Annotated in this window: 86 protein-coding genes and 4 pseudogenes (1 of these 90 only partly in view); 44 read left to right on the top strand and 46 right to left on the bottom strand. The window is 70.0% G+C overall.

Features of this window, described 5'->3' with window-relative positions; translation table 11 throughout:
* Positions 1-75: 75 nt before the first annotated feature.
* From AB0I53_RS12720 to AB0I53_RS12680, 9 genes are all read right to left on the bottom strand, one after another.
* Positions 76-1545 (bottom strand): FAD-dependent oxidoreductase, encoded by a 1470-nt coding sequence (locus AB0I53_RS12720; RefSeq protein ID WP_358600814.1) that lies wholly within the window; start codon positions 1543-1545, stop codon positions 76-78.
* A 7-nt stretch (positions 1546-1552) separates the two neighbouring features.
* Positions 1553-2473 (bottom strand): VOC family protein, encoded by a 921-nt coding sequence (locus AB0I53_RS12715; protein ID WP_358600811.1) that lies wholly within the window; start codon positions 2471-2473, stop codon positions 1553-1555.
* A gap of 43 nt (positions 2474-2516) precedes the next feature.
* Positions 2517-3701 carry an acyl-CoA dehydrogenase family protein gene (locus tag AB0I53_RS12710; protein WP_358600808.1) on the bottom strand — a complete coding sequence of 395 codons (1185 nt, stop codon included), beginning with the start codon at positions 3699-3701 and terminating at the stop codon, positions 2517-2519.
* The gene (gene dmpG / locus AB0I53_RS12705; RefSeq protein ID WP_358600805.1) at positions 3701-4747 is read right to left on the bottom strand and encodes a 4-hydroxy-2-oxovalerate aldolase; all 1047 of its coding nucleotides are present in this window, start codon (positions 4745-4747) and stop codon (positions 3701-3703) included. Before dmpG ends, AB0I53_RS12710 begins: the two co-directional genes overlap by 1 nt.
* 7 nt (positions 4748-4754) lie before the next feature.
* Positions 4755-5660: an acetaldehyde dehydrogenase (acetylating) gene (locus AB0I53_RS12700; RefSeq protein WP_358600802.1), complete on the bottom strand. Its 906-nt coding sequence runs from the start codon at positions 5658-5660 to the stop codon at positions 4755-4757.
* A gap of 34 nt (positions 5661-5694) precedes the next feature.
* The gene (locus AB0I53_RS12695) at positions 5695-6480 is read right to left on the bottom strand and encodes a 2-keto-4-pentenoate hydratase (protein WP_358600799.1); all 786 of its coding nucleotides are present in this window, start codon (positions 6478-6480) and stop codon (positions 5695-5697) included.
* A 165-nt stretch (positions 6481-6645) separates the two neighbouring features.
* Positions 6646-7680, bottom strand: a complete 1035-nt coding sequence (locus tag AB0I53_RS12690; protein WP_358600796.1) for a ferredoxin--NADP reductase — start codon at positions 7678-7680, stop codon at positions 6646-6648.
* Positions 7681-7696: 16 nt separating this feature from the next.
* Complete coding sequence (locus AB0I53_RS12685) at positions 7697-9346, bottom strand: FAD-binding protein (RefSeq protein ID WP_358600793.1); 1650 nt, start codon at positions 9344-9346, stop codon at positions 7697-7699.
* Positions 9343-10209, bottom strand: coding sequence for an alpha/beta fold hydrolase (locus tag AB0I53_RS12680; RefSeq protein ID WP_358600790.1), 867 nt, complete (start codon positions 10207-10209; stop codon positions 9343-9345). The genes AB0I53_RS12685 and AB0I53_RS12680 overlap by 4 nt, the downstream gene beginning before the upstream one ends.
* 198 nt (positions 10210-10407) lie before the next feature.
* On the opposite strand from AB0I53_RS12680, the gene AB0I53_RS12675 reads away from it, so the two are divergent.
* The gene (locus AB0I53_RS12675; protein WP_358600787.1) at positions 10408-10971 is read left to right on the top strand and encodes a flavin reductase family protein; all 564 of its coding nucleotides are present in this window, start codon (positions 10408-10410) and stop codon (positions 10969-10971) included.
* A gap of 65 nt (positions 10972-11036) precedes the next feature.
* Here AB0I53_RS12675 and AB0I53_RS12670 read toward each other — a convergent pair whose 3' ends face one another.
* Positions 11037-11924, bottom strand: a complete 888-nt coding sequence (locus AB0I53_RS12670) for an IclR family transcriptional regulator (RefSeq protein WP_358600784.1) — start codon at positions 11922-11924, stop codon at positions 11037-11039.
* A 221-nt stretch (positions 11925-12145) separates the two neighbouring features.
* Between AB0I53_RS12670 and AB0I53_RS12665 the strand changes: the two genes are divergently transcribed.
* Genes AB0I53_RS12665 through AB0I53_RS12655 form a run of 3 tightly spaced genes read left to right on the top strand, consistent with a single transcriptional unit; the run spans position 12146 to position 13930 of the window.
* Positions 12146-13000 carry a TIGR03619 family F420-dependent LLM class oxidoreductase gene (locus tag AB0I53_RS12665; RefSeq protein ID WP_358600782.1) on the top strand — a complete coding sequence of 285 codons (855 nt, stop codon included), beginning with the start codon at positions 12146-12148 and terminating at the stop codon, positions 12998-13000.
* A 16-nt stretch (positions 13001-13016) separates the two neighbouring features.
* Positions 13017-13526 carry a nuclear transport factor 2 family protein gene (locus AB0I53_RS12660; protein ID WP_358600779.1) on the top strand — a complete coding sequence of 170 codons (510 nt, stop codon included), beginning with the start codon at positions 13017-13019 and terminating at the stop codon, positions 13524-13526.
* Complete coding sequence (locus tag AB0I53_RS12655; protein ID WP_358600776.1) at positions 13523-13930, top strand: nuclear transport factor 2 family protein; 408 nt, start codon at positions 13523-13525, stop codon at positions 13928-13930. Before AB0I53_RS12660 ends, AB0I53_RS12655 begins: the two co-directional genes overlap by 4 nt.
* A 36-nt stretch (positions 13931-13966) precedes the next feature.
* On the opposite strand, the pseudogene AB0I53_RS12650 reads toward AB0I53_RS12655, so the two are convergent.
* A pseudogene (locus tag AB0I53_RS12650) lies at positions 13967-14664 on the bottom strand (SDR family oxidoreductase).
* 355 nt (positions 14665-15019) lie between these two features.
* On the opposite strand from AB0I53_RS12650, the gene AB0I53_RS12645 reads away from it, so the two are divergent.
* The gene (locus tag AB0I53_RS12645; protein ID WP_358600773.1) at positions 15020-16483 is read left to right on the top strand and encodes an MFS transporter; all 1464 of its coding nucleotides are present in this window, start codon (positions 15020-15022) and stop codon (positions 16481-16483) included.
* Between the two features lie 315 nt (positions 16484-16798).
* On the opposite strand, the gene AB0I53_RS12640 is transcribed toward AB0I53_RS12645, so the two are convergent.
* Positions 16799-17575 (bottom strand): SDR family oxidoreductase, encoded by a 777-nt coding sequence (locus tag AB0I53_RS12640; RefSeq protein ID WP_358600770.1) that lies wholly within the window; start codon positions 17573-17575, stop codon positions 16799-16801.
* A gap of 199 nt (positions 17576-17774) precedes the next feature.
* Here AB0I53_RS12640 and AB0I53_RS12635 point away from each other — a divergent pair, with 199 nt between their 5' ends.
* The 3 genes and pseudogenes from AB0I53_RS12635 to AB0I53_RS12625 all read left to right on the top strand — a co-directional run bounded on the left by AB0I53_RS12635 (position 17775) and on the right by AB0I53_RS12625 (position 19757).
* Positions 17775-18968 carry an alpha/beta hydrolase gene (locus AB0I53_RS12635; protein ID WP_358600767.1) on the top strand — a complete coding sequence of 398 codons (1194 nt, stop codon included), beginning with the start codon at positions 17775-17777 and terminating at the stop codon, positions 18966-18968.
* 168 nt (positions 18969-19136) lie between these two features.
* Positions 19137-19280, top strand: a pseudogene (locus AB0I53_RS12630) (GntR family transcriptional regulator); the annotation flags it as partial.
* Positions 19260-19757 carry a GntR family transcriptional regulator gene (locus AB0I53_RS12625; RefSeq protein WP_358600828.1) on the top strand — a complete coding sequence of 166 codons (498 nt, stop codon included), beginning with the start codon at positions 19260-19262 and terminating at the stop codon, positions 19755-19757. The pseudogene AB0I53_RS12630 and the gene AB0I53_RS12625, both read left to right, overlap by 21 nt.
* Before the next feature lie 24 nt (positions 19758-19781).
* Here AB0I53_RS12625 and AB0I53_RS12620 read toward each other — a convergent pair whose 3' ends face one another.
* The 3 genes from AB0I53_RS12620 to AB0I53_RS12610 all read right to left on the bottom strand — a co-directional run bounded on the left by AB0I53_RS12620 (position 19782) and on the right by AB0I53_RS12610 (position 23116).
* Positions 19782-21101 (bottom strand): MFS transporter, encoded by a 1320-nt coding sequence (locus AB0I53_RS12620; RefSeq protein ID WP_358600765.1) that lies wholly within the window; start codon positions 21099-21101, stop codon positions 19782-19784.
* Between the two features lie 18 nt (positions 21102-21119).
* Positions 21120-21839, bottom strand: a complete 720-nt coding sequence (locus tag AB0I53_RS12615) for an SDR family oxidoreductase (protein WP_358600762.1) — start codon at positions 21837-21839, stop codon at positions 21120-21122.
* Positions 21840-22339: 500 nt separating this feature from the next.
* Entirely contained in the window at positions 22340-23116 is a 777-nt protein-coding gene (locus AB0I53_RS12610; RefSeq protein ID WP_358600759.1) for an aldo/keto reductase, read from the bottom strand.
* A 412-nt stretch (positions 23117-23528) separates the two neighbouring features.
* Here AB0I53_RS12610 and AB0I53_RS12605 point away from each other — a divergent pair, with 412 nt between their 5' ends.
* Together AB0I53_RS12605 and AB0I53_RS12600 are read left to right on the top strand one after the other, a co-directional pair.
* Positions 23529-24662 carry a threonine synthase gene (locus tag AB0I53_RS12605; RefSeq protein WP_358600756.1) on the top strand — a complete coding sequence of 378 codons (1134 nt, stop codon included), beginning with the start codon at positions 23529-23531 and terminating at the stop codon, positions 24660-24662.
* A 477-nt stretch (positions 24663-25139) separates the two neighbouring features.
* Positions 25140-25610 carry a hypothetical protein gene (locus AB0I53_RS12600; RefSeq protein WP_358600753.1) on the top strand — a complete coding sequence of 157 codons (471 nt, stop codon included), beginning with the start codon at positions 25140-25142 and terminating at the stop codon, positions 25608-25610.
* 316 nt (positions 25611-25926) lie between these two features.
* Here AB0I53_RS12600 and AB0I53_RS12595 read toward each other — a convergent pair whose 3' ends face one another.
* The 3 genes and pseudogenes from AB0I53_RS12595 to sigJ form a co-directional block, all read right to left on the bottom strand.
* On the bottom strand, positions 25927-26061 hold the full coding sequence (locus tag AB0I53_RS12595; RefSeq protein WP_358600831.1) for a hypothetical protein: 135 nt from the start codon (positions 26059-26061) through the stop codon (positions 25927-25929).
* A 43-nt stretch (positions 26062-26104) separates the two neighbouring features.
* Positions 26105-26218, bottom strand: a pseudogene (locus AB0I53_RS12590) (hypothetical protein); the annotation flags it as partial.
* Positions 26219-26280: 62 nt separating this feature from the next.
* Positions 26281-27168 (bottom strand): RNA polymerase sigma factor SigJ, encoded by an 888-nt coding sequence (gene sigJ, locus AB0I53_RS12585; RefSeq protein ID WP_358600751.1) that lies wholly within the window; start codon positions 27166-27168, stop codon positions 26281-26283.
* 312 nt (positions 27169-27480) lie between these two features.
* Here sigJ and AB0I53_RS12580 point away from each other — a divergent pair, with 312 nt between their 5' ends.
* Both AB0I53_RS12580 and AB0I53_RS12575 read left to right on the top strand, forming a co-directional pair.
* On the top strand, positions 27481-28407 hold the full coding sequence (locus tag AB0I53_RS12580) for an NAD(P)-dependent oxidoreductase (RefSeq protein WP_358600748.1): 927 nt from the start codon (positions 27481-27483) through the stop codon (positions 28405-28407).
* A gap of 25 nt (positions 28408-28432) precedes the next feature.
* Complete coding sequence (locus AB0I53_RS12575; protein ID WP_358600745.1) at positions 28433-28675, top strand: hypothetical protein; 243 nt, start codon at positions 28433-28435, stop codon at positions 28673-28675.
* Between the two features lie 100 nt (positions 28676-28775).
* Here the strand turns inward: AB0I53_RS12575 and AB0I53_RS12570 are convergent, their stop codons facing one another.
* Positions 28776-29192: a hypothetical protein gene (locus AB0I53_RS12570; protein WP_358600742.1), complete on the bottom strand. Its 417-nt coding sequence runs from the start codon at positions 29190-29192 to the stop codon at positions 28776-28778.
* Positions 29193-29538: 346 nt separating this feature from the next.
* On the opposite strand from AB0I53_RS12570, the gene AB0I53_RS12565 reads away from it, so the two are divergent.
* Positions 29539-30486 carry a LysR substrate-binding domain-containing protein gene (locus AB0I53_RS12565; RefSeq protein ID WP_358600739.1) on the top strand — a complete coding sequence of 316 codons (948 nt, stop codon included), beginning with the start codon at positions 29539-29541 and terminating at the stop codon, positions 30484-30486.
* A 3-nt stretch (positions 30487-30489) separates the two neighbouring features.
* Here AB0I53_RS12565 and AB0I53_RS12560 read toward each other — a convergent pair whose 3' ends face one another.
* A complete protein-coding gene (locus tag AB0I53_RS12560; RefSeq protein WP_358600736.1) occupies positions 30490-31797 on the bottom strand; it encodes a hypothetical protein in 1308 nt (435 codons plus the stop codon).
* A gap of 198 nt (positions 31798-31995) precedes the next feature.
* On the opposite strand from AB0I53_RS12560, the gene AB0I53_RS12555 reads away from it, so the two are divergent.
* From AB0I53_RS12555 to AB0I53_RS12520, 8 genes are all read left to right on the top strand, one after another.
* Positions 31996-32757: a succinate dehydrogenase cytochrome b subunit gene (locus AB0I53_RS12555; protein ID WP_358600734.1), complete on the top strand. Its 762-nt coding sequence runs from the start codon at positions 31996-31998 to the stop codon at positions 32755-32757.
* A gap of 8 nt (positions 32758-32765) precedes the next feature.
* On the top strand, positions 32766-34697 hold the full coding sequence (locus AB0I53_RS12550) for a fumarate reductase/succinate dehydrogenase flavoprotein subunit (protein ID WP_358600731.1): 1932 nt from the start codon (positions 32766-32768) through the stop codon (positions 34695-34697).
* A gap of 14 nt (positions 34698-34711) precedes the next feature.
* Positions 34712-35467: a succinate dehydrogenase/fumarate reductase iron-sulfur subunit gene (locus tag AB0I53_RS12545; protein ID WP_358600727.1), complete on the top strand. Its 756-nt coding sequence runs from the start codon at positions 34712-34714 to the stop codon at positions 35465-35467.
* Between the two features lie 447 nt (positions 35468-35914).
* Complete coding sequence (locus tag AB0I53_RS12540) at positions 35915-36847, top strand: D-2-hydroxyacid dehydrogenase (protein ID WP_358600724.1); 933 nt, start codon at positions 35915-35917, stop codon at positions 36845-36847.
* 18 nt (positions 36848-36865) lie between these two features.
* Positions 36866-37636, top strand: coding sequence for an SDR family oxidoreductase (locus tag AB0I53_RS12535; RefSeq protein ID WP_358600721.1), 771 nt, complete (start codon positions 36866-36868; stop codon positions 37634-37636).
* A gap of 227 nt (positions 37637-37863) precedes the next feature.
* Positions 37864-38898, top strand: coding sequence for an L-idonate 5-dehydrogenase (locus AB0I53_RS12530; RefSeq protein ID WP_358600718.1), 1035 nt, complete (start codon positions 37864-37866; stop codon positions 38896-38898).
* A 138-nt stretch (positions 38899-39036) separates the two neighbouring features.
* A complete protein-coding gene (gndA, locus tag AB0I53_RS12525) occupies positions 39037-40485 on the top strand; it encodes an NADP-dependent phosphogluconate dehydrogenase (protein ID WP_358600715.1) in 1449 nt (482 codons plus the stop codon).
* Between the two features lie 233 nt (positions 40486-40718).
* Entirely contained in the window at positions 40719-41261 is a 543-nt protein-coding gene (locus tag AB0I53_RS12520) for a dihydrofolate reductase family protein (RefSeq protein ID WP_358600712.1), read from the top strand.
* A gap of 119 nt (positions 41262-41380) precedes the next feature.
* Here AB0I53_RS12520 and AB0I53_RS12515 read toward each other — a convergent pair whose 3' ends face one another.
* The 3 genes from AB0I53_RS12515 to AB0I53_RS12505 form a co-directional block, all read right to left on the bottom strand.
* Complete coding sequence (locus tag AB0I53_RS12515) at positions 41381-42136, bottom strand: hypothetical protein (protein ID WP_358600709.1); 756 nt, start codon at positions 42134-42136, stop codon at positions 41381-41383.
* Between the two features lie 206 nt (positions 42137-42342).
* On the bottom strand, positions 42343-43716 hold the full coding sequence (locus AB0I53_RS12510; protein WP_358600706.1) for a phenylacetate--CoA ligase family protein: 1374 nt from the start codon (positions 43714-43716) through the stop codon (positions 42343-42345).
* A complete protein-coding gene (locus tag AB0I53_RS12505) occupies positions 43713-44372 on the bottom strand; it encodes a TetR/AcrR family transcriptional regulator (RefSeq protein ID WP_358600704.1) in 660 nt (219 codons plus the stop codon). Before AB0I53_RS12505 ends, AB0I53_RS12510 begins: the two co-directional genes overlap by 4 nt.
* Positions 44373-44526: 154 nt before the next feature.
* Here AB0I53_RS12505 and AB0I53_RS12500 point away from each other — a divergent pair, with 154 nt between their 5' ends.
* The 7 genes from AB0I53_RS12500 to AB0I53_RS12470 all read left to right on the top strand — a co-directional run bounded on the left by AB0I53_RS12500 (position 44527) and on the right by AB0I53_RS12470 (position 51459).
* Positions 44527-45144 (top strand): TetR/AcrR family transcriptional regulator, encoded by a 618-nt coding sequence (locus AB0I53_RS12500; protein ID WP_358600701.1) that lies wholly within the window; start codon positions 44527-44529, stop codon positions 45142-45144.
* A complete protein-coding gene (locus AB0I53_RS12495; RefSeq protein WP_358600698.1) occupies positions 45141-45734 on the top strand; it encodes a GNAT family N-acetyltransferase in 594 nt (197 codons plus the stop codon). Before AB0I53_RS12500 ends, AB0I53_RS12495 begins: the two co-directional genes overlap by 4 nt.
* A gap of 69 nt (positions 45735-45803) precedes the next feature.
* Positions 45804-46298 carry a hypothetical protein gene (locus AB0I53_RS12490; protein ID WP_358600695.1) on the top strand — a complete coding sequence of 165 codons (495 nt, stop codon included), beginning with the start codon at positions 45804-45806 and terminating at the stop codon, positions 46296-46298.
* Between the two features lie 623 nt (positions 46299-46921).
* Complete coding sequence (locus AB0I53_RS12485) at positions 46922-48265, top strand: SLC13 family permease (RefSeq protein WP_358600692.1); 1344 nt, start codon at positions 46922-46924, stop codon at positions 48263-48265.
* Positions 48266-48293: 28 nt separating this feature from the next.
* A complete protein-coding gene (locus AB0I53_RS12480; RefSeq protein ID WP_358600690.1) occupies positions 48294-49511 on the top strand; it encodes a CoA transferase in 1218 nt (405 codons plus the stop codon).
* Positions 49508-50452 (top strand): hydroxymethylglutaryl-CoA lyase, encoded by a 945-nt coding sequence (locus tag AB0I53_RS12475; RefSeq protein WP_358600688.1) that lies wholly within the window; start codon positions 49508-49510, stop codon positions 50450-50452. Before AB0I53_RS12480 ends, AB0I53_RS12475 begins: the two co-directional genes overlap by 4 nt.
* The gene (locus AB0I53_RS12470) at positions 50449-51459 is read left to right on the top strand and encodes a D-glycerate dehydrogenase (RefSeq protein WP_358600687.1); all 1011 of its coding nucleotides are present in this window, start codon (positions 50449-50451) and stop codon (positions 51457-51459) included. The genes AB0I53_RS12475 and AB0I53_RS12470 overlap by 4 nt, the downstream gene beginning before the upstream one ends.
* Here the strand turns inward: AB0I53_RS12470 and AB0I53_RS12465 are convergent.
* The 4 genes from AB0I53_RS12465 to AB0I53_RS12450 all read right to left on the bottom strand — a co-directional run bounded on the left by AB0I53_RS12465 (position 51425) and on the right by AB0I53_RS12450 (position 54218).
* Positions 51425-52210 carry an IclR family transcriptional regulator gene (locus AB0I53_RS12465; protein ID WP_358600685.1) on the bottom strand — a complete coding sequence of 262 codons (786 nt, stop codon included), beginning with the start codon at positions 52208-52210 and terminating at the stop codon, positions 51425-51427. The two genes, AB0I53_RS12470 and AB0I53_RS12465, sit on opposite strands and share 35 nt — an antisense overlap.
* A gap of 69 nt (positions 52211-52279) precedes the next feature.
* Complete coding sequence (locus tag AB0I53_RS12460) at positions 52280-52894, bottom strand: RraA family protein (RefSeq protein WP_358600682.1); 615 nt, start codon at positions 52892-52894, stop codon at positions 52280-52282.
* Positions 52891-53556 (bottom strand): RraA family protein, encoded by a 666-nt coding sequence (locus tag AB0I53_RS12455; protein WP_358600679.1) that lies wholly within the window; start codon positions 53554-53556, stop codon positions 52891-52893. The genes AB0I53_RS12460 and AB0I53_RS12455 overlap by 4 nt, the downstream gene beginning before the upstream one ends.
* A 2-nt stretch (positions 53557-53558) precedes the next feature.
* A complete protein-coding gene (locus tag AB0I53_RS12450) occupies positions 53559-54218 on the bottom strand; it encodes a 4-carboxy-4-hydroxy-2-oxoadipate aldolase/oxaloacetate decarboxylase (protein ID WP_358600677.1) in 660 nt (219 codons plus the stop codon).
* A gap of 74 nt (positions 54219-54292) precedes the next feature.
* Between AB0I53_RS12450 and AB0I53_RS12445 the strand changes: the two genes are divergently transcribed.
* A complete protein-coding gene (locus tag AB0I53_RS12445) occupies positions 54293-55192 on the top strand; it encodes a LysR substrate-binding domain-containing protein (protein ID WP_358600674.1) in 900 nt (299 codons plus the stop codon).
* A gap of 70 nt (positions 55193-55262) precedes the next feature.
* The gene (locus AB0I53_RS12440; protein ID WP_358600671.1) at positions 55263-55628 is read left to right on the top strand and encodes a hypothetical protein; all 366 of its coding nucleotides are present in this window, start codon (positions 55263-55265) and stop codon (positions 55626-55628) included.
* Positions 55629-55663: 35 nt separating this feature from the next.
* On the opposite strand, the gene AB0I53_RS12435 is transcribed toward AB0I53_RS12440, so the two are convergent.
* From AB0I53_RS12435 to AB0I53_RS12425, 3 genes are all read right to left on the bottom strand, one after another.
* Positions 55664-55921 (bottom strand): PLD nuclease N-terminal domain-containing protein, encoded by a 258-nt coding sequence (locus AB0I53_RS12435; protein WP_358600669.1) that lies wholly within the window; start codon positions 55919-55921, stop codon positions 55664-55666.
* Between the two features lie 228 nt (positions 55922-56149).
* Positions 56150-56917 carry a VOC family protein gene (locus tag AB0I53_RS12430; protein ID WP_358600666.1) on the bottom strand — a complete coding sequence of 256 codons (768 nt, stop codon included), beginning with the start codon at positions 56915-56917 and terminating at the stop codon, positions 56150-56152.
* A 156-nt stretch (positions 56918-57073) separates the two neighbouring features.
* Positions 57074-57538 carry a nucleotidyltransferase domain-containing protein gene (locus tag AB0I53_RS12425; RefSeq protein WP_358600663.1) on the bottom strand — a complete coding sequence of 155 codons (465 nt, stop codon included), beginning with the start codon at positions 57536-57538 and terminating at the stop codon, positions 57074-57076.
* A 174-nt stretch (positions 57539-57712) separates the two neighbouring features.
* Between AB0I53_RS12425 and AB0I53_RS12420 the strand changes: the two genes are divergently transcribed.
* Together AB0I53_RS12420 and AB0I53_RS12415 are read left to right on the top strand one after the other, a co-directional pair.
* The gene (locus AB0I53_RS12420; RefSeq protein WP_358600660.1) at positions 57713-57853 is read left to right on the top strand and encodes a hypothetical protein; all 141 of its coding nucleotides are present in this window, start codon (positions 57713-57715) and stop codon (positions 57851-57853) included.
* Between the two features lie 158 nt (positions 57854-58011).
* Positions 58012-58572, top strand: a complete 561-nt coding sequence (locus tag AB0I53_RS12415; protein ID WP_358600657.1) for a dihydrofolate reductase family protein — start codon at positions 58012-58014, stop codon at positions 58570-58572.
* Between the two features lie 39 nt (positions 58573-58611).
* On the opposite strand, the gene AB0I53_RS12410 is transcribed toward AB0I53_RS12415, so the two are convergent.
* Positions 58612-61857, bottom strand: a complete 3246-nt coding sequence (locus AB0I53_RS12410) for a BTAD domain-containing putative transcriptional regulator (RefSeq protein WP_358600654.1) — start codon at positions 61855-61857, stop codon at positions 58612-58614.
* Between the two features lie 112 nt (positions 61858-61969).
* On the opposite strand from AB0I53_RS12410, the gene AB0I53_RS12405 reads away from it, so the two are divergent.
* Together AB0I53_RS12405 and AB0I53_RS12400 are read left to right on the top strand one after the other, a co-directional pair.
* Positions 61970-62878, top strand: coding sequence for an alpha/beta fold hydrolase (locus tag AB0I53_RS12405; RefSeq protein WP_358600651.1), 909 nt, complete (start codon positions 61970-61972; stop codon positions 62876-62878).
* On the top strand, positions 62875-63456 hold the full coding sequence (locus AB0I53_RS12400; RefSeq protein ID WP_358600648.1) for an NAD(P)H-dependent oxidoreductase: 582 nt from the start codon (positions 62875-62877) through the stop codon (positions 63454-63456). Before AB0I53_RS12405 ends, AB0I53_RS12400 begins: the two co-directional genes overlap by 4 nt.
* 207 nt (positions 63457-63663) lie before the next feature.
* Here AB0I53_RS12400 and AB0I53_RS12395 read toward each other — a convergent pair whose 3' ends face one another.
* The gene (locus tag AB0I53_RS12395; protein ID WP_358600645.1) at positions 63664-63939 is read right to left on the bottom strand and encodes a hypothetical protein; all 276 of its coding nucleotides are present in this window, start codon (positions 63937-63939) and stop codon (positions 63664-63666) included.
* Between the two features lie 217 nt (positions 63940-64156).
* On the opposite strand from AB0I53_RS12395, the gene AB0I53_RS12390 reads away from it, so the two are divergent.
* On the top strand, positions 64157-64525 hold the full coding sequence (locus tag AB0I53_RS12390) for a hypothetical protein (protein ID WP_358600643.1): 369 nt from the start codon (positions 64157-64159) through the stop codon (positions 64523-64525).
* A gap of 11 nt (positions 64526-64536) precedes the next feature.
* Here AB0I53_RS12390 and AB0I53_RS12385 read toward each other — a convergent pair whose 3' ends face one another.
* From AB0I53_RS12385 to AB0I53_RS12355, 7 genes are all read right to left on the bottom strand, one after another.
* Complete coding sequence (locus AB0I53_RS12385) at positions 64537-66096, bottom strand: long-chain fatty acid--CoA ligase (protein WP_358600640.1); 1560 nt, start codon at positions 66094-66096, stop codon at positions 64537-64539.
* Positions 66097-66126: 30 nt separating this feature from the next.
* A complete protein-coding gene (locus AB0I53_RS12380; RefSeq protein WP_358600637.1) occupies positions 66127-66711 on the bottom strand; it encodes an alpha/beta fold hydrolase in 585 nt (194 codons plus the stop codon).
* A gap of 25 nt (positions 66712-66736) precedes the next feature.
* Positions 66737-68059: an MFS transporter gene (locus AB0I53_RS12375; RefSeq protein WP_358600635.1), complete on the bottom strand. Its 1323-nt coding sequence runs from the start codon at positions 68057-68059 to the stop codon at positions 66737-66739.
* A 134-nt stretch (positions 68060-68193) separates the two neighbouring features.
* Positions 68194-69246: a 3-keto-5-aminohexanoate cleavage protein gene (locus AB0I53_RS12370; protein ID WP_358600634.1), complete on the bottom strand. Its 1053-nt coding sequence runs from the start codon at positions 69244-69246 to the stop codon at positions 68194-68196.
* A 48-nt stretch (positions 69247-69294) separates the two neighbouring features.
* Positions 69295-70179 carry a TauD/TfdA family dioxygenase gene (locus tag AB0I53_RS12365; RefSeq protein ID WP_358600631.1) on the bottom strand — a complete coding sequence of 295 codons (885 nt, stop codon included), beginning with the start codon at positions 70177-70179 and terminating at the stop codon, positions 69295-69297.
* Between the two features lie 63 nt (positions 70180-70242).
* Positions 70243-71217: a quinone oxidoreductase gene (locus AB0I53_RS12360; protein ID WP_358600628.1), complete on the bottom strand. Its 975-nt coding sequence runs from the start codon at positions 71215-71217 to the stop codon at positions 70243-70245.
* Between the two features lie 81 nt (positions 71218-71298).
* The gene (locus AB0I53_RS12355) at positions 71299-72351 is read right to left on the bottom strand and encodes a TauD/TfdA family dioxygenase (protein WP_358600625.1); all 1053 of its coding nucleotides are present in this window, start codon (positions 72349-72351) and stop codon (positions 71299-71301) included.
* A 126-nt stretch (positions 72352-72477) separates the two neighbouring features.
* Here AB0I53_RS12355 and AB0I53_RS12350 point away from each other — a divergent pair, with 126 nt between their 5' ends.
* A complete protein-coding gene (locus AB0I53_RS12350; RefSeq protein ID WP_358600622.1) occupies positions 72478-73476 on the top strand; it encodes an AraC family transcriptional regulator in 999 nt (332 codons plus the stop codon).
* Between the two features lie 31 nt (positions 73477-73507).
* Here AB0I53_RS12350 and AB0I53_RS12345 read toward each other — a convergent pair whose 3' ends face one another.
* Positions 73508-74212: a helix-turn-helix domain-containing protein gene (locus AB0I53_RS12345; RefSeq protein ID WP_358600619.1), complete on the bottom strand. Its 705-nt coding sequence runs from the start codon at positions 74210-74212 to the stop codon at positions 73508-73510.
* A gap of 231 nt (positions 74213-74443) precedes the next feature.
* Between AB0I53_RS12345 and AB0I53_RS12340 the strand changes: the two genes are divergently transcribed.
* The 4 genes from AB0I53_RS12340 to AB0I53_RS12325 are packed head-to-tail and all read left to right on the top strand — an operon-like array spanning position 74444 to position 77827.
* Positions 74444-75625 carry a cytochrome P450 gene (locus AB0I53_RS12340; RefSeq protein WP_358600616.1) on the top strand — a complete coding sequence of 394 codons (1182 nt, stop codon included), beginning with the start codon at positions 74444-74446 and terminating at the stop codon, positions 75623-75625.
* 5 nt (positions 75626-75630) lie between these two features.
* Entirely contained in the window at positions 75631-76446 is an 816-nt protein-coding gene (locus AB0I53_RS12335) for an oxidoreductase (RefSeq protein WP_358600613.1), read from the top strand.
* An 8-nt stretch (positions 76447-76454) separates the two neighbouring features.
* A complete protein-coding gene (locus tag AB0I53_RS12330) occupies positions 76455-76649 on the top strand; it encodes a ferredoxin (RefSeq protein WP_358600611.1) in 195 nt (64 codons plus the stop codon).
* Positions 76649-77827 carry an FAD-dependent oxidoreductase gene (locus AB0I53_RS12325; RefSeq protein WP_358600608.1) on the top strand — a complete coding sequence of 393 codons (1179 nt, stop codon included), beginning with the start codon at positions 76649-76651 and terminating at the stop codon, positions 77825-77827. Before AB0I53_RS12330 ends, AB0I53_RS12325 begins: the two co-directional genes overlap by 1 nt.
* Here AB0I53_RS12325 and AB0I53_RS12320 read toward each other — a convergent pair.
* The 5 genes from AB0I53_RS12320 to AB0I53_RS12300 are packed head-to-tail and all read right to left on the bottom strand — an operon-like array spanning position 77815 to position 81983.
* Positions 77815-78375: a hypothetical protein gene (locus tag AB0I53_RS12320; RefSeq protein WP_358600606.1), complete on the bottom strand. Its 561-nt coding sequence runs from the start codon at positions 78373-78375 to the stop codon at positions 77815-77817. The two genes, AB0I53_RS12325 and AB0I53_RS12320, sit on opposite strands and share 13 nt — an antisense overlap.
* A 20-nt stretch (positions 78376-78395) precedes the next feature.
* On the bottom strand, positions 78396-79760 hold the full coding sequence (locus AB0I53_RS12315) for a hypothetical protein (RefSeq protein ID WP_358600603.1): 1365 nt from the start codon (positions 79758-79760) through the stop codon (positions 78396-78398).
* The gene (locus AB0I53_RS12310; protein ID WP_358600600.1) at positions 79757-80575 is read right to left on the bottom strand and encodes an ABC transporter ATP-binding protein; all 819 of its coding nucleotides are present in this window, start codon (positions 80573-80575) and stop codon (positions 79757-79759) included. The genes AB0I53_RS12315 and AB0I53_RS12310 overlap by 4 nt, the downstream gene beginning before the upstream one ends.
* Positions 80576-80610: 35 nt before the next feature.
* A complete protein-coding gene (locus AB0I53_RS12305) occupies positions 80611-81447 on the bottom strand; it encodes a zf-HC2 domain-containing protein (RefSeq protein WP_358600598.1) in 837 nt (278 codons plus the stop codon).
* Complete coding sequence (locus AB0I53_RS12300; RefSeq protein WP_358600596.1) at positions 81444-81983, bottom strand: sigma-70 family RNA polymerase sigma factor; 540 nt, start codon at positions 81981-81983, stop codon at positions 81444-81446. The genes AB0I53_RS12305 and AB0I53_RS12300 overlap by 4 nt, the downstream gene beginning before the upstream one ends.
* A gap of 210 nt (positions 81984-82193) precedes the next feature.
* On the opposite strand from AB0I53_RS12300, the gene AB0I53_RS12295 reads away from it, so the two are divergent.
* The 3 genes and pseudogenes from AB0I53_RS12295 to AB0I53_RS12285 all read left to right on the top strand — a co-directional run.
* Entirely contained in the window at positions 82194-82598 is a 405-nt protein-coding gene (locus AB0I53_RS12295) for a hypothetical protein (RefSeq protein WP_358600594.1), read from the top strand.
* 103 nt (positions 82599-82701) lie between these two features.
* Entirely contained in the window at positions 82702-83631 is a 930-nt protein-coding gene (locus AB0I53_RS12290; protein WP_358600592.1) for an aminoglycoside phosphotransferase family protein, read from the top strand.
* Between the two features lie 45 nt (positions 83632-83676).
* Positions 83677-84042: pseudogene (locus tag AB0I53_RS12285) on the top strand (Scr1 family TA system antitoxin-like transcriptional regulator); the annotation flags it as partial.
* Between the two features lie 82 nt (positions 84043-84124).
* Here the strand turns inward: AB0I53_RS12285 and AB0I53_RS12280 are convergent.
* Positions 84125-85324 carry a S8 family serine peptidase gene (locus AB0I53_RS12280; RefSeq protein ID WP_358600589.1) on the bottom strand — a complete coding sequence of 400 codons (1200 nt, stop codon included), beginning with the start codon at positions 85322-85324 and terminating at the stop codon, positions 84125-84127.
* 144 nt (positions 85325-85468) lie between these two features.
* Between AB0I53_RS12280 and AB0I53_RS12275 the strand changes: the two genes are divergently transcribed.
* On the top strand, positions 85469-87260 hold the 5' portion of the coding sequence (locus tag AB0I53_RS12275) for an AAA family ATPase (protein WP_358600587.1). It continues 1073 nt past the right edge of the window; the window shows 1792 of its 2865 coding nt (coding positions 1-1792); its start codon is at positions 85469-85471; its stop codon lies beyond the right edge, outside the window.

Raw genomic sequence — 87260 nt, 5'->3', positions numbered from 1 at the left:
GCTCCGGTAAGAACCGGAGCGAACACTCACGAGGACTGGGGCCCCTACCAGGTGTCGCCGCCGCGCCAGTCGCGGTTAGCCTGCCGCGGCGCGACCTGCGCGGCGGCCGAAGAACGTCCCGTCGCCGAGCGACGTGCCGCTCACGTAGCCTCCGCCGTGGATCCCGGAACTCGCCCGCCCCGCCGCGAAAAGCCCCGCGATCGGGTTGCCGGAGACGTCGAGCACCGCACCGTCCACTGTGGTGTGCAGGCCGCCGAGCGTGAACCCGGCGATGCCCGTGCCCGGCGGCGCCGCGTCGCCGCCTCCCGGGTTGAACCCGAGCGCCGGGTTCACCGCCGCGAACGGCGGTTTGAGCTCGCGCAGCCACGCCGGGTTCTTGTGGAAGTGGGGATCGTCGCCCTCGACGGCGTGCCTGTTGTACGTCGCCACGGTCGTTTCGAGCGCACCTGCCGGCATGCCGAGCTCTTCTTCCAGCTCGGCGAGGGTTTCGGCGACGTGCTGCGGCCGCACGCCCCAAAGGTCGCGCTCTGGAATGGCGTCGTAGCCCGCCTCGTCGATGATCACCCACCACGGCGACGGGTGGTGCAGCGCGGCGTGGCTGAACATGCCCGGGTACACGTCCTCGTTGATGAACCGCTGGCCCAGCGCGTTGACGAGCATGCCGCGGCAGACCATCGCCGGCAGCGCGGTCAGCGCCGCCTCCACCTGCGCCATCCTCCGGGTGGCCGCGCCGAGGGCGGCGGCCATCCGGATCCCGCTGCCGTCGTCGAGGCCGTCGCTGACCTTGCCGTGCCCGAGCAGCACCGGCGCGTGGTCGGCGAGCATCTCCTCGTCGTCCACGAAGCCGCCGGTGGTGAGCACGACGCCGCGACGGGCGCGGTAGTGGACGGTCTTGCCGTACTTGGTCGCCGCCACCCCGGCGACCCGCCCGGACTCGTCGACGACGAGCGCGGTGGCGAGCGTGTCTGCGTGCGTCCGTGCCCCGGCCTCGTGCGCGGCCGACGCGAGGCGCTCCATGATCAGCCATCCGCCGAAGTTCTCCGCGGCGGGCCGGTGGCCGCGCGGGACCGGCCGCGCGATGGTGTTGTAGGGCCAGGCGTTCTCCCCCAGCCACATCAGGCCGTCGCGGGTCGGCGGCATCCAGCTCGGGGCGTCGTACATCGACTCCTCGAAGGTCAGCCCGCGGGCGCAGAACCACTCGAAGTGCTCGACGCTCTCGTCGCAGTACAGCCGCAGCTTCTCCGCGTCGGCGTGCGGGCCGAGGGCTGCTTCGAGGTAGGCGAACATCTCGTCCGGCGTGTCGTCGAAACCGCACGCCCGCTGGACACGCGTTCCGCCGCCGAGGTACAGCTCGCCGCCGGACAGTGCCGAGGACCCGCCCGGGCCCCCGGCGCGTTCCAGGGCGATGACGTCGGCACCGGCGGACGCCGCCTCGAAGGCGGCCGCCGCGCCGGCACATCCGAAGCCGACGACGAGGACGTCGGCTTCGTGGTCGAACGCTCCTACCTGCGACAGCGGCACCGGGTGCACCGGCCGGGAGCTCATCGGCCGCTCACCGTTCCTGGCTGAACGCCGCGAGCGGTTCGGAACCGGACCAGTCGTGGCCCCAGTAGCTGTCCGCGGTGATCTCCTCGGCCGTGTAGTACGTCTCGTCGACGAGCAAGCCGTCGCAGCCGTACTCGATGTCCCAGCCGCCGGGCGCGCGGACGTAGAACGAGATCGCCTTGTCGTTGGTGTGCCTGCCCAAGGTCGACGACAGCGAGAAGCCGCGGCGGTTGACCTCGTCGAGGGCCCGGCCCACGGTGTCGATCTCCTCGACCTCGACCATCAGGTGCACCAGGCCCGGCGGCTCGCCGTGCGGGGCCGGGCACACCGCGAGGCTGTGGTGGCGCTGGTTCACGCCCATGAACCGCACCCGGCGCGGCGGGGCGTCCGGCGCTCCCCCGCCGAGGCGGATCGCTCCGCGCGGCAGGAAGCCCAGCACCTCGGTGTAGAACTCGACCGTCTCCTGTGGACACGTGGTGGGCAGCACCACGTGTCCCATGCCCTGATCGCCGGTGACGAACCGGTGGGCGTGTTTGGTGGCGACCGGGCTGTGGTCGAGCACCGGCCCGAAGAACACCTCGACGGGCGTGCCGGTCGGGTCCTCGAAGGTGATCGCTGCCTCGACGCGGCGCTCATCGCATTCGGCCTGCGACAGCGCCTTGATCGCAGTGCCGGCCGCCTCCACGGCGCGGCCGACGGCCGCGAGCCCGAACTGGTCGCGCACCTCCCAGCCCACGGCGAGCACCTCGTCGGTGTCGCCGGGCAGCACGATCAGCCGGGCGGCCCGCTCGTCCATGCGCAGGTAGAGCCCGTCGGGGTTCGGGCCGGTGGTCTCCTGGAGCCCCAGGGCCTCGACCGTGAGCTCGCGCCAGCGGTCGATGTCCTGGGTCTGCACCGTGAGGTATCCGAGACCGCGGATCTGGGGCATGTGCGTTCTTCCTATCTCTGTGCGGCGGGATCGTGGCGGGCGGTCAGATCATCGAGCGCATCGGGCCCGGCGGCGGCTCGATGTCGAGTTCGGTCAGCGCGGACACGTGGAAGACGGCGCCCGGGACGTGGATGGCGTGCACCATGCCCATGTGGCCGTCGCGCCAGAAGCGCTGGATCGGGTTGTCCATGCGCAGGCCGTTGCCGCCGGAGCGGGCCACGATCTCGTCCATCGCGCGGACGGCGCGCCACGCCGCGGCGACCTGGGTGCGCCGGCTGACCGCCCGCTCCCCGAAGCCGATCTCCTCGCCCGCCGCCACCTTGTCGTAGATCCGGGACACGTTGTCGAGCATCGCGACGCGGGAGGCGTGGATCTCGGCCGCCGCCTCGCTGATCGCGAACAGCACGTAGGGATCGTCCTTGATCTTGGTGCCGGTGATCTGCACGCGCTTCTGCTGGTAGGCCATGTGGTGCGCGAGGGCGCCCTCGCAGATGCCGATCACCGCGGAGGTGATGCCCAGCGGGAAGGCCGTGGTGAACGGGACGTGGTAGGTCGGGTTGTCCAGCCCGGCGTCCCTGGGCGCCGACCCGTCGAGCATCGTGCTGAACGGGATCACCCGGTACGACGGGACGAACGCGTCCTCGACGATGACGTCCTTGCTGCCGGTGCCGCGCAGGCCCACGACGTCCCAGGAGTCCTCGACGATCTCGTAGTCGGACCGCGGCAGGATCACGTGGTAGGACACCGGCGGCTGGGCCACGTTGCCCTCCTCATCGCCCATGAAGGCGCCGAGGAAGATCCAGTCGCAGTGGTCGGTCCCGGAGGAGAACTGCCAGCGCCCGTTGAAGATGTAACCGCCGTCGACCGGCTTGAGCACGCCCAGCGGGGCGTACGGCGAGGCGATCCACGTGTCGGTGCTCTCGCCCCAGATCTCCTCCTGCACCCGCGGGTCGGCCATCGCCATCTCCCAGGGGTGGACGCCGACGATGCCGGCGACCCAGCCGGTGGAGCCGTCGTAGCTCGCGACCTTCATCACCGTCTCGGCGAACTCGGCCGGATGCGCCTCGGCGCCGCCGTAACGGGCGGGCTGCAGCATCTTGATCACGCCGGTCTCGCGGAGCACCTTGGCCGCTCGGTCGTCGAGCCTGCCGAGCCGCTCGTTCGAGGCGGCGGCCGCGGCGATCTCCTCGGCGCGCTCCTCGACCGCCGTCAGAACCGGGTTGGACATCAGCTGGTCCTCGCTTCGGTGTCGGCGCCGCGACCGGCGAGGCCCACGGCGAGTTCGATCAGCTGGTCCTCCTGGCCGCCGATCAGCTTGCGCTTGCCCGCCTCGACGAGGATCTCGGCGCCGGAGACGCCGTACTTCTTCGCGGCCCGGTCGGCGTGCTTGAGGAAGCTGGAGTAGACGCCGGCGTAGCCCATGGTCAGCGAGAGCCGGTCCAGCAGGCACTCGCCGTCCATCACGGGCCGGACCACGTCCTCGGCGGCGTCGATGATCTTCAGGGTGTCGACGCCCGTCCGGATGCCGAGCTTCTCCGCAACCGCGACGAACGCCTCGACCGGCGTGTTCCCGGCGCCCGCGCCGAAGCGCCGGGTGGAGCCGTCCACCTGGGTCGCCCCGGCGCGCACGGCGAGCACGGAGTTCGCCACCCCGAGGCCCAGGTTCTCGTGGCCGTGGAAGCCGACCTGCGCGTCGTCGCCGAGTTCGGCGACCAGCGCCGCGATCCGCTCGCTGGTGTCTTCGAGCACGAGTGCGCCCGCGGAGTCCACGACGTAGACGCACTGGCAGCCCGCATCGGCCATGATCCGGGCCTGCTGCGCGAGGACTTCCGGAGGTTGGCTGTGGGACATCATCAGGAAGCCCACCGTCTCCAGGCCCAGCTCGCGGGCGAGCCCGAAGTGCTGCACGGAGACGTCCGCCTCCGTGCAGTGCGTGGCGATCCGGCAGATGGCGGCCCCGTTGTCGGCCGCCGCCCGGATGTCGTCCTTCACCCCGACGCCAGGGAGCATCAGGAAGGCGATCTTGGCGCGCTTCGCCGTGGCCACCGCGGTCTTGATCAGCTCCTGTTCGGGCGTGTGGCTGAAGCCGTAGTTGAACGACGAGCCGCCGAGGCCGTCGCCGTGGGTCACCTCGATGACCGGGACACCGGCGCCGTCGAGGGCGGCCACGATATCCCGCACGTGTTCGGCGGTGAACTGGTGCTGCTTGGCGTGCGATCCGTCGCGCAGCGAGGAATCGGTGATCCTGATGTCGAGATCGGTGCTGTAGGCCATGGGTTTCTCACTGCCCCTTCTGCGCGCGGATCCGCCGGGCGAATCCCGCGCCGACGCCGGCCGCCGCGGCGGTCATGATGTCGAGATTCCCGGAATACGAGGGAAGGAAGTCACCGGCGCCTTCGACCTCCAGGAACACCGCGACGCGCGCCATTCCACCGTTCACAGTGGACGGGTCGTCGAACTGCGGCTCGGCGCGCAGGCGGTAGCCAGGCACGTAGCTCGCGACATCCGCGACGATGTCGTGGATGGACTTGGCGATCGCGTCCCGGTCGCAGTCTTCCGGGATCGCGCAGAACACGGTGTCGCGCATCAGCATCGGCGGCTCGGCCGGGTTCAGGATGATGATCGCCTTGCCCCGCTGGGCACCGCCGATCTTCTCGATGCCGCGCGAGGTCGTGATGGTGAACTCGTCGATGTTCGCGCGGGTGCCGGGCCCGGCCGACGGGGAGGCGACGCTGGCCACGATCTCGGCGTAGGCGACCTCGACCACGCGCGAGACGGCGTGCACGATCGGGATGGTGGCCTGGCCGCCGCAGGTGATCAGGTTGACGTTGGGCGCGTCGAGGTGCTCGCCGAGGTTGACCGCGGGCACGACGGCGGGCCCGAGCGCGGCCGGGGTCAGGTCGATCGCCGTGATGCCTCGCTCGGCGTACTTCGGCGCGTTCTCCCGGTGCACGTAGGCCGAGGTCGCCTCGAACACGATGTCCGGCTGCTCGTCTTGCCCCAGCAGCCAGTCGACGCCTTCCGCGGAGCCGATCAGGCCTTTCTCCTGCGCGCGTTTGAGCCCGGGGCTGTCGGGATCCACGCCGATCATCCAGCGCGGCTCGATGGTTTCGGAGCGCAGCAGCTTGTACATCAGGTCGGTGCCGATGTTGCCGGAGCCCACGATGGCCGCGGTCGCCTTGGTCACTGTTCCATTCGTCCTTTCAGATTGCCGGTGCGCCTCACGCGAAGCGGGCCGTTACCGACCCGAGGCCGGTGAAGTCGGCGCGGTACTCCTCGCCCGGCGCGACGTCGACGGCCCTGGTGCACGAGCCCGGCAGGATCACGTGTCCCGCTTCGAGCCTGACGCCGAAGGTGGCGACCTTGCGGGCCAGCCAGGCCACCGCGGTGGTGGGGTTCCCGAGCACCGCACTGGTGTTCCCGCGGGCGATCTCGGTGTCGCCGGAGAACAGCACGGCCTCGATGTCGGCGAGATCCAGATCGCCGGGCTTGGCCCGGGCGGCGCCGAGGATGACGCCCGCGGACGAGGCGTTGTCGGCGATGGTGTCGGCGAGGCCGATCCGCCAGTCCCTGATCCGGCTGTCGATCAGCTCCAGGCTCGGGACGACGTACTCGGTGGCGGCGAGCACGTCCTCCTCAGTGCATCCCTCGCCCGGCAGCGAGTCGCCCAGGACGTAGCCGATCTCGACCTCGATGCGCGGGTAGCAGTAGCGCGCGGTTTCGACCGCGCGGTCCTCCGCCAGGACCATCGTGTCTAGGAGGTGGCCGTAGTCGGGCTCGTCGACGCCCATCATCTGCTGCATCACTGGGGACGACAGCCCGACCTTGTGACCGCGCACCACCGCGCCGGCGGAGAGCTGCCGGCGGATGTTCAGCAGCTGGATCTCGTAGGCGTCGACCACGTCGATGCCGGGAAACCGTTCGGCGAGCGGATCGATCGGCGCGCGATCGGACTGCGCGGCCCAGAGGGCGTCGGCGGCAGCCTGTCGAGTTGTCGCATCGAGCATGCCTGAACGGTGCCAGCCGACGTCGCGCTGCTGCGCCTCGTCTCCCGCTCACCGGGACCGTCCTCCTGCGGTGGTCGCGGAAAGCCTTCGGAGTAGCCGAAAACCCGCGGTGTGGGCGTTCTGCACGCACGCACCGCGGGTTTCCGCCCGTTCACCGGGACCTGGTCAGGAGTCGTAGGTCAGCTTCAGCCGGTCGGTGAGCGGCATGGCCTGGCAGCCGAGGACGATGCCGTCGGCGAGGTCGTTCTCGTCGAGCACTTCGTTGCGTTCGAGGTCGACCTCGCCTTCGAGCAGCACGCAGGCGCAAGCGCTGCACGCGCCTTCCCGGCAGGAATACGGCGCGTCCAGGCCAGCGGCGAGGAGCACGTCCAGCAGCTTGCTGCTCCGGGGCCACGCCACGGTGTGCGTTTCGCCGTCGAGGGTCACCTCCACCTCGCTCACCGGTCCGTCCTCGTCGGCCGGGGAATTCCCGGGGGTGGCGAACGGATCCCCGGTCAGCGATGTGAACCGTTCGACGTGCACCCGCTTCGACGACGCGCCGAGCGCGGTTAGCGATTCGAGCACCAGATCCATGAACACCTTCGGCCCGCAGACGAAAGCCTCGCGGTCGGCATAGGGCTGCAGCAGCGCCCGCAGGCCCGCGGAGCTCGGCAGGCCCTGCACGGATTCCAGCCAGTGCAGGACGGTGAGCCGGTCGCCGTGCTCGTCGAACCCGAGCAGCTCGTCGCGGAATATCACCGAGTTCTCGTCCCGGTTGGCGTAGAGCAAGGTGATCCGGCCCCGGCCCGCGCAGAGCGCGGACTTGAGGATCGAGAGCACCGGGGTGATTCCGCTGCCTGCGGCGATGAGCAGCAGATCGGTGTCCAGCGACGCGGGTGTGAACGTACCCGACGGGCTCAGCACGTCGAGCACGTCGCCCGCGACGACGTTGTCGCAGATCCAGTTCGAGCCGTAGCCGTCCTTGGTGCGCTTGACCGTGACCTTCAGCTTCTCGTCGCAGACCGGGGAACTGCACAGCGAATAGCAGCGGGCGGCCCCGCCCGGCCGGTCCGAGGGAATCCGGATGGTCAGGAACTGGCCGGGCCGGTAGCTGAACGGCTCGCCCGGCTGCTCGGTGCGCTCCAGGACCAGGGTGTGCGCGTCGGCGGTCTCCCGGATCACCTCGACGACGCGAAGCTTCCAGGCGGTCGGCGGCGTCATGGTTCCTCCCGTCGCATCAGAGAGCGCCCGCGGCGTGCTTCGCCGCGACGTAGCCGAAGACGATGGACGGGCCGATGGTGGCGCCGGGGCCGGCGTACTCGTTGGCCATGATCGAGGCGGTGGTGTTGCCGGTGGCGTAGAGGCCCTCAATCGTCGAGTCGTCCGCGCGCAGGACCCGGCCGCGCTCGTCGGTGACCAGGCCGCCCTTGGTGCCGAGATCACCGGTCTCGATCTTCACCGCGTAGAACGGCGCCTTGTCGATCACGTCCAGGTTGGGGTTCTTCAGCGTCGGATCGCCGTAGTAGCGGTCGTAGGCGCTGTCGCCGCGGCCGAAGTCCGCGTCCTTGCCCGCGCGGGCGAAGCCGTTGAACCGGTCGACGGTCTGCTGCAGCGCGGCCGCCGGGATGCCGGCCTGCTCCGCGAGTTCCGCGATCGTGTTGGCGCGGTGCACGATTCCGGCGTCGTAGAAGCTCTGCGGGAACGGCATGCCCGGCAGGATCTGCGCGAACGGATACCTCGCGCGCGCCCTCGCATCCATGATGAACCAGATCGGCTGGTGCTTGCCCTCCAGCTGCGCGTGCACGAAGTTCGTGTAGGGGGCCGACTCGTTGGTGAACCGCTTCCCGTCCGGCGACACGATGATCTGGCCCGGGATGGCGCGCTCGGAGACCAGCGGAATCGTGGCGCCCGACGGATGTTCGACCGAGGGCATCCACCAGGCGTCGTCCATGAAGTCCAGGGCCGCGCCCAGCTTCCGGCCCGCCGCGATGCCGTCCCCGACGTTCTCCACCGCGCCGAGGCTGTGGTTCTCCTGGCCGCCCTCCGGCAGGTATTCCGCCCGCATCTCGCTGTTGTGGTCGAAGCCGCCGGTCGCGAGCAGCACGCCGCGGCGGGCGCGGATGCGCAGCTGCTCGCCGTCGCGCTGCACGACAACGCCTTCCACGCGCCCGTCCTGGACCACGAGGTCGGTCATCGGCGTCCGCAGCCACAGCGGGATTCCGGCGTCCTTGACCGCCATCCGCATCCGCGCGACCAGCGCCCGGCCGCCGGTGGACATGTGCCGCCGCCGGACGACGTTGGAGGACACCCGCCAGGCGGCGATCACCGACGCCCAGCGTCCCCGCCAGGTGCGCTTGACCATGGCCAGGTCGTGGTAGTCCTTGCCGGTGACCCACAGGCCCAGCGGGCCCTTCATGCTGTTGGGGCGCTGGAACTTCTCGTCCGCGCCGAGCTTCCGCGTGTCGAACGGGAGCGGCTCCACTGATCGCCCCAGCGGCCGGCCGCCCTCGTACTCCGGGTGGTAGTCGGCGTATCCCTTCGTCCAGTAGAACCGCATCCACTTGCTGCGGCCCAGCAGCTCCATCGCCACGGGGCCGTGATCGACGTAGGCGTCGAGGCGGGCCGCCGGGACCTTGCCCTCGGTGAGCAGGTCGAGGTACCGGCGGATCGACTCGCGGCTGTCGTCGTGGCCCTTGGCCCGCAGCGTGGGGTTGTTCGGGATCCAGACGCCGCCGCCGGACATTCCGGTGCTGCCGCCGTACTTCCCGGCCTTCTCGACGATCACCGTCGACAGGCCCGAGTCGGTCGCGGTCAGCGCGGCCGTCATCCCGCCGCCGCCGGATCCGACGACGACGAAGTCGAACTCGTGGTCCCAGGGCGCGGTCACGACTCGTCCTTCCGGGTCAGGAACGACAGCACCGCGCTCTCCCAGGCTTCCTTCTGCTCGATCATCGTCCAGTGCCCGCAGTTGGGGAAGATGTGCAGTTCGGCGTCGGGAATCGTGCGCATCGGGACGAGCGCCATGTCGACCGGGCTGACCCGGTCGTCGCGTCCCCACGTCACCAGCGTCCTGGCCCGGACCTTGTGCAGCATCGCCCAGTACGGCGGCTCGTCGGAGTTCGCCGCGGCGGCTGCGGTGGCTTCGAAAGCCTTGCGGCCGTACATCTTCCGCGCGCTGGCGAGGGTACTCGGGTCGGTGGCGTGCGCCCAGCGCTCCTCGATCAGCTCCTGGGTCACCAGCGACCGGTCGTAGACCATGGAGTTCAGCCACGCCACGAGCCGTTCGCGGCTGGGTTCCTCGGTGAACTCCATCAGCAGGTTGATGCCCTCGCCCGGCGAGGGGCTGAAGATGGCGCGTCCCACCCCGCCGATGGTGACGAGCCGGCGCACGCGGTCCGGGTGGCTGATCGCGAACCTGGTGGCGACGATGCCGCCCATCGAGTTGCCGATCACGTCCACCTGCGGGAGCCCGAGGCCGTCCAGGAAGCGCCGGACGGCCTCGGGAGCGGCGACCATGGGATGCTCGTCGGTGGGGTCGCTGACGCCGAACCCGGGGAATTCCAGGACCAGGCAGCGGAATCGCTCGGCGAAGACCGGGAGGTTGCCGCGGAAGTTCCGCCACCCGGTGACGCCGGGACCGGAACCGTGCAGCATCAGCAGGGGCGGCCCGTCGCCGGCTTCGTGGTAGCGCAGCACACCGCGGTCCGTCTGCAGCTCGCGCAGCGTGGACTCGTAGGTCAGTTCCGTCATCTCACGCCCAAGCTCTCGAGGACTTTCAGGGTTTCGCCGCTGCACGTTAAGCGCGGCGGGCCCGGCGGGGGCCGCGAACTCCCGATCAGCGGGATCACGGCCGGTCGCGGAAGCGGCCTCCGAAGGCCCGGACGGCACCTCCCGCTCAACGGGACGGCCCGGCGAGAACACCGCGGCAGCGCGCTTAACGTCGGTTTCGTGAGCACCCAGCGAGCAGCGGAAGATCCTCAGGTGACGGCGGACGACGCACGCGTGGCGGCGCCCACGCCGCTGGAGATGCGGCGGGCGATGGGTGCCTTCGCCAGCGGCGTCACGGTGGTGACCGGATTCGACGACGGCGAGCCGGTGGGCTTCGCGTGCCAGTCGTTCGCCTCGGTGTCCCTGGAACCGCCGCTCGTGCTGTTCTGCGCCGACCACCGGGGCCGGGCCTGGCCGCGGATCCGCAACGCCGGGCGCTTCTGCGTGAACGTGCTCGCCGAGCGGCAGACCGACCTGTGCGACCGGTTCGGTTCCCGCCGGGGAGCCAAGTTCGAGGGACTGCCCTGGCAGCTGTCCCGGTGGGGCAGTCCGGTCCTTCCCGGCGTGCTCGTGCGGGTGCACGCGGAGGTGCACGACGTGCACGCCGCCGGCGACCACGACGTGGTGATCGGCCGGGTGCTGGAGCTGGAGACGCCCGTCGACGCGCCGCCCATGGTCTTCTTCCGGGGCCGGTTCGGGCTTGCTCCGGAGCTCGTCATGCCGGATGCCTGGGACTGGGCCTGAGCAGCCTACGGGCACCGGTTTTCCATTGAGGAAGCGCGATTTCCGCGGCGCGGGGCGCCCGGCGGTCAGAACCAGTCGCCGGATCCCGCCGCCATCATCCGGTCGAGCGTCGCGGTCGACCAGGTCTTCTCGGGCGTGACAACGCTCATCTGGCGGCAGGAGCGGGATTTCGCCACGGCCGGGTAGAGCACGTCCGACACCTGCCTGGCGGCATCCACGACCAGCGGTGCCACCTTCTCCAACGGCGTCTGGACATATCCCACCAGGGAGATGCTGCCCACCGGTCCCTCCGGGCCGCGGACGGCGGCGGCCGCGCAGGCGAGCGAGGGAATGCACTCGCCTCGCTCGAAGGCCAGGCCGCGGCGGCGCCGGACGCGGTTGAGCTCCTGGTGCAGGGTGCCGAGGTCGCCGATGGTCCGGTCGGTCAGCCGCCCGATGTGGCCGCCGAGCAGCTCGTCCACCGCCTCGGGCGCGAGCCAGGCCAGCATCGCCTTGCCCAGTGCGGTCGAGTGCGCCGGGGCCCGGCCGCCGACGCGCGAGGGCACCGACGCCGCGAACCGGCCGCCGACCTTGTCCAGGTAGTGGATCTCACCGCCGTCGAGCACCGCCAGGTGAACAACCGTTCCAGTTTTTATCTGGAGGTCGTGGAGCAACGGAGCGGCGGCGCCGCGGAGCTCGCCGTCGGCGTTGGCCTGGCCGCCGAGGCTGAGCGCGCGGCGCCCGAGCGAGTAGCCGGCGGCGCTGTGCCGGAGCCATTCGAGCCGGACCAGCTGATCGAGGATTCGATGAGCGGTGGACCTGGGCAAATGCGTGCTCCGAGCGACGTCTTCCAGGGTGAGCCGAGCGGAGCACCGCCCGAAGGAGTCGAGGATCAGCGTCATCCGTTCCACCATGGACGGCGGCAGCTCGCGGCGCGGGGAGTCAGCGTTCTCGCGAGCGAAAGGGACGGTCATGGTTCTCCCCTCGGCCCGGCGTACCGGAAGTAAAACTGAAATGAATTCCACCTATCTGTGAACGGTAGCAGCGGTGCGCGAGCTGCGGAAGTCTTCCGCCGCGTTTCGCCCGGGTTTCGAGCCGCCGCCGCGGACCGGCTCCCGGTCACCGGGACGAACCGGGACCTCGCGAGGCGGCTGGGCTACACCTTGTCGACGGCCCGGCGAGGAAAGGTCTGTGGATGAGAGTCGGCATCGCAAGCCCGGTGGTGACGCAGGTACCCGGCGTGCATTCGGAGTGGGAGCGCACGGCGGGCATCGAGGATCTCGGCAGGATCGCCGAGGCCGCCGACCGGTTTGGTTTCCACCACCTGACGTGCAGCGAGCACGTGGGCATTCCCCGGGAGGTGGCCGAGCAACGCGGCGCGACGTACTGGGATCCGCTGTCCACGCTCGGATACCTGGCCGCGCGCACCACGACGATCCGCCTCACCACGCAGGTCCTGGTGCTCGGCTACCACCACCCGCTCGAGATCGCCAAGCGCTACGGCACCCTCGACCGCGTGTCGGGCGGCCGCCTGGTGCTCGGGCTCGGCGTGGGCAGCCTGGAGGAGGAGTTCGCGCTGATCGGCGCGCAGTTCGAGGGGCGAGGTTCCCGCGCCGACGATGCCCTCGCCGCACTGCGAGCCAGCCTGTCGCAGCGGGAGCCGGAATACCACGGCGAGCACTACGACTACGCGGGCTTCGTCGTGGAACCGCACGCCGTGCAGGCCCGTGTCCCGATGTGGATCGGCGGCCGGACGTTGCGCTCCCTCCGACGCGCGGCGAAGCACGGCGACGGCTGGGTGCCGTTCGGCCTCGACTCGGCGCAGCTGCGGGAGATGCTGGGCAAGGTCGACCTGCCGGCGGACTTCGAGGTCGTGCTCCCGGCCGGCGCGCTGGACCCGGCGGGAAAGCCGGAGGCGGCCGAGGCGGCGCTGACGCAGGTGCGCGAAGCCGGCGCCACGCTCGTCGGCGCCCAGCTGCGGGCACGATCCGCCGACCACTACTGCGAACAGCTCGAAGCCCTGGCCGGCATCGCGGCCGACATCGACTGACCGGGACGAGGTACCGATGGCTGAGGAATCCACCGATCTTGCCGAACGGTTCGCCGCGCTGGAGGCGCGCCTGCGGCAGCTCGAAGACCAGCAGGAGATCGCCCGGCTCATCGCCGGCTACGGCCCGCTGGTCGACAGCGGCAGCGCCGAGGCGGTGGCCGACCGCTGGGAACCCGACGGCGTGTACGACGTCGACGAGTGGTCGATGAGCGGCCGCGCCGAGATCGTCGCGATGGTCACCAGCGCGAAGCACCAGGGCTGGATCGAGGGCGGCTGCGCCCACTTCCTCGGCCCCGCGCACGTGACGGTCGAGGGCGACGAGGCCGTCGCCGTGGGCCACTCGCTGATGGTGGTGCACAGCGACGGGAAGTTCGTCGTGCGCCGCGCCACCGCCAATCGCTGGCAGCTGCGGCGCGGGCCGGGCGGCTGGCGCGTCACCCGCCGGACGAGCCGGGTTCTCGACGGCCGCGAGGAGTCGCCGCGGCTGCTCGCCGCGCTCGATCTCGGCGCGATGGAGGCGGAATGACCGCCCGGGAGGAGATCGTGGAGCGGCTGGCCGAGCTGGCGACCGCGATCGACGCGCGCGACTGGGCGGCGATCGCGGCCGCCTTCCTCCCGGACGCCCACGGGTACAGCAGGGACGGCGTCGAGGCGATCGTGCGGCAGATGCGCGATCACCTCGACGGATGCGGCCCGACGCAGCACCTGCTGGGCAACCACCGGGTGGTGGTGGACGGCGATACCGCGCGTTCGCTCACCTACGCCCGGGTGCACCACGCCGGGGCCGGCCCGATGGCCGGGCGGTTCTTCGAGTGCATGGGCGAGTACGACGACCGCTGGGTGCGCACGCCCGACGGATGGCGGCTGTCCTCGCGCCAGTTCGACATGCGGATCACCCTGGGCGACTTCGCCGTGCTCCGCGCCGGCTGACCGCACCCTTTTAGTCCTAATAGGACGCTGGTTGCCTCAGAACCCGGCGCCGGCGGTCATTCCTCCGTCGACGACGAACTCCGCCCCAGTGCAGTAGCTCGAATCGTCACCGGCGAGGAACAGCACGACGCTGCTGATCTCCTGCGGTTTGGCGAAGCGGGGAATGGGCAGCCGGCGCATCACCCCGCCGGTCCGGTCCTCCAACTCGTCTTCCTCCCGGCTGGTCATCGGCGTGGCCACGCTGCCGGGGTGCACGGAGTTGACCCGGATCCCGCGAGGCCCGAGCTCCAGCGCCGCGGATCTCGTCAGGCCCCGGATGCCGAACTTGCTGGCGCTGTAGCCGGAGAATCCCGCTCCGCCGACCAGCCCGTTGACCGACGAGATGTTCACGATCGAGCCGCCCTCCGACATGAGCGGAGCGGCGTACTTGATGCCGAGCCACTGCGAAACGAGGTTGACCTCGAGGATCTGCCGGAAGTCCTCGACATTCGTGTCGGCGTAGGGCTGGAACCGCAGGATGCCCGCGTTGTTGACCAGGACGTCGAGCCCGCCGAATCCGAAACGGCGTGGTCGACGACCGCGGACCAGTCCTCGGCATTCGTCACGTCGTGCGGGAAGAAGCGGCAGTCATCGCCGAGTTCCCGTGCGAGGCTTCGACCTTCGTCCTCCAGCACGTCGCCGAAGACGACCCTGGCTCCCTGCCCGACGAAGGCGCGGACGTGGGCGGCCCCCATGCCCCGCGCGCCTCCGGTGACCAGAGCGACCTTGCCATCCAGCTTGCCCATCGACCTGCTCCTCCACATCAGCATCGTGTGGGAGGCAGCATGGTGGCGAAGCGCCCGGCACACCGAGCCGATCCCGCTGAGTGAGGCGGCTCCCTCCTCCGCCGGTCCGGTTCCGCGGCCGTCTCGGTGACCGGGACATCGCCGGTCGCACCCGGGTCGAGTCGCTAGCGTCCGCTGGCGCGCCCGCTCCAGGCATTCGTCGGCTCCACGACGTGCCCGGGCGCCGCGTGGCTGGCCAGAACTCCGATCCGCCGGCCCGAATTCGATGATCATTGAAGCCGATCGACTCAGCGAGGAGTCCAGAATGGATCAGGCATCGCCGCCGCAGAGATCTGCGCCCGCCGGATCGGACGCCGATGGTGAATCCACTCGCCAGCAACGATCCACCGCGCAGAACTACGCGATCATCGCTCTTCTCGTCCTGCTGGTGGAGATCACCGGGCTCACCTACACGATGGTGACGCCGGTGCTGTCGAACATCGCCGCCGCGTACCGGTCGCCGGACATCTCCTGGATCATCACCGCCGTCACCCTGGTGGGCGCGATCGCCTTCGCGGTGTGCGGCAAGCTGGGCGACATCTACGGCAAGAAGAAGGTCGCACTGGCTTGCACCGCCGTGTTCTCCGCCGGCACCGCGCTGGCCGCGACGGCACCGGTGTTCCCGCTGATGATCGCCGGACGCGCGTTGCAGGGATTCGGTCTGGCCGTCCTGTCACTGGCGTACGGGCTGGTCCGGGACGTGCTGCCAAGAAGGCTGATCCCGATCGCGCTGGGCTTCATCGGAACGGGGATGGGCGCCAGCACGATCATCGGCCCCTTCATCAGCGGAATCCTCCTCGGCGCGTTCTCCTTCCGCGGCATCTTCTGGTTCCAGCTCTGCTACGCGGTCGTGGTGGGCCTGCTGGTGTGGCGGTTGGTCCCCGAAAGCGGGCTGCGCGCCAAGGTCGGCGTGGACTGGATCGGAGCGACGTTGCTCGGCCTCGGCGCACTGGCGTTCCTGACCGGCGTCGGCATGGCCAAGAAGGCGGGCTGGGGCTCGGTGCCCACGCTGGCCGGAATCATCGCGGGCGTGCTGCTCATCGCGGGATGGCTCGCCTACGAACGGCGCGCTTCCGATCCGCTCGTCCACATCGACCTCCTCGCGCGGCGTCGGGTCGGTTTGCCCTTGATCGCCAACGCATGCGTGCAGTTCGCGCTGGTCGGCAACTCGATGCTCGTGCCGATGTTCGTGATGTCGTCGCCGGAAGGCGGCTTCGGGTTCGGCGCGTCGGCGTTCGAAGTAGCCGGATTCCTCGCCGCGACGGGCGTTTCCGCGATGGTCGCGGGCCCGGTCAGCGGACTGGTCTCACGACGCTTCGGTCCCCGCACCGGTATGGCCTTCGGCGCCTCGGCGCTCACCATCGGTGCGACTCTGATCGCGCTCGCCCACGACACCGCGGGCATCGTCCTGCTGTCTCAGCTGATCTTCGGGGTCGGCATCGGAGCCACGACGGCGTCGCTCCCGAACATCATCATGCACGCGGTGCCCGCCAACGTGCAGGGCGTCAGCGGCGGAATGCTGAACCTGATGGGCAGTTTCGGGAGTTCGCTCGGATCACAGGTGCTGGTGGTGCTGCTACTGCTGCCTGGCGCGACCTATCTCGGCTCCGAGGTGCACTACGCCGAATCAGGCTTCGTGCTGGCCTTCCTGGCTACTGCGGTCTGCGGCGCCATCGCCCTGGTCAGCGCCCTCTCCACCGGTCCCCTCCGCGGCCAACACACGATGTAGGTGCGCACCCTCCACCCACCCAACACCGCCACACACCACCAATCCGGAGTGAACGGACCATTCGTCCCGATACGCGAGGCGAACAGGCCGTTCACTCCACCCATCACCGCAGGCCGGAGTGAACGGTCCGTTCACCTCAACACGCTGCGGGGGTTGGCAGGTGGTTGCACCGCTTCGAAGGCGCATGCGCCCTACCCCGGACCCGCGCCACCACATCTCAAGCGGGCTCTGCAGCCGCGCGAACTTCGCCCTGCTCGTCGCGAACGGGGCTGCGGTCGCACACCGCAGCCCCGTTCTCGACTCGTTTCTGGCCCGCTAGAAGACTTCCGGGCCTCGCAAGGTGGCTTCGGCGCCGCCGTCCACATAGATCACCTGCCCGGTCAGGTGCGTGTTCCCAGCGCTGATCAGCCAGCTGAGCGCCGCGGCGATCACGGCCGGTTCCGCATATCCGTTCAGCGGCATCGGCACCGCCTCGTCCATGACCTTCTTCATCGCCTCGTCCGCTATGAGCGGCGCCGTCATCGGGCTGAGCACCACTCCCGGTGCCACTGCATTGACCGGGATGCCCGCGCCGGCCCAGTCCGCAGTCACCGCCGCTCGGCGCAGCCACTGCGCGAGGGCCGATTTCGAGGACGGATACAGCCGGGAACCGGCGCCGCTGTCCACCGCTGCGCGCGCACGTTCCAGCGCCGCCTGCTCGTCGTCCTGCAGGCATGCGTCGATCACGGCCTGGTCGACCGGCTGCGTGCCCGCGATGGAACCGACCACTGCGGCCCGCGGCTGCGGGGCGGCGGCGAGCAACGGCCGAAGCCCCTCCAGCAGCCGGACGACACCGAAGTAGTTGACGCTCACGGCGATCGGATCGAACAGCGAGACGCCGGCGCACGCGACCACACCGTCCAGGCGTCCCGCGCTGAGCTCGGTCACCTCCGCCACCGCCCGGGTTCGTCCCTCGCCGGTGGACAGGTCGGCCTGGACGTCCGCGGTATCCCGATCGATACCGATGACGACGTCTCCCTGTGCCCGCAGCATCTCCACCAGGGCCTTGCCGATGCCCGATGCCGAGCCGGTCACGGCGATACGGCGTGTCATGTTCTCGTACTCCTCACACCAGTTCGTTCGACCACACCTGGTAAATCCGGCTCAGCGGCCGATCTGTCATGCCTATCGGAGTTCACCGCGCCGCGGAGTCCGGCAGTACCGGTGAGTGGGATCCGCGGGCACCTGCCGAGCACCGACACGGTTGTCTCTCCGGGATGTTGAAGCCCGACCTCCCCGGGGAGGAACGCCCGTGAACCGGCTGCCCCTAACCACCTTGCTGGCCGCGCTGCTCGCGGCCGGTTTGGTCACGTCCAGTTGCTCCGCAGGCACCGGCGACACCTCGGCACCCACGCCTGCGGCAGAACGCGGCACGCTGTCGAGTTCGGCCCCGCTGGACCACCGACGGCTGCCCAGCGCGCAAAGCGAATGGCTGATCTCCTACGCCTCCGCGGACGCCCACGGGAAGCCGATCACGGTCTCTGGAACGGTCTCGGTGCCCAAGTCGCCTCCGCCGCAGGCGGGCTGGCCGGTGATCAGCTGGGCGCACGGCACCACCGGCACGGCCGACGCCTGCGCGCCGTCCGCCGACCGGCCGGGCGGCCCGGCGCACTCCTACGTCGGGCTCGTCGACCAGACGCTGGACCGTTGGGTCGCCGCCGGCTACGTCGTGGTGCAAACCGACTACGAAGGACTCGGCACCCCCGGAGAACACCCCTATCTCAACGGGCGAAGCGCGGCGAACACGGTCGTCGACATCGTCCGCGCCGCACGCCAGGTCGTCCCGGGCGTCGGATCGGATTGGTTCGCGATGGGACACAGCCAAGGCGGCCACGCCGCCCTGTTCACCGCTGCAGAAGAGCAGCAGGCCGCTGGGCTGTCGCTGCGCGGCGCCGTGTCCATCGCGCCGGGCGGCTTCAAGACGAGCCAGACGACGGCGTACTTCCAGCAGCAAACGGGCGAGCAAGGCGTCCGCGCAGCGTTGCCGTTCCTCCCCACGATGCTCATCGGGGCGGCCGCAGTGGATCCCGGAATCGTGCCCGATCAGCTGCTTGGCGACGAGGTCCGCCCGGTGCTGGACGCGGCGCGCACGACGTGCCAGGACGGGATCCGGCAGGCCGCCTCGACGGTGCAGGCGGACCGGGTCTTCAAAGAGGATGCGGACCTCGGCCGGCTGACGGCGTACCTGAAGTCGCAGGAACCGGAGAACCTCGCGCTCCGCGTCCCGACGCTGGTCCTGCAGGGCACCGCGGATGTGCTCGTGAGCAAACCGGGAACCGACCAGCTGGTGAAGGCGCTGTGCGGACGCTCCTCCGCGATCGGCTACGAGGTGTACGACGGCGCGGATCACCGCCAGGTTCTCGCGGCATCCCAGCCCGCCGCGCAGCGATTCGCAGAGGATCTCCTCGCCAACCGGCAACCCACGAACGCCTGCCCCAGGCCGTGAATCATGGCCGTGCCGCACCGAGACGCGAACGAACCCGCAGCTAGCCACCCTCGGGATATGATGTTCTGAAGGTTTTCGAGAACGTGGAGTGGGGATGTCGGTGGCCTACGGAGCGGTCCGCGGCAACGAGCGGCGGCAGCTGCCCGACGAGGTGGCTACGTCCGCGAGCAGATCATGTCCGGGCGCTTCAAGCCCGGTGACTTCCTGCGCATGGAGCCCATCGCCGAGGCCGTCGGCGTCAGCAACACCCCGGTCCGCGAGGGCCTGCTGACGCTGCACAGCGAGGGCTTCGTGCAGCTGGTTCCTCGCCGCGGTTTCGTCGTGGCCCCCTTCACCAGGCAGGACGTGCGGGACCTGTTCTGGGCGCAGGCCAGCCTGGCGGGCGAGCTCGCCGCCCGCGCCGCGAAGAAGATCACGCCGGAGCAGATCGACCGGCTCAAGGCGATCATCGAGCAGCTCGACGAGGCGATCGAAGCCGGCGACAAGGACCGCATCGCCGATCTCGGGCACGCCTTCCACCGCGAGATCAACCTCGCCGCCGACTCGCACCGGCTCGCGCTCCTGCTCGCGGGAGTGGTGAAGCACCTGCCGAACCGCTTCTACGCCTCGCTCGAATCCCACGTCGAGCTGACCCGCGAACAGCACTCCCTCCTGGTCGAAGCCTTGCGCAAGCGCAGCGCCCGGAAAGCGCGGACGCTCATGGAAGAGCACGTCGTCGAGGGCGCCGACTACGTGATCGAGATGCTCGAGAACAACGGTCTCTGGGAAGACGAGGAACCGGAATCCTGAAAGCCCATCGGCACTCTGACGTGCTCACGCAGCCGCGCGGGCTGGGCGTAGCGCGATCGTGCAGGCGGCGCTGATCGCGCAGGCGCCCGCCATGTAGGCCGCGATGGCTGTCGAGCTGCCGAAGCCCTTGAGCAACGCCGTCGCGATGAACGGGGCGAAGGCTCCTCCGATGACCGAGCCAAGCTGGATGCCGAGCGACAGCGCCGAATACCGGACTTCGGTGGAGAAGGCTTCCGAGAACAGCGCGCCCTGCGGCCCGTACATGAGGCTGTGGACGAGCCCGAGGCCGATCACCAGCGCCACGGTGATCAGCGCGAACGACCCGCTGTCCACGAGCGGCCAGAACACGAACGAGAAGACACCGAGCAGCACGGCCCCGGCGGCGAACACCTGCCTGCGCCCGAACCGGTCGGAGAGCAGGCCCGCGGCCGGAAGGCCGACGAGTTCGACCGCGGAGGCGATCATGATCGCGGTGAGCATCGTGCCCTGGGGCAGTCCGAGGATGGCGGGGTTCGTGCCGTAGGCCACCACGAAGGTGATGAACTGGTAGTAGGTGAGGTTGATGGCGAGGTAGCAGCCCGCGGCGAGCAGGACCTGGCGCGGATGGCGGCGGATCGCTTCGACGACCGGCGAGCGGCGGCGCTCTCCGGTCCGCGCGGCGCGGAAGTCGCTGGTCTCCTCGAGCCTCAGCTGGATGGTCACGGCGACGGCCACGAGCAGGATGCTCGCGACGAAGGGCACTCGCCATCCCCAGGCCAGGAACGCCTCGTCGGACGTCGTCGCCAGCACAAGCAGGAAGGCGCCGTTGGCGAGGAGCACGCCGCCAGGTGCGCCCGCCGAGGCGAGACTGCCGTAGAAGCCGCGGCGGGATGCCGGTGAGTTCTCGGTCGCGAGCAGGATGACGCCGCCCTGCTGGCCGCCGACCGTGATTCCCTGGATCAGGCGCAGGACGACCAGCAGGACCGGCGCCGCAGCCCCGATCGCGGAGTACGTCGGGAGCAGCCCGATCAAGGTCGTCGCCGCGCCCATCGCGACTAGCGCGATGACGAGCGTCTTCCGGCGCCCGATGGTGTCGCCGATGTGCCCGAAGAGCGCGCCGCCGAACGGACGCGCCACGAACGCGACCCCGAAGGTCGTGAACGACAGCAGCGTCGCGGTGAGCGGCTCCTGGGCCGGGAAGAAGAGCCGGGGGAACACCAGCGCGGCGGCGGTGCCGTAGATGAAGAAGTCATACCACTCGATGCTCGCGCCGACCCATGATGCGAAGGCGACCTTGGCGATGCGCCGTCGCGCGGGCGGCGTCGTGGCCTGGTCTGCGGCGGGGGTCGAAGGTAATCCTGGCATCGCGGGAACCTCGGGGAGTCAGACGAGCGTGTGCGCGCCGTCGATGGTCAGGACGTGGCCGTTCATGTATCCGTTGCCCATGAGGAACAGGGCGGCGTCGGCGATCTCCTCGGGCCTGCCGATCCGCTTGCCGGGCAACGATTCCGCGATCGCGGCGACCTTCGAATCGCGGCTCGCGCCGAGGAAGTCGTCGAGCAGCGGCGTGTCGACGTAGCCGGGGCACAGCACGTTGCAGCGCACCGGAGCGAGTTCGGTCACCAACGAGCGCATCAGCGCCTCGACCGCGGCGCAGGAAGCACCCGCCACGGCTTCGTTCGGAATGGGACGGCTGCCCGCGATCCCCGACGTGAAGGTGATCGAACCGGATTCGGCCATGCGGGGAGCTGCCAGCCGGCTCGCGTGGAACGCCGCCCAGAACCGCAGGTCGAGCGCGGGGCGAACCTGCTCCTCGGTGGTCTCGGAGACGGGCACCGGAATCAATCGGGACGGGGTGACCAGGAGGTGGTCGAGGGAACCGGTGGCGTCGAAGAACCGCTCGATCGAGCTCGCGTCGTCAACGTCGACGACGTGACCTTCGGCCGTCGGGCCCAAGAGATCGAGAGCCCGGCCGAGCCGATCTGAATCCCGCCCGCCCACGACGACCGCCGCGCCTGCCTGGCCGGCAGCGCGCGCGGTGGCGAGCCCGATCCCGGAGGTCCCGCCGAGGATGACGACGCGGGAGTCCCGGAGCCCGTTCATCGAGTGATCCCGGCGATGGCGGCAACTTGGTCGAAGGGTGTGGCGTTCACGGTTCCTCATCCCGTCCGGAGCCTGCGAGGGGCCAAGGCTAACCCAAGGATGGCAACGATAAAAGATGACGCATCATATTTTGTACTTGTTCGAATCACTTGCCTGACGCCCGAGCCGGCCGACCCGTGCCGGATGAGGAAAGCGTCGCGTCACTACCTGCCTCCGCAGGCAGCAACCAACCCAACTATCCAGCGGGCCTCACCAGCCTCACCGTCAACCGCCGGGAACACTCCGCACGCCTTCGGCCGGCCACATCCCACGGCTCCAGCCCGTGGGGCTTACTGTCTCTTGTGGACTCAACGGCCGGAGTGCGGCGACGGCGAGCTGGAAAGGGGGCACTGATCAACAAGCTGGAACAGTTCAGAGCCGTCCCTACCCGTTATGACAAGCGCGGGTACGTCTTCCAGATCACCGCCACCGCACTCCGATCACGACCGAAGAGACGGGCCCTACGCCGTCTCGGGCAGACGGCCGAGGCGGTCGCGTTGGGCTTCGGTCAGGTGGAGCCGTTCCGCGGCGAGGTTCTCCTCCAGGTGGTCGGCTCGGGCGGTGCCGGGGATCGGGAGGATGACCGGCGAGTGGCCGAGGAGCCAGGCGAGCGCCACCTGGGTGGGAGTGGCGTCGAGTTCCGCTGCCACGGCGGCGACGTCGGTCCTCGCCCCCGACTCGCCCCACGCGACGGGGCGCCACGGCAGGAACGCGATGCCCGCCGCTTCGCAGGCCGCGAGCACGGGCTCGTGCTCGCGGTCGAGCAGGTTGTAGCGGTTCTGCACGCTCGCGATGTCGACGATCCGCCGCGCCTGGCCGAGTTCGCCGACGCTGACCTCGGACAGCCCGATCCGGCCGATCTTGCCCTCGGCTTGCAGGTCTCGCAGCGTGCCGACCTGGTCCGCGAGCGGCGTCTCGGGATCGATGCGGTGCAGCTGGAGCAGTTCGATCCGCTCGACGCGCAGCCGGCGCAGCGCCTGTTCGACCTGATCGCGCAGAACAGCCGGCCGCCCGTCGAGCTTCCACTCGCCCGAGGGGCCCGAGCGGGCAACGCCGACCTTGGTGGTGATGAGCAGCCCATCCGGGTAGGGGTGCAGGGCTTCGGCCAGGAGCTCCTCGTTGGCTCCCCCGCCGTACATGTGCGCGGTGTCGATCAGCGTGACGCCCAGCTCAACGGCCCGCCGGGCGACCGCGAGAGAGGTCTCGCGGGCCGGGCCCGGTTCCGTTGGCAATTGCATGGCCCCGAACCCGAGCCGCCGTACTTCCAGATCCCCATCGAAACGAAACGCAGCCGATGTCACGCGCCAGTTCTCCTTCGCTCAAGGCGCAACGCTAACAGCGATCTGATCGACGACACAGGCCTTGGTGGAACACCTGGATGAGCGCGGACGCGCCGTCACGACTCCGCATGCGCGAGCGAACCACCATGCCCGCACCGGCGCGCGAAGCTCGCGATCGACCGCATCGGCGAGGAACTCCATCGACGCCTGGAGATCCCGGCGGGGCAATGACTTTCGCTCGCAACGCAGCCGAAGCGGAGGATCGACTCGCCCGCGATCCCTTCTAGACTGTCCAGCTGAAGACAGACTGGACCGGTCAGCTGCCCGTCACCGCTGATGGCGCCGAACCCTCTCGCGACGAGGAGACATCGTGAGCACTGGCAATCCCGGCCTGATCGATCGCGCCGGGCACCGCTACCCGATCGACGAGCCGCGCTGGTGCGGCGACGACGGATCTCCCCTCCTGGTGGAGCCCCTTCCCGGCATCACCCGCGAGCAGATCGACTCGGGCGTGCGCTCGCAATGGCGCTACGCCGCCGCGCTCGCGCTGCCCGACACCTCGCCGGTCAGCCTCGGCGAGGGACTGACGCCGTTGCTGCACCGCCGGCTGGCCGGGCTCGACGTCGCGGTCAAGGTCGAGTCGGCCAACCCCACGGCCAGCTTCAAGGACCGCGGCACCTCGGTGATGATCAGCACCCTGCGCGGGCAAGGCGTCCCCGCGGTGCTGGAGGACTCCAGCGGCAACGGCGGCTCGTCCGTCGCCGCCTACTGCGCGGCGGCCGGGATCGACGCGCAGATCCTCGCCCCGGAGACGACATCGCCGTCCAAGATCCTGCAGAGCAGGATCCACGGCGCATCGGTCGAACTCGTGCCCGGCAGCCGGCAGGACACCGCCGACGAGGCGCTCCGCCGATCTTCCGAACGCTTCTACGCCAGCCACAACTGGCATCCGCACTTCATCGACGGCATCAAGCTCATCGCCTACGAGATCTGGGAAGACCTCGGTTTCACCGCCCCATCCGCCGTGGTCATCCCGGCCGGCGCCGGCAGCCTCGTGCTGGGCTGCGCCGCGGGCTTCGGCGAGCTGCACCGGGCCGGCGAGATCGCCCAGGTGCCGCGCCTGCTGGTCAGCCAGCCGGAGCGGTGCAGCCCGCTGGTGCGGGCGTTCGACTCCGGCACGGACGGCGTCGAACCGGCCGAATGGGCCCCGACGCTCGCCGAAGGAACCTCCATCGCGCGCCCGGTCCGCGACCGAGAGGTGTTGCACGCGATCCGCGACAGCGGTGGCGCGATGACCGCGGTGCCCGAAGAACAACTGCGCCCGGCGACGCTCGCCCTGGCGAAGACCGGCCTCTACGCCGAACCCACGAGCGCCCAGGTGGTGCCCGCCCTCGAACGGTTCGCGCGCGACGGCCACCTCACCGGCGACGACGTCGTCGTCGCCGTGCTGACCGGCTCAGGGCTCAAAGCGAGCACCGCGATGGCCCAGCTGCTGGACGACTGACGCCGTTCCCGGGCGACGTGACGACGTCTGGAAGGCTCGGCCGCCGTGTGCGCCGTAGACGATGTCGAAGGATTCGTCCGTGAGGAACCGCGGTGTGCGCCGCGATGACCTTCCAAGCCGCCCGGCCGTGGGCCCACGGTTCGGGTGCGGCGCATCCGAGCGACCAGCGGCTGACCGCCGATGGTGCCCTCCACCGCTCCGAGGAACCAGGCGACATCGGTGTGCGCTGTGGCCAGCACGATGATCCGCCGACTCCGCCTCAAGCTCCGCTGAACGCCGCCGCGAAGCGTGGGTTGCCGCGCCGAGTCACGTTGCCGTCAAGGTTCGCCCGCCGCCTGTAGCGATTACGTCAAGAGCTCGGCCGGGGGCTGCTCGGCGAGCTTCACTGAGCAGGTCACCGCCGATGGAGGACGGTGCTCATCAGGTCCGGGGGGCATCGTGATGGTTTTGTTCCGGCGTGGCCTGGCTCGCCGATCGGTGGCCGGTCCCGCGACCTCGTCCGCAGTCGGCTTCTTCGTGGTCGCGGCGGGAATGGTGCCCGCGGCCGTGGCGGCCTGGTGGTCGGGCGAGCAGGTGGCAGGTTTGGTCGTGCTGTGCCTCGTGGTCGGCGGCTACGGCGTCGCCATCCGCAACGTCACCGGCGCCCTGGTCACCGCGGTGCTGGGCTGGACGCTGTTCAACGGTTTCGTCGTGCACTCACTCGGCGATCTCGGGTGGGAGGGCTCCGGCGACGCCGTTCGATTAGCCGCGCTGACCGGCGCGGCGGTGCTCGGCGCGCTCGCCGGCCAGGCCTGGGCTGCCACCCACGAACGACCGGTGGTCGTGGAGACCATCCCGGCGCCCAGAACGGCAACCCGAGCCGAGCAACCGGCAGGCGACCGACACGCCATCGCCGAGAGCCGAGGTGCACCGTGCGAAAAGCGGGAACGCTTCCTCTCCCGGGGCTGAGAGTTCCACCGGCCGATGCGGCGACGGCGCCTCAGCACACGCATTCGAAGATCAGCGCGCTGTTCGCCGGAGTCGCGGCCCACAGTGCCCGGACGAGGGCCTGCCGCTGCGCCTGAGCGCGTGCCTCGGCCAACGCCGCAGCTCGCGGCGGGCCGATCGGGTCGAACCGGAACCCCGTGTCGGCGCCGCACTCGCGCCGACCGACGCGCTCAACACCGCTGGCTGACCGCCACTTCCCACCAGGGCTACAAGCGCTTTCGCAGAACAGAAGCACTGGAGGAGCACCGACGCGTCGGTGCTCCTCCAGTGATCGGTGTCAGCCCTCGATGACGCTCTTGCCCGCGCGGTACTCGGCGATGTCGCCCGCTTCCGCGTCTTCCCTCACTTGGGACTTGCTGATCGCGTCGGCGAGATCTTCCCGTCGCACCACCACGAACACCGTCCGCGTCACCTCGCACCACGTCTCCGGGGCGGACGATCTCGCCGCCGATCAGAACCGGCTCGTTCAGCGGGCCAACCGTCTCCTTCACCGTGCCCTTGATCGAGACGCTGCAGGAGAACACCGCGAAGCCGAGCTTCCGCAACTCCAGGCGGACGATCTCCGGCATGGGGCAAAACCGGATTCGCGCCGCGCGCCGGCACGTTTCGGGGCGGGTTCTGCCGCAACGCCTCAGCGGCCGGTCAGGTGGACGAGCTTGTCCGGGTTGGCCATGCCGTAGATGTCGCGCACCCGCTTCCCGGACGGATCCGTCTCGATGGTTACCACCGCGACGAGCGTGCCGTCGGCGAAGAGCAGTGCGGTCGGCGTGCCGCTCAGGCGCGCCCAGCGGATCTCGTGCTCGGCGTACAGGGGACCGATCGCGGCCATCAGGCGAGCCACCTTGTCCGCGCCGTGCACCGGTCGCAATGCGGCGCGGACCCGGCCGCCACCGTCGTTCCACAGGGTGACCTCGGGCGCGAGCACGTCGTCCATCAGCTCGGCCAGGCTGCCTCCGATGGCCGCGTCGACGAACCGCTCGGCGGCCGTCTGGGCAGCCGCGTGATCCGCGGTGAAGCGCGGGCGCCGCGCGTGCACGTGCCCGCGCGCCCGGTGCACCAGCTGGCGCACCGCGGCGGGCGACTTACCCAGGATTCCCGCGATCTCGGCGTACTCGAAGGCGAAGGCCTCGCGCAGCACGAACGCGGCGCGTTCGAGCGGCGACAGCGTTTCCAGCACGACCAGCAGGCCCAGCGCGACACCGCCCTGGCGCTCAACGCGGTCGGCCGCGTCCTGCTCGGTCAACAGCGGTTCGGGCAGCCACGGGCCGATGTAGTCCTCACGCAGCCTGCGCGCCTTGCGCAGCTGATCGACCGCGCGATGCACCGCGATCCGCATCAGGTACGTGCGCGGATGCTCGACCCTCGCGTGGTCGACCTTCTCCCAGCGCAGCCAGGTGTCCTGCACGACGTCCTCGGCGTCGGCCACGCTGCCGAGAATGTCGTACGCCGCCGTGAACAGCAGCTTCCGGTGCGCCGCGAAGACGGCAACGGCCGGTCGATCAGCGATGTCGTCGGTCACCGGACGTCCTCTCCCCTGGCCGCCGATGCCTTCGTCGTGTCGGCACGCGACCCGGGACGGGGTGCTGGGCGGGGTCATGCTGCGGCCACTTCCGTTCTCGCTCGCTTTTCCCATTTGGACGAAGCGGCGGCCGGAGTTGTGACATCGCCTATCAACGCGTGGGGCTGCCCCGGGTGTCACACCGAGCCGAGTGGATTCGTCTGAACGGTAGAGCGGCCCGATCCGCAGGCCGCAAGCCCAGGAAGGATCGTGCTCAATGCGCCCGAGGGATACGCAGACGCGGCGTGACACCGCCCGGAACGAGGTGTCGAGATGAGGGTCGTTCTCGCCGGTGCGACGGGCACCCTCGGTGGCGTTCTCGTGCCGCAGCTCCGCGCCGCCGGCCACACGGTGCTCGGCCTGACTCGCTCGCCGGAGCGAGCACGCGAGCTGGCAGAGGCAGGCGTCCAGGCTCGGGTGGTCGATGTGATGGACGAGCAGCGGCTGCTCGCCGCGCTGGACGGGCACCGCGCCGACGCGGTCATCCACCAGGCGACCGCCATCACCGGCACGCCGCTGCGGCACCGGGATCTCCACCCGACCGACGACCTGCGCGAGCTCGGGACGGCGAACCTGCTGCGCGCGGCCGAACTGGTCGGCGCGCGCCGGTTCATCACGCAGTCGTTCTTCCTCGGCTACGGGTACTACGACCACGGCGAGGCGAAGCTCACCGAGGACCATCCGTTCGCCCCGCCCGGCCGCGGCGCGTTCGAGCGGCACATGCGGTCGATGCGGGCCAACGAGCGGCAGACGTTCGCCGCCGAGGGTATCGAGGGAATCGCCCTGCGGTACGGGTTTTTCTACGGCCCCGAGGTGAGCACCCGCAAGCTGATGGCGATGGCGTCGCGGCGCATGTTGCCGATGCCGAAACCGTCCGGGGTCACCTGCCCGATCCACATCGCCGACGCGGCCGCCGCCACCGTCGCGGCCCTGGAACGGGGCCGGGCCGGGCAGGCGTACAACATCGTCGATGACACCCCGATCGCGTTCGCCGACTTCATCGCCGCCGTCGCCGAGGCGGCCGAGGCGCCGGCGCCGCGCACCGTGCCGGGCTGGCTGCTGCGGCCGACGCCCTACATGCACGCGCTCATGGTGGGCACCCGGATCCGGCTGGCCAACGACAAGGCCAAGCGCGAACTGGATTGGCGCCCCGAGCATCCGAGCTGCCACGACGGCCTGCGGCACATGGCGAGCGCGTGATGCGCCGGTTCGGCACCTGTTCGTCGTGGCCGAGGGAGGCAAGGTCACCGGGCCCGACCGGATCGACGCGCGGACCAGCGACACGGTCGAGCTCGTGGTGACCTCCGACGTCGCCGACGAGCTGCACGTGCACGGTTACGCCCGCAAGGCCGATCTCGTCGCGGGACGCCCATCGACGCTGACGCTCGCCACCGGCATTCCCGGTGTCTTCGAGGTCGAACTGCACGGCGACGGTCTGCCGCTGACCCAACTCCGCGTGCGGCGATGACCGCGCCGGTCGATGGTGACCGAACTCGGTCCGATCCGGTGCCTGCTGCACAGGCAGGGCACGATGACGGTCACCTCGTGCCCTGCCTCGGCCGGCGCGGTCAGCAGCGGCTTTCCGCACGCCTGCGCGCCGAGGTCAGCTGCCTGCGGTGCGCCACGAGGCCGGCCAGCGCGAGCAGGGAGACGAGCCCGAGCTGCCACCAGGTTTGCGGGCTGCCGCCGAGATCGAGATCGGTGGCGTGGTTCACCGCGTGCAGCGTGTTGGTGACGAAGAATCCGCCGAGCGCGATCGAAAGCACGTCGTGCCAGACCAGGGCGGCCAGCAGCACCAGGCCGATGCCGATCTGGAAGACGCCGGCGTCGTGCAGGAAGTGCACGTGGTTGGGGAACTGGGCGAACTCTGCGAAGCTCGCGGGGTCGATTCGCATCCACACCCCGAAGACCAGCACGGTCAGCGCGCTGACCACGGTGGCCACCCGGATGAGCAGCTTGGCCGGTCGGCTGTGGCCATCCATCATCTTCTGCTTCCTCCGCTCGAAAATCACGTCAGTTCCGGAAGTGCTTCGCACAGCGCCATTTCGAAGTCGTGATGGCCCGTGATCGACGCGACTCGGCCGCTCAAGCCGCCCATTCCGGCTCCTTCCGCCACGGCGTGCCGCGCCTCTCGTGCGCGCGACGTCCGGGCCCGACATGCAGCACTCTTGCCCAGTAGGACGACCGGCCCGCTCAACTTGTGACATCGCGCTCGGGCACGCGGGACCACCGCGAAGACGCGCCCGATGTCAGGCATGCTCTACGCAGCACAGAACAGGTCCGCAGCCCAGCGGATCCTGGTGGTGGATTCGGTTCTCGGGGTGATGCCAGGTGACCTTGCAGCAGCTTCGCTATTTCCTCGCCGTCGCGCACGCCTTGCACTTCACCAAGGCGGCCGAGGCGGTCAAGGTCGCGCAGTCGTCGCTGAGCAACCAGATCCGGGCCCTGGAAGCAGAACTGGGCGCCGAGCTGTTCATCCGCGCCCGCGGAGCGGTGCTCATCACACCCGCCGGCGAGGCGCTGCTGCCGATCGCCACCCGGATGCTGGCCGACGCGGACGTCGCCAGGCGCGAGGTGACCGACGTGGTCGGCGTGCACGGCGGGTTGGTCCGTCTCGGCGCGCCCCCGAGCCTGTGCGTGACGGTCCTCGCCGACGCCCTGCGAACCTTTCACGGCGAGCACCCGGGCGTGCGGCTTGCCGTGCGGGAGAACGGATCACGCGACCTGGCGAGCGCACTCCTCCACGGGCAGCTGGACCTCGCGCTCGTCGTCCTGCCGGTCGGCGGCATCAGCGAGCAGCCTTCGCTGTCGATCACACCACTGCTCACCGAAGAACTGGTCGTCGCGACGGCCGCCACCGGCACGAAACGGCCTAGCGCGCCGATCCCGCTCGAGGCGCTGCGCGACCGGCAAATGGTGATGTTCCGCGAGGGCTACGACCTGCGGGAGACGACCCTGCGCGCGTGCGCGGAAGCCGGCTTCACCCCGCAGCTGGCCGTCGAGGGCGGCGAGATGGATGCCGTGCTGTGCTTCGTCGAGGCCGGGCTGGGCGCGGCGATCGTGCCGAGGATGGTGCTTTCCGGGCGCCCCGGCCTGCGCGGGACCCGGCTCGTGCGCCCGGCGCTGCGCCGCACGATCGGCCTCGCGCGCAGGGCCGACACCGCGCCGACGAAAGCGGTGCGCGCGTTCGAAACCGCGTTGCTGGACTTCCTGCACAGCACCGCCGTCACCGGCGACCTGCCCAGCGGGGTGGAGTTCATCGGCGGGAGACCGGGCTGAACCTCACCCGGCGGAGACCAGCACGATGCCGATACCCGTGTAGACCACCATGAGCGTGAGCATCGGGTACTGCCCGACTCGCAGCTCTCCCGCGCGCACCACCCGCAACGCCCGGTCGTGCGCGGACACCACTCCGGCGACGTGCCCGAGCACGATCGCGCCGACCTGCACCACTGCGATCACCGAAGGCGCCAGCACCGTGTAGTCGACCGCGGCACCGCCGACGCCGAGGAGGTCCCAGCCCCGGCCGAAGGGATCGGTGGCCAGCAGCCAGCCTCGCTGGCCCTCGAAGACGGCGAACGAGAAGTAGTGCGCCACGCTGTACCCGACCATGATCGGCACCAGCGGATACGTGAACTCGTCGTCCACAGTGGATATATCTGGCCGGAGGTGTGCCCCGGTCGTCCTGATCGCGTCGCGGTAGGCCCGGAAGTTCAGGGCGAGCACGACCAGGAGCGTCGCGGTCGCGAGCACCGAGGTCGCCGGTTGCCCGATGACACGGGTGAGATCGCTCCACGGCGACAGCCTGCTGAGGCCGTCGAACATGGTCCCGCCCAGCACCACGAGCGCCAGCGCGGTGTGGCCGGGCCCGGCACGGCCGTCGCGCAGCCCGGCCAGCGGGCTCCGCAGCACCAGCCGCCCGCCAGCGCTTCGCCCGAGCGGGGAAAGCGCGGCGATCAGCCCGGAATACACCTCGAAGGTGTCCGCACGGGCAAACCAACGCGGCCCGAACAGCGCCCCGCCGATCGTGTGCGTCACGGCGTAGATCGTCGCGAAGACCGCCACGGCGCGTGGCGAATCCGGGTGCGGGAAGGCCAGTTCCAGCCACAGGAACACGACCATGCCTGCGACCGCGACCAGGTATCCGGCTTCGTCGGACGGCAAATCGCGCCGCAGGGTGCGCGGGAGGCACCGACGAGCGATCGCCGCCAGCGGGCGCATCGGGTTCACCAGCCGCCAGAACGGGCCGAACACCAGCGAAGCCGGAATCAGGCCGACCCAGAACCACACGTAGAACCACGCCGGTGCCGGATTGCGTGAGGAGTCGTCGGCACCGAACCACGCCGCGGCCAGCAGCGCGCCGAACGCGATGAGACCGCAAGCTCGCAGCAGCGCACGCGTGCTCCGCGCGTCCGCGATACGCCGCAGCAGCAGCGGAAGCGGCACTTCTCGCCCTGCCGGGCGCGGCTTCGGCCTCAGGACGGAGACCACGAAGAACGCGATCAGCACCGCCGCCGCACCGGTGTAGAGCGCAAGCCAGAGCGGTACGGGTAGATCCGACCGCCCGCCGATCCCGTGGGCCAGTGCCATGGCCGCCCCTCTCCCATCGCGTTCCGAAGAACAGACGATGACGGCGGGCCCGATGTGACATCCGCACCGGCCGGGACGAGACCTAGGCCACACCGGCGGCGCCACGAGAGCCTTCACGAGCGGCAATCGCCTCCGGCTATCGAGCCCAGCGTCTCACCATATTGGACAGTGGCGGAGCGCTGTGCCTAGCTTTCTTTCGTGACTCTCCAAGACGAACGAGTCGAGCCCGCGGGCTCCGGAGCGCGCCTGGCCCGCGATCGAAAGCCCGCGGCCGGGCGTCGCCGGACGTCGATCGGCAGGCTGTGGTCGTCGACGGCCGGCAAGAAGATCGTCATGGCGGCGTCGGGTGCCATCCTGCTGCTGTACGTGGTCGTGCACATGCTGTCCAACCTCAAGATCTTCATCTCCCCGAGCAGCATCGACGCGTACGCGGTCTGGCTCCGCTCGCTGCTCGACGGCCTGCTGGGCTACGAGGGCTTCGTGTGGGTCGTCCGGTTCGTGCTGCTGGCCGCCGTCCTGCTGCACGCGACCGCGGCCTACCAGCTGGCGCGCCGGGCGCGGGCGGCCCGTCCGGTCGGCTACCGGCGCCGCCCGAAGGTGCAGGCGGGTTATGCGGTGCGCACCATGCGGTGGGGCGGCGTGATCCTCGCCTTCTTCATCGTCTACCACCTGCTCGACCTCACGACCGGCCACGTCAACCCGCACGGCGTGCACGGCGAGGTCTACCGGAACGTGGTGGCGAGCTTCCAGCGCTGGTACATCGCGCTGTTCTACGCGCTGGCGGTCTGCTCGCTCGGCCTGCACATCCGGCACGGGTTGTGGAGCGCCCTGCAGAGCCTCGGGGCGATGAACGCCGCGCGGCAACGAGCTGCGAAGCTGACCGCGCTCGTGGTCTCGATCGCCATCACCGCAGGGTTTCTCTCCGTGCCGTTCGCCGTGGTGACCGGGATTCTGAAATGAGGGCAACGATGCCGCTTTACACCGAGGGCGAACCGATCGCGGACGGCAAGGCACCGGACGAGCCGATCGCCCGCCGCTGGGAGCAGCGCCGGTTCTCCGCGCGGTTGCTGAGCCCGAACAACAAACGCAAGCGCACGGTGATCGTCGTGGGCACCGGGCTCGCCGGCGGGTCGGCCGCGGCCACGCTCGGCGAGCTGGGCTACCGCGTCTCGTCGTTCTGCTACCAGGACAGCCCCCGCCGCGCGCACAGCATCGCCGCGCAGGGCGGAATCAACGCGGCGAAGAACTACGCGGGCGACGGCGACAGCGTGTACCGGCTCTTCCACGACACCATCAAGGGCGGCGACTTCCGAGCCAGGGAGTCCAATGTGTACCGACTGGCCGAGATCAGCACGCAGATCATCGACCAGTGCGTCGCGCAGGGCGTCCCTTTCGCACGCGAGTACGGCGGGCTGCTGGACACCAGATCCTTCGGCGGCGCACAGGTTTCCCGCACCTTCTACGCGCGCGGCCAGACCGGGCAGCAGCTGCTGCTCGGCGCATACCAGGCGCTCGCCCGCCAGATCGCCGCGGGAACGGTGACCATGCACCCGCGCACCGAGATGCTCGATCTCGTCGTGATCGAAGGCAGGGCCCGCGGCGTGGTGGTTCGCGACCTGGTCAGCGGCCGGATATCCACCCACCTCGCGGATGCGGTGGTGCTCGCGACCGGCGGCTACGGAAACGCGTTCTACCTGTCCACCAACGCGAAGGGCTGCAACGCGACCGCGATCTGGCGCGCGCACCGCCGTGGCGCGTTGTTCGCCAACCCGTGCTTCACGCAGATCCATCCCACGTGCATCCCGGTCAGCGGCGAGCACCAGTCCAAGCTGACCCTGATGAGCGAGTCGCTGCGCAACGACGGCAGGGTGTGGGTGCCGCAGGCGCGCGGCGACACCCGGCCGCCGGAGCGGATTCCCGAAGCCGAGCGCGACTACTACCTCGAACGGATCTACCCCAGCTTCGGCAACCTGGTGCCGCGGGACATCGCCTCGCGGGCCGCCAAGAACGTCTGCGACGAGGGCCGGGGCGTCGGGCCCGGCGGGCGCGGCGTGTACCTCGACTTCGCCGACGCGATCGAGCGCCTCGGGGCGGCCGAGGTGAAGGCCAAGTACGGCAACCTCTTCGAGATGTACGAGCGGATCACGAACGAGGATCCGTACCGGGTGCCGATGCGGATCTACCCGGCCGTGCACTACACGATGGGCGGCCTCTGGGTCGACTACGACCTGCGCAGCACCATCCCGGGCCTGTTCGTGATCGGCGAGGCGAACTTCTCCGACCACGGCGCGAACAGGCTCGGGGCGAGCGCGCTGATGCAGGGCCTCGCCGACGGCTACTTCGTGCTCCCGAGCACCATCGGCGACTACCTCGCCGACTGTCCTACCGAGACGTTGACCGACAGCCACCCGGAGGCCGTCGCGGTGGCCGGGGAGGTCCACGAGCGCGTCGACCGGCTGCTCGCGGTCGGCGGCGATCGCACCGCCGACTCCTTCCACCGCGAGCTCGGCGGCATTCTGTGGGAGCACTGCGGCATGGAGCGCGACGCGGCCGGCCTCCGCGCGGCGATCGACCAGATCTCCGCGCTGCGCACGGAATTCTGGCGCAACGTTCGCGTTCCCGGCACCGGCGCCGAGCTGAACCAGTCGCTGGAGAAGGCCGGCCGGGTGGCCGACTTCCTCGAACTCGCCGAGCTGATGTGCGTCGACGCGTTGCACCGCGAGGAATCCTGCGGCGGGCATTTCCGCGCCGAGCACCAGACCGAGGACGGCGAGGCGCTGCGCGACGACGAGAACTTCGACTACGTGGCGGCCTGGGAGTTCACCGGCGACTCACCCGTGCTGCACCGCGAGCACCTCCAGTTCCACGAAGTCCGGCCGAGCCGGCGAAGCTACCAGTGACCGCGGAGGCAATCATGCGTTTCACCCTGCGCATCTGGCGCCAGGAGCGCCCGGACTCGGAAGGGCGGCTCGTCGAGTACGTCGTGGACGACGTCCTGCCGGACATGTCCTTCCTGGAAATGCTCGACGTGCTCAACGAGCGGCTCGCCACCGAGGGCGAGCAGCCGGTCGCGTTCGACCACGACTGCCGCGAAGGCATCTGCGGCATGTGCGGGCTGATGATCGACGGCATCGCGCACGGGCCGCAGCGGGAGACCACCACCTGCCAGCTCTACATGCGGCACTTCGACGAGAGCAAACCGATCACGATCGAGCCGTGGCGGGCGAAGCCGTTCCCGGTCGTGCGCGACCTGGTGGTGAACCGGAGCGCGTTCGACCGGATCGTCGAGTCCGGCGGATACATCAGCGCACCGACCGGCAGCGCGCCGGACGCGCACGCGGTTCCGGTACCCAAACGCGACGCGGACCGCGCGTTCGAGGCCGCGGCCTGCATCGGCTGCGGCGCCTGCGTGGCGGCCTGCCCGAACGGCTCCGGGATGCTGTTCACCGCGGCGAAGGCGACCCATCTCGGCAGCCTCCCGCAAGGCCGGCCGGAACGGCTCGGCCGCGCGGAGAGCATGCTGGAAACCCATGACGAGCTGGGTTTCGGCGGCTGCACCAACACTGGCGAGTGCACCGTGGTGTGCCCGGTGGGCATCCCGCTCGAAACGATCGCCCGGTTCAACCGCGATGTGCTGAAGGCATCCTTCCGCGACACGGCGGCGAGCTGACCGGCGAGTCAGCACGACGAACGGCACCCGGCTCCTCGGCCAGGTGCCGTTCGGCCCTGCACACATGGCCACCGTGGACGATCTCAACGGCCGAACCGGAAGATGACATCGGCTTGCTCCCGCAAGGCCGTGCGAGGCGGAGCAGCCGCGCCATTCCGGCCACCTGCAGCCTGAGGCCAGGCATGCTCCGGCGTGATTTTCCTTGTGGCCTAGACCTTTTCGCGTTTGTCAACACCGAGTGGGAGCGCGTCGACGAGCACGTGCTCGAACGGCTCCGCGAGCACTCCGTGGCCAACCTCGGCGATGCCCTCGACCGGCTGAACATCGTCGACGGCGGGATCGCGCCGATCTGGAGCGGAGCGAAGGCTGTCCGAGGAGAACTGCGCGCGAATCCTGGAGCTGGAACCGCGGATCGACCTCGTCGTCGACCACGCGCTCCTCCCGCCGATGCGGTGGCCCGCCGACTTCGCCGGCGATCCGTCATGGCGACGCACGCCGGAGCAGCAGCGCGCCTTCGAGGCCGCCATCGACTCGGCGGATGCGCTCTACGGCATCCCCGACGTGAACCCGCTCGCCCTGGCGCGAGCGGTGCGGTCCAACCCGCGGCTGAGCTGGGTGCACACGATGGCCGCCGGCGGTGGCGGCCAGGTCAAGGCGGCGGGGCTCAGCGCCGACGAGCTCGACCGCGTGCTCTTCACGACCTCGGCCGGTGTGCATGGGGCACCGCTCGCCGAGTTCGCCGTCCTCGGCGTGCTCGCGGGTGCCAAGAGCCTTCCGCGCCTGAACCGCCAGCAACGCGACCGCGAGTGGAGCGGCCGCTGGACGATGGGGCAGGTGAGCGAGCAGAAGGTCCTTGTGCTCGGCCTCGGCGGGATCGGCCGGATCGTCGTCCAGAAGCTGCACGCGCTGGGCACCACCGTCATCGGCACGAGCCGGAACAACATCAGCGTCGCCGGCGTTGCCGAAGTCGTGCATCTCGACCGGCTGATCGACGTGGCACCGACGGTGGATGCCGTCGTGAACACGCTTCCCGGTACGTCGGCGACCGAGCGCCTGCTCGACGGCCGCTTCTTCGGCGCCCTCCGGCCCGGCGCCTCCATCGTGAACGTCGGCCGCGGAACCGTCATCGACGAGGCGGCACTCATCGACGCGCTCAGGTCCGGCCAGGTCGGTTTCGCCGCGCTGGACATCTTCGAAACGGAGCCACTGCCGGCCGACAGCCCACTGTGGGAACTGGGCAACGTGCTGGTGAGCCCGCACACCGCGGCACTCAACGCCGCGGAAGACCGCCTCATCGCCGAGCTCTTCGCCGCCAACGCCACTCGGCTGCTCGATGGGCGGAGCCTGCTCAACCGCGTGAACACAGTCGAGTTCTACTGACCAGGAAGATCAAGCAACATGACCTCAGCTTTCGACCTCACCGGCCGGGTCGCCCTGGTCACCGGTTCGAGCCGCGGGATCGGGCTCAGCATCGCCGAAGGACTCGCCGATGCCGGGGCCACGATCGTGCTCAACGGCGTCGATCCGGTTCGCCTCGAAGCCACGCGCAAGACGCTCGCCCAGCGGTTCGGCGACGACCGGGTCGCGGCACGGGCGTTCGACGTCGTCGACGAGGCCGCGGTGGCGGCGGCCGTCGAGTCGATCGAGTCCGGAGTGGGCGCCATCGACGTCCTGGTGAACAACGCCGGCATCCAGCACCGCGAGCCCCTCGTCGACGTGAGCCTCGCCGACTGGCAACGCGTGATCGACATCGACCTCACCGGTGCGTTCGTGGTGGGCCGCGACGTCGCGAGGCGGATGCTGCCGCGCCACTCCGGCAAGATCATCAACATCTGCTCGGTCCAGACCGATCTCGCCCGCCCGACCATCGGTCCCTACACGGCGGCGAAGGGAGCGCTGCGCAACCTCACGCGGGCCATGACGGCGGAATGGGCCGGCGAAGGGCTCCAGATCAACGGAATCGCGCCCGGGTACATCCACACCGAGATGACGCAGAAACTCGTGGACGACGAGGCGTTCAACGCGTGGATCCTCGGCCGCACGCCGGCCCGGCGCTGGGGAACGGTGGCCGATCTGGTCGGCCCGGCCGTGTGGCTTTCCTCCAGCGCATCCGATTACGTCAACGGCCAGGTCATCTTCGTCGACGGCGGCATGACGGTCGTCGTCTGAGAGATCCTTTCAGAATGCGGCGTCAGCCGCATGCGGTGAGGGACTCAGCTTGCACCGCCGCGGGTTCTCAGATGTCGTCTGGCGAGGACAGCCCCGAAGCCGCGTATTGGTCATACGTAAGTCGGGGATCCCACAGACCAGACGGCAGCTGTAAATCCCGCAGGGGGCCGCCACCCGCGCCGCCACGCAAACCCATTCTGCAACCACCCCTGAGAACGGGAGTGTTCATGACATCCAGCACCACAACCGCCGTCGTCGCCCACGCTGCCGACGACTTGCGAGTCGAGCGAATCGCCGTCCGGTCGCCCGAGCCCGGGGAGGCCGTCGTCGCGGTCGCCTACGGCGGCATCTGCGGTTCGGACCTCCACTACTGGCAGCACGGCGCCGTCGGGGAGTCGATCCTGCGCGCGCCGATGATCCTCGGGCACGAGGTGGCCGGAACCGTCGTGCGGGCCGCCGCCGACGGCACGGGACCGTCCGCGGGCACGCCGGTCACCGTCCACCCGGCCACCCGCGAGCACACCGACGTCCGGTTCCCCGAGAACAGCCCGAACCTCTCCCCCGGCGTGCGCTACCTCGGCTCGGCCGCACGATTCCCCCACACCGAAGGTGCCTTCGCCAGCGAGGTCGTGCTTCCCGCGACGATGCTCCGCGAGCTGCCGGCCGGGCTCGACCTCCGCGTCGCGGCGCTCATCGAACCGGCCAGCGTCGCCTGGCACGCCGTTTCGAAGGCGGGCGACCTCAGCGGCAAGCGCGTGCTCGTCATCGGCAGCGGCCCCATCGGCGCCCTCGTCGTCGCCGTGGCCAAACGTGCCGGTGCCGCGGAGATCGTGGCGGTCGACCTGCACGACAAGCCCCTCGAAATCGCCACCGCCCTCGGGGCGACGCGGACGCTGAAAGCCACCGACGCCGAGGCCATCGCCGCGGTCGACGCGGACGTGGTGTTCGAGTCCTCCGGAAACCACCGCGGCCTCGCATCCGCCATCGCCGGCGCCACCCGGGGCGCAATGGTGGTCATGGTCGGCCTCCTGCCGACCGGTGACCAGCCCGTGCCGGTCTCGCTCGCGATCACCCGGGAGCTCCGCCTGGTCGGCTCGTTGCGGTTCAACGACGAGATCGACGAGGTGATCGCGGCGATCGCCGACGGCTCGCTGGCGATCGACCCGATCATCACCCACACCTTCCCCGTCGACGAGGCGCTGGAAGCGTTCGGAGTCGCCGCCGACGCCTCGGTGTCCGGCAAAGTGCTGCTCGCCTTCTGAAGCGGACGACGGCCTGCATCCGGTCGCCGATGTGGAGAAGATGGCGAGCGGTACAGCGCGCACCGACCTGGACAGGTGGCCGTGGCTCCGCGACGGCGGCCGAACGCTTCACGCACTATCCGAACCAGAGAGGTCCTCATGGACACCAGGACAGAAATAGCGAACATCGGCGTCGTCGGTCTGGCGGTGATGGGCTCGAACCTGGCCCGCAACCTCGCCTCGCGCGACGGCAACACCGTCGCCGTCTACAACCGCACGTACGCGCGCACGAAGGAGCTCGTCACCGAGCATCCTGAGGCCGGATTCGTGGCAGGCGAGTCGATCGACGACTTCGTCGCGTCGCTGGCGAAGCCGCGCACCGCGATCATCATGGTGCAGGCCGGGGCGGGCACGGACGCGGTGATCGACCAGCTCGCCGAGCGCTTCGAGCCCGGCGACATCATCGTCGACGGCGGCAACGCGAACTTCCACGACACCATCGCCCGGGAGAAGCGGATCGCGCCCACCGGCATCCACTTCGTCGGCGCCGGCATCTCCGGCGGCGAGGAGGGCGCGCTGCACGGCCCGTCGATCATGCCGGGCGGCACGGAGGAGTCCTACCAGACCCTGGGCCCGATCCTCGCCTCGATCGCGGCCGTCGCCGAGGGCGAACCGTGCGTCACCCACGTCGGCACCGACGGCGCGGGCCACTTCGTGAAGATGATCCACAACGGCATCGAATACGCCGACATGCAGCTGATCGCCGAGGCGTACGACCTGCTGCGCACCGTCGGCGGCCTCCAGCCCGCGGCCATCGCCGACGTCTTCGCCGGCTGGAACGAGGGTTCGCTGGAGTCCTACCTGATCGAGATCACCGCCGAGGTGCTGCGCCACGTCGATCCCGCCACCGGAAAGCCCTTCGTCGACATCGTGCTCGACCAGGCCGGTTCGAAGGGCACCGGCGTGTGGACCGTGCAGAACGCGCTGGACCTCGGCGTCCCGGTGGGCGGCATCGGCGAGGCCGTGTTCGCCCGCGCCGTCTCCTCCAAGCCTGCACAGCGCGCAACGGTGCAGCGGATCGTCACCTCGCGGCCGGCGGTGCAGGAGGTCGACGCCTCTTTCGCCGACGACGTCGCCAAGGCGCTCTACGCCTCCAAGGTCGTCGCGTACGCGCAAGGCTTCGACGCCATCATCGCCGGTGCGGAGAAGTACGGCTGGAACATCCGCAAGGACAGGATCGCCAAGATCTGGCGCGGCGGCTGCATCATCCGCGCCCAGTTCCTCAACCGCATCGCCGAGGCCTACGACGAGAACCCGGACATCGCCACCCTGCTCGAGGCGCCCTACTTCGCGCAGGCCGTCGCCGATGGCGAGGCCGCCTGGCGCCGCGTCGTCGCCACGGCCGCGCTATCCGGCGTGCCGGTCCCGGGCTTCAGCTCCGCGCTCAGCTACTACGACTCGCTGGCCGTGAAGCGGCTCCCCGCCGCGCTCGTGCAAGGCCAGCGCGACTTCTTCGGCGCGCACACCTACAAGCGTGTCGACAAGTCCGGCACCTTCCACACCCTCTGGTCCGGCGACCGCACCGAGGCCGAAATCCCCGGCCATTAGTGCGGTGACCACAAACGATCATCGGGTTGGTCGCGCAGCCCGGGACTGAGGACGACCCCACCGGTGGTGTCGTCCACTCCGTACCCGGGCACGATCCCGACGCTGCGCGGCCAGCACATCCGGGTGCCGATTGTTCGCGTTGGGCCACCGCAGATACGCGTGCAACTCCCGCCCTCCCCACCGGCCGAAACTATGATTCGGCCTCGGGCCGCCACAATCGTTGGAGAAAACGCGTGAGTGATGTCAGCATCGGCACCGGCAAAGTGGTCGTGAACAGGGCGATGTCGCTGGACGGCTTCATCGCCGGTCCTGGCCACGCGATGGACTGGATCGCCGAGTACCTGACTGCGGACACGTTCCCGGAGGTCATGGCAGCCACGGGCGCCATGCTCATCGGCCGGGGCACGTACGAGGTCGCCAAGCGTATGACCGACCAGGACACCACCTACGACGGGGGAGCACAGTTCGTCCTCACCCACGAGCCTCCCGACGAGCCGGACCCTACCGTCACGTTCCTCACCTGTGATATTGAAGAAGCCGTTGCCACGGCACGAAGCGCCGCGGGCGGCAAGAACCTGGAGATCCTCGGTGCTGACGTGGCCGCCCAGTGCCTGCAGCGCGGGCTCGTCGACGAGATCCTGGTGTATGTCCTACCGGTGCTGCTCGGCGACGGTGTCCGCTTCTCACCCCCCAGCCTCGACAGGATCGACCTGGAACCTTTCAGCAACACCCAGTCGGGCGCCGTCACGATGCTCCGCTTCCGCGTGCGAAAGTAGGCGCGGCCCTCGAACAGCTGACACCAGCACGCGCGGACACCCTGATGTCCAGCTCGGGCCGGACATCGGCGACGTGCCTCGCGTTGCCCATGATCCGGTCGCCCTCCTGGCCAATGTGGTCACGACCCTGCCCCTGCGCCTATCTCATCCTCGATGCGAAGGCTCGTGCGGGATTGAGGGCGTCCCCACCGGCGGTGTCGTTCACTCCGTACCCGGGCGCGTTCGCGGCGTTGCGCGGCCAGCACGTCCGGCTGCCGACTGTTGGCGTTGCGCCAGCGTAGGTACGCGTGCAACTCCCGTGCGAGCGCGGGGTGGTTGGGATGGTCGGAGTTGGCAACCGTGAACTGCCGTAACGGACCGAACTGCGCCTCGATCGGGTTGGCCCAGGAGGCGTTGGTCGGGGTCAGACACAACTCGACCTTGTGCCGGGCAGCCCATGCCCGGATCGCCGGGGTGGTGTTGCAGGCCAGGTTGTCGCAGATGATGTAGATCGGGGCGCCGTCTGGGCGGGTCGCGCGAATGGATTTGAACGCGGCCAACGTGCGCTGCCCGCCCTTGTGTTCGTGCAGCACACCCCACAGCCGGTCCGCTGAGAGGCTGTAGCAGCGTCGGTGATGTGGCGGGGACGGCCGCCCGCCCAGTGAGGGCACAAACAGGCCAGTCCCTCGGCGTTGAAGGCGTGGATGACATCGCGCGGTGTCGGCGTCCGCGGCGACCAGGCGGGCGATCGCCGGCACGGTGGTGCCGCAGGCCGAGGCCATGATGATCAGTGCGCGGCGGACCCGGATTGATTCGTGGTTACCCCGGCGGACCAGGCGTAACAGGTAGTAGCCCTCATCCTGGCTCAGGCGACGGGCCCGGACGGGTTCGGACATGACGCGCCTCGTTCCGACCCCCAGGCATGATCGACAGTGCTCGCAAGGGTCGCCCGAGTCACGCATCGGGTCGGCGTGTCGCCCACCAACCCGTGATCATTTCTGGTCACCGCACTAGCGAGCCGCGTGCCTGCCGAGGTGAATCTCGGCAGGCACGCGGGAACGCCGGTCACCGCGAGCGCTTTACCGCCGGGTGCGGCTAATCCTCATGGCGTGGTGAGCGGGATGATCCGGCGGAACTTGCCACCGGACGACCGCTGCGGCGGCTCCTCCGCGCGTTCGAGCGTCACGTGGTCGGCTTCGTGCTCGGCAAGCAGGCGGCTGATCTCATCGCGCACCGCCTGCCATACGCGGTCGGCGTCGGCGCCGTCCCTGGGTTGCAGTCGTACGCGCAGCGTGGTGGGCGTCGTCTGGAGGATCTGGAACCCGTCGATGCCGGGAGCGCGGTCCAGCACGGTGCCGACGAGCATCGGCGAGATGCTGACGTGCCCGCCGCCGTCGGCGGGGAAGCTGAGCACGTCGGCGGCGCGACCCGCTACCCGGATGGCCGGCAGCGGGTTGCCGCAGGGGCAGGGGTCGGGGCGGAGCAGGACGCTGTCGCCGAGGTCGTAGCGCAGGAACGGCTGGACCCGGTTGGCGAGGTTGCTGATCAAGACCGTGTGCGACGGCTGCCCGGCCGGGACCGCCCGGTGGTCGGCGTCGACCGGCTCGACCACGACCCAGTCGCTGTTGACGTGGTACCAGCCGTGCGCGCAGCCGACGCTCAGGAAGTTGCATTCGGTCGCGGCGTAGGCGGCGCGGACCTTGGCGTGGAACGCGGCCGCGATCCGGTCCCGGACGTCGGCCGTCAGCGTCTCACCGCCCGGCATGACGACCGACGGGCGGAGGCGCAGGCGGCCGGCCTCTTGCTCCTCCGCCAGCTGCGCGAGCGTGCTCAGGAAACCGGCGACGTTGGCGGGGTTGTACCGGTTGAGCTCGTCGACCAGAGTCGGCAGCGGCTGGTCGATCGGGAAGGACCGCATGATCCGGCCGAGCCGCGGGTGGTCGCGGCGGAACCGCTCCGCCGAGGCGACGGTGTAGAAGTGGCCGCTGGGTGCGGCGATGACGGCGGTGCGGCCGCCGCGGGCGAGCGCGCGGACGGCGTCGCGGAATCCCAGCACGCCGCGGGTGCGTGACGAGAGGGCGGTCGGCACGGCCAGGTTCCGCTCGTCCAGCACGAACAGCCCGCGCAGACCGCTGGTTCCGGAGGTGGTGGCCACCAGGTACCGGTCCTGGAACCGCGCCCCGACGAGGTCCGGATCGGCGACGAACGCCTCGACCCGCTCGCGGGTCACCCGGCGGTCGGTGACCCAGTCGTCGAAGTGCCCCATCAGCGTCTTCTTGTCGGTGACCGGGAGCAGCGAGGGGTCGTCGACCGCGGCGGGCAGGTCGCGGTACAGCTCGCGGTAGTACGGCGAGTTCGCGCGGGCGTGTGCCACCATCTCGGCCAGGCGGGCGCGTTGCCGCCGCGCGATGGCGGCGGGGCCCTGCCGCATGTCCCGCCGTGCCTCGCGGGCGAGGCGCCGGACGCTTTCGGTCATGATGAGCTGGTCCTCTCTCCGGACGGATCCGGGCTTTCCTCGGTCGGTCGCACCGAAACCAGGCCGTGCAGGGCGACGTCGAGACCTCGCCGGGCCGCGTCCCACAGCTCGTCCTGCGACCGTCCCAACTGGACGCTCGCGAGGCCCGCCTGCTGAATGGCGCCGATCACGGCGCCGGTCATCGCCGCCGCCGTGATCGGGTCGAGCCGGCCGGGGAACGCCGCCAGCAGCTCATCGGCGATCCGCCGCTGCAGGTCCGACAGCAGGTACAGCCCCTTGGCCTGCAGCGCCGGCGTGGTCAGCGCCAGCCGGGCCGCCGCCGACAACTCCGCGGGCTCCCGGCGGGGAACCTTGGGCCGGCGATGAGCGGCGAAGGCCTCAACCGCCCGCGCCAGCACCTCGCCCGGACCTTCCTCCGGCCGACGTTCCGCAATCGCCGCGAACAGCACGTCGAAATCCCGTGCGGCGTCGTTGAACAGCACCTCGTCCTTGCTGCGGAAGTAGTTGAAGAACGTCTTGGGATCGACATCCGCCACGGCGGCGATCTCCGCGACCGTGGTCTGCTCGTACCCCTGTTCCTCGAACAACCTGACGGCCGCCATGACGATCCGGCGTCTGGTCAGCTGCTTCTTCCGCTCGCGCCGCGACTCCTCCACGAGGCAAAACTACACCCACTGGAATTTTCCATCAACTGGAAAATTTCGGCGAACAGCGGCCGGCAGATCAGCCGCGCCTCGCGAACTTGCGCCCGGACGATCCGCCTCAGTAGAGTGAACATCAGTTCATTCAAAATCGACGGTGGAGACGGGAATGCCGAGGACGGCCGAGCAGTACGCGGCGATGCGCTCCGACACCCACGAGAAGATCCAGGCCGCCGCGATCGGCCTGTTCGCGCGGAAGGGCTTCGCCGCCACGTCCGTGCGGGACATCGCGCAAGCGGCCGAGATCAGCACGGGCCTGATGTACCGGCACTACGCGACGAAGGAAGCGCTGTTCGACGACCTGGTCTCCCAGGCCGCGGACGGCCTGGCCAGGGTGGCGACGGCATTCGAGCAGGCCATCGAGCAGGAGGCGCCGCCGGCGGAGCCGATCCGGGAATTCGTGCGCGAGTTCGCCGGCGATCTCGCGGCCGACAACGGGTTCGCCGAGTTCTCCCTGATCATGGGCCAGGCACTACTGATGCCGGACCGGCTGCCGCACGCGAAGCGCCTGGCGGAGCAGCACCGAACGCTGGCCGCACGCACGACCGAGCTGATCGAGCGGGGTCAGCGCCGCGGCGAGTTCGTCGGCGGAAACGCCGGCGACCTGACGACGTGCTTCTTCGCCCTGCTAGACGGGCTCGCATCGATGAAGTTCGTGATGGGCGAGGACTTCACACCCCCGGATCCGTCCGCCGTGACCGCAATGTTGATCAAGGAGGATCGGTGACGATAGACGTGAAGCGCGGGAACGAGCTGGGCGAGGAATACCGGACGGCGATCGCCGAGGTCTACATCGACGGGTTCGGCGAGCACCTGGAGTACTTCTCGAAGGATCGCCGCAAGCTCGTCGCGGCCTTCGAGCACATGCTCGTGCTCGACCTCTTCCACGTCGCCCTCGTCGACGGCCGCCCGGCCGCGATCGCCGCCTGCACCGACGGCGTCCAGCTCTCGACCCGGCACGACGTGCGCGTGCTGCGCCGCCACCTAGGGCTACTCAAGGGCACTGTCGCCGATGTCGGTTTCCGGCGGGAATTCAAGAAACCGTGGGCGCAGGCGGAACCGGGAACGGCGTCGATCGAGTTCGTGGCGACGGGCTCGGCTCACCGGGGGCGCGGAGTCGCGACGGCGCTGCTGCAGCACATGCTCGCGTTCCCGCAGTTCAGCACTTACGTGCTGGAAGACATCGCCGACACCAACGCGCCCGCGCTCCACCTCTACGAGAAGCTCGGCTTCCGCGAGTCCAAGCGCACAAAGGTGCGGCACACCAAGCGAACGGGGATCAACGCGTACATCTCGATGCGCCTCAGCCAGGCATAGCGCCGAAGATTCATGCGGAATCATGCATAAATCGCCAAACGGGTGAACGCCCTTTAGATGATCATGGCCATGACTCTCATCGAACCACCCACGCCGCAGTCCGTCATCCGGGCCATGGGCAACCTCGGCGCCGAAATCCAGACCCCCGACGAAGGCACCGACCAGGGCGACATGCCGTTCCTGCTCGGCGCGCTGCTCACCCACGTCGAACGCCTCGTCGCCGAGCAGATCGGCGATCGGCACGACGATGTCGTTCAGGGCTGGATCTTCGCGATCGACGGAGAGCCCGGCGAAGCGCTGGAACTGATGCACCGGCGGGTCCTGCACATGCAGCACCAGCTCGTCACCATCGCCGAGAACACCGAGCCCGATGACACCGGCGCGCAGATCCTCAACACCACCAACCACGCCGCGGTCGCACTGCTGTACCTGATCAGCATGTGGGGCGTGTGGCGCAGCGACGAGAACGACCCCGAATGGCTGGAGAGCACCCGCAAGGAAGCCCTGGCCCGGCTGCACGATGCCGTGTCCTACCTGAGCGCCGACACCAACCAACAGGGCTGACCCGCCTCTCCGACCAGCGCAGCGGAAACGCCTTTCTGGTGGGCACCGCTCCTTCCGGGGCGGCGAGAATCGCAACCTGATCCGGCGGTCCGCGAGGAACGCCGCCAGCCGCCCCGGATCCTCGTCGACGACCACGACCTGCGGCCCGGCCCTCGCATCCGGCGCCGGGCCGCTCAACTCCTCCCCTGCTCCACCGCCGCGCGCAAGCCTCGAACGCGGCCCCTGCTGCTTCAGCACCAAGGACATCCGGCTCGGCGCAGTGACACCGAAGGCGATCCTGTTCCTCGTAGCGACCCCGGTGCCGATCGCAGACCTGGCCGGACTGCCGTTCTTCGCGCTACTGAGCCTCGCCGTCCGGTGCCACCGATCCGCCAACCCGCCGCACGGCACGGAAATCCCCTGTGGACTCCTGATCGAATCGAGTCCTAAGTGGACCAGATTCGCGGCCGGGCCGAGCAGCCCTCGATCCCCATCACCGAGAGCGACGCGTTGACCACGCGGGGCGCGAACCAGGCCCAACTCGACAGTTGACTCACATCGTGGGTTCATGCTCATAATGCGGGCACACATGCCGTTGGGTCGCGCGGCGAAGTGCAACGGAGCACGAACGGACGGACACCCGAATGTCGGACACGGCAATCCTGATCAACACCGCGGTGGCGGTCGCCGCCATCGTGGCGCTGATCGTCAGGTTCAAGTTCAACCCGGTCGTCGCCCTGGTCCTGGGCTCCTGCTACCTGGGGCTTTCCGCCGGGCTCGGCGTCGAGGGGACGGTGACCGCGATCGGCGACGGCTTCGGCGACATCATGGCCGAAATCGGCCTCCTGGTCGCCTTCGGCGTGCTCACCGGTGCCGTCCTGCGCGACCTGCGGGCGATCGAACGGCTGGTGGACGCGCTGCTGCGCGTCGTCGGCCCCAAGCGCATCCCGCACGCGATGGCGCTGACGATCGCCACCTTGCTGCAATCGATCTTCCTCGACGTGCTGCTGGTGATCTCCGGGCCGCTCGCCAAGGCCATCGCGCCGAAGCTGGGCCGCTACGGCACCGCCCGGATGGCCACCGCCCTGGCCATCGGCCTGGAATGCGGGATCGTGTTCACCGTTCCCGGCGTCGGCGCCCTTGCGCTCGCCGCGCTGCTGCACGTGCCCCTCGGCACGTACCTGTTCTACGGGCTCGTCGTGGTCATCCCGACCGTGACGATCTCGATCACCCTGATGACGTTCGTGCTCACCCGCGGCTGGTGGAAGCCGGAACTGGACGAACTACCCCAGCCCGCAACCGAAACCGCTCCGCTGCACAACGACGCCCCGGACCCGCGAGGACAAGCGCCGCTGCTGGTGCTGTTCGCGCCGCTGCTCGTCTCCCTGGTGCTGATCGCCGCGGGCGCACTGGCGGAGGCGCTGGAATGGCAGAACGCGGTGCTTTCCTTCCTGGCGAGCCCCGTCGTGGCCCTGATGCTCGGACTGATCGGGACCTGCTTCGTCGGCCGGAGGTTCCTGGGCCGGTCCGCCGTGGAGGAGGCACTCGGCCGCGGCCTGCGCGACAGCGGCCCGATCCTGCTGCTCAACGGTGTCGGCGGATGCCTCGCCGCGGTCATCTCGCAGGCCGGGCTGGGCGACATCCTCGGCAAGTACTTCGCCGCCAACGCCTGGGCGCCGCTGCTCCTGGTCTGGACGATGGCAGCGGTCCTGCACGTCGCGGTCGGATCCGTGACGATCTCGGCGATCACCTCGGCCGGGCTCCTCGCGCCGCTGGCGCCCGTGCTGGGTCTCAACCCGGTGCTGATCGCGCTGGCGGCCGGCGCGGGATCGCTGTTCATGGTCCACCTGACCAGCAACACGTTCTGGCTCCTGCAGTCACTGCTGGGCCAGACCACGCGCGGCACCCTCAAGACCTGCTCGGTCGGCGTCTCCGTCGCCTCCGTCGTCGCGATGGGACCGGTCCTCGCGCTCAGCCTCGTCCTGTGACCGGAAACCCGCTCGCGGAAAGGAAGAAATGCACAACGACAGCAGCCGGTTCCCGCTGGAGGGCGTGCGCGTCCTCGAACTCGGCAACTACATCGCCGCCCCGACCGCCGGCCGGATGCTGGCCGACTTCGGCGCCGAGGTCATCAAGGTGGAACGGCCCGGCACCGGCGACGAACTGCGGAACTGGCGGCTCTACGCCGGTTCGACGTCGATGCTGTTCCACACCATCAACCGCGGCAAGAAATCGGTCGTGCTGGACCTGAAGACCCAGCGGGGCCGCGACGTCGTGCTGGAGCTGGTGCGCCACTGCGACGTCGTCATCGAGAACTTCCGGCCCGGCACGCTGGAGAAGTGGGGCCTGGGGCCGGAAGCGCTGGAAGCCGCCAACCCGGACGTGGTGCTGGCCCGCATCTCGGGCTTCGGCCAGACCGGGCCGCTGGCCGACCGGCCCGGCTTCGCCGCGGTAGCGGAGGCGATGGGCGGCTTGCGCGACCTGGTGGGCGAAGCCGATCGACCGCCGTCCCGCGTCGGAGTGTCCATCGGGGACTCCATCGCCGGCCTGCACGCGGCCTTCGGCATCGTGGTTTCGCTCCTGCAACGCTCGACGGCTCGCAATGCCGAGCGGCGGCCGCTCGCCGACCGCGTCGTCGACATCGCGCTGCACGAGGCGGTCTTCTCGATGATGGAATCCCTGGTGCCCGACTACCTCGCCCACGGCGTCCAGCGCCGGCGCGTCGGCGGCCGGATGGAAGGCATCGCCCCGACCAACGCCTATCCCTGCCGCGACGGCAGCAGCGTGGTCATCGCGGGCAACGGAGACTCGATCTTCCGCCGCTACATGCAGGCGATCGGCCGCGCCGACCTCGCCGACGATCCGGAGCTGCAGACCAACGCGGGGCGGTGGGCCCGGCGGGACGAGCTCGACGACGCCATCGCGGAGTGGACTTCCGCGCACACCCGCGCGGAAGTCCTGGCCGCGCTGGACGACGCCGGAGTCCCGGCCGGGCCGATCTACACGGCCGCCGACATCTGCGCCGACGAGCAGTACCGCGCACGCGGGATGATCCAGGAACTCGCGGTCGACACCGGCGGGGGAGAGCCCATCGAGGTCGGATTCCCCGGTGTCGTACCGGTAATCGGCTCGACGTCGCTCCCGGTTCGTTCGCCCGGACCGGAACTCGGCGCGCACACCAACGAGGTGCTCGGCTCGCTGCTGGGCCAGAGCGCAGTAGAGGAGCGGAAGTGACGAACGAATCCCGGGCCACGCTCCGCGACGTGACGTTGCGCGATGGCCTGCAGCTCACCGGCAAGCAGTTGCCGACCGGGCGCAAGGTGGCCGTGGTCCGGGAACTGCTGCGCCTCGGCGTGCCGGCCGTCGAGGTCGGCTCGCTCGCGCGCGCCGACCTGGTGCCCTCCATGGCGAACACCCTCGAAGTCGTCGAGCGGCTCAGCCCCGACGAGCTCGCCCGCTGTTGGGTCTGGGTGGCCACGCCGCGCCACGTGCAACGCGCCGCCGAGGCCGGAGCCGTCAACTTCCAGTACTGCCTGTCGGCCTCCGACAGCCACAACCGGGCCAACATCGGACGCTCCACAGAGGACAGCCTCGCGGCCATGCCCCGCGCCATCGAGCACGCCCAGGACGCCGGCGGGCGCATCCAGCTGTGCATCGCCACCGCGTTCACCTGCCCGTTCGACGGGTTCGTGCCCGAGCAGCGGGTCCTCGACATCGCCGCCGATCCGCGCACGACCGGCGCCGCCGACATCGTCGTCTGCGACACCCTCGGCCAAGCCGTCCCCGGGCAGGTCACCAGCCTGATCACCAAGATCGCCCGGCACGCCCCACCGCGCCGGATCGTCTACCACGGGCACGACACCTGGGGCCTCGGCGTGGCCAACTCCCTGGCCGCCATCGCCGCCGGGGCCGGCGAGGTCGACGGCGCGCTCGGCGGCCTCGGCGGATGCCCGTTCGCACCCGGGGCCAGCGGCAACGCCAGCACCGAGGACCTGCTCTTCGCGCTCCGCCCGGACTGGCTCGGCCCCGACACCTTCGCCCGGATCGTCGAGCTCTCCGGCGAGCTGCTCGACGAACTCGGCGAACCCAACCGGTCCCGCGCCGTCCAAGGCGCCCGCTCCAGCGCGACCGCCTTCCCCTGGGCGCTCGCACCCGGCCAGGAGGCGTGCCGATGACCCGCCCGACGTTCCTCGTGACGACTCCGCTACCTGATCCCGGCATGCGCATGCTGGAGGCCGCGGGCGAAGTCGTGGTGCCGGAGCGCGCGCTGGTCGCCGACGAGCTCGGCGCGGCATGCTCCACCGGGAACCACGATGTCGTCGTCGCGCAGCTGACCGACGTGTTCGACGAGGCCACGCTCGCCGCGGCTGCGGTCCGCGGCATCTCCAACTACGCGGTCGGCTACGACAACGTCGACGTCGCGGCCGCGACCCGCCGCGGCATCCTCGTCTGCAACACCCCCGGTGTGCTCACCGCCGCCACCGCCGACCTCGCGATGCTGCTGATCCTCGCCACCGCGCGGCGCTGCGTGGAAGCCGACGCGTACCTGCGAAGCGGGCAGTTCCGCGGCTGGCAACCAGAACTGCTGCTCGGTTCCGACGTCACGGGCGCCACCTTGGGCCTGGTCGGTTTCGGCCGCATCGCCAGGGCGACGGCCGAACGCGCCCTCGGGTTCGGCATGACCGTGCGCTACACCGCCCGCCGGGAGGTGCCCGACGACGAACTCGGCCCGCTCGCCGGCCGGGTGCGGCGCGTCGAGTTCGACGAACTCGTGCGCACCAGCGACTTCCTGTCCCTGCACGTCCCGCTGACCGACGACACCCATCACCTCATCGACGCCGACGCCCTGCGCGCGATGAAACCCACGGCGTACCTGATCAACACCTCGCGCGGCCCGATCGTCGACGAGCGGGCGCTGGTCGACGCGCTGCGGGACGGCCAGATCGCGGGCGCCGGCCTCGACGTCTACGAGCAGGAACCGGAGGTGGCCGATGGGCTGGCGGAACTGCCCAACGCGACCCTGCTGCCGCACGTGGGCAGCGCTACCCGCTCGGTGCGCTCCACGATGGCGCGCCTGTGCGCCGCCAATGCGATCGCCATGGCGCGCGGCGAAATGCCCGAGCACCCGGTGAACCCGGAGGCGCGGCTCAGCTCGGGTACCGGCCACCGAGCGCGCGGGTGATCCGCTCCGCGTGCTCCACCACGACGTCGACCCACTCCACGCACTTCTCGTAGGGCATCCGCAGGGTGGGCCCGTGCACCATCACCGCGCCGAGAACGTCGGTGGCCGAATCGAAAACCGGCGCTGCCAGGCCCGAAGCCCCGTCGACGCGTTCGCCCACCGTGATCGCGTATCCCTCGGACGCCGTCTGCCTGATCAACCGGTTCAGCTCGTCCCGATCGGTCACCGTGCTCTCGGTCAACCGGGGCAGCTCGGCGTCGAGCACGCGCTCGGCCAGCTCCGGGTTCCAGGCGAGCAGCACCCGGCCCGAGGAACCGACCGTGATCGGCGCGATGTCTCCGACCGACATCGCCCGCCGCAGCGCGTGGTGGGTCTCCGCGACGGCAACGCAAACCCGGTGCTCGCCTTCGGTGCGGAAGAAGCACGCCGTCTCGCCGGTCACATCGCGCAGATCCTTCAGCACGGGATTGACCACGCCCAGCACGTCGAGGTCCTTGCCCGCGGCGGCGCCCCAGTAGGCCATCTGCACGCCGATCCGGAACCGGTCCTCGGCGCGGTCCAGGAACCCGTGCGCGACCAGGTTCGTCACGAGCCGCTGCACGGTGGACTGCGGAAGCCCGGTCGCCTGCTGGATCTCCCGCAACGTCAACGACGGCCGCCGCAACGTGAACGCGTTCAGGATCTCCGCGATCTTGCCGAGCACGAGCAGCGGACGCTGCGCCCCACCCGCGGATTCTCCACCGGTTGCCATGCCCAGAACTTACGGCAAAGAACGAGCGCCACCAGCACCCACACCGGCAGGACGAGGATTCCTTGCCGTTCAAGCGCTCCCGCGGTTCATCCGCGACAGGTCGTAGATGTCGAGGGTCGTCGCGCCCGTGCGGATGGCGTCGAGCGCCGCTTTCTCGTCGGCGACTCGTGCGTCGGCCTTGTCGAGCGTTTCCTCGACGGCTGGGGCCGGTACGACGACCACACCGTCCGCGTCGCCGATGACGAGGTCGCCGGGCCGGACGACAGCACCGGCCACGCGGACGGGCACGTCGAAGCGTCCGGGATGCTCCTTGCCGGTGCCCACGACCGTGACGTGGCGCGTGAAGACCGGGAAGCCCAGCTCCGCCAGCTCGGCGGTGTCCCGGACTCCGCCATCGATGACGAGTCCCAGGATTCCCCGTTGCTGCGCTGCTGCGGCGAGAATTTCGCCCCAATGCCCGTGCGCGGCGCCCTGCAGGTCAGCGACGAGGACGCTGCCTGCGGGGGCCTGTGCCACCGCGCGGTGCAGCGCGAGGTTGTCGCCGCCGATGCCCTGGATGGTGAACGCCGGCCCGGCGACCCGAGCTCCGGGCCAGGCCGCGCGGAGCGCCGTGCCGCAGGCCAGGGCGCAGGAGGACGCCTCGTAGAGCGTCGCGGTGCTGTGTCCCCTTGCCGCATCCGTCATGACCGTCTCCTTTGGAGCGCGTGGTAGCCGAACCGCTCGCGGGCCGCTCGCAGCGTGCTGCCCGCGCGCACGGCAGCGACGATGTCGGCCTCCACGCGCTCGATCTTCTCGGCGGTCTCGGCCACTCGCTCCGCTTCGAGGGCCGGAACGACGACCACCCCGTCGGCGTCGGCGCACACGATGCTGCCGGGGTGGATCTGCGCTCCCGACACCTCCAGCGGCTCGCCCACCGCCGCCAGGCGCACCCGGTCCTTGCCGGTTCGCATGAACCGACCGCGACTGAACAGCGGGTAGTTCTGCGTCAGCGACGCCGACACGTCGCGGCAGACCCCGTTGATCACGGTGCCCGAGATGCCGCGGACCGCCGCGGCCTCGGTCATGATCCCGCCCCACACGGTCACGTCCTGACGACCACCGTTGTCGATGACGATCACCGCCCCCGGCGGCACGTCGTCGAGGAAGTCGCCGACCGTGCCACCGCCCGAATCGATCGGCGCGCACCGCACGGTGAAAGCGGCTCCCACCGCGCGGAATCCGTTGGAAAGCGGGGCAATTCCCTGCAACCCACCGGAAATTCCGTCCTGGTCCAGCGCATCCGAGATCGCCGCCGTGGGCAGTTCGCGCAACCGGGCCAGGACGTTCGGTTCGGTGCCGGCGGTCATGTTCACGATTCCTCTCCGGCCAGACGCGCGTCGCGCATCGCCTGCGGCAGCGGAATCCCGGCCCGGACCTCCGCCTCGATCTCCGCTTCGCGGGCGCTCAACCGCTGCGCGGCCCGCAGCACCTCGGCGGCCCGCGCCCGCGGTACGACGACCACCCCGCCTTCATCTGCCATCACCACGTCGCCGGGCACGACGGTCACCTCGCCGAGTGGGACGGGAGCTCCGCTCGACTTCTGCCGCAGGCGTCCCCGCGCGGTCACCGGAACCTGGGCCCGGGCGAACACCGGGAAACCCAGTTCCCGCGCCTGCGCGACGTCCCGGCAGGCGCCGTCGGTGATGACACCGCGGATCGAGCGCGTTGCGGCGCCGACGCTGAGGATGCCGCCCCACGAGGACACATCGGTGCGACCACCGTTGGCGATGACGAGGACGTCGTCGGCACCGGCTTCCGCCACCGCGCCCGTGATGATGTGCGCACCCGCGTGGTCCCCAAGCAGCGGTTCGAGCTCCACGGTCGCCGCGAAGCCGACCACCTCGGGGCGGCCCCACATCGGCCGGAGCCCGCCCTGGCCCGGCGGTAAGCCGCAGCTCTCCAGGGAGTCCGACACCGTCGCGGTGTCCAGCGCCGCGAACTGCGCCAACAATGTTGCATCAGCTGTCACGGCACCCAGTGAAGCAGCGGCGAACCATATACTGAAGGTCTGATTTCGACTCTGAACGATATGGAAAGCGACTCATGATCGAGGTTCGCCAAGCGCGCTACTTCCTCGCCGTCGCGGAGAACCTGCACTTCGGGCGCGCCGCGGAACAGCTCGGCATGTCCCAACCGCCGCTGAGCCAGGCGATCCTCCAGCTGGAACGCCAGCTGGGCACGCGGCTGCTCGACCGGACGCGCCGCAAGGTCACCCTCACCGAGACCGGCCGCGCGTTCGCCGCGGAGTGCCGCCGGCTGGTGGCCGCCGCCCAGCGAGCGCACGACGTCGCTACGCAGGCCGAGGCCGGCCTGGTGGGCACGCTGCGGATCGGCGTGGTGACCTCGGCGCTCAGCGAGCCGCTGCTGAGCACGCTCGACACCTTCCGCCGGTCCCGGCCCCAGGTGGAGTTGCAGGTCGTGGAGGTGGACACGCCATCGGGCCAGGAGTTGTTGCTGCGGCACGAGATCGACGTCGCCGCCATCCGCCTCAGCGCCCCGGTCCGCGCACTGCGCATCCGGCCGTGGCGCCGGGACGACTTCGTCATCGCGCTCCCACCTGAGCACCCGCTCGCCGGCGAGACCTCGCCACCGATCGATCTCGCGCGATTCGCCGACGAACCCTGGGTCTGGCTGCGCCGCGAAGCATCGCCGGACTACCACGACGAGCTCGTGGCGACCTGCCGCAGGGCCGGGTTCAGCCCCGACGCGCGCCACGTCGCCAACTCGATCACCACGCAGCTGGCGATGGTGGCCGCCGGCCTCGGCGTCACCCTGGTGCCGAACGTCCTGGTGCGCTGGATCCTCCCGCCCGCCACGCACCGCCCCCTCACCGACCGCACCGACCTCGTCGAGCTCTCCCTGGTCACCCGCGACAGCGCGCACGAACCCCTGGTGCGGGAGTTCCTCCGCATCGCATCGGCGGATTCGCACCGGCCGGCGTGACGACGCGTCGGCAGTCGGGCAACTGGTCGTCGTCGCCCTCGAGGTCCGCTCCGTTGGCATGATGTGGTGCATGGCACGGAGATCGCGAGGGTGGTTCGGGCTGGTCTGGACGGGCGTCGTACTCGTCGTCGTGGGGCTCGGGGTGTTCCTCGCCCTGTTGGGACTGGAACGGGCGAACCAGACGGCGGGCGTGCTGAGCCTGTTCGTGAGTCTGGTGGGGGTGGTCGTGGCTGCCGCCGCCTACCGGGCCGACCGGCGCGACGAACGCGGCTCGGCACCACGTGCCGACCGGCCCGATGCCGACCGGCCCGGCAGCGTGCACAACCAGATCAGCGGCGGGCATTTCCACGGCACGGTGATTCAGGCCGGGCGGATCTCGGGTTCGGCTCACCAGCCTCGGCCACACCGGGACGACGACCCGGAGCGGGACCGATGAGGTCGTAGCGGCGCGGCAATGGGCATGCCGCGGGCTCAGGCGGTCCGGTACGGGTAGCGCGTGGACCGGCGGCCGATGAAGAACCAGAGGAGGCTGCCCAGGAACGGCGCGATGAACACGAACACGATCCAGACCAGCTTCATCCCGGCGCCCTGGTGCGATCCGAGGACGCTGATCAGTGCGCCGATGACCAGGGCCACGTACCCGAGGACCGCGAGCGTGGCGACGATCAACCCGACCTGGTACAGGCCGATGTCGGCGGCGAGGGCGGCCTGCTGGACTACTGAGTGCATGGCGTGACTTCTCCTGTCCGCGCCCGTAGCGCGTGTCTTCTCAGGTCGCGGCTCTGCGCTGCACACGACCGGTCAACACGAACGACCGTATTCAGCAGGCGCGTAATACCGCGTCAGCCCTCAGCATTGATCTTCGGTAGTCCGCAGGTCGTAGTGGTCGTCAATCTCCAGTCGTAGAAGCCGTTTCCCGCCTTCCGCCTCGGGCGGGACGAGCGGCATCGACCGGGTTCAGCTCGCCTTCGGCGAGCCCACCTCGAATTCCGCGCCGAACGGGTCCGTGATCTTCGCCAGCCGCCCGTAGATCATGTCGAAGGGCTCCGCCGCGGTGCCGCCGGCTTCGACGGCTCGCCGCGCCGCCGCGTCGGCGTCCTCCACCTGGAACAGGGTCGCCCAGCGCGACTTCCCGGCGTTCGGGTCGCCGATGATGCCGCCGATCTCGTGGCCGTCCGGCCTGCGCAGGAACGTGAAGTCGGCGCCGGGCATGTCCGGGTTCTCGTCCAGCACGTAGTCGAAGGTCGCGGCGTAGAAATCGCGCGCGGGCCCCGACTCCCCGGTAACCAGGTCGTTGCGGAGCAACGAGTTCGGCTCGTTGACGATCTCGCAACCGATGTGCGCACCGGCCTGCCACACCCCGAACTGCGCGCCGGTGGTGTCCCTGATGATCGCCATCCGGCCTTGGTCCATCACGTCCATCGGACCGGCCAGGATCGAGCCGCCCGCGCTCGCCGCCTTCGCCACCGTGGCGTCGCAGTCATCGGTCGCGAAGTAGAGGTTCCACCAGAACTCCGCGGCGTCGGGATCGGGATTCGGCATGATCGCCGCGACGGGTTTGCCGCGCAGCAGGCACATGGTGTACCGGCCGGTCTCCTCCGGGCCCACGTTGAATTCCCAGCCGAACAGCGCGCCGTAGAACGCGATCGCCCGGTCGAGATCCGGGATGCCGAGGTCGATCCAGGTCGGTGTGCCGGCAGGCTGGGCCGTGGTCAGCTCGCTCATAGTGTCTCCCCTGTCGTGGCTGCGTGGGGCGACGGTAGCGACGGGATCCGACAGCCGCACATCGGTCGGCACCCGTAGGAGCATTTCACCGTTTCGGGGGGGCCTGTACGACGTATGTCCTTCCCGCACCCTGATCCTTCGCGCCCCGTGCTGTCGTCACCGGCCCTCTGCGGCTTCTGCGCTGCAGGCGTCGATCAGCCTCGCCAAGAGGCCGTGCGGGTCTCGGAGGACTCGGATTCCGTCCAGGACCACCTTCCTCGTTCCGCTGTCCACCTCAGGTGCGGTGGCCGCCCAGTCCGGTGTCGTGAAGTTCAGCTCCACCACCAGGCCTGTTCGGCGATGGCGGAGTCTCCGCTCGTGCACCGAGCCCCACTGCTCCGCGCGCAACAGCGGCAGTTCCAGCGTGGCCGGGAAACCGTCAGTGCTCTCCAGGTAATCCGAGATCTTCGATGTCACCACGACGATGTCCACGTCTGACTCCGCAGTCGCGGCACCGGGTTCTCGCGCGTACGAACCGACGAGAGCGACCGCCTGAACGTCGGCCCGCCCATCCGCCCAGGCTCGCAGTTCCGCCACCACTTCCTCGACCCGGGAACTCCGGTCAACGCTGTCGTCGTTCATGACTCTTCCTGCGAAAACCCATGCGGCACAACGCTGTTGCGCCCGCTTCGATCCTGGCTGCCCTCAAGCAGCCTATGGCGTTGAGGCCGCTCGCCACGTACTCCAGGAAGGTTTCGACGATGGCCACGTCGTCCGCCCGCTGGATCCGGGACGTCCTGGAGGAACCTGGCGTACTTGGAGCGGTTCATCGAGGCGCGGATCAGGACGACTCCCAGCGCGCCGGTCGGGCGCGAACTCGGCTACAAGCTCCCCCGCTGGATGCTGCTCGCGCGCAACCGCGACGCCGTCCTGGCCGGTCTCGCAAAGCCCCGGTAGGTTCCGTGCACGGCCGCTGACCTGGGTGTTCGTTCGTTTTCGGGGTACCGGAGCAAAACCGTAAACATCCCGTAAGGCGTCTCCGCGAAGCTTTCAGCACACGAGGACGACGACCGAACGGAACCTCTCCGAGCGGCCACCCGAAGGGATTGCACGCAATGCGCAAGTTCAAGCTCCAGGTCCAGACCACCATCGACGGCTACATGTCCGGCCCGAACGGCGAAATGGACTGGATGACGCTGCCGTGGAGCGAGGACCTCGCCTCCTACATCGACGCGCTCAACAAGCCGATCGGCACCATCGTGCTGGGCCGCAAGCTCGCCGAGGGCTTCATCCCGCACTGGGCCTCGCAGCCGGCGGACGAGCCGCAGGAGGGCATCGACCGGATCAACAACACGCCGAAGGTCGTCATCTCCACCACGCTGACCGAATCGCCGTGGGAAAACACCGTTGTCGCAAGCGATCTCGCCGAGACCATCCGCGAGCTCAAGGCGCAGCCGGGCGGCGACATCATCGCCTACGGCGGTGGCACGCTCGTCGCCGGCTTGATCGCCGAGAGCCTGCTCGACGAACTGCACCTGATCGTCAACCCGACCGCGATCGGCGCGGGCATGCCCGTCTTCGGCGCCACCGGCGCGAACCAGCAGTTCGACCTCGTCGCCGCGACGCCGTTCGACTGCGGGATCGTCGCCCTGCAGTACGAGCCGAAGAAGTCCTGAAGCGCAGTCCCGGTATCCGGTCCGGATACCGGGACGGACTCAGGACGATGCGACCGGGTTCAGCACGGCCGCGGCCTGGATGAGCGCGCGTGCCTCGTCGGCGGTCAGGACTTGGCCCGCCTCGTGGGCAGCGGTGAACGCGGCGTCGCCCAACGCGCTGCGCGCGATGTCGGTGGCTCGGTCGACATCGGGTCGTTCAGCGGGCAGCAGCGGCATCCCGGTGGCGGTGCGGAGGGCTTGTGCCGCGCCGAGCAGCCGGGCGGCGATGTCGTGCTCGGCGAGCGTCGCGGCGGCCGCGGCAGATCCGGCGAGTGCGAACGCGGCGTCACGCGGGGCGTCGATGCGCTGGGCCCCGTCGAAGGCGCGCAGGTGCTCGGCCATGGCGGCGGTCGCTTCACCTCGTTGTTCGAGGATGTAACCGAGTTCGACCTGGAGCATCGGCAGGAACAACGGCGTTTCCGCGCCGTCGGCGTTGAGCGCGAGCAGTTCGCGGAGGTGGCGTTCGGCATCGTCGGGCCTGCCGTCGCGGCGTGCGGTGAACGCGAGCACGATCGTCGCGAACAACCGGCCGGGGCCGTGGCCGTGGTCGGCGGCCAGCACCAGCACCTGCTCGGCGAAGTCGCGGGCCCGGTCGAACTCGGCGTGCTGCATCGCGATCCAGCCGAGCCAGCCGAGATGGGCGGCCACCTGGCCCCACATCTCCAGCTCCTGCGCCAGCACCAGCGCCTCGCGGTGGATCTCGGCGGCGCCGGCCAGGTCGCCGGTCAGTTCGGCCAGGCCACCGAGCCATTCGGCGGCCTGCAGCCGGCCCCAGCGATCGCCGATCTCGGCGAACGAGCGAGCCGCTTCCTGCGCGTGCCGCGCCAACGCGTCCACGTCGGCGCGGATGTGCGCGGATTTCGCCAGAGCCAGCTGGATGGTCGCCACACCCCAGCGGTCGCCCAGCTCGCGACACGCCGAAAGGGTTCCCTGCACGGTCGTTTCCAGGTCCTGCTCGTCACCGGAGTCCAATGCGGACAGGGTGAGGATCACCTCGGCGCGGGCGCGAACGGCCGGATCGTCGAGCACGGCCAGGGCCGCCGAAACTTCGTTCCGGCGCGATGCGGCATCGGTGAATTCACCCTGCTGAACGGCGAATGTGAGGCGCCAGGCCAACACCGGCGCCCGGTGCCGCGCGCTGCCTCCCAGGTCGAGCGCCGCATCGAACCAGCGGCACGCCGTGCCGGACCGGCCGCGCAGCAGCCAGTACCAGGCGAGCGCGTGCACCAGCCGGAGCGCGGCGTCGGCGTCGGCGTCCCGCACGAAGCCGTCCAGCGCCGCACGCAGATTCGCGTCCTCGCCGTCGAGGCGGCGCAGCCAGCGCTGCTGATCGGCACCGTGCAGTTCGGGTGCGGCACGCTCGGCCAGCGCCAGGTAATACGCGTGATGCGCGCGCCGCGCCGCCAGGTCTTCGCCCGCCTCGGCCAAGCGGTCGAGGCTGAACGCCGCCACCGACTCCAGCAGCCGGTAGCGCCGCCCGCTCGGCTGCACCAGCGACCGATCCACCAATCGCGCGACGACATCGGCGACCGTCGCCGTGTCGAGGCGGCCGTCCTCATCGGCGGATTCCGTTGCGGCGCAAACGTTTTCGGCGGCATCGAGGGTGCATCCACCCGGGTGGATCGCGAGGCGGCGCAGCACGGCGCGCTCGGTGTCGTCGAGCAGGCCCCAGCTCCAGTCGAGCATCCCCGTGAGCGTTTGCTGGCGTGGCGGGGCGCCGCGGTGGCCGGTGGCGAGCAGCCGGAACCGATCGTCCAGCCGGGCGACCATCTCGTGCACGTCGAGCGCGCGAACGCGGGTCGCCGCCAGTTCCAGCGCCAGCGGTATCCCGTCGAGCCGCCGGCACAGGGTCGCGACCGCGTCGGCGTTGTCGGCGTCCAGTGCGAAATCCCGGGCGCTCGCGCGGGCGCGGTTCACGAAGAGCCGCACCGCGTGCGACTGCGCCAGATCGTCGAACGCGCCGTCCGCGGCGGGCACGGACAGCGGTTGCAGCGGCACGATGTCCTCGCCCGGCAGGCGCAGAGGTTCGCGGCTGGTCGCCAGGACGTGCAGATTCGGCGCCGCGCCCAACAGGTGTTCCGCCAGGTCCGCCGCGTGTTCGACGACGTGCTCGCAGTTGTCCAGCACCAGCAGCAGGTGCTTGTCGGCCAACGCTTCGCCCAGCGCTTCGACGGGTTCGGCTGGCCCGTCCTCCGCGGTGCGGATGCCGATGACCTGTGCGACCTCTTCCGCGAGCCAGCCGGCTTCGTCGGTCGAGGTCGACTGCAGCGGCGCCAACTCGACCAGCCAGGTGCCGTCCGGAAAACGATCGGCCACGTCGACCGCCGTGGCCAGCGCGAGCCGGGTCTTGCCGACGCCGCCCGGCCCGGTGAGGCTGACCAGCCGGGAATCGGTGACCGCGCGGCCCAGCTCGCCGAGATCGGTGTCGCGGCCGATCAATTCGGTGCGCTGCGCCGGGATGTTGCTGGTGCGCCGGCGCACCACTGGCTGCGGTCGCGGCGCGGCGAGGGCGGGATCCTGCGCGAGCAGCGACCGGTGCAGTTCGACCAGTTCCGGGCTCGGGTCCACGCCCAACTCGTCGGCCAGCCGCCTGCGCAGATCCTCGTAGCCGTCGAGGGCTTCGGCCTGGCGCCCCGCCCCGTAGAGGGCCCGCAGCTGGGCCGCGCGCAACCGTTCGCGCAGGGGATGCGCGGAGACGAACGTCGTGAGATCTCCTGCCACCTCGCGATATTCGCCCAGCGAGAGCCGCGCCTCGGCGAGTTCTTCGACGGCCACCAGGCGCAGTTCCTCCAGCTGCGCGACGGCCGCCTGCGTGAAGGCCGCGTCGCGGAAGTCGGCGAAGGCGGGCCCTCGCCACAGGCCCACCGCCTCGGCGAGCACCCGGACCCGGGCCGCGGTGTCGGAGGCTTCGCGGGCGTCGGCCAGCAGTGCACGGAAGCGCAGGGCATCGACGTCCGCGGCGGCCAGGCGATAGCCGGGCGGCGGCGACACCACCAGGTTCCGGCCACCGGGCTCGGCATCCTCCAGCGCGCGCCGCAGCTGGGACGCCTTGGCCGCCAGCGTGCCCGCGGGATTGCCCGGCGGATCCTCGGCCCATATGTCGTCCACCAGCCGGTCCGCGGATACTGGCTGACCGGCGTCGACCAGCAGATCAGCCAGCAGGGCACGCACCTTCGCACCAGGCACGGCCACGACGGCTCCGCCGTCGGTCCACACCGTCAAAGGGCCCAGCACACCGAAACGCATGAACGCAACCTTATAGCGGCTCACCTGGGCTGGAAGGTGACCGTAAACAATCCGGAAGGTGCTGCGCGCACTGTGGTGACAACGAAGCGAACACCGCTCACAGGAGATCACCATGAAGCGCATCGCCCTCGCTCTCACCGCCGGAATCGCCGCCACCACACTGCTCACCGCATGCGGCTCCAACACCCCGACCGAACCCGCCGCCGCGGCGACACCGGGCGGCTACGCCGACGTCAACGGCCTGCACATGTACTACGAACGCCACGGCGTCCCCACCGACCAGCCGCCGCTGGTACTGCTGCACGGCGCGCTGTCCGGCATCGACACCGACTTCGGCCAGCTCATCCCCGAACTCGCCAAAACCCGCGAAGTCATCGCCGTGGAACAGCAAGCCCACGGACGCACCGCCGACATCGACCGCCCACTCCGCACACCGCAGATGGCCGAAGACACCGTCGCCCTGCTACACCAGATCGGCGTCCAGCGCGCCGACATCCTCGGCTACAGCATGGGCTCCGCGGTCGCACTGGAAATCACGCTCAAACACCCGGAACTGGTGCGCAAGCAAGTCCTGCTCTCCGGCGGCCTCGGCGTCGACGGCATGCACCCCGGCGTCATGGACGGCATCAAAGAACTGCGCCCGGAACACCTGCACGGATCACCGTTCCACACCGACTACCTCACAAACGCACCACGACCGCAAGACTTCCCGCAGCTGGTGTCCCGCGTCATCGACTTCGACATGAACCCGGCCCCCACGGTGCAACCGGAAACCGTCCGCACGATCACCGCACCCACACTGACCATCATCGGCGACTCCGACATCGTCCGGCCCGAACACGCCGTCGAGATGTTCCGCCACTTCGGCGGCGGCATCATGGGCGACACCCCCGAAGGACTGCCCAACGCACAACTGGCGATCCTGCCCGGCACCTCCCACATCACCGCACCACACCACCCCGAACTGCTACTGCCGATGATCCCGGCCTTCCTCGACGCACCCGTCAAGAACGCCCGATGACCGGCAAGCTGCGGATCGCGATGATCATCGGATCCACCCGGGCGGGCCGCTTCGGCCCGCTCGTGGCCGACTGGTTCGGCACCCGCGTCGGCCGCCGCCGCGACCTGGAGCTCGATCGCATCGATCTCGCGATCACCGGCCTCCCCGACCAGCTGCCCGAACCCGACGACGAGGCTCCCGCCCCCGTGCGGGAGCTGGGCGCCCGGCTGGCGGCCGCGGACGCGTTCGTCGTGGTCACCCCGGAGTACAACCGGAGCTTCCCCGCCGCGGTGAAGAACGCGATCGACTGGTTCGACACCGAATGGGCCGCCAAACCGGTCTCCGTCGTCGCCTACTGCCGCGACGCCGAAGGCGGCCAGGCCGCCGCGCAACTGCGACAGGTCTTCGGCGAACTCAACGCGGTCCCGATCCGCCGCACCATGACCATCCGCAACGCCTGGCAACGCTTCAGCGCCGACGGCAGCTGGCCGCGCCGCGATCCCGAACTCGACGAATCCGTCAACGCCGTGCTCGACCAGCTCACGTGGTGGGCCAACGCCCTGCGCGTCGCCCGAACCGCGAACCCGTTCGTGCAGTAGCACTTTCCAACCGGATATCCGATGAATCCTTGCCCTGAGCGGAAAACATGAGGAAGTTGATCGAGTCGACGTTCGTGACGCTGGATGGGAGCATCTCCTCGCCGGAGAAGTCAGCAGCGGCATCGTGGTGGCCGTCTACGAACCGAAGGCGGGCGCGGCGTGAGAACCACGACGAGAAAGCGCTGACTTTCCACGGATATGGGCGCCCTACGCGGCGGGCGCCCATATCCGTCTCTCCGCCCGTACCGCTTGCTGGAAGAGGTACGGGCGGGAGTCGAGAGGTGCGATCTGCATCGGGATCCGGCGGAGCTCGTCCAGCGTGCGCGGCAAGCCGCCCAGCAGTTCCAGCGCGTCGACCGGTTCGAGATCGCGCACGATGTGCACCAGGTGGTTCGGATCGCGTTCCTCGCCGGCGAGTGCGTTGGTCCAGGCAGAGCTGCCGTCCTCGCCGAGAGTTCCCGGATCGAAGTAGAGCTCGGCCAATGCACACCCCCCAAGTCGCAAGCGATCACGCCGGTACGAAACCAGTTGTACACGGACGGCCGAGGCGTGGAGGTCCACTGCGGACATCCCAACACGAAGAGGCAACACATCAGGTACGTGCGGGCAATTCCCGGACTGCTGCGCGAAAGAGCAGACCGGGACAGCACATCCCGGGCTACATGGCCAAGTTCACCAACGCCAGCGCCCCACCGGCGCCGTGCTCGGCACGCTCGTGATCACGCTGTTCGCCCTGCTGCCCGAAGACGAGATCATGCGCTGGGGCTGGCGCATCCCGTTCCTGCTCTCGGCCGCAATGCTCGCGATCGGTCTCTTCGTGCGCGCCAAGGTCTCGGAGAGCCCGATCTTCCGAGCCGCTGCCGAACAGGCCGACAACGAGAAGGCAGCCCCGCCGATCGTCGAGGTGCCGCGGCGTCCCAAGGTCGTGGTGCTGGCCGCGTTCGGCCCTTTCGTCGCTGCTGGTCAGGCTTCAATCAAGTCGCGAACGGCGTCGCGCGTGCTACGCACGACGGCGGAGGCCGCGATTCGCGGTGGAAGTAAGGACAACGACCTGACCGACGTTCGATGACTTGCCGGTGCCTACGGGACTCGGCCCAGCTCGCGTTTGAGGATCTTTCCGGTCGCCGTCATCGGTAGGGCGTCCACGAACTCGATCAGCCTCGGGTACTTGTAGCTCGCCATCTGCTCCTTGGACCAGGCGATGAGCTCGGCTTCGGTGATCCGCGCCGCGCCGTCGGTGATCACGAACGCCTTGATTTCCTCGCCGTGGCTCTCGTGCGCGACGCCGACGACCGCGGCGAGGGACACCGCCTCGTGGCTCATCAGCACCTCTTCGATCTCCCGCGGGTAGACGTTGAACCCGCCGCGGACGATCATGTCCTTGGCTCGGTCGACGATGTAGTAGAAGCCGTCGTCGTCCCGGCGGGCGAGGTCGCCGGTGCGGAACCAGCCGTTTCGCACGACCTCGGCGGTCGCGTCCGGCCGCTCGAGGTAGCCCTTCATGACGTTGTGGCCGCGGATGGCGATCTCGCCGACTTCGCCAGCGCCGGTCACCGCGTTCCACCGGGCATCGACCAACTCGACCTCGACACCCCAGACCGGCAGGCCGATCGACCCCGGCCGGGGCGCCTGCCCGCGAGGGCTGAACAGGGCCAGCGGTGACGTCTCGGACAGCCCGTAGCCTTCGAGGATCTGGACGCCGAGGCGCCGCTCGAACCGCGAGTGGATCTCCACCGGTAGGGCCGCGCCGCCGGAGATGGCCAGCCTCAGGCTGTGCGCGATCCGCCCGACATCGACTCCTTCGCCGAGCGCGCCGAGCAAGCCCCAGTACATCGTCGGGACGCCCGCGAACACCGTGACGTCCTCGCCGACCATCAGCCCCAGCGCCGCCCGTGCGTCGAATCGCGGCAGGAGAACCAGCGTCGCGCCGACGGAGAATCCCGCGTTCATGTTGATGCTCTGCCCGAAGGAGTGGAACAGCGGCAGCGCGACCAGGTGCGTGTCGTGCTGCGTCGGGCTGCTGCCGAACATCTGGTTGGCGGTGAGGGCGTTCATCACCATGTTGGCGTGGGTGAGCTCGGCGCCCTTCGGCCGGCCGGTCGTGCCGCTGGTGTAGAGGATCACGGCGGTGTCGGTCGCCTCCCGCACCACGGTCTCGAACTCCGCGGGCCGGGCCGACAGCGCTTGCGCCAGCGTCTCGACTTCCCCGGGCGGTGTGGACTTCTCCGCTTCGGCGGTGATGATGAACAGGTCCCGGCAGTCCGGGGTCTGCTGAAACGCGGCGCGGCCGTGTTCACCCGTCGGCAGGCTCGGGTCACCCTCGAAGCAGAAGTACGCCCGGGCGCCGGCATCGGCGAGGTGGTAGGCGATCTCCCGTTCCTTGAGCAGCACGTTGAGCGGAACGACGACGGCCCCGGCCTTGAGGATCCCGTAGTACACGGCGGGAAACTCCGGCAGGTTCGGGCAGGTGACCGCGACCTTGTCGCCCGGCCGGATCCCCCGGGAGACCAGGAGGTTGGCGATCCGGTTGGCGAGCGAGCCGACCTGCGCGTAGCTCAGCCTCCGGTCGCCGCACACCAGGGCGTCACGCCGCGGATATCTTCGCGCGGAGTCGTCGAGGAACATGGCCAGGTTCAGCACGCTTGTCTCCTACGTGGTCGTTCGGCGTTGTCAGTGCGAGGCGTCTTCGCCCGTTCGGGCGAGCTCGCGGATGAATTCCTCGGCCCGCGGCCAGGGTCCGTATCCCGCGGCGGGATTCAGGTGCCCGACGGCGCCGAGGTCGACCAGCCGGCTACCCCAGTCCCGGGCCATTTCGGCGACCTGCGCGAGGCGGGCGAGGGGGTCGTTCGTGCTCGCCGCGACGATGCTGGGGAACGGGAGCAGTTCGCGCGGCGTCGGCAACCAACCGTTGCGGTACAACTCATCTGGCGCGGGGTAGCCGTCGGGCAACCGCGATTCGAAGTCCGGCGGTGTTGCCAGCAGTGCCCCCTGAATCACGCGCGTGTGCAGCTGTGCCCAGTGGACGGTGATCATCACGCCGGCGCTGTGCGCGACGAGGACGATAGGTCCGTCGATGTCGGAGACGACGCGGTCGAGCGCCGAAACCCGGGCGTCCCGGCCGAGTTTGTCGTGTTCGAGCGGCGGCACGGTGCGGGTGTTCGGCAGCTTATCGGCGAGATGGGTCTGCCAGTGATCGGCCACGTGGTCGCGCAGCCCTGGGACGATCACGATGGTCGGGTTCTCGGGATTGTTCAACTCCGGCTCCAATCCTGCACTTCGGTCATGCCGAAGGGCGTCTGTCGAGTGTCGCGAGTCGCCGCAGCGCGGCCGGGTAGCGGCGTTTTCCGATCAGCAGTGCCGCGATGGCTCCGAGGTAGACCAGCGGTGCGAGTTGCAGCGCCCCCAGCAAGCCGAGGCGGTCGGCCAGGAGACCGACGACGAAGGGGCCCGCGGCCAAGCCCAGGAGGCTGTTGGCCAGGGTCAGCGATCCGAACCCGGTGGCCCGCACGGACGCGTGGGTGAGGTTGGCGACCATGGCGGTTGCGGGTCCCGACGCGCCCGCCGAGAAGAACGCGCCGCAACCGATCACGACGAGCTGGAAAAGGCCTTCCTGGAGCTGGAACCCGATGATCAGCAAGACGGCCGCGGCCGCGCCGTAGCCGATCGAGGTGGTCCACTTGCGCTCCGGGTTCCGTCGGCTGGCCCGATCCGTGATGACGCCGCAGACGATCATCCCGGCGCCGATGAGCAGGACCAGGATCGCCGAGACGAATCCGGCCGTGTCCGGGCTCATCGCGTGGTACCGGTTGAGGTAGCTGGGCGTCCAGGCAAGCAGAACGGCGGCGACGAACATCTGCAGCCCGCTACCGATGTAGGCGCAGAGCACGGACGTGTTCGAGAACAGGCTGGAGAGCGGAGCCCGATATCCGCCGGCCGCCTTCGGCTCGTCGGCGGCGGTCCCGTGGTCCTCGTACCGGTAGCGGTCCAGCCTGCTCTGCGTGACGACCAACCGGAACAGGACGACCAGCACCAGACCGACGACGGCCATGAACACCAAGGCCCAGCGCCAACCGAACTGGACCGCGATGAAGCCGCCGAGCGCGACGCCGATCGTCGAGCCGAACGAGCCGCCTGCCATGAAGGCACCGCCGAACGTGGCGCGGACGTGGGGTGCGAACACGCTCAACACCACCGCGATGCCGACGCTGCCGTAGGCGGCTTCCCCCGCCCCGACGAGGAATCGTGCGCCGAGCAGCTGGCCGTAGTCGGCGGCGATCGCGGACAGCAGCGTCGCCAGGCTCCAGATGGTCGCCATCAGCACCAGGCTCCGGACCCGGCCCCACCGGTCGGCGAGGATCGACAGGGGGAAGGTGAGCAGGCCGACCATCGCGGCCACGACGCTGGTGAGCGAGGCGAGCTGGGAGTCGGACAGCACCCACTCGGCTTTCAGGAACGGGAACACCGCGTTGAGAACCTGCCGGGACATGTAGTCCGACAGCAACAGCCCGAAGGTCAGGACGAAGACGACCCAGGGATAGATCCGCGGCCTGGCGGCCACCGGCCCGCTGGGCAGCTCCCGGGCGGGCAGGGCGTGCGACTTCATTGTCACTCCTCAGCTTGCTGCTGGTGCTCCGGTGAAACCTCGTCCCCCTGGTGAAGATCCGAGGCCGGGGCGCGGGCCCTCGTGAGGCGGCAGTGCCCCGGCCTCCCTAGTGGCGTCCGGCGGATCTCCGGCGGCTAGGCGTGGTGGGTGAAGCCGACCTGCCCCGGCTTGCGGTTCGGGGCGAACCCGATCTTGGCGAGGGTTTCGTCGGCGTCGGCGTAGCGTTCGCCGATCTTGTAGATCTCGCGGGCTTCCTTGCCCGTGGCCACCTCCCGGCCGAGCTCGCCTGCGATGCGCACCAGCTGCTCGACCTGCTGGACCGAGGTCTTCTTCTCGCTCCGCTTGCCCCAGATGGTGTCTTCGTTGCCGCACCTGGTGTGCAGCCCCATGGCGATGGCCATCGCGTTGACCGGCAGGACGCTGCGCATGAGGGTTTCCAGCGTCAGGACCGCGCCGTCGGGAACGCGGCGGATGAACTCCATCATGTTGTACGGGTTGGGGCCGTCGAACCCGCCGCCGATGCCGACCCAGGTGACCATGAGCGGTCCGGTGTAGACACCGCGCCGGATCAGCCGCTCGACGGTTTCCAGCTGCGGAATGTTGGCCAGCTGGAAGTGCGGCTGGATTCCGGCGGCCTGGAGGCGCTTCAGGTGCTCCTCGACCCAGGCCGGGCCGGCCGGCACGAACATCTCGCGGTACGCCTCGGCCACCGCCGGCCGCGTCAGCGACGTCCCGGCGATGTCGTCCTCGGTCATCAACTCCATGATGTTCATCTGGTTGGTGTTGATGGCGATGGTCACCTGGTCCGGGGCCGGATCGAGTTCGGCCAGCATGTGACGGGTGTCGTCGCTGAGCCACTTGGCGTCGGCACCTTCGCCTTCGGGCGCGAAGGAGATCGAACCGCCCACCTGCAGGATCATCTCGGGGACTGCATCGCGCAGCCGGCCCAGCAACTCGTTGAACTTCGACAGCCGCTTGGAACCCTTGCCGTCCAGTTCGCGCACGTGGATGTGCAGCACCGTGGCCCCGGCGTTGTAGCAGTCGACCGCCTGCTGGACGTGCTCGTCCATGGTCAGCGGAAGGTCCTCCGGGAAGTCCTCGGGTTCCCACTCGGGCCCGTAGGGGGCCGCCGTGATGACGAGCTTCTCCTGGGTCTCGGGGAACAGCGAGTCGTCGTGGAAGTGCATCGTTCTTCTCCTTTTCCGAAGCGGTGGAACGAAAATCCCGGAGAGAGGTCAGAACGGCCGGTCGCCGATGATCCCGGCGCGTTCCATCTTGCGGACCGCGGGCCAGTAGTCCTGGACCGCGTAGTGCTGCGTGGAGCGGTTGTCCCAGATCGCGACGCTGTTCCTGGTCCAGCGCCAGCGCACCTGGTACTCCGGGATCGCGGCCTGGCCGATCAGGTAGTTGAGCAGGTTGCTCGCGCCGGGGGCGTAGTCGCTTCCGAAGCGGACGTTCTCCGGCGTGTGGAAGTTGACGAAGTGCGTGGTGAACGCGTTGACGAAGAGGATCTTCTCCCCGGTTTCGGGGTGGGTGCGCACCACCGGGTGCTCCGCGTCGGGGAATCGCTCCTTCAGCTGGTGGCGCTGCTCCACCGGCAGCGCCGCGCCGAAGCTCGCCTCGATGCTGTGCCGCGCACGCAGTCCCTCGATCCGGTGCTTGATGTGGTCGGGGAGCTTCGCATGCGCCTCGGCCATGTTGACCCAGATGGTGTCGCCACCGACCTCCGGCCCTTCCACGCACCGGAGCACGCATCCCATCGGCGGGTTCTCCCGCCAGGTGGCGTCGCAGTGGAAGGCGTTCTCGTAGTGCTCGGCGGGGCTGTCGAGATCCTTGTAGATCCGCACCAGGCCCGGGTGATCCGGATCGCTGCCGGCCACCGGGTGGTCTTCGAGCGATCCGAAGCGCCGGGCGAGCGCCACGTGGTCGGCGCGGCTGAGGTCCTGATCGCGCAGGAACAGGACCTTGTGCTTGAGCAGCAACGCATGCAGTTCGGCGAACAGCGCGTCGTCGCGCGCGACGTCGCCGAGGTCGACGTCGAACAGTTCGGCGCCGATCGTGCAAGTGAGCTGCTCGTGCTTGATCTTGGTCGTTCGGGACGTCTGGACTGCGTTGGACATGATTCCTCCGCGGGTTGGTTGATCGCGCCGCTGCCCGGAAACCATTGCGGCGACGAAGATGCGTCAGAGCGAGAAGACCGAAGACCCGATGCTGCGGCCCGCTTCGAGGTCGCGATGGGCTTGCACCGCGTCCTCGAGGGCGTAGCGCTGGTTGATGCCGATCCGGATCCGCCCGTTCGCAACGTGGCCGAACAGCTCCCCCGCCAGCTCCGCGCGCTCGGCCGGGTCGGCGATGTAGTCGGCGAGCGCGGGACGGGTGACGAACACCGAGCCCTTGATGGCGAGTTGCATCGCATCGATTGGCGGGACGGGGCCGGACGCGGTGCCGAAGCACACCAGCAGGCCGCGCCGGGCGAGCGAATCGAGGGAGGGCTGGAAGGTCGCCGCGCCGATGCTGTCGAAGACGACCGGGACGCCCGCCCCGTCGGTGATCTCCCGGACCCGCGCGGCCACGTCCTCCTGCTTGTAGAGCACGACGTGGTCGCATCCGTGAGCACGCGCGACCTCGGCCTTCGCCTCCGTCGACACCGTGCCGATCACGTTGATCCCCAGCAACTTCGCCCACTGCAGGAAGATCAGGCCCACTCCCCCAGCCGCGGCGTGCAGCAGGACCGTGTCCCCTTGCCGCAGCGGGTGGATGCGGCGCAACAGGTAGGACGCGGTGAGCCCGCGCATGGTCATCGCGGCGGCCGTGTCGAAGCCGATCGCGTCCGGAAGCGCGATCAGCGGCGCCGCAGGCATCACGCGCTCGGTGCTGTAGGCGCCGAGCGGGCTGCCCGTGTACGTGACCCGGTCCCCTTCCCGGACGTGCTCCACCCCGGCGCCGACGGCCTCGACGACACCGGCCGCTTCGACGCCCATGCCCGCGGGCAGCGGAGCCGGGTAGAGGCCGGTGCGGAAGTAGGTGTCGGCGAAGTTCAGCCCGACCGCCTCGTGGCGGATCCGGACCTCGCCCGGGCCGGGCTCGCCGACCTCGACCGCCTCCCACCGCATGACTTCCGGGGCACCGGTCTCGTAGAAGCGAACGGCTTCTGCCATGACGTTCTCCTTCGCGGCACGAACGAATCCGCCCGTTCGCGCCGTTCCTTGGGTTGATTTCCCGTTTCTTCTTCCGCCCGTTCAGCGAAGTCGGCTCGCCCGGGCGATGACATCTCGGGGCGCCACTCCCCCGCGTCCCCGCGGACCGCCGTATCCGCCCGTCTCCCAGGTGAATTCCGGCGGCAACGATCGTCCGTTGTGGAGCGTCAGCCAGAGCTGCCGCAGGTGATCGTCTGCGTCTGCGATGCCGCCGTCTTGGGCGTGCGCGTGCAGGACCGCGTAGTTGTTGAACAGCTGGATGTCGCCGGGCTCGATGTCGATGCCGAACCGGAACTCGGCCGACGCCGCGAGCTCGTCGATCAGCTCGAACAGCTCCAGGTCGGCGGGCTCCAGCCGGGGAACCTCCGGAAACCGCTGAGCCGACTCGATATCGCGCCGGGCGTAGCGGAGGCTCAGCTTGCCGTCGCACCAGCACGCCAGCGGAACCGAGCGGTAGGGACGCTCCCCGGGGAGCTGCTCGCCCCACCGGTCGAGCTGGAAGCGCCCGTACATCCGATCGACCAGCAGCGGGTCCCCCCGCAGCACCTCGTTGTACAGCGCCGCCGAGCTCACGACGGTGCTCCGCCCGCCAAGCCGCGAGCTCAGCAGCGCCGCGACATCCGAGCCGCCCGTGCGCAGTTCCGGCCCCGCCGCTGCGCAGCGGATGCGGCCGAGCTTGCGGCCGAAGGAGTCCTGCGAGACCGGAAAACCCAAGTACTGGGCCATTCCCCAGAAAATCGTGTTGATCTCGGCGTCGTCGTACCGCTCCACGGGAACGCCTTTGATCACCGCGAAACCGCGTCCGTCTTCCAGCGCACGCGCAACGCGTCGCAACTCCGCTCCCAGCGTGGGAAGGGGAAACCGCTCGCCGGTGAGCCGCAGGAGCACGATCCCGTTCTTCCGCGCCGCTTTCAGCGCGGACTCCAGCTCGTCGAGATGGGACGGGGAGAGCTCCAACCTCCACTCGGCGGGCTCGCCGAGGTCGGCCGCCTTCCACGCCGCAGCCGTCCGGCACGGCTCCCGCAGCACATCGGCTGACGGGGCCCGGCCGAAGTCGAGCGCCAAGGAGCCGCGCTGCGTCGCTGGTTCGGCCATGACGTTCTCCATCCGGAATCTCGGAGCGGGATCGGCTGTGATGGAGGCGACATTAGGCGGCAGCGGGGGTCAGGTCTTATCCTCGCGGGACATGATGATTATCACTTGGTGACATCGCGGAGAGTGATGATGAAGCCCCTCGCCCGCTACGCCTCGCTGAACAGCTACATCGACGTCAGCCGGTCGGTCGGCATCGAGCCGACCCGGCTGATGCGCGGCGTCGGACTCGACCCGGCGGGGATGGCGCTTCAGGACCGGTGGATTCCGGCCGTGTCCGTCGCGCGGCTCCTCGAACGGTCGGCGGCGGAGTCCGGGCAACAGGACTTCGCGCTGCAGCTGGCCGAACGCCGCCGCTTCGCCAACCTCGGCCCGCTGAGCCTGGTCATCCGCGAGGAACCCGACGTCCGCAGCGCTTTGACGATCCTGATCCGCCACGAGCACATGTACAACGAGGCCCTGCGGATGCACATGGTCGTGCGCAACGGGCTGGCGACCATCCGCGTCGGCTTCGACCTCGGCGAGCAGACCGAGACCAGGCAGGCCACCGAGCTCGCCCTCGGCACGCTGCACCGGCTCCTGCGCGATTTCCTCGGATCGCTCTGGCAGCCGATCGCGGTCTGCTTCACGCACCGCGCACCGGCCGACGCGAGCACCCACCGGAGGGTTTTCGGCCCCACGGCCAAGTTCGAGCAGGAGTTCAACGGGATCACGTTCTACGCCCACGACCTCGACGCACCCAACAAGCGGTCGGATCCGCAGATGCGCAACTACGCCTACCAGATCCTCGATTCCCTGGAAACGCAAGGGGAAACGACGACATCGAGCCGGGTCCGCGAGCTGATCGAGCTCTTGCTGCCCACCGGGCGCTGCTCGATCGAACAGGTCGCGCGCAGCCTCGGGGTGGACCGCAGGACGGTGCACCGCCACCTCGCCGACGCGGGCGAGACGTTCTCGTCGATCCTCGACGCGACGCGGGCCGAACTGGCCGAGAACCTGGTGGGAAACCGGCGGTACAGCATGACGGAGGTCGCCGAACTGCTGTCCTTCTCCACGCCGGGCAACTTCTCGCGCTGGTTCCGGGGCCGGTTCGGGTGCAGTCCCAGCCAGTGGCGCAGCCGGAGCTGATCCCGCCGCCCGCCGCGCGAGCGTCCCGCCGTCAGGTCCGGGTGGAGAGGGTCTGGCGCCAGTGCTCGGCGGCCTGGACCATGTCCCGGCCGAGGTGTTGGAAGAACTGGCTCGTGGCGCTCATCCGGGCCCCGGCCGGGGTGGCGCTTCCGAGGAGATCCGCTCCCTGCTGGGTCAGGTCCGCCCACATCGCCATCGACTGGACGCTTGCCAGCCACGACTGGTACCAGACGTGATCATCGATCAGGTACCGCTCTCGCCGGCCGTCGCGTTCGCGCCCGACCAGGCCGCGCTGTTCGAGCCAGCCGATGGCCTTGGAGATGGACGCGGGGCTGACCTGGAGCCTGACGACGAGTTCGGCGGCGGTGATGCTGCCGGTGTCGCTGGTGAACAGGCAGGCGAGGACCCTGGCCATCATCGCCGGAACCCCCGTCTCGATCATCATCCCGGCGAACCGCTCCTCGAACTCGCGGACCGTCCGCGGGTCGCGCCCGTCGGTGTCGGCGGCCGGGATTTCCGGATGCCCGCCTGGTTTGCGGCGCCGAGCCCGCCACGCGGTCGCCTGCTGCGCCTGGTTGGCCCGGTAGCCCCGGACCCCGCCGTTGCGCGCGACCTCGCGGCTGATGGTCGACCTCGGCCGCCCCAGCTCGCGGGCGATCTCCGCGTACCCGAGCCCGGCCGCCAGCCCGGCGGCGATCCGCCGGCGTTCCTCGTGGGTCAGACGACCTCCCGGCATCCCGGCCTCCACTCGTCGCCGAACAGCGCTTGAGGCTCGTGAGTGCGTAACCGGGCTCCAGCCCGGTTACGCACTCACGAGCCCACGCACCACTGGTGCATTCAGCATCAACGTCATTGCACCGATCGTACTTCGCCTACCTGGAATAACGGAATTCTCCGGTTGCGAACGCGTGAAATGCGGTCCTAGCGTTTCGCGCACCGCGAACGAATCACGTGGAAGGAGACCGGCATGACCCCGTCACTGCCGACCACACGGCCGGCCGACCGCCCCTTCGACCCGCCCGAGGGGCTCGCCGAGCTGCGCGAGCAGGCACCGCTGAGCAGGCTGAGCTACCCGGACGGGCACGAGGGGTGGCTGGCGACCAGCCACGCCCTGGTGCGCGAGGTGCTGGCCGATCCGCGGTTCAGCGTGAGGCCCGAGCTGCGGCACACGCCGATTCCCGGCATCCCCGGTAGCGACCAGCCCGCGCCGCCCGGGATCTTCAACGCCATGGACGCGCCGGAGCACACCCGGTACCGCCACCTGCTCACCGGCCAGTTCACCGTGCGCCGCATGCGTCAGCTGACCGAGCAGATCGAGGACATCACGGCCCAGCACCTCGACGAGATGGAGCGGCACGGCGGCCCGGTGGACCTGGTGGAGGCCCTGGCGCAGCCCGTCCCCGCGCAGGTGATCTGCGAGCTGCTCGGCGTGCCGTACGTGGACCGGGCGCGCTTCCAGACGCACGCGCTGGACATGTTCCGGCTGGACTCGCCGCCGGAGCAGCTGGCGGCCGCGTACGGCGCGGTGCACGAGTTCGTCCGCGAGCTGGTGCTCGCCAAACGCGCCGCGCCGACCGACGACCTGCTCAGCGGCCTCACCGCCACCGACCTCACCGACGAAGAACTGGTCAACATCGGGTTCGTGCTGCTGGGCGCCGGGCTGGACACCACGGCCAACATGCTCGCGCTGGGCGCCTTCGCGCTGCTGAGCCATCCCGACCAGCTCGCCGTCCTGCGCGACGACCCCGGCATCGCCGGTCGCGCGGTCGAGGAGCTGCTGCGCTACCTGAGCATCATCCCGTTCACGATCCGCACCGCGCTGGAGGACGTCGAGCTGCACAGCGCGCAGATCAAGGCGGGCGAGACGGTCACCGTCTCGATCCCCGCGGCCAACCGCGATCCCGGCCACTTCGCCGACCCCGACGTCCTCGACCTGCTCCGCGCGAGCAGCGGGCACGTGGCGTTCGGCCACGGCATCCACCAGTGCCTCGGCCAGCAGCTGGCCCGGGTGGAACTGCAGGTGGCGCTTCCCGCGCTGGTAACGAGATTCCCGACGCTGCGGCTGGCGGTTCCTCCCGAGGATGTGGCGATGCGGACCGACATGCTCATCTACGGCGTTCACCGGCTGCCCGTCATCTGGGAGGTGTAGCGGAGATGGTCGCCAAGGTATGCCTCGTCACCGGGGCGTCGTCGGGAATCGGCCGCGCCACCGCGCTGGAACTCCTGCGCGCCGGCCACACCGTGTACGGCGCCGCGCGGCGCGTGCACAAGATGGACGCCATCCGCTCCGCCGGTGGCCACGTCCTGGAGATGGACGCGCGCGACGGCGAGAGCCTCGACCGGGCGGTCGCCACCATTCTCGACGAGCAGCAGCGGATCGACGTTCTGGTGAACAACGCCGGGACCGTCTTGCACGGCGCGATCGAGGATGTGCCGCTGGATCAGGCGCGTGACCAGCTCGAAGTCAACCTCCTCGCGCCGGCCAGGCTGGTCCAGCTCGTCCTGCCGCACATGCGCGCGCAGCGGTCCGGCACGATCGTCAACGTCTCGTCGATCGGCGGCGAGATCTCGCTGCCGCTCGGCGCCTGGTACTACGCGTCCAAGCACGCGCTCGAAGCCTTTTCCGACACGCTCCGCATGGAGGTCGAGCCGTTCGGCATCGATGTCGTGATCGTCCAGCCGGGCATCATCAAAACCGAGTTCGAAGACCAGACCGCCGCGCAGCTGAGGGAGATCTCCGGCAACGGGGCCTACCGGGAGATGGCCGAGGCCATGGCGCGGCGCGGCGAGACCGGGCTGAGCGAGGGCTCCGATCCCGGCCTTGTCGCGGAGACCATCCGGCAGGCCATCGAATCCGGCCGCCCGGACACCCGCTGCGCGGTCGGCTGGCTCGCCGACAAGCTCCTGGAACTCAACAGGTCGCTGCCGGATCGCGAGTTCGACGAGCTGGCCACCCGCTCGATCAAATAGGAGAACCAGTGCGAATCACCATCGACATCGAGTTGTGCACGGGCGCAGGACAGTGCGCGCTCGTAGCCGCCGATGTCTTCGACCAGCGCGACGAGGACGGCATCGTCGCGCTCCTGCAGCCGGGGCCCCCGGCGGAAGCCCACGACGCGGTGCGACAGGCCGCCCTGTTGTGCCCCACTCGCGCCATCCGGGTGGCGGAGTGATGCGCGGCCCGGCCCGCGTCGTCATCGTCGGCGCCTCGGCGGCGGGCCTCACCGCCGCCGAGACCCTGCGCCGGGAGGGCCATCGAGGGCGGATCACGATGATCGGCGCCGAGTCGCATCTGCCCTACGACCGCCCACCGCTGTCGAAGCAGATCCTCGCCGGCGACTGGGAGCCCGAACGCCTCGCCCTGCGCGACGAAAGCGCCTACCAGCAACTGGATCTCGACATCCGGCGGGGAACGGCCGCAGCAGAACTGGACGTGCGCACCAAGACGGTCACCCTCCGCGGCGGCGAGGCGCTCGGCTACGACGGTCTGATCATCGCGACCGGCGTGAGGCCGAGAAGGCCCGCCCCGCTGGCGAACGCGCATGTGCTGCACACCCTCGACGACGCCCTCGCGCTGCGGTCCGAGCTGAAGCGGGCCGCGCGCATCGTGATCATCGGAGCGGGCTTCGTCGGGACCGAGGCCGCCGCGGCGGCCCGCAAGCTCGGTGTCGAGGTGACCTTGGTCGACCCGTGCCCCGTGCCCATGGCGCGCCAGTTCGGCGAGCAGATCGGAAAGCTCGTCGCCGCATGGCACCGCGACCACGGCGTGGATCTCCGCATGAACGCCGAAGTCGTCGGATTGCTCGACGGCGCCTCGGAAAGCGGCGTCGAGCTCGCCGATGGCACCGTGCTCGAAGCCGACGCGGTACTGGCCGCCGTCGGCGCGACACCCGCCACCGACTGGCTCTCCGGGAGCGGGCTCACCGTGGACGACGGGGTGGTGTGCGACGCGACTTGCCAGGCAGCGCCCGACGTCTACGCGGCCGGTGATGTCGCCAAGTGGTTCAATCCCCGCTTCCGCGCCCTGATGCGCGTGGAGCACCGGATGAACGCCACCGAGCAGGCCATGGCGGCCGCACGCAACCTCCTCGGCGCGGCGCGACCGTTCGATCCCATCCCCTACTTCTGGACCGACCAGTTCGACGCCAAGATCCAGGCGCACGGCCACTTTCCGCCAGGCAGCGACATCACGATCACCCACGGCGAGGCGTCCGAGCGGAAGTTCATCGCCACCTGCACCCAGAACGGGCGGACGACCGGCGTCCTCGGCTGGAACATGCCGCGACAACTCCGCCAAGCACGGGCTCTTGTCGAAGAGGCGACCGTTCATCTAGGTGATCATGCGCGGTAACCGCGAATCGCGTAGGTGAGCGTGCCGAGCACGGCGAGGGCCGTCGCGGTGAACGTTGCGGCGGCCGTCCCGGTTTCCGCCATCGGCCAGGTGAGCGCCTGCATCACCGCAGTGTCCTGCGGCAGCGGCAACGCGGTCGGCAACGCCCAGCCCATCGGAAACCACCAGGCGCGGGCCGCGCCGAAGAACGCGGCGCCGAAAGCGGCGAGCCCGGCAAAACCCGCGCAGTTCCGGACTATCACGAGGTTCGGCACCAGCGGCTCGCCGATCGCCTGCGCTGCGACGAGCGCGCCACCCACGGCCGCGGCCAGCGCCACGACATGCCCCGCCCGCCACGCCGGCCAGCGCAGTGCGGCGGTGCGATCCAGTGCCGCGTCCGCGCCGCCGAGACCGACCGCGGCCGCGGAGATCCCGAGCGCCAGCCCGACGACCACGAGCCGGGCAGTGACCGGCGGGTCGGCACCCCAGCGGCCGAACGCCCACACCGCGGCGGTCGACACGAGGATCACGGCGCATGTCGCCGGGACGCGCCGGGACCGCAAGTACAAAGCCAGTCCTCGCAAGGGAATCACGCGCCCGGGGCGAGGACGGCGAGCGGATCGGGTTGGCAGGACTGGGTGGTCGCGCGCAGCTCCGCCACCTCCTGGGGCTGGGCTTCCGGCGGCAGGGCGCGGAGGGCTTGCCAGGCCGGTTCCGCCAGCTGCCGGATCTCGCCTTCGCGGCCGGAATAGTCGGGCAGCGGCGTGAACTCGTCGACGAACCAGGACGCGATGATCGTGCGGGCGGCCTGCGACTCGTCGCCGTACCACGTGTCGCATCCCGGGTCGGTGCCGCTCAGGAGGCCGATCCGCACCGACGTCGAGTCCTCGTCGGCGAGTTCGAGTTCGTCGAAGTCCAGCGGGAGCACGCCCGGCGGAACGTGCCGGGTGGTCTTGTCCATGCCGCGGGTCGGGATCTCCGCGACGGCCTTGGGCGCGTCGGGCAGCCTGCCCAGCCGGGACAGGGCATCCCGCGCCGGCCCGGTGAGGGCATCCAGCTTGTCGGCGTGTGCGCGGGTGACGCACACGTCGCCGGTTTCGGTGCACACCAACGCCGTCGCCTCCTCGTTGATGACGTAGACGGCCTCGGCGTCGCGGGGCAAAGCGGTCACCGCCACCGCGATCCCGAGCGCGGCCGGCAGCAGCACGGCGATCCGGGTTCCGAGCCGGCTCGCGGTCAGCAGACCGAGTGCCGTCGTCGCCACCGCGGCGAACCACACGAGCTGCACTGCGCTCACCGTGCCCGACACCGCGATGAAGGCGTTGCGCGTCGTCCCCGCCAGCATCGGCGTGAGCAGCTCCGGCACGCTCGACCGCGGCGCGTCGTAGGCCTCTGCGGAAATCGTCGTGGAATGCGCGTAGGTCAGCACCGCGAATCCGGCGGCCGCCACCACGGGCGGAGTCAGCAACGACGGCAGCAGCCTGCCGACGCCCATGCCGAGCCATCCGGCGGCGACCAGCGACAGCGCCCCGACCGCCGCGACCGGCAGCCAGCCGAGGTGGAAGAAGCCACCGTTGGCCACCACCGAGACGCCACCCGCCACCAGGATCGCGGCCGAGGCGGCGACCATCGCCAGGCACACCGCCACAGCGGTGTGGGCCGATCGTTGCCACGCGGGCCGCGGCGCCGACGCGAACAGCTCCTGAACATGGCTACGGCGGTCTCGCATCCCCAGCAGAGCGCCTCCGCCGAGCGCCACCGGCAACAGCACGAAGTGCATGAAACGCAGGTAGTAGACGAAGGAATCCCATTGCAGGTGCCAGGCGCCGGTCGACTTCTGCCAAGGGCCGTTGCTCAGCAGGTACAGCAACGCCACCGTGATCACGAAGATCGCCGTGCCGGTCGCCAGTGCGCTGGAGCGACGCAGCTCGATCCGCACCATCCGCGCGCTCACCAGGATCCCCCACGCCGTTCGGAATCACCGCGGTGCGCGGCCAGCAGCGCCGAGTAGCCCCGCTCCGCCGGGCTGTCGCCAGGATGGTTCTCGTCGCCTGCTCCGACGAGTTCCGCACGCGTTCCGCGGAACACCAGGCGGCCGTGGTCGACGAGCGTCACGTCGGCGCACACGGCGGCGACGTCCTCGACGAGGTGCGTGGAGACCAGCACGCAGGTGTCCTGGCCGATCCGGTGCAGGAGTTCGCGGAACCGCAGCCGCTGCTCGGGATCCAGGCCCGCGGTCGGCTCGTCGAGCAGCAGGATCTCCGGGTCGTTGACGATGGCCTGGGCGATGCCGGCGCGACGCAGCATCCCGCCGGAGAGCGTCCGCATCCGGTGGTCGGCCCGGTCGGCGAGCCCGACCAGCTCGATCGCGCGTTGCACCGCGCCCGGCCGCTCCTGCTTCGGGACCTCCTTGAGCCAAGCCATGTACTCGGTGAACTCGCGGAGCGTGAATCGCCGGTAGAAGCCGAAGTTCTGCGGAAGGTAGCCGAGCCGCCGGCGGACCTGGCGCAACTCGTGCCCTCGGCCGATGTGTTGCCCCAGCAATTCCAGGGTGCCGCCGGCGGGCCGCACGACCGTCGCCAACGCGCGCATCAGCGTCGTCTTGCCCGCGCCGTTGGGGCCGAGCAGACCGTGCACGCCAGTGCCGAACGACAGGTCCAGGCCGTTGACCGCCATCCGCAACCCTGCCCGCACCCGCAGCCCTTCGGCGCGGATCGCCGCGGCGTAGGTCGTGGGCGCGATCTCCTCCGCGCTCACCACGCGTGCCATCGCATCCTCCTGATGTCCACAATGGATTCCTGTGTTCACTGGCTGCCGAGCCAGGCATAGGCGCGCGAGCGCGCCGCCAGCACCACCGCGCCGACCACGAGAGCCGCGCCCCAGATCGGGGTGGCCGACGGCTCCAGCGGGAGCGGCGAACCGGCCGCGAACAGGCTCGGCAGGATGACCGCCCCGGCCCACAGCGCGATGAGCCCGAACGCCGCCCTGGCGATTCCGACGAAGCTGCCGAGCGCCAGCGATCCCACCGTGAAGGCCAGGCAGGGCAGCAACCACCGGGCCGGGGACGTGCCCGCCGCCCAGCCCACCACCAGCAGCAACGGGATGACCACGACCAGCACGGCCGCGGTGCGACGCAGCACCAGCTCCACTCCCCCGCGCGCGGCACCGGCCAGCACTTCGTGAGCCGGATCCAGCCCGCGCGACCAGGCCGCCGCCACGCACGACAGCGGCGCCACCGGAGCGAGCAGCAGCACCATGGACGGGTAACCCTCGCGCAGCAACGGGGTCCAGGCGTCGACCGCGAGGGCCAGCAGGAGCATGAGCGCGGTCATCCCGAACCATGGCAGCATCACCGGCGAGGCCCAGGCGTGCAGGTGCCGCAGCCACCGGTTCCCGGCGGGCTGCGGCGCGCTCGCGGCCACCGCGGGATCCAGCTCGGCCCACACGCCCTCCAGCAGCGCCGTCACGTCACCGGCGTGCTCCGCGACGCCGGATGCAAGCTGTTCCCGGCACGCCGCGCACGACTCCAGATGAGCCTCCACCGCCCAGGTCTCGTCGACCGTCAGCGCGGGATCGTCGCAGACGTAGCGCCGCACCAATTCGGCCGCGATGTGATCGCCATCGTGTTCGCGTGCCCTCATGACAGCGCCTCCCGCATCGCAATCCGCGCCCGTCGGGCGCGGGTCTTCACCGTTCCTTCGGGAACACCGAGCAGCAGCGCGGTTTCCCGGACCGACAGCCCGTCCAGCACCATCGCCTGCAGCACCTGCCGCAGCTCCGGAGCCAACCGCTGGAGCGCGTCGCCCACCGTTCCGCCGACCTCGCTCGCCAACGCGTCGTCCTCGGCGGCGGGAACGCTCGCCGCCTCCGCGGTGACCGCGGGCACCCGCGCATGCCGGGCCTGCCGCCGGAAACCGTCCACGAGGCGGCGCGCGGCGATGGTCCACAGCCAGCCCACGGCGGTGCCGTTCACGGCGTCTCCCGCGAACGCCCCGCCGGCGCGCCACACGGCGAGGTAGGTCTCCTGCATCACCTCGGCGACGAGCTGCTGGTCCGCGCACCTGCGGCGCAGCCGCACCGCCAGCCAAGGCGACGTGCGCCGGTACAGCTCCTCGAAGGCTGCGCGGTCGCCTCTCGCGATGCGACGTACCAGCTGCGCTTCGTCCAGCGAAGCCATCGGCACCCCGTTTCCTCTCACGCCCGGGAAGACGACGCTGGCACACCCGACGGTTCTTCGAGTGGCTTAGATCACAGTTTGGCGGCGGGAGAACCCGGCCCGGTTACCGCCACGACTTACGGCCAGATCCTGCCGGAGCGACACCACTCCGGCGGGACGACCGAAACCAATCGAGTCCTAACAGGACGAAAATCGCGGAAGGGTGCTGTCGTGCTGAAGAAGACCTCCATCACCGCAATCGGACTTACCGTCGCAGCGGGCGCGATCACCGCTACCAGCAGCGGAGCGTTCGCCGCGCCCGAGCCCGGCGCGAACACCGAACCCGTCCCGCCCAAAGGGGCCAGGGCGCAGGTCCAGGTCACGCCGAATCCCGTGTGGCGGGGCCAGGAAGTGACCATCACCGGCGACTGCGGCGGCGGAACCGGTCTCAAGGCCGTCCTCAGCGGCTACTCGGAAACGACGCCGGTGCTGGAAGACGTGCGCATCGTCGACGACAACCCCGCCTCGTTCATCGCGAAGGGCCGGCTGAGCGAGCGCGTGGGCAACGGCGTGGGCCCGGTCTTCGTCGACTGCGGCGGAGAAGCCGGAGTCACCCTCGTCGTCACCCACGCCTGACGACCCGCGACGCCGCAAGCAGCCGACACCGCTTGCGGCGTCGCGCCCGTTCCGCCCGTACATTGGTCGGCGGAAAGTCCTGCTTCCGAAGGGAAATCCCGACATGCGCGCATCCGACGTCCCGGACACCTTGCTGGCGTCCCACAACGGGAACGAGGCGGGGAGGGCCTGGATCGCCGCGTTGCCCGGTCAGGTCGCCGAGTACCTGGAGAAGTGGAACCTCTCTCCCGATGGGGAGTTGGCCGCCGGGGAGGCCTCGCTGGTGGTGCCCGTGCTCCGGGCGGACGGGGAACGCGCGGTGCTGAGATTCCAGATGCCGAAGGAGGAAACCAGGGCCGCGCTCCTCGGTTTGGGGATCTGGGACGGCAACGGGATCGTGCGGCTCCTCGACCACGATCCGGCGAACTGCACGATGCTGCTGGAACGCCTGGACGGCTCGCGCACCCTGGCCTCCGTCGCGGACGACGACGTGGCGATGGGCATCCTCGCCGAGCTGCTGCGCCGGCTGACGGCCGTGCCCGCGCCGGAGGGATTGCGGGGGCTCGGCGAGATCGCCACCGAGATGCTCGACCAGGTGCCCAATGCGGTTTCCGCGCTGACCGACGCGGCCGATCAACGGCTGCTGCGCTCGTGCGCCGCCGCGCTCGCCGACCTGGTCGACGAGCCCGGCGACCGGCTGCTGCACTGGGATCTGCACTACGGCAACGTTCTCGCGGGCGAGCGGGAACCGTGGCTGGCGATCGACCCGGAGCCGTTGGCGGGCGACCCCGGGTTCGACCTGTGGCCCGCCCTGGACAGCGAGTGGGACGCGGTGGTGGCCACCGGAGACCCGATCCGCGTCGTGCACCGGCGGTTCGACCTGCTCACCGAAGCGCTCGGCCTGGACCGGGAGCGCGCGGCGGGCTGGACCCTCGGGCGCGTGCTGCAGAACAGCCTGTGGGACGTCGAAGACGGAGCCACCTCGCTGGCCCCGAGCCAGGTCGCCATGGCGCAGGCCATGCTCAAACGCCCGAAGCGTGCAACGTCCCGCTAACACCGAGGAAGGCCCCGCCGAAGCGCGGCGCCTTCCGACGTTGCGGTTCGCGTGCTGCCGAGCAGCGTGCCGGACAATCCGCTGCTTGGCGGCGGGCTGATCACGCTTGACTTCGGGACATCAGCGCCGAGAATCGCGTTCGTCCCGGCTCTCTACGGGCCATCGACATACCACGATCAAGAAGCGGACACTGCACCCATGTTCCGGGCGTTCGCGGCGGTAGAAAGGCTTACGCTGGCCGAAGAACCGTCTCGGATGCTGCTGATCGAGAAGCTGAGGGAGTTCGGTTCGGTTCTGCGTACCCGTGAGCGCTTTGGGGCGCTATGGCACCCCAAAACACTCACGGCACTTGACCAGCGGCAACGCGCGCCTTTCGCGATTCGGATGATGCTGGATCACCTCAATCACTAGCGGGCCACATCAGGGCTCCGCTATGCGAAAACGGGGGAAGGCCCCGCCTGCAGTCGGGGCCTTCCGTTTTCACCGGTCGGTATCAGTAAGCGGCGCCGCCGCTGATGAAGCCGACGTGCAGCAGGCGGTTCGTCGAGCCGGGGCCCGGGTTCCGCACCGCGTTCTGGGTTCCGTTGTTCACCAGCGCGTCACGCACCTGCGCGGGCGTCGCCGACGGGTTCGCCGTCAGGTACAGCGCGACCGCGCCCGCCACGTGCGGGGTGGCCATCGACGTGCCGCTCATGCCGCCCGCGCCGCCGCCGTTGAGGGTGGACGTGATGTCGGTGCCCGGCGCGAAGATGTCGGTGCAGCGGCCGTAGTTGGAGAACGTCGACCGGCTGTCCTGCCGGTCGGTGGCGTTGACCGTGATCGCCTCCGGCACGCGGGCCGGCGTCGAGCTGCAGGCGTCGGTGTTGGAATTCCCGGACGCCACGGCGAAGGTGACGCCGCTCTGGATCGCCCTCCGCACCGCGTTGTCGGTCGCGGTGTCACCGCCACCGCCGAGGCTCATGTTCGCCACCGCGGGCTTGGTGGCGTTGCGGGCCACCCAGTCGATGCCGGAGATGATCTGGGAGTACTGACCCGAACCCTGGCAGTCGAGCACGCGGACGGCGACCAGCTTCACCTGCTTCGCCACGCCGTACGTCTTCGAGCCGACGGTCCCGGCCACGTGCGTGCCGTGGCCCTGGCAGTCGGAGGCGTCGGCGTCGTTGTCGATGAAGTCACGGCCGTCCCTGACGCGGCCCTCGAAGTCGGGGTGCCGCTTGTCCACGCCGGTGTCGAGGATGTAGGCCGTCGCCCCCGACCCGGTGTTCGGGTAGGTGTAGGTGCGGTCGAGCGGCAGGTTGTTCTGGTCGATGCGGTCGATGCCCCAGGTGGCGTTCTGCTGGGTGCCGGTGATCCGGGCGACGCCGTCCTGTTGCACGTACGCGACCGCCGGGTCGCTGGCCAGCCGCTTGGCCGAGGCCTCGTCGAGCTTCGCCGCGAAGCCGCGGATGGTCGAGGTGTAGGTGGCGGTCGTGGTGCCCCCGTACTGCGCGACGAGGCGGGCGGTGGTGCTCGTGGTCGAGGCCGCGCTCGCGTTCAGGTCCTTCAGCACCACGATGTAGCTGCCGGCAACCGGGTTGGCGGCGGGGAGGATCGTGCCGGTCGGGGCGGCGGTGGCCGGTGCGGCGGTCAGCGCCGCGGCCAGCACGCCCGCGCCGAGCGCGGTGGTCAGCCGGATCTTGCGTCCTTGTCGCATGTCGGGTGCTCCCTCTTAAGTTGTGGCTGCCATACGGAGGTAGTGACGCACAGCCAGTTCCGACACGATCGGCTGATGTCCTAATGATGATCAATCCGTATTTCATTACGTAGGGGTACTTGTCTTTCGGCGAGTGGAGAGCACATGGCACGCACCCGGCGCCCCGTTCGCCCGCAGATCCGGACCAGCTCACCCGTGCTGGTCGGGCGCGCCGAGCAGCTCGCATCGCTGCAGGCAGTGGCCGTGCTGCACCCGGCCGTGGTGCTGATCGAGGGCGAGGCCGGGGTCGGCAAGAGCCGGCTGCTGACCGAGGTGCTCGCCGGCGAGCTCGGACCAGCCACGTCGCTCATCGGGTACTGCCGTCAGGTAGGTGAACCGTTCCCGTACGGCGCGGTTCTGGAGGCGCTGCGTGGCGCGAGGCCCGCGCGCCGGCCGGAGCTGAGCCCGGTCACCGGCGTCCTCGGCCCGCTGCTCCCGGAGATCGCCGAGCACCTGCCGCCGGCGCCGGACCCGCTCGGCGACCCGCGCGCGGAGCGGCACCGGTTGTTCCGCGCGGTGCGCGAGCTGGTCGGCGCGCTGGGCCCGGTGCTGCTCGCCATCGAGGACCTGCAGTGGGCCGACGACGGCACCCGGCAGCTGGTGCGGTTCCTGATGAGCGACCCGCCGCCGAACCTGACGATCGTGGTGACCTACCGGCGCGAGGACGTGCCCGGCGGCCTGCCGCTGGGCGGCGCGTACCGGCCGCCCAACGGCGTGGTCAGCGTGGTGCTGGCGCTGAGCCCGCTCGGCGTCGACGACGTCCGCGCGCTGACCGAGGCGATCCTCGGCGAGAAGCAGGTGTCCGCGGAGTTCGCCGCCCGGCTGCACGAATGCACGGCCGGAGTCCCGTTCGTCGTCGAAGAAACGTTGCGGGCGCTGCGCAACACCGTCGGCACGGTGCGCACCGACGGCGCCGCCGCCCGCCGGCTGCTCGACGCGGTCGAGGTGCCGGTGCTGCTGCGGGATGCGATGGCCGAACGGCTTGCCGTGCTGCCGACCGCGGCGACCAGGCTCGTCGAGACGGCCGCGGTGCTCGGCGCGCCCGCTACGGAAGGACTGCTCGGCGCGGTCGCCGGCGTCCCGGAGCCACGGCTGCGCACCGCGCTGACGCACGCGTTGAGCGGACACGTGCTGCACGAGCTGGACGGCGGTTACGGCTTTCGGCATTCGCTGGCCAGGAAAGCCGTGTACGACACCATCGGCGGCCCCGATCGCGCGCATCTGCACGCGCGCGCGATCGACGTGCTGGCCGGCGTCGAGCCCAAACCGCTGAAGCAGCTCGCCGAGCACAGCGAGCGCGCCGGCCGGGTGTCGGAGTGGCTTTCCTACGGGGAGGCGGCCGCCGACCGGGCCGCCGAGATCGGCGACGCGGCGACCGCCACCGAGCTGCTGCAGCGGCTGCTGAAGGAACCGGAGCTGCCCGCCGAGCACGTCGACCGGCTCGCGATCAAGCTCGGGCAGATCGCGCACACCGGCCTGGACCAGCACGATCCGACCGAGACGCTGGAACGCCTGCTCAGCGACCGGCGGCTGTCCACGTCGGCGCGCGGCGAGGTGCGGCTGTACCGGGGGCTGCTGTTGCTGCGGCAGGCCGGTGGGCTGGTGGAGGCCCGGTCGGAGGTCGAACGGGCGATCAACGAGCTGTCGGAGCGCCCAGACCTGGCCGCGCGCGGCACCGCGGTGCTGGCGATGCCCTACGTCGGGCAGACCTCGCTCGACGAGATCCGGCCGTGGCTCGCGCGGCTCACCGAGTACCGGTCGAAGGCCGATGACGAACTGCGGTTGTCGTTGCAGGCCAACGAATTCGGCTCCCGCATGCACCTCGGCGACGCCACCGTGCTCGCCTCGCTCGACGAGCTGCCGGAGGAGGTGGCGACGGTCGGCGAGCAGCGCCACC

The organism is Saccharopolyspora sp. NPDC050389 (assembly GCF_040655595.1).
In the GTDB taxonomy this organism is placed as follows: domain Bacteria; phylum Actinomycetota; class Actinomycetes; order Mycobacteriales; family Pseudonocardiaceae; genus Saccharopolyspora.
Note: the sequence above shows the minus strand (reverse complement) of the source record. Positions and strands in the feature narration are given on the sequence as shown.

What these genes read in the sequence shown, in the direction of transcription:
- dmpG (WP_358600805.1), bottom strand. Translation starts at nt 4,747, where the DNA reads ATGGCCTACAGCACCGATCTCGACATCAGGATCACCGATTCCTCGCTG.
- AB0I53_RS12445 (WP_358600674.1), top strand. Translation starts at nt 54,293, where the DNA reads ATGATCGAGGTTCGCCAAGCGCGCTACTTCCTCGCCGTCGCGGAGAAC.
- AB0I53_RS12305 (WP_358600598.1), bottom strand. Translation starts at nt 81,447, where the DNA reads ATGAGGGCACGCGAACACGATGGCGATCACATCGCGGCCGAATTGGTG.
- AB0I53_RS12455 (WP_358600679.1), bottom strand. Translation starts at nt 53,556, where the DNA reads ATGACCGCCGGCACCGAACCGAACGTCCTGGCCCGGTTGCGCGAACTG.
- AB0I53_RS12405 (WP_358600651.1), top strand. Translation starts at nt 61,970, where the DNA reads ATGAAGCGCATCGCCCTCGCTCTCACCGCCGGAATCGCCGCCACCACA.
- AB0I53_RS12280 (WP_358600589.1), bottom strand. Translation starts at nt 85,324, where the DNA reads ATGCGACAAGGACGCAAGATCCGGCTGACCACCGCGCTCGGCGCGGGC.
- AB0I53_RS12490 (WP_358600695.1), top strand. Translation starts at nt 45,804, where the DNA reads ATGACTCTCATCGAACCACCCACGCCGCAGTCCGTCATCCGGGCCATG.
- AB0I53_RS12615 (WP_358600762.1), bottom strand. Translation starts at nt 21,839, where the DNA reads ATGAACGGGCTCCGGGACTCCCGCGTCGTCATCCTCGGCGGGACCTCC.
- AB0I53_RS12515 (WP_358600709.1), bottom strand. Translation starts at nt 42,136, where the DNA reads ATGTCCGAACCCGTCCGGGCCCGTCGCCTGAGCCAGGATGAGGGCTAC.
- AB0I53_RS12360 (WP_358600628.1), bottom strand. Translation starts at nt 71,217, where the DNA reads ATGGCAGAAGCCGTTCGCTTCTACGAGACCGGTGCCCCGGAAGTCATG.
- AB0I53_RS12410 (WP_358600654.1), bottom strand. Translation starts at nt 61,857, where the DNA reads ATGCGTTTCGGTGTGCTGGGCCCTTTGACGGTGTGGACCGACGGCGGA.
- gndA (WP_358600715.1), top strand. Translation starts at nt 39,037, where the DNA reads ATGGACACCAGGACAGAAATAGCGAACATCGGCGTCGTCGGTCTGGCG.
- AB0I53_RS12580 (WP_358600748.1), top strand. Translation starts at nt 27,481, where the DNA reads ATGAGGGTCGTTCTCGCCGGTGCGACGGGCACCCTCGGTGGCGTTCTC.
- AB0I53_RS12300 (WP_358600596.1), bottom strand. Translation starts at nt 81,983, where the DNA reads ATGGCTTCGCTGGACGAAGCGCAGCTGGTACGTCGCATCGCGAGAGGC.
- AB0I53_RS12530 (WP_358600718.1), top strand. Translation starts at nt 37,864, where the DNA reads ATGACATCCAGCACCACAACCGCCGTCGTCGCCCACGCTGCCGACGAC.
- AB0I53_RS12365 (WP_358600631.1), bottom strand. Translation starts at nt 70,179, where the DNA reads ATGTCCAACGCAGTCCAGACGTCCCGAACGACCAAGATCAAGCACGAG.
- AB0I53_RS12310 (WP_358600600.1), bottom strand. Translation starts at nt 80,575, where the DNA reads ATGGCACGCGTGGTGAGCGCGGAGGAGATCGCGCCCACGACCTACGCC.
- AB0I53_RS12655 (WP_358600776.1), top strand. Translation starts at nt 13,523, where the DNA reads ATGACCGCCCGGGAGGAGATCGTGGAGCGGCTGGCCGAGCTGGCGACC.
- AB0I53_RS12535 (WP_358600721.1), top strand. Translation starts at nt 36,866, where the DNA reads ATGACCTCAGCTTTCGACCTCACCGGCCGGGTCGCCCTGGTCACCGGT.
- AB0I53_RS12710 (WP_358600808.1), bottom strand. Translation starts at nt 3,701, where the DNA reads ATGTCCAACCCGGTTCTGACGGCGGTCGAGGAGCGCGCCGAGGAGATC.
- AB0I53_RS12465 (WP_358600685.1), bottom strand. Translation starts at nt 52,210, where the DNA reads ATGGCAACCGGTGGAGAATCCGCGGGTGGGGCGCAGCGTCCGCTGCTC.
- AB0I53_RS12545 (WP_358600727.1), top strand. Translation starts at nt 34,712, where the DNA reads ATGCGTTTCACCCTGCGCATCTGGCGCCAGGAGCGCCCGGACTCGGAA.
- AB0I53_RS12340 (WP_358600616.1), top strand. Translation starts at nt 74,444, where the DNA reads ATGACCCCGTCACTGCCGACCACACGGCCGGCCGACCGCCCCTTCGAC.
- AB0I53_RS12620 (WP_358600765.1), bottom strand. Translation starts at nt 21,101, where the DNA reads ATGCCAGGATTACCTTCGACCCCCGCCGCAGACCAGGCCACGACGCCG.
- AB0I53_RS12690 (WP_358600796.1), bottom strand. Translation starts at nt 7,680, where the DNA reads ATGACGCCGCCGACCGCCTGGAAGCTTCGCGTCGTCGAGGTGATCCGG.
- AB0I53_RS12560 (WP_358600736.1), bottom strand. Translation starts at nt 31,797, where the DNA reads ATGGCACTGGCCCACGGGATCGGCGGGCGGTCGGATCTACCCGTACCG.
- AB0I53_RS12610 (WP_358600759.1), bottom strand. Translation starts at nt 23,116, where the DNA reads ATGCAATTGCCAACGGAACCGGGCCCGGCCCGCGAGACCTCTCTCGCG.
- AB0I53_RS12720 (WP_358600814.1), bottom strand. Translation starts at nt 1,545, where the DNA reads ATGAGCTCCCGGCCGGTGCACCCGGTGCCGCTGTCGCAGGTAGGAGCG.
- AB0I53_RS12440 (WP_358600671.1), top strand. Translation starts at nt 55,263, where the DNA reads ATGGCACGGAGATCGCGAGGGTGGTTCGGGCTGGTCTGGACGGGCGTC.
- AB0I53_RS12375 (WP_358600635.1), bottom strand. Translation starts at nt 68,059, where the DNA reads ATGAAGTCGCACGCCCTGCCCGCCCGGGAGCTGCCCAGCGGGCCGGTG.
- AB0I53_RS12470 (WP_358600687.1), top strand. Translation starts at nt 50,449, where the DNA reads ATGACCCGCCCGACGTTCCTCGTGACGACTCCGCTACCTGATCCCGGC.
- AB0I53_RS12290 (WP_358600592.1), top strand. Translation starts at nt 82,702, where the DNA reads ATGCGCGCATCCGACGTCCCGGACACCTTGCTGGCGTCCCACAACGGG.
- AB0I53_RS12665 (WP_358600782.1), top strand. Translation starts at nt 12,146, where the DNA reads ATGAGAGTCGGCATCGCAAGCCCGGTGGTGACGCAGGTACCCGGCGTG.
- AB0I53_RS12540 (WP_358600724.1), top strand. Translation starts at nt 35,915, where the DNA reads ATGCGGTGGCCCGCCGACTTCGCCGGCGATCCGTCATGGCGACGCACG.
- AB0I53_RS12695 (WP_358600799.1), bottom strand. Translation starts at nt 6,480, where the DNA reads ATGCTCGATGCGACAACTCGACAGGCTGCCGCCGACGCCCTCTGGGCC.
- AB0I53_RS12480 (WP_358600690.1), top strand. Translation starts at nt 48,294, where the DNA reads ATGCACAACGACAGCAGCCGGTTCCCGCTGGAGGGCGTGCGCGTCCTC.
- AB0I53_RS12415 (WP_358600657.1), top strand. Translation starts at nt 58,012, where the DNA reads ATGCGCAAGTTCAAGCTCCAGGTCCAGACCACCATCGACGGCTACATG.
- AB0I53_RS12660 (WP_358600779.1), top strand. Translation starts at nt 13,017, where the DNA reads ATGGCTGAGGAATCCACCGATCTTGCCGAACGGTTCGCCGCGCTGGAG.
- AB0I53_RS12435 (WP_358600669.1), bottom strand. Translation starts at nt 55,921, where the DNA reads ATGCACTCAGTAGTCCAGCAGGCCGCCCTCGCCGCCGACATCGGCCTG.
- AB0I53_RS12460 (WP_358600682.1), bottom strand. Translation starts at nt 52,894, where the DNA reads ATGACGGATGCGGCAAGGGGACACAGCACCGCGACGCTCTACGAGGCG.
- AB0I53_RS12400 (WP_358600648.1), top strand. Translation starts at nt 62,875, where the DNA reads ATGACCGGCAAGCTGCGGATCGCGATGATCATCGGATCCACCCGGGCG.
- AB0I53_RS12510 (WP_358600706.1), bottom strand. Translation starts at nt 43,716, where the DNA reads ATGACCGAAAGCGTCCGGCGCCTCGCCCGCGAGGCACGGCGGGACATG.
- AB0I53_RS12680 (WP_358600790.1), bottom strand. Translation starts at nt 10,209, where the DNA reads ATGACGGAACTGACCTACGAGTCCACGCTGCGCGAGCTGCAGACGGAC.
- AB0I53_RS12335 (WP_358600613.1), top strand. Translation starts at nt 75,631, where the DNA reads ATGGTCGCCAAGGTATGCCTCGTCACCGGGGCGTCGTCGGGAATCGGC.
- AB0I53_RS12715 (WP_358600811.1), bottom strand. Translation starts at nt 2,473, where the DNA reads ATGCCCCAGATCCGCGGTCTCGGATACCTCACGGTGCAGACCCAGGAC.
- AB0I53_RS12325 (WP_358600608.1), top strand. Translation starts at nt 76,649, where the DNA reads ATGCGCGGCCCGGCCCGCGTCGTCATCGTCGGCGCCTCGGCGGCGGGC.
- AB0I53_RS12645 (WP_358600773.1), top strand. Translation starts at nt 15,020, where the DNA reads ATGGATCAGGCATCGCCGCCGCAGAGATCTGCGCCCGCCGGATCGGAC.
- AB0I53_RS12370 (WP_358600634.1), bottom strand. Translation starts at nt 69,246, where the DNA reads ATGCACTTCCACGACGACTCGCTGTTCCCCGAGACCCAGGAGAAGCTC.
- AB0I53_RS12640 (WP_358600770.1), bottom strand. Translation starts at nt 17,575, where the DNA reads ATGACACGCCGTATCGCCGTGACCGGCTCGGCATCGGGCATCGGCAAG.
- AB0I53_RS12355 (WP_358600625.1), bottom strand. Translation starts at nt 72,351, where the DNA reads ATGGCCGAACCAGCGACGCAGCGCGGCTCCTTGGCGCTCGACTTCGGC.
- AB0I53_RS12350 (WP_358600622.1), top strand. Translation starts at nt 72,478, where the DNA reads ATGATGAAGCCCCTCGCCCGCTACGCCTCGCTGAACAGCTACATCGAC.
- AB0I53_RS12570 (WP_358600742.1), bottom strand. Translation starts at nt 29,192, where the DNA reads ATGATGGATGGCCACAGCCGACCGGCCAAGCTGCTCATCCGGGTGGCC.
- AB0I53_RS12425 (WP_358600663.1), bottom strand. Translation starts at nt 57,538, where the DNA reads ATGAACGACGACAGCGTTGACCGGAGTTCCCGGGTCGAGGAAGTGGTG.
- AB0I53_RS12500 (WP_358600701.1), top strand. Translation starts at nt 44,527, where the DNA reads ATGCCGAGGACGGCCGAGCAGTACGCGGCGATGCGCTCCGACACCCAC.
- AB0I53_RS12550 (WP_358600731.1), top strand. Translation starts at nt 32,766, where the DNA reads ATGCCGCTTTACACCGAGGGCGAACCGATCGCGGACGGCAAGGCACCG.
- AB0I53_RS12430 (WP_358600666.1), bottom strand. Translation starts at nt 56,917, where the DNA reads ATGAGCGAGCTGACCACGGCCCAGCCTGCCGGCACACCGACCTGGATC.
- AB0I53_RS12485 (WP_358600692.1), top strand. Translation starts at nt 46,922, where the DNA reads ATGTCGGACACGGCAATCCTGATCAACACCGCGGTGGCGGTCGCCGCC.
- AB0I53_RS12345 (WP_358600619.1), bottom strand. Translation starts at nt 74,212, where the DNA reads ATGCCGGGAGGTCGTCTGACCCACGAGGAACGCCGGCGGATCGCCGCC.
- AB0I53_RS12670 (WP_358600784.1), bottom strand. Translation starts at nt 11,924, where the DNA reads ATGACCGTCCCTTTCGCTCGCGAGAACGCTGACTCCCCGCGCCGCGAG.